Raw genomic sequence first — 115,343 nt, forward strand, 5'->3', positions numbered from 1 at the left:
GTGCTCGAAAGAATTAAAGTGTGCTTCACAGAAAGCATCCAGACTCAGATTGCCGCGGCGGAAGCCCTTCCGGATGCTATCTCGCGTGCCGCAATGACGCTGGTGCAATCCCTGCTAAACGGCAACAAAATCCTCTGTTGTGGCAACGGCACGTCAGCCGCCAACGCACAGCATTTTGCTGCCAGCATGATCAATCGTTTTGAAACAGAACGCCCGAGTTTACCTGCCATTGCACTTAATACCGATAATGTGGTCTTAACGGCGATTGCTAACGATCGTCTGCATGACGAAATTTACGCAAAGCAGGTGCGAGCTCTGGGTCATGCCGGAGATGTGCTGCTGGCCATCTCCACGCGCGGCAATAGCCGGGATATTGTCAAAGCCGTTGAAGCCGCCGTCACCCGCGACATGACTATCGTGGCCTTAACCGGCTATGACGGGGGTGAGCTGGCGGGTCTGCTTGGGCCGCAGGATGTGGAAATCCGCATTCCGTCTCACCGGAGCGCACGTATTCAGGAAATGCATATGCTCACGGTGAACTGCTTATGTGACTTGATCGATAACACGCTTTTCCCTCACCAGGATGATTAAGGAGTTCTTATGAAGGCTTTATCGACCCTCGCAGTCCTTATGTCTGCATTACTGCTTCAGGGATGTATCGCTGCGGCCGTTGTGGGTACCGCCGCAGTAGGCACCAAAGCGGCAACCGATCCGCGCTCTGTGGGGACACAGGTGGATGACGGTACGCTGGAGCTGCGCGTCAACAGTGCGCTGTCGAAAGACGAACAGATCAAGAAAGAGGCGCGTATCAACGTGACGGCTTACCAGGGCAAAGTGCTGCTGGCAGGCCAGGCGCCGAATATGGAACTCGCCTCGCGTGCGAAACAGATTGCGATGGGCGTTGAAGGGACCACAGAGGTGTTTAACGAAGTGCGTCAGGGCAAGCCAATTGGCCTGGGTGATGCCTCTTCCGATACCTGGATCACCACCAAAGTGCGTTCCCAGCTGCTGGGTTCGGACCAGGTGAAATCCTCCAACGTGAAGGTGACGACGGAAAACGGTGAAGTGTTCCTGCTGGGTCTGGTGACCGACCGTGAAGGGAAAGCGGCGGCCGATATTGCCAGCCGGGTGAGCGGCGTGAAGCACGTCACCACCGCGTTTACTTACATTAAATAAAAAAATCCCCTCAAGTGAGGGGATTTTTTTGTAGGCCCGGTAAGCGTAGCGCCACCGGGCGTTTTTCACAGAAGCGCAATACTTCCCACCATCACCCCACTCAACGCCACCAGCCCTGCGGTGAGCCACAGCGCTTTCGCCGGGAATGACTTACGCAGCATAATCAGCGACGGCAGGCTGATGGCAGGCAACGTGATGAGCAACGCCAGCGCCGGTGCGGTGCCCATGCCGGCCAACATCATGGTCTGAACAATGGGAATTTCTGCGGCGGTAGGGATCACAAACAGGCAGCCTGCAACGGCCATCGCAATGATCCACAACAGCGTGTTGTCGATAGCGCCATCCGCATGCGGGAAGAGCCAGACGCGCGCCGCCCCGAGAACCAGCACCGCCAGAATATAGACCGGGATGGTGCTCCAGAAAAGCTGCCATAGCGCCCTGCCCCAGCGGGCAAAGAACCCGCCCTGCGGCTCGCTGACGTCCAGTTCAACAGACGCGGACTCTGGCGTCTTATCCTTCACCAGATTTTGCACCAGCGTCGCCACCACCAGCACGGTCAGCAGTCCGGCCACCAGACGAATGAATGCGAAATGCCAGCCCAGGACAAAGCCCATAAACACCAGCGTCGCCGGATTGAGCAGCGGGTTGCCCATCCAGAACGCCAGTGCGCCCCCCATTGATACGCGCTGGCGGCGCATCCCTGCCGCTACGGGTGCAGCACAGCAGGAGCACATCATGCCCGGCAGGGAGAAGATCGTTCCCAGCAGCGTCCCCTGAAAGCGCGGCTGCCCGAGGGTTTTCACCAGCCAGTTGCGCGGGATCAGCACCTGAATCAGTGAGCCCAGGATCACGCCCAGGACAGCAGCCTTCCAGACGGCAAGGAAGTAGACCATGGCATAGTCCCACGCCGCCTGAAGCGGGCTGGCATCCGCCTGAGCGAGAATAGATTTACCGATGCTGTGCGTTTCGGCGGCGGTGAAGGCTTTGCCGTAGTACGGCTGCCATTTCACGTACCAGAGGCCAATAATGACCACGAGAAAGAAGAGTGCGGGCTTCCACCATTGAACAGGTGTTGCCGCCTGAGATGAAGACTGACCAGTCATAGCATTCCCCGGAGAGTATGAGTAATTAGCCGGGGGAGTTTACGCCTCGCCCTGCGCGATTTCACGCAGTTTTGCCGAAGGGATAATGTTTACGCCCGCTTTTGACGGGGCCAGTCCCTCTTTTAACATCGCCCGCGCGACGTCCCGCGCCTCGATGGCTTTCCAGTTGCCGGGAAGGATCCGAAACAGCGGGGCCAGGATCGACTCGTTAAAGCGGCGCTCGTCGCGGTGGCCGATCAGCATCGAGGGGCGCACAATCGTCAGCTGCTCCCATTTCTGCGCAATCAGTGCATCCTCCATCTTGCCCTTCACCTTGTTGTAGAAGAAAGGCGATCCGGCACTGGCGCCCAGCGCGCTGACCACCAGAAAATGTCTGGCTCCCAGCTTTTTCGCCGTAAGCGCGGTGTCCACCACCAGCGTATAGTCGGCGTGGATAAATGCCTCTTTGCTCCCCGCCTCCCGCCGCGTGGTGCCCAGACAGCAAAACGCGATATCAATGGGATCCTGCACCTGCGCCAGCGCATCCGTCAGTTGAGGATCGTGCGGATTAAAGACGCCGGAGATGTCCGCCAGCGGTCGACGCGTCGGGGCGGCGATGTAGTTCACGCGGCGATCCTGAATCAGCAGCCGCAGCAGATGATCGCCCACTAGCCCGGTAGCCCCGGTAATCAGTACCTGACTCATCGTATCCCCTTTACAGAATTGTCCGTTTGCGAACTCAGCGTCGTCGACCACACTTAGAAGTCTGTTACAGGTAAGTATTTACCACAAGCGGAGAAAAATCAGTCTGAAGCCAAAACAACGGAGGAAGCATGGGCAAGAAAATCGCAGTCTTGATTACCGACGAGTTTGAAGATTCAGAATTCACCTCTCCTGCAGAGGCGTTCCGCAAGGCGGGACATGAGGTCATCACCATTGAAAAAGAGGCGGGCAAAACGGTGAAAGGCCATAAGGGCGAGGCCAGCGTGACCATCGACGAGACTATCGATAACGTTAGCCCCTCCGATTTTGACGCCCTGCTGTTACCCGGCGGCCATTCACCGGATTCCCTGCGCGGGGACGAGCGCTTCGTGACCTTCACCCGGGACTTTGTCTCTACCGGCAAACCGGTCTTTGCCATCTGTCACGGCCCGCAGCTGCTCATCAGCGCGGAGGTTGTCCGCGGGCGCAAGCTCACAGCGGTGAAACCGATCGTAATCGATCTGAAAAACGCGGGGGCCGAATTTTACGATCAGGAGGTGGTCAACGACAAAGACCAGCTGATCACCAGCCGGACCCCGGACGATCTCCCGGCGTTTAACCGCGAAGCGCTACGCCTGCTCGGCGCGTAGCCAGTGCAGCTTCTTGCCAAAGCCCAGGGTGTTGTCGGTAAATTTCAGCTCATCGAGGCGGATTTCCCACACCGGGGCTTTTAGCGCAGCGGCAACCGGAAAGCGGCGCGTGTAGTGCTTACGACGCGCGTCGCTCTCTTCTCCGTCCAGACGACGGATTTCCCCTTTAAACTGTACTCCACGGATCAGCGCGACCGTTTTCGGCTGGCCATTCACCGTGCCCGCGACCTTCGCCTGCTGGCCGGTCATCTGCGCATGACGCGTTTTGTCTTCACTCATGACATAAAACGCGACGCGCTCCGGATCGTAGTAGTAAAACGCGTTTGCGCACCACATCTCACCCTCGCTGTAGACGCACCAGGTGACGACGTGCTGCTTCGCCAGCCAGCGGTTGATGGCTGCCAGTGTTTCCATTTTCGTTCTCTCTCATGCTATGGTGCGTTCACCTTAACATACTGAATCTGTTTACCGTGTGCTGGTTTCTCTATCTTGTCCGAACCGCTGATAACGCACTCTACACCGGGATCACCACCGATGTGGCGCGGCGTTTTTTACAACATCAAACGGGGAAAGGGGCAAAAGCGCTGCGGGGGAAAGGGGAGTTACAGCTCGCCTTTTCGGCGCCCGTCGGTGACCGATCGCTGGCGCTCAGGCTGGAATACCGCATCAAACAGCTGACGAAGCGCCAGAAAGAGCGCCTCGTGACCGGAGACGGCTCTTTTGAGGCGCTACGCGAGAGCCTGATTAAAAGCGATTGAAATGGTCGTGGTACTCGACCAGGCCATTGACGCCGTTGAGCGCATCGTCCGCCAGACGGTGCACCTGGAACGCGGATTCCGTACCCGGCCAGCGGCAGCGCAGATCGTAATGCGCGGCCTGCTCGAAGCCTAAACGGCCATAGAACGCCGGATCGCCCAGCGCAACAACGGCCGCATAACCGAACTCATTGAGCGAATCCAATCCTTCATAGACCAGCTGACGCGCCAGCCCCTGCCCGCGATAGTTTTCATCCACCGCCAGCGGTGCCATACCGACCCACTGCAGCTCTTCACCCTGAACGGTGACCGGACTGAAGGCAACATAGCCCACCACCTGACCTTCGTCATCGGTGGCGACCAGCCCCAGCGTAATCAGACCGTCTTCGCGGAGATCGTGGACCAGCTGGGCTTCGGCATCGCTCGCGAAAGCACGGCGCAGCAGCGCATCGATCCCCGGCGCATCAATCCCTATTTCGACTCGAATCAGCATGGCTCACCTACTGAAGTGTGTTTACTGTCCGGCGGGGCTTTCAGCCCGGCCTCAACGAAATCTGCCATTTGCATCAACATCACGCGCAGCGCTTTCGGCATCTGCTCCAGCTCAATGGCATCCATTAAATTCTTCACGTACAGGCCCAACTCCGTGTCGCCTTCAATCACCAGACGGCGCTGGAAGAAGAGCGTATCCGGATCCTGTTTACGCGCGGCGATCATCAGCAGATCGCTGGCGTTGGCGCTAAAGCTCACGTCCGCCTCGGCGGTTTCGCGGACGATCAGCTGGTCATTCTCAACGGAGGTAAACCAGCGCAGCCCGATGTCACGCACCTCAATGCTCAACCAGCGGCCTTCCAGGAATTCCAGCTCGCCATCCTGCAGCGCCTGGCGGAACTGCCAGCTCAGAACCTGCTCCAGCACCTGACGTTTAAGCGCGAACGGCGCCAGCTTGACCGGCACGCTCAGCATTGATGGGCCAAATTGTACGAGACGTGAACGCAGTTTATCCAGCACGAGCTTTACTCCCTGATATCTATAGTCCTGCTATTTTGCCATATCCGACGCACAACATAGCGGCGTAAATCAACAAACCGTCGTCCGGACAACCTCATTATTGGTGCCATCAATACGCCATTAGCTGCCTTAAATCAAAAATTGTCGCGTATGGGTTAATTAAAATCCCAGCTCGTTAACATTTTTGCGATCGACAACATCAGGATAAATTATGGAGCTGCTCTGCCCTGCCGGAAACCTTCCGGCGCTTAAGGCGGCCATCGAAAATGGGGCCGATGCGGTCTATATCGGGCTGAAAGATGACACCAATGCCCGCCATTTTGCTGGCCTCAACTTTACGGAGAAAAAGCTTCAGGAAGCCGTTAACTTCGTTCACCAGCACCGCCGCAAGCTGCATATCGCCATCAATACCTTTGCTCATCCTGACGGGTACGCCCGCTGGCAGCGCGCGGTGGATATGGCGGCACAACTGGGTGCCGATGCGCTGATTCTGGCCGACCTCGCCATGCTTGAGTATGCGGCAGAACGCTATCCCCATATTGAGCGCCACGTCTCTGTTCAGGCATCTGCCACCAACGAAGAGGCCGTGCGTTTTTATCACCGAAACTTTGACGTGGCCCGCGTGGTGCTGCCGCGCGTGCTTTCTATCCATCAGGTTAAGCAACTCGCACGCGTCACGCCAGTGCCGCTGGAAGTTTTTGCCTTTGGCAGCCTCTGCATTATGGCCGAAGGCCGTTGCTATCTTTCCTCGTATCTGACCGGCGAGTCGCCAAATACTGTCGGGGCCTGCTCCCCTGCCCGCTTTGTCCGCTGGCAGCAAACGCCGCAGGGGCTGGAATCTCGCCTGAATGAGGTGCTGATCGACCGCTATCAGGACGGTGAAAACGCCGGTTATCCCACCCTGTGTAAAGGCCGCTATCTGGTCGACGGCGAGCGTTACCACGCCCTGGAAGAGCCCACCAGCCTCAACACGCTGGAGCTGCTGCCGGAACTGCTGGCGGCCAATATTGCCTCGGTGAAAATCGAAGGTCGCCAGCGTAGCCCGGCCTACGTGAGCCAGGTGGCGAAAGTGTGGCGTCAGGCCATCGACCGCTGCATGGCGGACCCGCAGAACTACGCTCCGCAGCAGGCCTGGATGGAGACGCTCGGATCGATGTCCGAAGGCACGCAAACCACGCTGGGCGCGTATCACCGTAAATGGCAGTGAGAAAATCATGAAATATTCATTAGGACCGGTGCTTTACTACTGGCCAAAAGAGACGCTGGAAGATTTTTACCAACAGGCCGCCACCAGCAGCGCCGATGTGATTTACCTCGGTGAAGCGGTGTGCAGCAAGCGCCGCGCCACCAAAGTGGGCGACTGGCTGGAGATGGCGAAAAGCCTGGCCGGCAGCGGCAAGCAGGTCGTGCTCTCCACCCTTGCGCTGGTGCAGGCGTCTTCCGAACTGGGCGAGCTGAAACGCTACGTAGAGAACGGCGAGTTCCTGCTGGAAGCGAGCGATCTCGGCGTGGTGAACATGTGCGCCGAACGCAGGCTGCCGTTTGTCGCGGGTCATGCCCTGAACTGCTACAACGCCGTGACCCTGCGCCTGCTGCTCAAACAGGGCATGACGCGCTGGTGCATGCCGGTTGAACTCTCCCGCGACTGGCTGGCAAACCTGCTCACGCAGTGCGAAGAGCTGGGCATTCGCAACAAGTTTGAAGTGGAAGTGCTGAGCTACGGGCATCTGCCGCTGGCCTATTCCGCCCGCTGCTTTACCGCACGCTCGGAAGACCGTCCGAAAGACGAGTGCGAAACCTGCTGCATTAAGTACCCAAACGGGCGCAGCATGCTGTCGCAGGAGAACCAGCAGGTGTTTGTTCTCAACGGTATTCAGACCATGAGCGGCTATGTCTATAACCTCGGCAACGAGCTGGCGTCGATGGACGGGCTGGTAGATATGGTGCGCCTGTCGCCGCTCGATACCGGCGTGTTCGCGATGCTGGATGCCTTCCGCGCCAACGAAAACGGTGCCGCTCCGCTGCCGCTGACGGCGAACAGCGACTGTAACGGATACTGGAAGCGTCTGGCCGGGCTGGAACTTCAGGCCTAAAAAAGGCTCACTTTGTTAACAACGGTTATCATTTTTTAATGCAGTATTAAAGATTCACCGTCGACAAAGTGAGCTGTTATGACTGACAAAACCCTTCCGTTTTCGGTGCTGGATCTGGCGCCGATCCCACAAGGCTCCTCGGCGAGAGAAGCCTTTTCGCACTCTCTGGATCTGGCTCAGCTGGCCGAAAAGCGTGGCTATCACCGCTACTGGCTGGCCGAACACCACAACATGGTGGGCATTGCCAGCGCCGCCACCTCGGTACTGATTGGTTATCTGGCGGCAAATACCACCACGCTGCACCTGGGCTCCGGCGGCGTGATGTTGCCGAACCACGCCCCGCTGGTTATCGCCGAGCAGTTCGGCACGCTGAATACCCTCTATCCGGGCCGTATCGATTTAGGGCTTGGCCGTGCGCCGGGCAGCGACCAGCCGACCATGCGCGCCCTGCGTCGCCATATGAGCGGCGATATTGATAACTTCCCGCGCGACGTGGCCGAACTGGTGGACTGGTTCGACGCGCGTGACCCGAACCCGTACGTGCGCCCGGTGCCGGGTTACGGCGAGAAGATCCCGGTATGGCTGTTGGGCTCAAGCCTCTACAGCGCGCAGCTCGCCGCCCAGCTGGGGCTGCCGTTTGCGTTTGCCTCCCATTTCGCGCCGGATATGCTGCATCAGGCGCTGCATCTTTACCGTACGCACTTCAAACCGTCCGAGCGTCTGGAGAAACCGTACGCGATGGTGTGTATCAACATCATTGCTGCCGACAGCAATCGCGACGCGGAATTCCTGTTCACCTCCATGCAGCAGGCGTTTGTGAAGCTGCGTCGCGGGGAGACGGGCCAGCTTCCGCCACCGGTGGAGAATATGCATCAGCTGTGGTCAGCTTCAGAGCAGTATGGCGTTCAACAGGCGCTGAGCATGTCGCTAGTTGGCGATAAAGCGAAAGTGCGTCACGGGCTGGAGGCGGTGCTGCGTGAAACGCAGGCGGATGAAATTATGGTTAACGGCCAGATTTTCGATCACCAGGCGCGTTTGCACTCGTTTGATTTGGCCATGCAGGTGAAGGAGGAGTTGGTGGGGTAGTTTTTTGCCGGATGGCGGCTACGCCTTATCCGGCCTACGCGATCCCTGTAGGCCCGGTAAGCGTAGCGCCACCGGGCTTTGCATTTACTGATAGACAGGCAACAGATTAAAACTCGACAGCACGTGTACCAGGGCATTGCCCGCGCCGAACACCAGGATCAGCGCAATCATCGGCTTACCGCCCCAGACGCGGAATTTCGGGCTACCGAAGCGTTTACGTGATTTACGCGCCAGCAGCGCCGGCACAATCGCCGCCCAGATGGTTGCCGCCAGTCCGGCGTAGCCGATGGCGTACAGGAAGCCATTCGGCCACAGCAGGCCGCCCACAATCGGCGGCAGGAAGGTCAGCAGTGCGGTTTTGAAGCGCCCCATCGCAGAATCATCAAAGCCGAACAGATCCGCCAGGTAGTCAAACAGGCCCAGCGTCACGCCGAGGAAAGAGCTCGCCACCGCAAAGTTAGAGAAGATAACCAGCAGCAGATCCAGGCTGCGGCTGTTCAGCACGCCGCTCAGCGCCTGCACCAGCACGTCAATGTTACCGCCCTTCTGCGCAATACCGATAAATTCCGGGCGCGGGATGTTGCCCATCGTTCCGAGCAGCCAGATGACATACAGCGCCAGCGCCAGCAGCGTGCCGTAGACCAGACACTTCACAATGGTGCGCGGATCTTTGCCGTAGTACTTCATCAGGCTCGGCACGTTACCGTGGTAGCCGAACGACGCCAGACAGAACGGCAGCGTCATCAGCAGGTACGGCGTATAGGAGGTATTCACTTCGGCAACGTTAAACAGCGTGGCGGGCGTCACGTGCCCCAGCAGGCTGCCGAAGGTCAGGAAGAAGGTGATGACCTTCGCGCCCAGTACGATTGCCGTCATCCGGCTTACCGCTTTGGTACTCATCCAGACGATAAACGCCACGCCCAGCGCAAAGCACAGCCCGGCCAGACGCGCCGGAACGTTCAGCGACATCTCAGAGAAGGTGTGATGCAGAATCGAACCGCTCGCCGAAATATATGCGTAGGTCAGGATATAGAGCACAAACGCGATGGACAGACCGTTCACCAGGTTCCAGCCTTTGCCCAGCAGGTCTTTGGTAATGGTGTCAAAGCTCGCGCCAATGCGGTAGTTCAGGTTGGCTTCGAGGATCATCAGCCCGGAATGAAGCATACAGAACCAGGTAAAGACCAGCGCGGCCAGCGACCAGAAGAACCACGCACCGGACATGACCACGGGCAGGGAGAACATCCCGGCACCTATAATGGTTCCGCCGATGATCACCACGCCGCCAAGCAGCGAAGGTGACGTTTGGGTGGTGGTTAGTGTCGCCATACAGCCTTTTCTCCAGTCAATCATGCGGTTCTGCATTTTAATGTGACGCACTGTACCAGTACAAGAGTACAAAGGGAATAAAAAAAGCCCCGATAGCATGTATCGGGGCTGTATATTTTACTTTACGTCAGAAGCGTAAGGCTTACGCGTCACCAAAACGACGACGGCTGGTGCCTTCTTCACGACGTGGACCACGGCTTTCGCGGCGCTCGCCGGAGAAACGACGACCTTCACCACCGCGACCTTCGCTGCGACCGCCTTCACGACGCTCGCCGCCGAAACCGCGACCACCGCCACGACGTTCGCCGCCACGGTCAGGACGTGGCTGTGCATCGCCCAGCAGCTGCATGTTCATCGGCTTGTTCAGGATGCGGGTACGCGTAAAGTGCTGCAGTACTTCACCCGGCATGCCTTTTGGCAGCTCGATGGTAGAGTGGGATGCGAACAGCTTGATGTTACCGATGTAACGGCTGCTGATGTCACCTTCGTTAGCGATCGCGCCAACGATGTGACGAACTTCAACGCCATCATCACGGCCCACTTCAATGCGGTACAGTTCCATGTCACCTGCGTCGCGACGTTCACGACGTGGACGGTCTTCACCACCACGCTCTGGACGGTCACCACGTGGGCCACGATCGTTACGGTCGCCACGACGTTCGAAGCGATCGTCACGGTCACGGAATTCACGCTTAGGACGCATCGGCGCATCTGGTGGCACGATCAGGCTACGTTCGCCCTGAGCCATTTTCAGCAGTGCTGCAGCCAGGGTTTCCATGTCCAGCTCTTCGCCTTCAGCAACAGGCTGAATCTGCGACAGCAGCGCACGGTACTGATCCAGATCGCTGCTTTCCAGCTGCTGCTGTACTTTGGCGGCGAATTTTTCCAGACGGCGTTTGCCCAGCAGCTCTGCGTTTGGCAGGTCCGCTTCTGGAATGGTCAGCTTCATGGTACGTTCGATGTTGCGCAGCAGACGACGCTCGCGGTTCTCAACGAACAGCAGCGCGCGGCCAGCACGACCCGCACGACCGGTACGGCCGATACGGTGAACGTAAGACTCGGAATCCATCGGGATGTCGTAGTTAACAACCAGGCTGATACGCTCAACGTCCAGACCACGTGCTGCCACGTCGGTTGCAATCAGGATATCCAGACGACCGTCTTTCAGACGCTCCAGAGTCTGCTCACGCAGGGCCTGGTTCATGTCACCGTTCAGCGCTGCGCTGTTATAGCCGCTACGCTCCAGGGCTTCAGCCACTTCCAGGGTCGCGTTTTTGGTACGAACGAAGATAATCGCCGCATCAAAATCTTCCGCTTCCAGGAAACGTACCAGCGCTTCGTTTTTACGCATGCCGTACACAGACCAGTAGCTCTGGCTGATGTCCGGGCGAGTGGTTACGCTGGACTGAATACGCACTTCCTGCGGCTCTTTCATGAAGCGGCGGGTAATGCGACGGATAGCTTCCGGCATGGTTGCAGAGAACAGCGCGGTCTGATGACCGTCCGGGATCTGCGCCATAATGGTTTCAACGTCTTCGATGAAGCCCATACGCAGCATTTCATCTGCTTCATCCAGTACCAGACCGCTCAGTTTAGAGAGGTCCAGGGTACCGCGCTTCAGGTGATCCAGCAGACGGCCCGGCGTACCGACAACAATCTGTGGGCCCTGGCGCAGGGCGCGTAACTGCACGTCATAACGCTGGCCGCCGTACAGGGCAACCACGTTTACGCCGCGCATATGTTTAGAGAATTCCGTCATGGCTTCTGCAACCTGAACAGCCAGTTCACGGGTTGGAGCCAGAACGAGGATCTGCGGTGCACGCAGGTCCGGATCAATGTTGTTCAGCAGCGGCAGCGAGAACGCTGCAGTTTTACCGCTACCAGTCTGGGCCATGCCCAGCACGTCACGACCAGAAAGCAGGTGTGGGATACACTCAGCCTGGATCGGAGATGGTTTTTCGTAACCCAGATCGTTAAGGGCTTCAAGGATAGGAGCCTTCAGGCCCAGATCTGCAAAAGTGGTTTCGAATTCAGCCATGTAGTACGAGTGCCTCAATGTCAATGGCGGCCAGTCTACTTAGCTCATCGTGAAAATGATTAGCAATTTTCATTGAAAAGTGTGAACCGGCTCAAAGTAGGTGTATTGACGAACAACAACGCCCTCACCAGTTAAGGTGATGGCAATCAAAAGATTACGGGCTGATGTTTATGTCGTCAGCTATTGCTGGTCCGATTCTGCCAGGTCGTCTTGCTCCTGGCCCAAGAGCGATAATTCCAACAATGCATAACGGTGCTCAACGAAGTTGTGTACGTTGTTAGCAACCGCTAATTTGAACAGTGCCGTAGCGCTGTCCTTATCCCCCAGACTTAGGTAGTACTTACCTAAATAGAAGTTGGTTTCACTGAGATGCTCAGCGAGCGAGGTGTTATCCGTTGCGTCCGCCTTGAGGCGTTCCATCAGCGTTGCTTCGCTAATGTTGCCCAGGTAGAACTCGACAATGTTCCATCCCCACTGTTCCTTGTCCGATTTATCGAAGCGTTGTTTCAGTGCCTCTTTTGCCTGCTTCTCATCGAGCTTCCGCTCAACGATGTAAAGCCACAGGCTACGGAAAGGATCATTAGGATCGTCTTGATAAAACGCCAGCAGATCATCTTGCGCTAACTTGTCACGACCGCCGTAATACAATGCGATACCGCGATTCAAGTGCGCGTAGTTGTAAGTTGGATCAAGCTCAAGTACAGAATCAAACGCTTCATAGGCAGCATCAAAATTGCCTGCCTGCGTTAAATAAATGCCTAAGTAATTGAATACTTCAGGCATATCAGGTCGGATAGCCAGCGCTTGTGAAAAATCATTTCGCGCCAATGCCCTCAGACCGAGACTATCATACAACACTCCGCGCTCATATAAAAGCTGTGCGCGTTCGTCATCGGTTAAAGCCCGACTGGCAAGTATTTGTTCCATGCGTGCCAGGATCACTTCCTGCTGCAAAGTCGGTTGCAATGGCACTGCGAGGACTTCGCTCTTACGCCAGGCAGAGTTGCTGCATCCTGCCAGCGTTAAAGCTGTCGCAACGAAACACCAGCGCAAAAAAGGCTTCATTTCCCACTCCCGAAGACAACTATTGGATGAACGTCCTGTCCCCCGGCGGCTTAACAAGGCGTCCTGCCTGATAATAGGCCCTCCGCAAAGCGGAGGGCAAATGGCAACTTACTCGCCTTGCTGTTCTGCGGCCTGTGCTTCTGGCGCAGCAGCTGGCTGAGACTGCTCGGTTGCTTCTTTAATGCTCAGACGGATACGGCCCTGGCGATCAACTTCCAGAACTTTAACCGGTACTTCCTGACCCATCTGCAGGTAATCGGTCACTTTCTCAACGCGCTTGTCAGCGATCTGAGAGATGTGAACCAGACCTTCTTTACCGCCACCGATGGCAACGAACGCGCCAAAGTCAACGATACGGGTCACTTTACCTGCATAGACGCGGCCCACTTCGATTTCTGCAGTGATTTCTTCGATGCGACGGATCGCGAATTTCGCTTTCTCGCCGTCGGTTGCTGCGATCTTCACAGTACCGTCATCTTCGATTTCGATGGTGGTGCCAGTCTCTTCGGTCAGCGCACGGATTACGGAACCGCCCTTACCGATAACATCTTTGATCTTGTCTGGATTGATCTTGATGGTGTGAATACGCGGTGCGAATTCAGAGATATCACCGCGTGGCGCGTTGATAGCCTGTTCCATCACGCCCAGGATGTGCAGACGCGCACCTTTAGCCTGGTTCAGAGCAACCTGCATGATCTCTTTGGTGATACCTTCAATTTTGATATCCATCTGCAGCGCAGAGATACCGTCGCGGGAACCCGCCACTTTGAAGTCCATATCGCCCAGGTGGTCTTCGTCGCCCAGAATGTCAGACAGAACAACATAGTTGTCGCCTTCTTTCACCAGGCCCATTGCGATACCCGCAACGGCGGCTTTGATTGGCACGCCTGCATCCATCAGCGCCAGAGAGGCACCACACACGGAAGCCATAGAAGAAGAACCGTTGGATTCGGTGATTTCAGACACCACACGTACGGTGTACGGGAATTTGTCTGCTTCTGGCATGACTGCCAGCACGCCGCGCTTCGCCAGACGACCGTGACCAATTTCACGACGCTTCGGCGAGCCAACCATACCGGTTTCGCCTACGGAGTACGGAGGGAAGTTGTAGTGGAACAGGAAGCTGTCAGTACGCTCGCCCATCAGTTCGTCGATGATCTGTGCGTCACGTGCCGTACCCAGGGTCGCGGTAACCAGCGCCTGCGTTTCGCCACGGGTGAACAGCGCGGAACCGTGAGTACGTGGCAGCACGCCAGTACGCACATCCAGACCACGGATCATGTCTTTTTCACGGCCATCGATACGCGGCTCGCCTGCCAGAACGCGACTACGAACAACGTTTTTCTCGATAGCATGCAGAATTTCGCTCAGCTCGTTAGCATCCAGCGTTTCGTCTTCAGCAACCAGCGTTGCGATAGTTTCAGACTTGATCACGTCAACCTGAGCGTAACGCTCCTGTTTGTCAGTGATGCGGTACGCATCGCTCAGACGAGATTCTGCCAGAGCTGCAACGCGTGCATTCAGCGCGTCGTTTGCTGCTTCTGGCTGCCAGTCCCAACGTGGCTTACCGGCTTCTTTCACCAGATCGTTGATGTTCTGGATAACAACCTGCTGCTGGTCATGGCCAAAGACCACAGCACCCAGCATCTGGTCTTCGCTCAGCAGTTCAGCTTCGGATTCAACCATCAGCACAGCGGCTTCAGTACCCGCAACCACCAGGTCCAGCTTACTTTCTTTCAGCTCTTCCTGAGTTGGGTTCAGTACGTACTGGTCGTTGATGTAACCGACGCGCGCGGCACCGATTGGGCCATTGAATGGAATACCAGACAGTGACAGGGCAGCGGACGCACCGATCATCGCCACGATGTCCGGGTTAACCTGTGGGTTAACGGAAACAACGGTCGCGATAACCTGTACTTCGTTAACGAAGCCTTCCGGGAACAGCGGACGAACCGGGCGGTCAATCAGACGCGCGATCAGGGTTTCGCCTTCGCTTGGACGGCCTTCACGACGGAAGAAGCCACCCGGGATTTTACCGGCAGCGTAGGTACGCTCCTGGTAGTTAACGGTCAGCGGGAAGAAGTCCTGACCTGGTTTAGCTTTTTTCTGGCCCACAACGGTAACGAATACCGCGGTGTCATCCATGCTTACCATAACGGCAGCAGTAGCCTGACGTGCCATCATGCCGGTTTCCAGCGTGACGGTATGTTGACCATACTGGAATTTACGAACGATCGGATTAAGCAAAGTTCTGTCCTTTCTTAAATGTTTGACAGCACACCACCGGTGTGCTGTCGATTTGACCCGACCTTCTTCGCATCCTCGCGACTAATGACAACCAACACCCCCCTGGGTGAAGCCTCTCATTAGCCGCGCGAACCTCTGCAATGAAGATCATTTATAGCAACAATACAATAGTTTCCAGTGAATTGCTGCCGTCTGCTTGAAAAAAGGGGCCATCAGGCCCCCTTTTCTGAAACTCGCAAGAATTAGCGACGCAGACCCAGACGCTCGATCAGCGCGGTGTAGCGTGCAACATCTTTACGTTTCAGGTAGTCGAGCAGTTTACGACGCTGAGAAACCATACGCAGCAGACCACGACGGCTGTGGTGATCTTTTTTGTGCTCTGCAAAGTGACCCTGCAGGTGGTTAATCTGTGCAGTCAGCAGTGCAACCTGAACTTCGGTAGAACCGCTGTCGTTAGTACCACGACCAAACTCAGAAACGATTTTAGCTTTAGCTTCAACGCTTAGAGACATTTTCAAACTCCAAAGTATAAAGAATGTAAGGATGCCGATCTCTAATTCAGCAATCCCATGTACGCCCCGCAGATTGTTAAACAATTTACCAGGCGTTAAGCGGCGATATTCTACTCGTCTCCCCTGCTTATCGCAAGGTGAGCCGTTATCACCGTCACGCGTCGACCGGATATTCGACGACCAGACGACGCGGCGCAACGCGCCCTTCGCCATCCATTTCGCCCATCCCGATGAATTTCCCTTCGTCACCTTCGGTCACGCGTACCAGGCCTTCCAGCGGTGCCTCCGCCGTACGAACCGGGTTGCCGTTCTTAAAGTAAACGGACGATGTTAAAGGAAGATTAACAACCGGGAAGTCCGCAGCCGGACTGTCCATCGGCATCAGCAGCGGATCCAGCAAATCTGCCGGCGCGATCCCCTGCGCTTCAGCCTGTTCAACCAGCTCGCGCAAATGTTCCAGGGTCACCATCCGCTCCACCGGGTACTTGCTCACCGCCAGACGACGCAGGTAAATCACATGCGCGCCGCAGCCCAGTTTTTCACCGAGGTCGTCGATGATGGTGCGAATATAGGTCCCTTTCGAACAGTGCACTTCCAGCTCCAGCTCATCGCCTTCATGGCGAATAAAGAGCAGCTCATACACGGTAATCGGACGGGCTTCACGCGGGACCTCAATGCCCTGGCGCGCATATTCGTAGAGTTTTTTCCCCTGATACTTCAGCGCCGAATACATCGACGGTACCTGCATCGTATCCCCACGGAAGCTCTCCAGCGCCGCATCAAGTTGCTCCGCGCTGAACGTCACCGGACGCTCCTCCACGACCTGACCATCCGCGTCGGAGGTATCCGTGCGCTGGCCCAGCTTAGCGATAACGCGGTAACGCTTATCGGAGTCGAGCAGGTACTGGGAAAACTTTGTCGCCTCTCCCAGACAGACCGGCAGCATGCCGGTTGCCAGCGGGTCGAGCGCGCCGGTGTGGCCCGCACGGTTGGCGTTAAAAATACGCTTAACTTTCTGCAGCACGTCGTTGCTGGAAGCGCCCTGGGGTTTATCCAGCAGCAGCACACCATGCACGTCGCGACCACGACGACGAGGACGACTCATCAGTCCTCCTTGCTGTCGTCCGCCGGGTTAACACGACGCTCATCGTCATGTTTAACCACGCTGGTCACCAGGTTGGACATACGCATACCTTCGACCAGCGAGTTGTCGTAGAAGAAGGTCAGTTCAGGCACGATACGCAGGCGCATCGCCTTACCGAGCAGAGAGCGGATGAAACCAGACGCTTCCTGCAGCGCTTTGATGCCGTTTTTCACTGCGGCTTCGTCCTGATCGTTCAGGAAGGTGACGAACACTTTGGCATAGGCCAGGTCACGGGACATTTCCACACCGGAAACGGTGGTCATCATGCCGACGCGTGGGTCTTTAATTTCACGTTGCAGAATGAGTGCGATCTCTTTCTGCATTTCCTGCGCTACGCGCTGAGGGCGACCAAATTCTTTCGCCATAATAAATTCTCCAGACAAAAAAGGGGCTAAAGCCCCTTTTTGAAATTATTGCCGGGTGGCGCGAGGCGATCCCGGCTTACAATCGGTAATTAAGCGATGGTACGCTGAATTTCGATGATCTCGAACACTTCGATCATATCGCCAACGCGAACGTCGTTGTAGTTCTTCACGCCGATACCACATTCCATGCCGTTACGGACTTCGTTAACGTCATCTTTGAAGCGGCGCAGGGATTCCAGCTCGCCTTCGTAGATAACCACGTTGTCACGCAGTACGCGGATTGGGTTGTGACGCTTGATGTTACCTTCGGTAACCATACAGCCCGCGATCGCACCGAATTTCGGTGATTTGAACACGTCACGTACTTCAGCCAGACCGATGATCTGCTGTTTCAGCTCAGGAGACAGCATGCCGCTCATCGCTGCTTTCACTTCGTCGATCAGGTTATAGATGACGGAGTAGTAACGCAGATCCAGACTTTCGGATTCAATCACTTTACGCGCAGACGCATCCGCACGAACGTTGAAGCCAACCAGGATAGCGTTGGACGCAGCAGCCAGGGTTGCGTCGGTTTCGGTGATACCACCTACGCCAGAACCGATGATCTTCACTTTCACTTCGTCGGTAGACAGTTTCAGCAAGGAGTCGGAGATCGCTTCCACAGAGCCCTGAACGTCGGCTTTCAGCACAATGTTCACTTCGTGAACTTCGCCCTCGGTCATGTTGGCAAACATGTTCTCGAGTTTAGATTTCTGCTGACGAGCCAGTTTAACTTCACGGAATTTGCCCTGACGATACAGTGCCACTTCACGTGCTTTCTTCTCGTCACGCACAACGGTCACTTCGTCACCGGCAGCCGGAACACCGGACAGACCCAGGATTTCCACTGGAATGGACGGACCCGCTTCCAGCACTTCCTGACCCAGTTCGTTACGCATCGCACGAACGCGACCGTATTCGAAACCGCACAGAACGATATCGCCTTTATGCAGCGTACCTTCACGAACCAGAACGGTAGCAACCGGGCCACGTCCTTTATCCAGGAAGGATTCGATAACCGCACCGCTCGCCATACCGTTACGGATGGCTTTCAGCTCCAGAACTTCGGCCTGCAGCAGGATCGCGTCCAGCAGTTCGTCGATACCGGTACCCGCTTTCGCAGACACGTGTACGAACTGGCTTTCGCCGCCCCACTCTTCCGGCAGGATACCGTACTGGGAGAGTTCGTTTTTAACACGATCGGGATCCGCTTCTGGCTTATCGATCTTGTTCACGGCAACCACAACCGGCACACCGGCTGCTTTCGCGTGCTGGATAGCTTCGATGGTCTGCGGCATGACGCCGTCGTCCGCCGCAACAACCAGAACAACGATATCCGTCGCCTGAGCACCACGAGCACGCATAGAGGTAAACGCGGCGTGGCCCGGGGTATCCAGGAAGGTGATCATACCGTTGTCAGTTTCTACGTGGTATGCACCGATGTGCTGGGTAATACCACCCGCTTCGCCAGAGGCAACCTTGGTAGAACGAATGTAGTCAAGCAGAGAGGTTTTACCGTGGTCAACGTGACCCATGATGGTCACTACCGGTGCGCGCGGTTCTGCCGCAGCACCTGTGTCACGGTCGCTCATTACTGCTTCTTCCAGCTCGTTTTCACGACGCAGGATAACTTTGTGGCCCATCTCTTCCGCAACCAGCTGTGCAGTTTCCTGATCGATCACCTGGTTGATGGTTGCCATCGCGCCCAGCTTCATCATCGCTTTGATGACCTGAGAGCCTTTAACCGCCATCTTGTTCGCCAGTTCGCCAACGGTAATGGTTTCGCCGATCACAACGTCACGGTTAACGGCCTGAGCCGGCTTCTGGAAGCCCTGCTGCAGAGCGGAACCTTTACGCTTGCCGCCTTTACCACCGCGAACCGCCGCGCGTGCTTCTTCACGGTCAGCTTTGGATTCAGCGTGCTTGTTACCTTTTTTCGCCGGACGCGCTGCTTTTGCATTACGACCACGGCCACGGCCGCCTTCTACTTCACGGTCGTTATCATCTTCAGCCTGACGTGCGTGCTGAGAAGTGGTCACGTGATAGTCGCTGGTGTCTTCAGACTGCTCAGCGGTATCAACACCGTTCTTCTCATTTTCTTCAGCCATACGACGCGCTTCTTCGGCGACGCGGCGAGCTTCTTCTTCCAGCTTACGGCGGGCTTCTTCTTCCGCTTTACGCTTCAGCTCGGCAGCTTCATTTTCACGGCGGGCTTTTTCAGCCTGGGCGGTTTTGGTCATTTCGTCTGTCTGTTGATTGCTCACTTTGTCTTTTTCCGCAGCGTCACGCTTCACTTTATCACTTGCGTCGCGTTTCGCTTTTTCTGCGGCCTCACGTTCAGCTTTTAATTCTGCTTCACGTTTGGCGGCTGCTTCCGCCTCACGCTGAGCTTGTTCTTCCGCTTCACGCTGTGCCTGCTCTTCCGCAGCAAGGCGTTCTGCCTCTTGCGGATCACGTTTTACAAAGGTGCGCGTCTTGCGGACTTCAATTTGTACCGATTTGCTTTTGCCACCGGTACCAGGGATGTTTAACGTGCTACGCGTTTTGCGCTGCAGCGTTAACTTGTCAGGCGTAGAGCCGTGTTCACGGTTCAGGTGCGTTAACAAGGTTTGTTTTTCTTGCGCGGTCACCGAGTCATCAGCGGACTTCGGGATCCCTGCATCAGCAAATTGCTGTACCAGGCGGTCCACGGAGGTCTGAATCTCAGCAGCCAGCGATTTTACAGTTACATCAGTCATGCTGTTCCTTCCTGCTACAGTTTATTACGCTTCGTCGCCGAACCAGCAAATATTACGTGCGGCCATGATGAGCTCGCCGGCTTTCTCGTCGGTTAAACCTTCGATATCAGCCAGGTCATCAACGCCTTGCTCAGCGAGATCTTCCAGCGTACAAACACCACGGGCAGCCAGCTTGAACGCAATCGCACGATCAAGACCTTCCAGATTCAGCAGGTCATCAGCCGGCTTCTTATCGCCAAGGCTTTCTTCCTGAGCCAGTGCCAGGGTGGTCAGTGCGTTTTTAGCGCGTTCACGCAGGGCTTCAACGGTTGGTTCATCCAGACCGTCAATTTCCAGCAGCTCTTTCATTGGCACATAGGCCAGTTCTTCCAGCGTAGAGAAACCTTCTTCAACCAGAACAGTGGCGAAGTCTTCGTCAATATCCAGGTATTTCGTGAAGGTATCGATCGCCGCATGGGCTTCAGCCTGATGCTTAGCCTGCAGGTCATCAACGGTCATGACGTTGAGTTCCCAGCCGCTCAGCTGTGACGCCAGGCGTACGTTCTGACCGTTACGGCCGATTGCCTGCGCCAGGTTGCCCGCTTCAACAGCGATATCCATGGTGTGTTTGTCTTCGTCAACAACGATAGACGCCACATCAGCCGGAGCCATTGCGTTGATCACGAACTGCGCCGGGTTGTCATCCCACAGAACGATATCAATACGTTCGCCGCCCAGCTCAGTAGAAACTGCCTGGACACGCGCACCGCGCATACCGACGCAAGCACCGACCGGGTCGATACGCTTGTCGTTGGTTTTCACCGCAATTTTCGCACGGGAGCCCGGATCGCGAGCCGCCGCTTTAATCTCAATAACTTCTTCACCGATTTCCGGTACTTCGATACGGAACAGTTCTACCAGCATTTCTGGTTTAGAACGGGTCACGAAGAGCTGTGCACCACGCGCTTCAGGACGAACGGCGTACAGAACACCGCGAATACGGTCGCCTGGGCGGAAGTTTTCACGCGGCAGCATATCTTCACGCAGGATCACGGCTTCAGCGTTACCCGGCAACCCTTCGGATTTGATCTCCAGGGAGATGTTGTCGCGGTTCACTTTCTTCACCACGCCGGTGATGATTTCGCCTTCCTGATCGCGGAACTGATCGACAACCAGCGCGCGCTCGGCTTCGCGCACTTTCTGCACGATAACCTGTTTAGCGGTCTGGGTGGTGATACGGTCGAAGGTCACAGATTCAATCTGATCTTCAACGTAGTCACCCACGTTCAGACTTTCGTCTTCAAAACGGGCGGCTTCCAGCGTGATCTCTTTGGTCGGCTGGGTCACTTCTTCAACGATTACCCAACGACGGAATGTATCGAAGTCACCGCTTTTACGATCGATTTCTACGCGAACATCGATCTCTTGTTCGTATTTTTTCTTGGTTGCTGTAGCCAGTGCACTTTCCAGCGCTTCAAAAATCTTCTCACGCGGCAGTGATTTCTCGTTGGAGACGGCTTCAACAACAGCCAAAATTTCTTTGTTCATCGCGGGCTTTTCACCTCAATCCAGACTGTTAAAAGTGGGGAACCAGGTTCGCCTTCTGGATATTACTCAGCGCGAACACTTCATCTTTGCCTTCGACTGTCACCGTGATCATTTCACCATCAACGGCTTTGATAATTCCCTGCCATTTACGGCGGTTCTGTACGGCCATACGCAGAACGAGAGCCACTTCTTCACCGGTAAAGCGCACATAGTGCTCGGCCGTGAACATCGGGCGATCGAGGCCAGGTGAGGAAACTTCCAGGTTGTACGCAACGGTAATTGGGTCTTCAACATCAAGAACCGCACTCACCTGGTGGCTGACATCAGCACAATCATCAACATTGATGCCATCTTCACTATCAATATAGATGCGCAGCGTCGATGTACGGCCGCGAACGAATTCGATGCCGACCAGTTCGTAGCCCAGTGCTTCGACCGGTGCAGTAATCATCTCTGTTAATTTTTGCTCTAATGTGGACAAGCCCACCCCCAAGACATAAAAAAAGGGCGTAAAGCCCAGTTATTCTGTAGTCAGATAACAAAAAACCCCGATAAATCGGGGCTTTAGATAACTGAACCCTATAGCCACAACTGTGGCCTGGAGCACTTTCCTAAAGAATTTTTTCAAATCCAGCTACGAAGGCTCTAAGTCTTCACAGTATATTTGAAAAAGAACTTTATGGGAAAGTGGTTGCGGGGGCCGGATTTGAACCGACGACCTTCGGGTTATGAGCCCGACGAGCTACCAGGCTGCTCCACCCCGCGCCTGAAACGTGGCAAATTCTACGCGTTTTGGACAGAATTTGCAAATAATGCTGGGATTTGGTACCGAAGACGGGACGTAAAATCGGCGTTTAGTATATTGATAGTTGACCCCACCTGTCAAGGCGACTTCCGCCAGATCGATCAGACCAAAATTTTTACAAAAAACGCACGAGTCTCTTCCGGTCTTCGCCAAAAGATGATTAAATGAATACTCACTTATTTTGCATAAAAATGCACAAGAGAGCGAAAGCGGTCTCTAATCAGTCAATCAAGCAGGGTTTTATTCTATGACGACGATTCTCAAGCATCTTCCGGTAGGACAACGTATTGGCATCGCTTTCTCAGGTGGCCTGGATACCAGCGCTGCACTGCTGTGGATGCGCCAGAAGGGAGCGGTTCCGTATGCCTATACTGCGAACCTGGGTCAGCCGGATGAGGACGATTATGATGCTATTCCTCGTCGCGCGAAAGAGTATGGTGCAGAGAACGCGCGCCTGATTGACTGCCGTAAGCAACTGGTCGCGGAAGGTATCGCGGCGATTCAGTGTGGTGCATTCCATAACACCACCGGCGGCCTGACCTATTTCAACACCACTCCGCTGGGCCGTGCGGTGACCGGCACCATGCTGGTTGCTGCCATGAAAGAAGACGGCGTTAACATCTGGGGTGACGGCAGCACCTATAAAGGAAACGATATCGAACGTTTCTATCGCTATGGCCTGCTGACCAACGCCGAACTGCAGATTTACAAACCGTGGCTGGATACCGACTTCATCGACGAGCTGGGTGGTCGTCATGAGATGTCCGAGTTTATGATCGCCTGCGGTTTTGACTATAAGATGTCAGTCGAGAAAGCTTACTCCACCGACTCCAACATGCTGGGTGCGACGCACGAAGCGAAAGACCTGGAATTCCTGAACTCCAGCGTGAAGATCGTTAACCCAATCATGGGCGTGAAGTTCTGGGACGAGAACGTGAAGATCCCGGCAGAAGAAGTGACCGTTCGTTTCGAACGCGGTCATCCGGTTGCGCTGAACGGCAAAACCTTCTCTGACGATGTGGAGCTGATGCTGGAAGCAAACCGCATCGGCGGTCGTCATGGTCTGGGCATGAGCGATCAGATTGAAAACCGTATCATCGAAGCGAAAAGCCGTGGTATCTATGAAGCCCCGGGGATGGCGCTGCTGCACATCGCTTACGAGCGTCTACTGACCGGCATTCACAACGAAGACACCATTGAGCAGTATCACTCTCATGGCCGTCAGCTGGGCAAACTGCTGTATCAGGGCCGCTGGTTCGATCCGCAGGCGCTGATGCTGCGTGATGCCCTGCAGCGTTGGGTGGCGAGTGCAATCACCGGTGAAGTGACCCTGGAACTGCGTCGCGGTAACGACTACTCCATTCTGAACACCGTGTCTGACAACCTGACCTATAAAGCAGAGCGTCTGACCATGGAGAAAGGTGAATCCGTGTTCTCACCGGACGATCGTATTGGCCAGCTGACCATGCGTAACCTGGACATCACCGATACCCGTGAGAAGCTGTTCAACTATGTTGAGAACGGTTTGCTGTCAGCCAGTTCAGGTAACGGCCTGCCGCAGGTTGAAAACCTGGAGCACAGCGATAAGAAATAATCGCTGATGTAGCATGCAAAAGGCGTCCTGGGGACGCCTTTTTTATTTGGCCTTTCGTAGGGTGGGTAAGCGCAGCGCCACCCGCCATTTTGCCCGGTGGCGCTGCGCTTACCGGGCCTACGAAAAACAACACATAATCTACAGACGAAAAAAAAGACGTCTTTCGACGTCTTTCTTCTGGAATATTGGTACCGAGGATGGGACTCGAACCCACAAGCCCGTTAGGGCACTACCACCTCAAGGTAGCGTGTCTACCAATTCCACCACCTCGGTACAGAATACTTAGTGCGGGATATCGCTGGTTGGCTTAGCCGGTGCAGCTGGCTGAGTCTGCTCAGTTTTCGCTGGCGCGCTCAGGTTTTCCCACTCGCTTCCTTTGCTGGTCTTGTTGCTGTTGATATTGCCAAGCACCAGACTGATGATGAAGAACAGCGTAGCCAGAATCGCCGTAGTGCGGGTCATGAAGTTCGCAGAACCACTTGAACCAAACAGCGTACCGGAAGCGCCTGCTCCGAAGGAGGCTCCCATATCAGCGCCTTTACCTTGCTGCAGCATAATCAGCGCTACGAGAGCGATGGCTACAATAAGGAAAACAACTAAAAGAGCTTCGTACATAATCAACCTGTTCCTTGCGGATTTGCCGCATACCAATGCTTCGACCAATTAGCAGGATTTTTGTTTCCCACTGAAGCGGGTGTGAATACTAACCAAAGCGAATCACCTTCGCAAGGGCATTTTCGACGCATTGTATCAACTGCGGAAAAAAACAGCAAAAAGCCATTAATTGCTTAAAACAAAGGCGGCAAACGCCGCCTTTTTAAACATTTAGCGTGCAAGATTATGCAGCTTTTACGGCATCCGCAATACGGTGCGCAAATTCGGTTACCTGCGCTTCGTCTTCGCCTTCCACCATTACGCGGATCAGCGGTTCGGTACCAGACTTACGCAGCAGCACGCGTCCACGGCTGCCGAGGGCCGCTTCAACATCCGCCATCACCGCTTTCACGTTCTCATTTTCCAGCGGGTCGCCTTTGCCGGCAGTAAAACGTACGTTGACCAGAATCTGTGGGAACATTTTCATGCCGCTGCACAGGTCGTGCAGGCTCATATGGTTGCGCGCCATTGCGGCAACCACCTGCAGCGCGGCCACAATTCCGTCACCGGTGGTGGTTTTGTCGAGCAGGATCACGTGACCTGAGTTCTCCGCGCCGATACGCCAGCCCTTCTCCTGCAATTTTTCCAGCACATAGCGGTCACCCACTTTCGCGCGAACGAACGGAATACCGAGCTGTTTCAGCGCCAGTTCCAGGCCCATGTTACTCATCAGCGTCCCGACCGCACCGCCGCGCAGCTGACCCTGACGCAGACCTTCACGCGCAATAATGTAGAGGATCTGGTCGCCGTCGACCTTGTTACCTTCGTGATCAACCATGATCACGCGGTCACCGTCGCCGTCCAGCGCAATGCCCAGATCGGCTTTTTCTGCCAGAACGCGCGCCTGCAGGGCACGAACGTCCGTCGCACCGACCTGCTCGTTGATGTTCAGACCATCCGGCTCACAGCCAATGGCGATCACTTTCGCACCGAGCTCGCGGAAGACATTCGGGGCGATGTGGTAGGTCGCGCCATTTGCGCAGTCCACCACAATTTTGAGGTGCGCCAGGCTCAGCTCATTCGGGAAGGTGCCTTTACAGAATTCGATATAGCGACCCGCCGCATCAACAATACGGTTCGCTTTACCCAGCTCTGCGGAATCAACACAGGTGATCTCTTTTTCCATTTCAGCTTCAATGGCTTCTTCCACCTCATCCGGCAGCTTAGTGCCATCAATAGAGAAGAATTTAATGCCGTTGTCGTAGAACGGGTTGTGAGAGGCCGAGATGACAATCCCCGCTTCCGCACGGAAGGTGCGCGTCAGATACGCGACCGCAGGCGTTGGCATCGGGCCTGTAAAGGAAGCAGAAAGCCCAGCCGCCGCCAGCCCCGCTTCCAGCGCGGATTCCAGCATATAGCCGGAAATACGGGTGTCTTTACCGATGATAATTTTACGTGAGCCATGACGCGCCAGAACCTTGCCGGCAGCCCAGCCGAGCTTCAGGACAAAATCAGGGGTGATGGGAGCATCGCCTACGCGCCCGCGGATACCGTCGGTACCAAAATATTTACGATTACTCATAGCGTTTGTTTTCCTTCGCTGCCAGTGTGGCTTCCACCACACGCATGGCTTCTACTGTTTCTTTGACGTCATGGACACGAATGATGTGCGCACCCTGCATCGCCGCAATCACCGCGCAGGCCAGGCTGCCGCTCAGGCGTTCGCTCGGGCCTACATTCAGCAACTGGCCAATCATCGATTTCCTCGACATCCCCACCAGCAGCGGCAGGCCAAAGTGATGAAATTCCGATAAGCGCGCAAGCAGCGCATAGTTGTGGGAGAGATTTTTACCGAAACCGAACCCCGGGTCGAGCAGCAATTTCTCTTTTGGGATACCTGCACGTTCGCAGCGTTCGATATGCTCAATAAAGAAGCGGTTTACGTCGGCAAAGACATCGTCATACTTCGGCGCGTCCTGCATGGTTTTCGGCTGCCCCTGCATATGCATCAGGCAAACCGGCAGCCCGGTTTCCGCAGCCGCCTCAATCGCCCCCGGTTCGGTAAGTGAACGAATATCATTGATAATGTGAGCGCCCACTCTCGCCACTTCACGGATCACTTCCGGTTTGGAGGTATCAACGGATATCCACACTTCAAACCGCTGCGCGATAGCTTCAACGACCGGCACCACGCGCGCCAGCTCTTCTTCCACAGACACGTCCGCCGCACCGGGACGCGTCGATTCGCCGCCAACGTCAATGATGGTGGCACCAGCATTGATCATTAAATTCGCGTGCTTAACCGCCTCGATAAGCGTGTTATGCGTGCCACCGTCAGAGAAGGAGTCAGGGGTAACATTCAGGATCCCCATCACATGGGGATGTGAAAGATCGAGATGCGAGTCCTGAGCGAATAATTTCATGGCGAAATCCCTGATATCTAAATGGTTAAACAGAAATGAAAAACCCCGGAGCAAGCTCCAGGGTTTGAGTTACAGACAAACGCTTCAACAGCAGTGACTTACTTATCGCCCAACTGTTCTGACATGGTGTTGCCCGGGTTTGGCGTACGCGGTTCATCAACCGGACGCGGCGCACGCGGGGTGCCATTGTTGTCAGAGTTATTGGAAGCGCCTGGGTCTTCCCAGCCTGCTGGCGGACGCACTTCACGGCGCGCCATCAGGTCGTCAATCTGCGGTGCATCGATGGTCTCATATTTCATGAGCGCATCTTTCATGGAATGCAGAATGTCCATGTTGTCATTCAGGATCTGGCGCGCGCGACCGTAGTTACGTTCAATCAGCGCTTTCACTTCCTGGTCGATGATACGAGCCGTTTCATCGGACATATGTTTCGCTTTTGCCACGGAGCGGCCCAGGAACACTTCGCCCTCTTCCTCTGCATAGAGCAGTGGACCGAGTTTGTCGGAGAAGCCCCACTGAGTCACCATGTTACGCGCCAGGTTTGTCGCCACTTTAATGTCGTTCGACGCACCGGTAGAAACATGTTCCGGACCGTAGATAATCTCTTCGGCCAGACGACCACCGTACAGGGTTGAGATCTGGCTTTCCAGCTTCTGACGGCTGGCGCTGATCGCGTCGCCTTCAGGCAGGAAGAAGGTCACACCCAGCGCACGACCACGCGGAATAATCGTCACTTTATGCACCGGATCGTGTTCCGGCACCAGACGACCAATAATCGCGTGACCGGCTTCGTGGTAAGCCGTGGACTCTTTCTGCGCTTCCGTCATCACCATGGAGCGACGTTCCGCACCCATCATGATCTTGTCTTTCGCTTTCTCGAACTCCACCATCGACACGACGCGCTTGTTACCGCGAGCGGCAAACAGTGCAGCTTCGTTGACCAGGTTAGCGAGATCCGCACCGGAGAAGCCCGGAGTACCGCGCGCAATGATTGCCGCGTCGATGTCGGGTGCCAGCGGTACGCGACGCATGTGAACTTTCAGAATCTGTTCACGACCGCGAACATCCGGCAGACCGACAACAACCTGACGGTCGAAACGGCCTGGACGCAGCAGCGCCGGGTCAAGAACGTCCGGACGGTTAGTCGCCGCGATAACGATGATACCTTCGTTACCTTCGAAGCCGTCCATCTCAACCAGCATCTGGTTCAGCGTCTGTTCACGTTCATCGTGACCACCACCCAGGCCTGCGCCACGCTGGCGGCCTACGGCGTCGATTTCATCGATGAAGATAATGCACGGTGCTGCCTTCTTGGCCTGCTCGAACATGTCACGCACACGAGATGCACCAACACCCACGAACATTTCGACGAAGTCAGAACCTGAAATAGTAAAGAACGGCACCTTCGCTTCACCCGCGATGGCTTTCGCCAGCAGGGTTTTACCGGTACCCGGAGGGCCAACCATCAGCACGCCTTTCGGGATTTTACCGCCCAGTTTCTGGAAACGGCTCGGTTCACGCAGGTATTCAACCAGTTCACCGACCTCTTCTTTCGCTTCGTCACACCCGGCAACGTCCGCAAAAGTGGTCTTGATCTGATCTTCCGTCAACATACGCGCCTTGCTCTTACCGAACGACATGGCACCTTTGCCACCGCCGCCCTGCATCTGGCGCATAAAGAAGATCCAGACGCCGATAAGAAGCAGCATCGGGAACCAGGAAATGAAGATAGAAGCCAGCAGGCTTGGTTCTTCTGGCGGCTCACCTACCACCTTGACGTTTTTAGTCAGAAGGTTATCAAGCAGCTTAGGATCGTTCACCGGGATGTAAGTCGTGTAACGGTTACTATCTTTCTTGGTAACGTTGATCTCACGTCCGTTGATACGCGCTTCGCGAACCTGGTCCTGATTGACCTCCTGCAGGAAGGTAGAATAATCCACCTTGCGGCCATTCGACTCGCTGGGCCCAAAGCTCTGGAATACTGACATCAGCACAACGGCAATGACCAGCCAGAGTATTAGGTTTTTCGCCATGTCACTCAAGGGATTAACCTCATATTACAACTGTGTTAAAAACAGCGTCAGGATACTCTATATCCAGTTTCATTCAAACTTTCGTCTGAAATCTCCCGGTTATCATTTTCGCCCGGTCGCTACAATATACACTTCACGGGAACGGGCCCGGGAAGAGTCCGGCTTACGAACTTTGACCTTCGCAAACAGGGAGCGAATTTCCTTAAGATACTCCTCGAAACCTTCGCCCTGAAACACCTTCACAACAAAACTACCACCAGGCGCTAGTACATCACGACACATTTCTAACGCTAGCTCCACCAGATACATGGCGCGGGGGATATCCACCGCCGGTGTTCCGCACATATTTGGTGCCATATCTGACATGACAACCTGGACCTTACTGTCACCTACACGATCAAGTAACGCTTTCAGCACTAATTCATCACGAAAGTCGCCCTGAAGGAAGTCGACACCGACGATGGGATCCATTGGTAAAAGATCGCACGCGATAATTCGGCCCGTTCCGCCGATCTGCGTTACCGCATACTGGGACCATCCGCCAGGTGCCGCACCGAGGTCAACAACCGTCATCCCCGGCTTAAAAAGTTTGTCACTTTGCTGTATTTCATCAAGTTTAAACCAGGCACGGGAACGCAACCCCTTTTTCTGTGCCTGTTGAACATATTTATCGCTAAAGTGTTCCTGGAGCCAGCGGCTGGAGCTGGCAGAACGCTTTTTACCTGTCATTTAACATTTCCGTCCTGGTTCATCGTTGCTTGCCTGTGACGTAAATTTCTACGCAGCTATTTGGCGATATAAGGGAGATGGCGGTAGAATGAACCGTTTTCAATCCCAACGTAAGCAAAAATATACGATGAATCTGAGTACTAAACAAAAACAGCACCTTAAAGGTCTGGCACATCCGCTCAAGCCTGTAGTGATGCTTGGCAACAATGGTTTGACCGAAGGGGTGCTTGCCGAGATTGAACAAGCGCTGGAACACCACGAGCTGATCAAGGTGAAAATCGCCTCTGAAGACAGAGACACTAAAAACCTGATCGTGGAAGCCATCGTGCGCGAAACCGGCGCCTGTAATGTACAGGTCATCGGTAAAACGCTGGTGCTCTACCGCCCGTCTAAAGAGCGTAAAATCTCGCTGCCACGTTAAGGATATCCTGAATTAAACACATTTTCTGTGTGAAACGAGGGATTTCTGTCAGCAGGCGAGCAAAATGCCATGCTCCTTGAGTTGATAAAAGGCCGCTACGCGGCCTTTTTCTTTTCTTTACAATGTATCAACATCTTAGTCGAGAAGCGAATTACAGGTATTCAACCTTAATAATTTCGTATTCTACTTCACCGCCAGGGGTGCGGATGGTGACAACATCGTCCTGCTCTTTGCCAATCAGGCCGCGAGCAATCGGCGAGTTCACCGAAATCAGGTTCTGTTTGAAGTCAGCTTCATCATCACCCACGATGCGATAGGTCTGCTCTTCGTCGTTGTCCAGGTTCAGCACGGTAACGGTAGAACCAAAGATCACACGGCCATTATTCGGCATCTTAGTGATATCGATAACCTGTGCATTGGACAGCTTTGCTTCGATATCTTTAATACGCCCTTCACAGAAACCCTGCTGCTCACGCGCGGCGTGGTATTCAGCATTCTCTTTCAGGTCGCCATGCTCGCGCGCATCCGCGATAGCGGCGATGATTTCAGGACGACGCACGGATTTCAGGAAATCCAGCTCTTCGCGCAGTTTTTCGGCACCACGTAAGGTCATCGGAATAGCTTGCATTTGTTATACCTCTTAAACATTCCTGTTGGGAGCAGTGTTCCCTGCTCCTGCCCCCTTTAAGCGGGCAAGAAGCAAAAAGAAAACCGACCCGGGAGCGATGCCCCAGGTCAGCAGCAATTTTTCAATTTGATACGCATTTTACCGCGAAGTTCACTATGGGTCATCGTTTACTTTGCAGTGCCATGCACCGTAGTATGACGGTTTGTTTTCGGGTTGTTAGCGCGAGATTATGCGATTTTCCAGTTTTATCATCGGATTGACTACCAGTATAACGTTCACCGCTCAGGCCGCGAATGTTGATGAGTACATTAATCAGCTTCCCGCAGGCGCGAACCTCGCCCTGATGGTGCAGAAGGTTGGCGCACAGGCTCCCGAGATTGACTATCACAGTCAACAGATGGCGCTGCCTGCCAGTACCCAAAAGGTGATCACCGCCCTCGCCGCCCTGCTCCAGCTCGGGCCTGACTTCCGTTTTACTACCACCCTTGAAACCAAAGGTAACGTCGAGGGTGGCGAACTAAAAGGCGATCTTATCGCCCGTTTTGGCGGCGATCCGACCTTTAAACGCCAGGATATCCGCAATATGGTTGCGGTGCTGAAAAAAACCGGCGTGCAGAAAATTGACGGCAATGTGCTGATCGATACCTCCATCTTTGCCAGCCACGATAAAGCCCCGGGCTGGCCGTGGAACGACATGACGCAGTGCTTTAGCGCCCCGCCCGCCGCCGCGATTGTTGACCGCAACTGCTTCTCGGTTTCGCTTTACAGTGCGCCAAAGCCGGATGATTTAGCGTTTATCCGCATAGCGTCCTACTACCCGGTCACCATGTTTAGCCAGGTTCGCACGCTGGCCAAGGGCTCTCCTGATGCACAGTATTGCGAACTGGATGTGGTGCCAGGCGATCTTAACCGCTTCACGCTGACCGGCTGCCTGACGCAGCGCGCCGATCCGTTGCCGCTGGCTTTTGCGATACAGGATGGCGCAAGCTATGCAGGCGCCATTCTGAAAGATGAGCTGAAACAAGCGGGAATAACCTATTCCGGCACCCTGCTTCGTCAGACGCAGGTCAACCAGCCCGGCACGGTCATCGCCAGCAAACAGTCTGCGCCGTTGCACGATTTACTGCGAATTATGCTGAAAAAGTCGGACAACATGATTGCCGATACGGTGTTTCGCATGATTGGCCACGCCCGTTTCGGCGTGCCGGGAACCTGGCGCGCGGGTTCAGACGCGGTTCGGCAGATCCTGCGCCAGCAGGCGGGGATCGATCTGGGTAATACCATCGCCGTCGATGGCTCCGGACTATCGCGCCATAATTTGATCTCTCCGGCCACGATGATGCAGGTGCTTCAGTACATTGCACAACATGACACTGAGCTAAACTTTATTTCAATGCTGCCGCTGGCCGGGCATGACGGTTCACTGCAGTACCGCGCAGGGCTTCACGCCGCGGGCGTGGATGGCAAAGTCTCCGCGAAAACAGGCTCACTGCAGGGGGTTTATAACCTTGCAGGCTTCATCACTACCGCCAGCGGACAGCGCATGGCATTCGTGCAGTATCTTTCCGGCTATGCCGTCGAACCGACCGACCAGCGCAATCGTCGTATTCCACTGGTTCGCTTCGAAAGCAGGCTTTATAAGGACATCTACCAGAATAACTAGCGATGAAACTACTTATAGTTGAAGACGATCTGTTATTGCAGGAAGGGCTGGCGCTGGGGCTGGCCAATGAAGGGTATGCTCTCGACTGTGCAGGCACCGCAGCAGAGGCGGATGCCCTGATCCAGAGCGGCGAATACAGCCTGGTGATCCTCGATTTGGGCTTGCCGGATAAAGACGGCGCCACGCTGCTCAGCCAGTGGCGACGTCGCGGCATCGCCAACCCGGTATTGATCCTGACGGCACGTGATGCCATTGAAGACCGTATCACCGGCCTCGATGCAGGCGCAGACGATTACCTGGTGAAGCCTTTTGCGCTCGCGGAGCTGCAGGCTCGGGTGCGAGCGTTGATTCGCCGCTATCAGGGCCATAGTGATAACTTACTGACCGACGGCGATATTACGCTGAATTTGCAAACCCAGCAGGTGCTGCGTCAGGATCAGGCCGTAGAGGTGACGCCAAAAGAGTTCGCCTTGCTTACGCGTCTGATCATGCGCAGCGGGCAAACGGTACACCGAGAAACGCTCCAGCAGGATATCTACTCCTGGCAGGACGATCCCGGGTCAAATACCCTTGAGGTCCATATTCATAACCTGCGGCGTAAGCTCGGCAAAGACAGGATCAAAACCGTTCGCGGCGTCGGCTACCGTCTGGAGAGCCAGAAATGAACAGCATGCGTCGGCGTTTGATGGTGCTGCTGGCGGTCATTCTGTTATTTTTCCAGCTGATAAGCGTCATCTGGCTGTGGCATGAAAGCCGTGAACAGATTGGTTTTCTGGTCAACGAAACGCTGTCAGCGAAAGCGCGCAATAATCACGTTGAGAAAGAGATCCGCGAAGCGATTGCCTCGCTGCTGGTCCCTTCCCTGGTGATGGTCGGTTTTACCCTGTTCTTCTCCTTCTGGGCCGTCACCTGGATAACCCGGCCGCTGAATAAGCTCCGCGACAGCCTCGCTAACCGCTCAGCCGATAACTTAACCCCGCTTCCTATGTATTCCGACATGGAAGAAATTGGCGCGGTGACGACCTCCCTGAACCAGCTGCTGGCCCGGCTGGATAGCACCATTCAACAGGAGCGTCTCTTCACCGCAGACGCCGCACACGAACTGAGAACGCCTCTGGCCGGTATCCGGCTCCATCTGGAGCTGATGTCGCAGTCAGGTGCGCCTCAGGCCGCCACGCTGGTTAGCCGTATCGATCAGCTCATGCATACCGTCGAACAGCTGCTGATGCTGGCCCGTGCCGGACAGGCAATGGCGAGCGGCCACTACGAAACCGTGAGCTGGACGGAAAATATCATCGAACCTCTCGGCCTTGGGCATGAAGCCAAAGAGCATACGGTGATTTGGCCCGCTAAAAGCGCGCTCACGGTTCAGGGAGACGCCGTTCTCCTGCGCCTGATGCTGCGCAACCTGCTGGAGAATGCCGGGCGCTACAGCCCGACAGGGACAACGATTACAGTGACATTAACCGAGGTCGACGGCGGGACGCAGATCAGCGTTATCGATCAGGGCCCGGGGATTGATGAAGCGCACCGGCAGTCCATTACCGAGCCATTCCGCCGTCTTGACCAGCGCTACGGAGGCAGCGGTCTGGGCCTGAGCATCGTGCAGCGCATCCTCCAGCTCCACCACGGCAGGCTGACGCTTGAGAATGGCGCTGAAGGCGGTTTAATCGCCAGCTGCTGGCTGCCCGCAACGCTGGAATAAAAAAGCCCCCATAACGGGGGCTTTGAACAGCAATTAGTGCTTGTAGATGAACTCGACGCCTTCTTCGTCGTCTTCATCCCAGTCATCGTCCCAGTCTTCATCGTCTTCTTCCGCTTCCAGCTCTTCGAGCTGCTGGCGGTGGTAGTCATCCCACATGAATTCGACTTTTTCAGGCTGTTTGACTTCTTCCGCCTGAACAATTGGGTTCTCAATGATGAAGGTCATCACATCCCAGCACAGATCTTTCACGCCGACCTGGCTTGCCGCAGAGATCAGGTAGTATTTATCTTCCCAACCCATCGCTTCAGCAATGGCTTTTGCTTTTGCTTCCGCTTCGGCTTTGTCCATCAGGTCGATCTTGTTGAAGACCAGCCAGCGTGGTTTATTCGCCAGTTTTTCGCTGTATTTCTCCAGCTCGCCAACGATGATGCGGGCGTTTTCAACCGGATCGGAACCGTCGATAGGATCGATATCAATGAGGTGCAGCAGCACGCGGCAGCGCTCAAGGTGTTTCAGGAAGCGAATACCCAGACCCGCCCCTTCCGCGGCGCCTTCAATCAGACCCGGAATATCGGCAACCACAAAGCTCTTCTCGTTATCCATACGGACAACGCCCAGGCTTGGTACCAGCGTGGTAAACGGATAGTCCGCCACTTTTGGCTTGGCCGCGGAGACGGCGCGAATAAACGTCGATTTACCCGCGTTTGGCATACCCAGCATACCCACGTCAGCCAGAAGCATCAGCTCCAGCTGCAGGTCGCGCTTATCGCCCGGCGTACCCATCGTTTTCTGACGCGGCGTACGGTTAACGGAAGATTTGAAACGGCTGTTACCCAGACCGTGCCAGCCGCCTTTCGCCACCATCAGGCGCTGACCGTGTTTGGTCATGTCACCCATGGTTTCACCCGTCCCCTGGTCAATCACACGCGTACCGACCGGCACTTTAATGGTGACGTCTTTACCGCGTTTCCCGGTACAGTCACGGCTCTGTCCGTTCTGACCACGTTCAGCGCGGAAGGATTTTTCGAAACGGTAGTCGATCAGCGTGTTGAGGTTCTCATCCGCCTCCAGCCACACGTCACCACCATCCCCACCGTCGCCGCCATCAGGACCGCCACGAGGGATATACTTTTCACGGCGGAAGCTCACGCAACCGTTGCCGCCATCACCAGCCACGACCAGGATCGTCGCTTCATCAACAAACTTCATTTTACTCTCCGTAACTCATTCGCCTGAGCGGGGGACCACTACAACCGCTTCATTTTTGCGCCAGCGTCCCCAGAGACGATGACCAATGGCGGAATACATCGCGCCCGCAACCACGACAAACGCACCGAGATAACCCAACAGGTTGAGCATCGGTCTGACGAAGACATCGGGCCAGGCCATTGATAACAAATCTGAAAATAACAGCGTAAACAGCGGGGTAAGCGTGATTAATGCGCTCACCTGTGCTGCCTGCCAGCGCGCCATCGCTTCGGCCAGCGCGCCATAACCGACCAGCGTGTTCAGCCCACAAAAAATGAGGCACGCCAGTTGCCAGTCGCTAAGCTGGGTAATTACGCCCGGCTTCGCTAATGGCAGCAATGCTATTGTACACAAAGTGTACAGCAAAAAGAGGATCTGCTGTGAGGCAAGCCGACGCAATAACACCTTTTGCGCGACACCATAGCTCACCCAGACCGTTGCTGCCCCCACACCGAAAATGACACCCCATGTGTAATCCGTCAGGCGGGTAAAAATCTCGATCAGACTGGTGTTGAAGAACATCACCAGACCGCACAACAGCATGCTCGCCCCGATAATCTGCGTACCGCGCATCTTCTCCTTGAGGATAAAGACGCTGGCGACCATCATGCCCACCGGCGAAAGCTGACCAATCACCTGCGACGCCGTGGGGCTGAGATATTGCAGGGAAGAGCTGAACAGGATGAAGTTACCGAACAGACCGCCCGTCGCGATAGCCAGCAGCACCAGCCAGCGCGGTTTACGGAAGAGCCGCAAGGGTGGAAGCTTACCTTTGACGGCCAGAATCGCCCCGAGGCCGATGCTTGCCATCAGAAAGCGATAAAAGACCACCGTAGGCGGCTCCATCACTTCCAGTACCTGCTTCATTGCAATTGGCAGCGCACCCCAGCACATTGCGGTTGTGAGCGCCAAAAGAATTCCTATGCCGGCCTGCTGCTTCATGCCCGTTTTCCCTACAGAAAAAATTACCGGGTTTCCAATGTAAAAAGCCCCGCAACAGGTTGCGGGGCTTTAATCCGTTACCGGACCGAGAAAACCTTACTCAGCAACGATGCTGATGTATTTACGGTTGTTCGGGCCTTTAACTTCAAATTTCACTTTACCGTCTGCTTTAGCAAACAGAGTGTGGTCACGACCGCAACCTACGTTGTTGCCAGCGTGGAATTTGGTACCACGTTGACGAACGATGATGCTACCCGCCAGAACGGATTCGCCACCGAAACGCTTAACGCCCAGGCGTTTAGCTTCTGAATCGCGACCGTTACGTGTGGAGCCGCCAGCCTTTTTATGTGCCATTTAAATCTCTCCTCAGGTCTTAGGCGCTGATGCCAGTAATTTTCACATCAGTGAACCACTGACGGTGGCCCTGCTGCTTACGGTAGTGCTTACGACGACGAAACTTAACGATTTTAACTTTCTCGCCACGACCGTGTGCAACAACTTCAGCTTTGATAACGCCGCCATCAACGAAAGGAACGCCGATTTTGACTTCTTCACCGTTTGCGATCATCAGAACTTCTGCGAACTCAACAGATTCGCCAGTTGCGATGTCCAGCTTTTCCAGGCGAACGGTCTGACCTTCGCTTACTCGGTGTTGTTTACCACCACTTTGGAAAACCGCGTACATATAAACTCCGCTTCCGCGCACGTCCTCGTATGAATCAGAGTGCGCTATAAATATTCACAATAGGGCGCGAATATTACGCAAAACGCGAGCCTTTGACAAGTGCTACCGTCAATACATGAAGAAAAAAAACACAACACGTACGGTAACGTTTATCTGAGCCGTTTTTTCAGTACAATCAGCACTACTATTGATAAACCGAAACCCTTCGTTACCCCATTGAAGATGGGATCAACAGGATAAAAAGCCCGGCTTTTGCGATGAATTTAGAAAAAATCAACGAGTTAACCGCGCAAGATATGGCGGGTGTGAATGCAGCAATCCTGGAGCAACTCAACTCTGACGTTCAGCTGATCAATCAGTTGGGCTATTACATTGTCAGCGGCGGCGGTAAACGCATTCGTCCGATGATTGCCATTCTGGCTGCCAGAGCCGTTGGTTATCAGGGAAATGCTCACATCACTATCGCAGCGCTCATCGAATTTATCCACACGGCGACGCTTCTGCACGACGATGTGGTGGATGAATCGGATATGCGTCGTGGCAAAGCCACGGCTAACGCCGCGTTCGGGAACGCCGCCAGCGTCCTGGTGGGGGATTTTATCTATACCCGCGCCTTCCAGATGATGACCAGCCTGGGTTCCCTGAAAGTGCTGGAGGTGATGTCCGAAGCCGTAAACGTCATTGCTGAAGGCGAAGTGCTGCAGCTGATGAACGTCAACGACCCGGACATCACCGAAGAAAACTACATGCGCGTCATCTACAGCAAAACCGCGCGTCTGTTTGAAGCGGCGGCCCAGTGTTCCGGCATTTTGGCTGGCTGTACCGAAGCACAGGAAAAAGGCCTGCAGGACTATGGCCGCTATCTTGGCACAGCCTTCCAGCTGATTGACGATCTGCTGGACTACAGTGCGGACGGCGAGACGCTCGGCAAAAACGTTGGCGATGACCTGAACGAAGGCAAACCGACCCTGCCGCTGCTCCACGCCATGCGTAACGGAACGGCCGATCAGGCGAAAATGATCCGTGAAGCGATTGAGCAGGGAAATGGCCGCCATCTTCTGGAACCCGTGCTGGAAACCATGGCGATCTGCGGCTCGCTGGAATGGACGCGTCAGCGTGCGGAAGAAGAAGCCGACAAAGCCATCGAAGCACTCCAGGTCATTCCCGACAGCCCATGGCGCGAGGCACTGATTGGCCTTGCCCACATCGCCGTTCAGCGCGACCGTTAATCTTGCTTTCTCTCCCCGCGTTCCTGGCGGGGAGATTCCAGTACACACCTGTAAATTCCGCATTCACGTAAATTCATCGGCTTAGAGACCGCATGAATAAAGCCGTGTCTTATTCTGAATATTCCTTCAAGTAACGCGAACTTTTTAGAACAAGAGTTCGAAATGGGTATAGTAAACCCGTCGTTTCAGAAGAAACGGCGTAGGTGAATCCGAACTTAAGGACGGCGTTATGGATACGAAATTTATCGACTGGCACACGGCTGATATTATTGCCGCACTGCGCAAAAGAGGCACTTCACTGGCAGCAGAGTCCCGCCGCCATGGACTGAGTTCTTCAACTCTGGCAAACGCCCTCACCCGCCCCTGGCCAAAAGGAGAATTAATTATCGCGACGGCGCTGGATACGCATCCGTGGGTGATTTGGCCTTCGCGCTACCACGATCCCGTTACCCATGAATTTATCGACAGATCGCGCATGATTCGCCAGAGAAAAGTAAAAAAAGAACCGCAGGAATAACGCGTTTTTTGACAGGAACAGCAACCCCCCGGTCATGTCTGGCAGGGGGCTGCCGGAACGATTACTCGCCCTTCACACGCTCGATATTGGCACCCAGCGCGCGCAGTTTATCTTCGATACGCTCATAGCCACGATCGATGTGATAAATACGATCCACGATCGTTGTACCTTCCGCGATACAACCCGCCAACACCAGGCTGGCAGACGCACGCAGATCGGTTGCCATCACCTGAGCGCCGGACAGTGTCTCAACGCCATGGCAAATCACGGTATTACTTTCGATCTCAGCACGTGCCCCCATACGGATCAGCTCCGGTACGTGCATAAAGCGGTTCTCGAAAATGGTTTCAGTGATGAAGCCAGTCCCTTCGGCGACCAGGTTCAACAAGGTGAACTGCGCCTGCATGTCCGTTGGGAACGCCGGGTGTGGCGCCGTACGCACATTGACCGCTTTTGGACGCTGTCCATGCATATCGAGGCTGATCCAGTCTTCACCGATTTCGATATCCGCTCCGGCATCACGCAGTTTCGCCAGCACCGCATCCAGCGTATCAGGCTGTGCGTTGCGACAAACAATCTTCCCGCCAGAGATCGCGGCAGCGACCAGGAAGGTACCAGTTTCGATACGGTCCGGCAGTACGCGATAGACACCCCCGCCCAGACGTTCAACGCCTTCGATGGTGATACGGTCGGTACCCTGACCGGAGATCTTCGCACCCAGCGCCACGAGGAAGTTGGCGGTATCCACAATTTCCGGTTCGCGCGCGGCGTTTTCGATGATAGTGGTCCCTTCTGCCAGCGTTGCCGCAGACATAATGGTTACCGTTGCGCCTACGCTCACTTTGTCCATAACAATGTGCGCGCCTTTCAGACGACCATTGACGGACGCTTTAACGTAGCCTTCTTCCAGCTTGATCTCTGCGCCCAGTTTTTCCAGACCAAAGATGTGCAGGTCAACCGGACGCGCACCGATGGCGCAGCCACCTGGCAGCGAAACCTGACCCTGACCGAAACGCGCCACCAGTGGGCCAAGCGCCCAGATGGAAGCACGCATGGTTTTCACCAGATCGTAAGGCGCAGAGAAGTTGTTCACCTTGCTGGCATCGATCCAGACGGAACCGTTACGCTCGACTTTCGTGCCCAACTGGGTGAGCAGCTTCATGGTGGTGTCGATATCTTTCAGCTTCGGTACGTTCTGAATCTCTACCGGCTCTTCCGCGAGCAGCGCAGCAAAGAGGATGGGCAGCGCGGCGTTTTTCGCGCCAGAAATTGTGACTTCGCCCTGGAGACGCGTTGGCCCCTGTACACGAAATTTATCCATTGTGTGCTCTCTTATAAATTCAACCGTGCTGCGGGCCTGTCGCCCTCAGCTCAAAAACCGTTTAGTTTGCGATCGCGTGCCCACTCTTGCGGGGTGAACGCTTTAATCGACAGGGCGTGGATGCGGTTATCCGCAATATATTCCATCAGCGGCGCGTACACAGCCTGCTGTTTCTTCACACGGCTCATACCGTCGAACATCTCACCCACAGCAATAACCTGGAAGTGACTGCCATCGCCAGTGACGTGGGCTTCCTGAAGGGAGAGTGCATTCATCAGCACTGTCTGGATTTCATGATTTTCCATGGGTTCTTAATCATCTGATAGTGAAAACAAGCCCAACATCTTAGAGCAAAGTGGCGTCGTCTTAAACAAGCAAAAAGCCCCGACGATGAAACTGTCAGGGCTTTCGGAAGTAACGCACTGAAAATATTAACGAGGCAATACGTCCTGAGGGAGATTGTAGAGCTGCGCAAGGGTCATGACATTCTCGCTCGCGCCGCGAAGCGTGACGCTCGCCCCCTGCTTTTTCCCTACCGCAACCAGATGGGCAAGCAGCGCAACGCCTGCCGTATCCACCCGCGTGACGTCAGTTAAGTCAATGAGCGTCACGCCCTGCATGGCCTCATGGCGTTTATCCCATAAGGGGTTCAGCAGATCCTGATCCAGCTCACCGGACAGCTTTAATGTCTCGCCTTCACGCGACCAGCTGAGTTGCTGTGACATTACTTCTTCTCGTCCAGCGTGATTTTCTGACGAGCAATGGACTGCAGCTGCGCGGTCAGGCCATCAATCCCCTTGGTGCGCAGCAGGTCGCTCCACTCGTTCTGTTTGGTGGTGATCATGCTTACGCCTTCGGCGATCATGTCATACGCCTGCCAGTGGCCGGTCTGGCTGTTTTTACGCCACTGGAAATCCAGACGCACCGGCGGACGGCCGTTAGGATCGTTGATCGTTACGCGAATAGGGACGATGGTCGCATCACCCAGCGGCTGCTCCGGGGCGATCTGATAGGTCTGACCGTGGTACATTGCCAGCGCCTGACCATAAGCCTGCTTCAGATATTCACGGAAAGCAGCAAAATAGGCTTCACGCTGCGCCGGGGTCGCGTCTTTGTAATAGCGGCCCAGCACCAGCGCTCCCGCATATTTGATCTGCACATACGGCAGCAGCTCCTGGTCAACCACGTCACGCAGGTAATCAGGATTAGCACGAATCTTAGGCTGCTCATTTTTAAGACGATCGAAGGTTTTCTTCGCGGCCTCGTCCATCAGTTTGTACGGGTTACTCTGATCCGCCGCGTGGACCGCGGTGAGAGGGGCGATGACCAGCATGGCAACCATTAACAGTCGTTTAAACATGAATGACTTCTCCTGATATTAATTCGCAGCACCTGGGGTCGGCGCGGCATTGGTATGGTCTTCACTCTGCGCAGGGGCATTGTCAGACTTTTTATCATCCCCTTTACTGTTGTAAAGGAACTGACCAATCATATCTTCCAGCACCATGGCGGACTTGGTGTCCTGGATCACGCTCCCGTCCTTAAGGATAGTCGTTCCCAGCTCGGGGTCTTCAAAACCGACGTTAAGCGCCAGATATTGTTCGCCCAGCAGACCGGAAGTCCGGATAGACAGGGAGCTGGTGTCCGGAATGTGGTTGTAACGCTCTTCGATATCCATCGCGACGCGCGGCAGATAGGTCTTTTCATCCAGCGTAATGTCAGATACGCGGCCGATCACCACGCCGCCAATACGGACCGGTGAACGCGCCTTCAGCCCGCCGATGTTATCGAAGGTGGCATAGATGCGGTACGTCGGCTCGGTGCGTACAGACGTGATATCTGCCGCTCTCAGGCAGATAAACAGCGCGGCCAGCAGCGCCAGCAGCAGGAATACACCGACCCAAATTTCATTTTTTCTCGTTTGCATGAACTCAATTCCCAAACATCAGTGCGGTGAGCACAAAATCCAGACCCAGTACGGCCAGCGACGAATGAACGACTGTACGTGTAGTAGCGCGGCTAATGCCCGCAGACGTCGGAATCGCATCGTAACCATTAAACAATGCAATCCAGGTAACCGTAATGGCAAATACCACGCTCTTAATCAGGCAGTTAACCAGATCCATTCGCAGGTCAATGGCGTCCTGCATGGCAGACCAGAAGAAACCGGCGTCAATGCCTTTCCAGTGCACGCCAACCAGCGAACCGCCCCAGATACCCACGGCGACAAACAGTATCGTCAGCAGCGGTAAAGAGATAACCCCCGCCCAGAAACGCGGCGAGATCACGCGACGCAGCGGATCGACCGCCATCATCTCCATGCTGGAGAGCTGCTCAGTCGCGCGCATCAGGCCAATTTCAGCGGTTAAGGCTGACCCCGCGCGCCCGGCGAACAACAGCGCCGCCACAACGGGCCCCAGTTCACGCAGCAGCGAGAGCGCCACCAGCATCCCGAGGCTGGTTTCCGCACTGTAGGTTGTCAGCACCAGGTAGCCCTGCAGACCCAGCACCATCCCGATAAACAGACCGGAGACAATGATGATGAGCATCGACAGCACGCCGACATTATAAAGCTGCCGCACCAATAGCGGCGCGTGCTTACGGAATTCCGGTTTGCCGACCAGCGCGTTGAATAACATCAATCCGGCACGCCCGAACGTCCTGATGGTTTTTATGCCACGGTGTCCGAGAGCGGCCAACGCATTTAACAGCATGAGTGGCTTAACTCCCTATTCCCAGTAAATCGTCACGATAGTCGCCCGCCGGGTAGCGGAACGGCACAGGGCCATCGGCAATACCGTCAAGGAACTGCCGCACGCGTGGATCGCAATTTTCCTGCAGCGCCTGGGCGCTACCGTGTGCGACGATCTTTTTGTCCGCTACGATGTAGGCGTAGTCGGCAATGCTCAGCACTTCAGGTACATCGTGAGACACCACAATGCAGGTGACGCCAAGCGCGCTATTCAGTTCAGAGATGAGCTTCACCAGCACGCCCATCGTGATGGGATCCTGCCCGACAAACGGTTCGTCGAACATGATTAAATCAGGTTCTAGTGCGATGGCGCGCGCCAGCGCGGCACGACGCGCCATCCCGCCGGACAGCTCCGAAGGCATCAGTTTCGCGGCGCCCCGCAGCCCGACGGCTTCAAGCTTCATCATCACCGTGCTTTTCAGCAGCGCAGGCGGCAGGCTGGTATGCTCGCGCAGCGGATAGGCCACGTTATCAAAGACGTTCATGTCGGTGAACAAGGCCCCCGACTGAAAGAGCATGCTCATGCGTTTGCGAACAGTATACAGGCGCGAGCGTGACATCTCCGGGATGTTTTCGCCATCAAAGAGGATCTCACCGCTATCCGGTGGGATCTGCCCGCCAATAAGGCGAAGCAGGGTCGTTTTACCGATCCCGGACGGCCCCATGATGGCAGTGATCTTGCCACGCGGCACGGTCAACGAAATATCATCAAATATCAATCTGTTGGCGCGAGAAAAACTCACCCCGCGGACATCGACTAAATTCGCCATGGTTTGGCTCATTTATGGTTCCTTTCTTATCCTGCTCACGTTAAGGCATGTAGCCTGAATCAGCCCTAAACTCAGCATTTTTACAGAATAATAACCGTAGAGGTTAGCGAAAGCTGGCATTTGTTTTACTTTTCCGGCGCATAAAGTCAAAATTAGGAATTCGTTACGCCTCAGACTGTATGCAGTCCAGCCTTTCCCGAGCAATGGACCGACGAGTATACCTGAAGAAAGGACTTTTGATGCTTTTAGCAACAGCACTGTTAATAATTGGTTTACTGTTGGTGGTCTACAGTGCTGACCGTTTAGTGTTTGCTGCATCTATCCTGTGTCGCCTGAGTGGCGTACCGCCTGTCGTCATCGGGATGACCGTGGTCAGCGTAGGAACGTCACTTCCTGAAATCATCGTCTCTGTCTCGGCATCGCTGCATGGCCAGGTAGACCTGGCAGTCGGCACCGCGATTGGCTCTAACATCGTCAATATTTTATTGATTTTGGGCCTGGCCGCGCTGCTCCATCCATTTCGCGTGCATTCTGATGTTCTGCGCCGTGAATTGCCGCTAATGTTACTCGTAAGCCTGCTGGCAGGGTGCGTATTTTACGATGGCGTACTGAGCTACAGCGACGGCATTTTCTTGCTGGCGCTGGCCGTTATTTGGCTGCTGTATAGTGTTAAAATCGCCCGTCAGGCTGAAAAGCAGGGTCAGGATAGCCTCACGCGTGAGCAGGTCGCCGAGCTTCCACGAGAAGGCACGCTGCCTGTTGCCCTGCTCTGGCTGGGCGTCGCGCTGATCATCATGCCGATGGCAACGCGCATGGTCGTGGATAATGCGACGGTGCTGGCGAACTATTTTGCCATCAGCGAGCTGACCATTGGCCTGACGGTGATTGCCATCGGCACCAGCCTGCCGGAGCTGGCCACTGCCATTGCGGGGGCCCGTAAAGGTGAGGATGACATTGCCATTGGTAATATCATCGGCTCTAACATTTTTAATATCGCCATTGTGATGGGCCTGCCGGCCCTGATTTCGCCAGGGCCCTTTAACCCCCTGGCGTTCTCACGTGATTACGGCGTGATGTTGCTGGTCAGCGTGATTTTTGCCCTGCTCTGCTGGCGGCGGCAACGACAGATCGGTAAAGGCGCAGGCGCGCTGCTGACGGGTGGATTTATCGTATGGATGGCGATGCTGTACTGGCTCTCGCCTCTTCTCTCTGGGTAAACGGAAACGCATTATGTCGCAAATAGAATTGCAGCCGGGTTTTGACTTTCAGAAAGCAGGCAAAGACGTTCTGGAGATTGAACGTGAAGGTCTGGCGCAGTTAGATCAGTACATAAATCAGGATTTTAGTCTGGCATGTGAGAAGATATTCTACTGTGCCGGCAAAGTCGTGGTGATGGGGATGGGCAAGTCCGGCCACATTGGACGCAAAATGGCGGCAACCTTTGCCAGTACCGGCACCTCGTCCTTCTTTGTCCACCCGGGGGAAGCCGCGCACGGGGACCTGGGTATGGTCACGCCGCAGGATATCGTCATCGCGCTCTCCAACTCCGGTGAGTCCAATGAAATCCTGGCGCTGATCCCGGTACTGAAGCGACTGCAGGTGCCGCTGATTTGCATGACCAGCCGTCCGGAAAGCAGCATGGCGCGCGCCGCCGATATTCACCTGTGCGTGAAGGTTCCCAAGGAGGCCTGTCCGCTCGGCCTGGCGCCGACCTCCAGCACCACCGCGGCACTGGTTATGGGCGATGCCCTTGCCGTTGCGCTGCTGGAAGCCCGTGGCTTTACGCCGGAAGATTTCGCGCTGTCCCACCCGGGCGGCGCGCTCGGGCGCAAGCTCCTGCTGCGGGTAAACGATATTATGCACACCGGGGATGAGATCCCTCACGTCAGTAAAGAAGCCTCCCTGCGTGATGCGCTGCTGGAAATCACCCGCAAGAATCTGGGGATGACGGTCGTGTGCGACGATCTGATGAAAATTCAGGGGATCTTCACCGATGGCGACCTGCGTCGCGTGTTCGATATGGGTGTCGATGTCCGCACGCTCGGTATTGCCGATGTGATGACGCCCGGCGGCATCCGCGTCCGTCCGGGTACGCTGGCCGTGGACGTGCTGAACCTGATGCAGTCCCGCCATATCACCTCCGTTATGGTTGCCGATGGCGACCAGTTGCTGGGTGTGGTACATATGCATGATCTGCTGCGCGCAGGCGTAGTGTAATGAAGGATAAGACAATGAGTAATGCGGGTGCATCCCTTGCAACCTGTTATGGGCCGGTCAGTACACAGATGATGGCAAAGGCGGAAAACATTCGTCTGCTGATCCTGGATGTGGATGGGGTCCTCTCCGACGGCCTGATTTACATGGGCAATAATGGTGAAGAGCTGAAGGCGTTTAACGTTCGCGATGGCTACGGTATCCGCTGTGCGCTCACCTCGGGGATTGAGGTGGCGATCATCACCGGGCGAAACGCTAAACTGGTAGAAGACCGCTGTGAAACCTTAGGTATTACCCATCTGTATCAGGGCCAGTCCGATAAGATGGCAGCGTTCAATGATTTACTGGGTAAACTGGCTATCGCGCCGGAAAACGTGGCCTACGTCGGGGACGACCTGATTGACTGGCCCGTGATGGCTGAAGTTGGGCTGAGCATCGCCGTTGCCGATGCGCATCCGCTGCTGATCCCGCGCGCCGACTACGTTACCCACATCAACGGTGGCCGCGGCGCTGTCCGTGAAGTCTGCGATCTGCTTCTGCTGGCGCAGGGCAAGCTTGATGAGGCCAAAGGGCAATCGATATGAGTAAAACCAGACGTTGGATTATCATTTTGCTTTCGCTTGTCGCACTGGTATTGATTGGCGTGAACCTTGCCGATCGCGACGATACGCAAACGGAAGTGATCAACAATAACGATCCAACCTATAAAAGCGATCACAGCGACACCGTGGTCTACAGCCCGGAAGGCGCGCTGAACTATCGCCTGATTGCCCAGCATGTTGAATATTTTTCAGATGACGGTATTTCGTGGTTTACCCAGCCTGTCATGACCACCTTTGATAAGGACAAAGTGCCGACGTGGTCAATTAAGTCAGATCGGGCAAAACTGACAAATGACCGTATGCTTTATCTGTATGGTCACGTTGAAGTCAACGCCCTGACCGCCGACTCGCAACTGCGAAAAATTACGACGGATAATGCCCAGATCAACCTGGTAACCCAGGACGTGACGTCGCAGGATCTGGTCACACTGTATGGCACAACATTTAATTCCAGCGGTTTGAGAATGCGCGGGAACTTACGCAGCAAGAACGCCGAGCTGATTGAAAAGGTTAGAACCTCCTATGAAATTCAAAACAAACAAACTCAGCCTTAAAGTAATTATCGCCAGCGCGATGCTGGCGACCAGTCTCCCCGCGCTTGCTGTAACGGGCGATACCGACCAGCCGATCCATATCGAGTCCGACACCCAGTCTCTCGATATGCAGGGTAACGTCGTCACCTTCACGGGTAACGTCGTCATGACCCAGGGCACCATCAAAATCAACGCCGACAAAGTGGTCGTGACCCGTCCGGGTGGCGAGCAGGGCAAAGAGATTATCGATGGCTATGGTAATCCGGCGACCTTCTACCAGATGCAGGACAACGGCAAGCCCGTGAAAGGCCGCGCCACGCACATGCACTATGAGCTGGCGAAGGACCTGGTCATCCTGACCGGCAATGCCTATCTGGAACAGCTGGACAGCAACATTACCGGCGACCAGATTACCTATCTGGTTAAAGAGCAAAAAATGCAGGCCTCCAGCGAGAAAGGCAAACGCGTCACCACCGTTCTGGTTCCGTCGCAGCTGCAGGATAAAGGCAAGGGCCAGGCCCCGGCACAGAAGAAGAGTAACTAATTCGTTATGGCAACATTAACTGCAAAAAATCTCGCGAAGGCCTATAAGGGCCGCCGTGTCGTAGAAGATGTCAGTCTGACCGTTAACTCCGGCGAAATCGTGGGGCTGCTTGGCCCGAACGGTGCGGGTAAAACGACAACCTTCTACATGGTCGTGGGTATTGTGCCGCGCGATGCCGGCAACATTATCATTGACGATGAAGACATCAGCCTTCTGCCGCTCCACGCGCGCGCGCGTCGCGGGATCGGCTATCTGCCACAGGAAGCCTCCATTTTCCGTCGTCTCAGCGTTTACGACAACCTGATGGCGGTCCTGCAAATTCGTAACGATCTGACCAACGAACAGCGTCAGGATCGTGCCAACGAGCTGATGGAAGAGTTCCACATCGAGCATCTGCGCGACAGCCTCGGTCAGGCACTCTCCGGGGGCGAACGCCGTCGTGTTGAGATTGCGCGTGCGCTGGCCGCAAACCCGAAATTTATCCTGCTGGATGAACCGTTTGCGGGCGTTGACCCGATCTCCGTTATCGACATCAAACGTATCATTGAACACCTGCGCGACAGCGGGCTTGGCGTACTGATCACCGACCACAACGTGCGTGAAACGCTGGCCGTGTGTGAACGCGCCTATATTGTGAGCCAGGGCAATCTGATCGCCCACGGTACGCCGCAGCAGATCCTCGAAGACGATCATGTTAAGCGCGTCTATCTTGGGGAAGACTTCAGACTCTGATAGGGTAGAGGTAACGTAACGCCGAACCGGAGAAAAATGCTCTGAACATGAAGCAAGGTTTGCAATTAAGGCTCAGCCAACAACTGGCGATGACGCCGCAGCTACAGCAGGCAATTCGCCTGTTGCAACTGTCCACGTTAGAACTTCAGCAGGAGCTCCAGCAGGCGCTGGACAGCAACCCCCTGCTGGAACAAACCGATCTTCATGACGAGGTAGATACCCAGCAATCGCAGGATACAGAAGCGCTCGATACCGCGGATGCACTCGAACAAAAAGAGATGCCCGACGAGCTTCCGCTGGATGCCAGCTGGGATGAAATCTACACCGCCGGAACCCCTTCCGGTACGCGTGCAGACTACCAGGACGATGAGCTACCGGTCTATCAGGGAGAAACCACCCAGTCGCTGCAGGATTACCTGATGTGGCAGGTGGAACTCACCCCCTTCTCCGATACCGACCGCGCGATTGCCACGTCAATTGTCGATGCCGTTGACGACACCGGCTATTTGACCGTCACGCTGGACGATATTCTGGAAAGCATGGGCGACGACGAGATTGAGCTTGAGGAAGTTGAAGCCGTTCTGAAGCGCATCCAGCGTTTCGATCCGGTAGGCGTAGCCGCAAAAGATCTGCGCGACTGCCTGCTGATCCAGCTTTCTCAGTTCAGCAAAGAGACGCCATGGCTCGACGAGGCGCGCGTAATCATCAGCGATCATCTTGATCTGCTGGCGAACCACGATTTCCGCACCCTGATGCGCGTCACGCGCCTGAAAGAAGAGGTGCTGAAAGAAGCGGTGAATCTGATCCAGTCGCTCGATCCGCGCCCCGGTCAGTCGATCCAGACCAGCGAACCCGAGTACGTGATCCCGGATGTGCTGGTCAGAAAAAATAACGGCCGCTGGGTCGTTGAACTGAACTCTGACAGTATCCCTCGCCTGCAAATCAACCAGCAGTATGCCTCCATGTGCACCAGCGTGCGTAACGACTCCGACAATCAGTATATTCGTAGCAATTTGCAGGAAGCGCGATGGCTGATCAAAAGTCTGGAGAGCCGAAATGATACGCTGCTACGCGTCAGCCGCTGCATTGTGGAACAGCAGCAGGCGTTCTTTGAGCAGGGTGAAGAGTATATGAAACCGATGGTGCTGGCGGATATCGCCCAGGCCGTCGAGATGCATGAATCAACCATTTCCCGTGTCACCACGCAGAAGTATCTGCACAGTCCACGCGGTATTTTTGAGCTTAAGTATTTCTTCTCCAGCCACGTGAATACCGAGGGCGGCGGCGAAGCGTCGTCCACGGCCATTCGCGCCCTGGTGAAGAAGTTGATCGCCGCGGAGAACCCCGCGAAGCCGCTAAGCGACAGTAAGTTAACCACCATGCTGTCCGATCAGGGTATTATGGTGGCACGTCGTACTGTTGCGAAGTATCGAGAGTCTTTATCCATTCCGCCGTCCAACCAGCGTAAACAGCTGGTCTGACACAACCGATAAGGAAGACACTATGCAGCTCAACATCACTGGACAAAACGTCGAAATTACTGAGGCTTTACGCGACTTTGTGAACACGAAGTTTGCAAAACTCGAGCAGTATTTCGAAAGGATCAATCAGGTCTATATTGTGTTGAAAGTGGAGAAAGTGACTCATATCTCGGATGCCACCCTGCATGTTAACGGGGGTGAACTGCATGCCAGTGCGGAAGGGCAAGACATGTACGCTGCTATCGACGGCTTGATTGATAAGCTTGCGCGACAGCTCAATAAACATAAAGATAAACTGAAACAACACTAATTGTCCGGGCAGTTAACGGGTGCAGGACGGCCTGTTGTGAAACACAACAGGCCATTTGTACAGTTAGCGCTTAGGTGAAATTATGATGAACAACGATTCCGCTCTTCAACTGAGCAATGTCCTTAACCAGGAATGTACCCGCAGTGCGGTTCACTGCCAGAGCAAAAAACGTGCGCTGGAGATCATCAGTGAACTGGCCGCAAAACAGCTGGGCCTGCCGCCGCAGGTGGTGTTCGAAGCGATTCTGACCCGTGAAAAGATGGGCAGTACCGGTATCGGCAACGGCATCGCGATCCCGCATGGCAAACTGGAAGAGGATACCCTGCGTGCCGTCGGTGTGTTTGTGCAGCTTGAAACACCGATCGCCTTCGATGCCATTGATAACCAGCCCGTCGATCTCCTCTTCGCGCTGCTGGTGCCTGCTGACCAGACGAAAACCCATCTGCATACGCTGTCGCTGGTCGCCAAGCGTCTGGCTGACAAAACCATTTGCCGTCGACTGCGCTCGGCTCAAAGTGATGAAGAGCTCTATCAAATTATCACTGAAGCAGAAGGCAATCAGGATGATGCATAACCAGGAGATGGCCTTCACATCTGTTGTCCTGAGGAGAAACGGAACATGGTGCTGATGATTGTCAGTGGCCGTTCAGGGTCGGGGAAATCCGTTGCTCTGCGCGCGCTGGAAGACATGGGTTTTTACTGCGTCGATAACCTGCCGGTCGTGTTGTTGCCCGAACTGGCCCGTACACTGGCGGAGAGACAAACCTCGGCCGCCGTCAGTATCGACGTTCGTAACATGCCTGAATCGCCAGAGATCTTCGAACAGGCCATGAGTAACCTGCCCGATGCGTTCTCGCCGCAGCTGCTGTTCCTTGATGCAGACCGTAATACCCTGATCCGCCGCTACAGCGATACCCGTCGTTTGCACCCGCTTTCCAGTAAGAACCTCTCTCTGGAAAGTGCTATCGATGAAGAGAGCGATCTGCTGGAGCCGCTGCGTTCTCGTGCCGACCTGATTGTCGACACCTCTGAGATGTCCGTTCACGAGCTGGCAGAAATGCTGCGTACCCGGTTGTTGGGTAAACGCGAGCGCGAACTGACGATGGTGTTCGAATCCTTTGGCTTCAAGCACGGTATCCCGATCGATGCGGATTATGTTTTCGACGTGCGCTTCCTGCCGAACCCGCACTGGGATCCGAAACTGCGTCCCATGACCGGTCTGGATAAACCCGTTGCGGCCTTCCTCGACAGGCACACAGAAGTTCACAATTTTATCTACCAGACGCGAAGCTACCTTGAGCTATGGTTACCTATGCTGGAGACAAACAATCGTAGCTATCTGACGGTAGCGATTGGCTGTACCGGCGGTAAACATCGTTCGGTTTATATCGCCGAACAGCTGGCCGACTATTTCCGCTCGCGCGGGAAGAACGTTCAGTCCCGTCATCGCACGCTGGAAAAACGTAAAACATGACCGTAAAACAGACCGTTGAGATCACCAATAAGCTGGGCATGCATGCGCGCCCGGCGATGAAGCTGTTTGAGCTGATGCAGGGTTTCGATGCAGAAGTTCTGCTGCGGAATGACGAAGGTACCGAAGCGGAAGCGAACAGCGTGATCGCGCTGCTGATGCTGGATTCCGCCAAAGGGCGTCAGATTGAAGTCGAAGCCACCGGCCCTCAGGAAGAGGAAGCGCTGGCGGCGGTGATTGCGCTGTTTAACGCGGGGTTCGACGAAGATTAAGGTCTCTCCCCTTCAGGCGGGTGGCGCTGCGCTTACCCGCCCTACATAAGTTTGTTGCTCTCCATAAACCCTTCTCCTCCCAACTGACGCATCTGGCGCATGATCCACGCCTGACGGCTACGCACGTATCCTGATGGGGCACTGGCTTTAAAGCGGATGGGATTCGGTAAAACAGCGGCCAATAGCGCTGCTTCTGACATGCTCAGACGGCTGGCTGGCTTATTGAAATAACGCTGCGCTGCAGCTTCCACGCCAAAAACACCGTCGCCAAACTCGGCAACGTTGAGATACACGGTCAGAATGCGCTTTTTGCTCCAGACCGTTTCCATGCCCAAGGTTAATCCTGCTTCCAGCCCCTTTCGCACCCAGCTACGGCCGTCCCAAAGAAACAGATTTTTGGCCGTCTGCTGCGACAACGTTGACGCGCCACGCACGCGGTTTTCATGACGTTCGTTATGCGCCAGTGCCTTCTCAATAGCGGCCACATCGAATCCCCAGTGCTCCGGGAATTTCTGATCCTCCGCCGCGATGACCGCCAGCCCCATGAACGGCGAGATCTCGTCCATGCTTACCCAGTCAGAATGGGCGACATAGCCGAAATCACCGCTGAGCCACGCACCGAGCTGACGCTCAACCATCACGGCGGAGAACGGGACCGGCATAATGCTGAACAGGGCGAGTCCACCGCCCCAAAACACCGCCAGCACCAGAACGATGCGCAATAAAGTACGTTTTACCCACGCACCTGCGCCGGATTGACGACTCATACAGCCAGCACCATCACGCGGGCGACCAGCTTTTCGATTCCCGTAGCCGCTTCTGCAATATTCTGCGCCAGCATATAGGCCGGCGTGGTGACAATTTTATTATCTTCATCAACCACAATGTCATCCACCGGGCACGGAACGTGTTCGCCCCCCATTTCCTCGACGATCTCCGCGGTATCAATATCCGTCCCGATGGTCAGGCGCAGCGGGAAATCAAAAATCTTAGGCAACATCGCCGGTGCGATACAGATAAAGCCCAGCGGTTTCCCTGCCGCATGCATGGCCTGCGACAGCGCTTTGAGATGAGGATCGATCTGACACTCCGCGCCCTGCGCGGCAAAGGTACTGAGATTTTTGGCCGCGCCAAATCCACCCGGCACAATGAGCGCATCAAGCTCTGCGGCGTCTGCCTGAATAAGAGGATGGATGTCACCTCGCGCAATACGTGCGGCTTCAATCAGCACGTTACGGGTTTCCGCCATTGGTTCACCGGTCAGATGGTTAATCACATCCGCCTGATTTTTGTCTGGCGCAAAACAAATCACCTCTGCTCCCTGCTTAGCCAGGGCCAGCAGCGTAATGACGGCTTCGTGTATCTCAGAACCATCGTAAACACCACATCCGCTGAGCACGACACCAATCTTTTTCATCATGACAATCCTTTTCTGCAACTTGCTGAAGCACATTAATAATTTTGATTAAAACGCTATGCTTCACACATTTCACTGATTCATGTAACAAACCATTTAAGATTTGCTATCTTATCTGCGTGCGGCCTAAATTTTTCAGGCAGCGCCCTTTCGAAAATAACGTTTAAAAACAGGCGCAGCCACGATTTCCCTGGTGTTGGCGCAGTATTCGCGCACCCCGGTTAATCCGGGGTCATTTTTTTCTGGCGTCAACCCAGGCTTTAAGCACCGCCACATCGTTTTGCCACTCTTGCTTCATCTCTTCAACCCAATCACCCACGTTATCTTCCCATGCAGGTAAATCAGGCGACTGAATCTGTTGTCCCAGCTGCTGCAGGTGGCGTAAGCCAACCGAGCCGGCTGCACCTTTGATTTTATGTCCTTCTTCCACGATCCCCTTCTGGTCACGCGCCGTCAGGTTGGACTCCAGCACGCTCAGATAGCCCGGCATCATTTTTTCGAACACGGCCAGACCGTCGGTAATCAGTTTCGGCCCCACCAGATCGATATACTGCTCCAGCATCGCGGTATCAAGTATCGTTTGGGCTTTTGCGCTATCAACAGACGTCATGGTGCTCTCCTCTTCATCATGGGTATCCCAGAACTTTTTGATCATAGCGGTCAGAGCAGGCACCGCCAGCGGCTTGCTGAGTACATCGTCCATACCGGCATCGAGATACTCTTTTTTATCTTTCAGCACGTTCGCCGTCAGGGCAACCAGCGGCGGCAGTTCGTCGGCCGCGTACTGACGCGTCAGCTCGCGCGAGATATCCAGCCCGGTCATATCCGGTAATTGAATATCCAGCAGAACAAGATCGTATTCGCCGGGTTTAAACATCTCCAGCGCGGCTTTGCCGGTCATCGCGACATCCACGCTGTTGCCCAGTTTTTCCAGCACCGAGCGCGCCACGATCACGTTCAGCTCAATGTCTTCCACCAGCAGGACGTGCAGGGCAGGCAGCGGCATATCGTCATTTTCAAAGGTATCTTCTACCTCTTCCGCCACCGCTGGTGCATGGACCGTCAGCGTGAAGGTTGACCCTTTGCCCGGCTGGCTGGCTACGGTGATATCACCGCCCATGCTCTTCGCCAGACGTTTAGAGACCGCCAGGCCAATGCCTGTTCCGGTCGCCGGTTTCCCGCCGTTGCTGTCTTTCACCTGGTAGTACATGGCAAAGATCTTGTCCTGCTCCTCCTGCGGAATACCAATTCCGGAGTCCTCTACCTCGAAGTGCAGCATGTCGCCTTCGTCATAACGGATACGCACCGCCACCTGCCCCTTCTGGGTGAATTTCACCGCGTTGCTGATCAGGTTCCACAGGATCTGGCGCAGTCGCGTGCCGTCAGTCACCACTTTATGCGGCAGCGGCAGGGTGGGCTCCATAACAAAGCTCAGGCCCTTCTGCTGCGCCTGCAGGCCAGACAGGTTTTCCAGATCGGCAAGGAAGCTGGTGAAATCAACCGGCTGGTTATCAAGCTGAACTTTGCGGCGCTCCATCTTATCCATATCTATAATATCATTGAAGATATTACCCAGCGTGACCGCTGAAACATGGATAGTCTTGAGGTATTTTTCCTGCTCTGCGGTCAGGTCGGTATCCAGCAGAATACGACTCAGCCCGACTATGCCGTTGAGCGGCGTACGCAGCTCGTGGCTGATGGTGGAGATAAAGGTGGTCTTGTCGCGGCTGGCGCGCTCCAGGGCATCCTGATAGCGCTTACGCTCGGTAATGTCGCGGCCAAAGCCCATCAGGCCGTGGCGTTTGCCCACGCGGTCATAGTAGGGCACCTTACGGATCTCAAAGCAGGCTTTGCGCCCGTCCGGGTAATCCAGCCACTGTTCATAGGTCAGCGAGACGTTATGACGGAAGACTTTTTCGTCGGTCTCCATGACCTTGGCCGCCGCCTCTTCAGAGTAAACGTCCTGCGGCTTCAGATGAATCAGCTGCTTCTCGCTTTTCCCGGTAAGCAATTCCATCGCCCGGTTACAGCCGGAAAATTCTTTATCTTCATTACGGTAGAACACCAGATCCGGCGACGCATCCAGGAACGACCGCAGGAAAGAGGATTGCTGCTCAAGCTGGATCTGCGTGACCTCGCGCTCTTTCATTTCGATTTTCAGCTGCTCCAGGGTGGCCTGACGCTCGGCCTCCGCCTTCTCACGATCTGAAATCTCCTGATTCAGCTGCGCAATGTTGTCTTTGAGCTGGACGTTGAGCTTCAGGTCGCGCTCGCGCATCTCTTCCAGTTTATCCACCAGCTTAGACAGACGCTGACGGGACTCTTCCAGCTGTTCAACCACTACGGAAAGGAAATAGACCGCCCAGGGCGTAATGAGCAAGCCAAAGAAGATGGAGCGGATGACGTCGATACTCTCGACCTGACCATGCAGAACCATGGTAACCGCCATTTGCACGACAATGGCCAGAACGACCAGCGCCAGCGCAAGCAGCATGGAAAAACGCACCAGCCCAAGCTTCATCATCAGGTCGACGTAATACTGGGCAAGCATTCGAATTTGCTTCATAGAGGATCCCTTCACGACGTTATCGCTCAATAATACTCAAATTCGCGGCGGGACGTTGAAGGTTGTGAGAAAAAGTGCGGGGTGAAACAGGAGATTAGCCTCGCTCCCGGGCAACCGGAAGCGAGGAGAGGTCAATCAGGAGCGTTTCAACAGCAGCCAGAGACTGATCAGGAGGAAGCTGGCGCTTGGCAGCAGCGCACCGATAATCGGCGGAATGCCATAAACCAGCGTCAGCGGACCGAAGATCTGATCGAGCACGTAGAACACAAAGCCGAAGCTGATGCCGGTCACGACGCGAACCCCCATCGGCACGCTGCGCAACGGGCCGAAGATAAACGACAGCGCCATCAGCATCATTACCGCCACGGACATCGGCTGGAAGATTTTGCTCCACATGTTGAGCTGATAGCGTCCCGCATCCTGTCCGCTCGACTTCAGGTATTTCACATAGTTGTGCAAACCACTGATGGAGAGCGCGTCAGGATCCAGCGCCACGACGCCGAGCTTATCGGGCGTCAGGTTGGTTTTCCACGTACCCGTTACCGTCTGAGAACCCGTAATCTGTTTCGGATCGGTCAGGTTAGATTCATCAACCTGGGACAACCGCCACTGCTTATGTTCGGCGTCAAACTTCGCCGAAGAGGCGTGGCGAACGGACTGCAGACGGCGCTGGTCATCGAAAGCGTAGATGCTCACTCCGCCCAGTTCATCATTCCCCTTCACCCGTTCGATGTAGACGAAGTTTTTACCGTCTTTCGCCCATAAACCTTGCTGAGTCGAGAGCAGTGAGCCGCCGTACATCGCCTGAGCACGATAGTTACGCGCCATCTGTTCGCCCTGCGGCGCGACCCACTCGCCAATCGCCATGGTCAACAACACCAGTGGGATGGCGGTTTTCATTACCGACAGCGCGACCTGCATGCGGGTAAAACCCGAGGCCTGCATAACGACCAGCTCGCTGCGCTGCGCCAGCATACCCAGCCCCAGCAGCGCCCCCAGCAGGGCCGCCATCGGGAAGAAGATCTGCACATCTTTCGGCACGCTGAGCAGGGTATACATCCCCGCGCCCAGCGCGTCATAGCTCCCCTGCCCGGCTTTTTTCAGCTGATCGACAAATTTGATAATGCCGGAGAGCGACACCAGCATGAACAACGTCATCATGATGGTGGTAAAAATGGTTTTACCGATATAGCGATCAAGAACGCCAAACGCCTGCATTAGATGGCTCCTTTACGCGAGAATCGGGCACGTATGCGGCGCACAGGCACCGTATCCCACAGGTTTAACCCCAGCGCCAGTAAGATGTACAGGCTGTTGACGAACCACGTCCAGACCATGGGATCCAGCTTGCCCTTCGCGCCGTTGGAGCGAATCGAGGTTTGCAGCAGGAAATAGATCAGGTAAAGCAGCATCGCCGGCAGCATAGAGAGCACGCGTCCCTGACGCGGGTTCACCACGCTCAGCGGAACGACAATCAGCGCCATCATAAACACGGTGAAGACGAGCGTAATACGCCAGTGGAACTCAGCGCGCGCGCGGTTGGTATCGGTATTCCAGAGGGTACGCATGTCCATTTGCTCGGTATCCGTTGGATCGAGCGACACCGTCTGATGGCCGATAATGGCCTGATAGTTCTGGAAATCCGTAATGCGGAAGTCACGCAACATCGCGGTGCCTTCGAAACGGGTGCCTTTGTTCAGCGTCACGACCTGAGAACCATCTTTGCGCTGAGCCAGCTGACCGGAATCTGCCACCACCACGGAAGGACGCGCGTTACCTTTAGGACGCAGCTGCGCCAGGAAGACATCGTTGAATTTACTGCCGTCAACGCTCTCAATAAACAGCACGGAGTTTCCGTCGGTTGCCTGCTGGAACTGCCCCTGGGCTAACGCCGCCATGCCGGGGTTGGCTTTCGCTTCGGCCAGCACTTCGTCCTGATGGCGGGAAGACATGGGGCCCGCCCACATCACATTCACCGCCGCAACGATACCCGTGAACAGCGCCAGTATCATGGCGGCTTTCACCAGGACCGCTTTGCTCAGGCCACAGGCATGCATCACCGTGATTTCACTCTCGGTATAGAGTTTCCCAAGCGTCATGAGCAGGCCAAGGAAAAGACTTAGCGGCAGGATAAGCTGCGCCATTTCCGGGATCCCTAAACCAAGAAGGGAAAGCACCAGATTTGTTGGAATTTCGCCGTCAACGGCCGCACCGAGGATCTTAACCAGCTTCTGACAGAAAAAAATCAGTAGCAGGATGAAGAGGATCGCCAGTTGGCTTTTGAGCGTCTCCCGCACCAGATATCTTATGATTATCACTTTAAATACGCCCGTAAAAACCCGTCTCTTTGCTGGAAAATCGCTTGTTTCATGGCTTAAACGTCATTTATTCTCTTGAGTCGTCGAAATCATCGCTAAGATTAAAACATCCGGCGGATTCACGCTTCAGGACTTTTTCTGACGTGTCGAAACCGTAGTAACGTAAGATTAACACGAAGTCACCACAACAGCGGACATGAGTTACGAAAGGTTTCAATTCTATCCGTAGCAGCCGCCGTTGTCTTTAAGATTCAGGAGCGTAGTGCATGGAGTTCAGTGTAAAAAGCGGTAGCCCGGAGAAACAGCGGAGTGCCTGCATCGTTGTGGGCGTCTTTGAACCACGCCGACTCTCCCCGATCGCCGAGCAACTCGATAAAATCAGTGACGGCTATATTAGCGCCCTGCTGCGCCGTGGCGAACTGGAAGGCAAACCTGGGCAGACGCTGTTACTGCACCATGTTCCGAACGTACTCTCAGAGCGCATTCTGCTGATTGGCTGCGGCAAAGAACGCGAGCTGGATGAACGTCAGTATAAGCAGGTGATTCAGAAAACAATCAATACGCTGAATGATACCGGTTCAATGGAAGCCGTCTGCTTCCTGACCGAGCTGCACGTTAAAGGGCGTAACACCTACTGGAAAGTGCGTCAGGCGGTCGAAACGGCAAAAGAGAGCCTGTACAGCTTCGATCAGCTGAAGACCAATAAAAGCGAGCCGCGTCGTCCGCTGCGTAAAATGGTCTTCAACGTGCCAACCCGTCGCGAACTGACCAGCGGCGAACGCGCGATCCAGCACGGTCTGGCGATTGCTGCCGGCATTAAAGCGGCTAAAGATCTCGGCAACATGCCACCCAACATCTGTAACGCGGCGTACCTGGCCTCTCAGGCACGTCAGTTGGCCGACGCCTACAGCAAAAACGTCATTACCCGCGTCATCGGCGAACAGCAGATGAAAGAGCTGGGAATGCACTCTTACCTGGCAGTCGGTAACGGTTCGCAGAACGAATCCCTGATGTCCGTCATCGAGTACAAGGGCAACCCGGCCGAAGACGCGCGCCCTGTCGTGCTGGTCGGTAAAGGCCTGACCTTCGATTCCGGCGGTATCTCCATCAAGCCTGCCGAAGGCATGGACGAGATGAAGTACGACATGTGCGGCGCGGCGGCGGTTTACGGCGTCATGCGTATGGTCGCGGAACTTCAGTTGCCCATCAACGTGATCGGCGTTCTGGCGGGCTGCGAAAACATGCCTGGCGGTCGCGCTTATCGTCCGGGTGACGTCCTGACCACCATGTCCGGCCAGACCGTAGAAGTACTGAACACCGACGCCGAAGGCCGTCTGGTACTCTGCGATGTGCTGACCTACGTTGAGCGCTTCGAACCTGAAGCGGTCATTGACGTCGCCACGCTCACCGGCGCCTGTGTGATTGCGCTGGGCCACCACATTACCGGCCTGATGTCGAACCACAATCCACTGGCGCACGAGCTGATTGGCGCCTCGGAGCAGGCCGGTGACCGCGCATGGCGTCTGCCGCTGGGTGACGAATATCAGGAGCAGCTGGAGTCTAACTTCGCGGATATGGCGAACATCGGCGGACGTCCTGGCGGGGCGATCACCGCGGGCTGCTTCCTGGCGCGTTTCACCCGTAAGTACAACTGGGCGCACCTGGATATCGCGGGTACCGCATGGCGATCCGGCAAGGCCAAAGGCGCAACCGGTCGTCCGGTAGCGCTGCTGTCGCAGTTCCTGCTCAATCGTGCGGGTTTTAACGGCGACGAATGATATAAAATGCCGGGTGGCGGCTTCGCCTTACCCGGCCTACAACGTCATTCAACCGTAGGCCGGGTAAGCGTAGCGCCACCCGGCTTTGCATTTGAATCCAAAACTAAGAAGCCCCATATATGAAGAATGCAACGTTCTACCTTCTGGACAACGACACCCATCAGGATGGCCTCAGCGCCGTCGAACAGCTGGTGTGTGAAATTGCCGCAGAACGTTGGCGCGCAGGCAAACGCGTGTTGATCGCCTGTGAAGATGAGCAGCAGGCGATTCGTCTCGATGAAGCGCTGTGGGCTCGCCCGCCGGAGAGTTTTGTTCCGCATAACCTGTCAGGCGAAGGGCCACGCGGCGGGGCGCCGGTTGAAATTGCCTGGCCGCAAAAGCGCAACAGCAGCGCGCGCGACATTCTGATTAGCCTGCGGATAGATTTTGCAGATTTTGCCACCGCTTTCACAGAAGTGGTAGACTTTGTCCCTTACGAAGAATCTTTGAAACAACTGGCGCGCGAACGCTATAAAGCGTACCGCCTGGCTGGTTTTAACCTGAATACGGCAACCTGGAAATAATGGAAAAGACATATAACCCACGCGATATCGAACAGCCGCTTTACGAGCACTGGGAACAGCAGGGCTATTTCAAGCCTAACGGCGACGAAAGCAAAGAGTCCTTCTGCATCATGATCCCGCCGCCGAACGTCACCGGCAGTTTGCATATGGGTCATGCTTTCCAGCAGACCATCATGGACACCATGATCCGCTACCAGCGCATGCAGGGTAAAAACACCCTGTGGCAGGCGGGGACTGACCACGCGGGTATCGCGACCCAGATGGTGGTTGAGCGTAAAATTGCCGCTGAAGAAGGGAAAACCCGCCACGACTACGGTCGCGACGCGTTCATCGACAAAATCTGGCAGTGGAAAGCGGAATCCGGCGGCACGATTACCCGTCAGATGCGCCGCCTCGGCAACTCCGTGGACTGGGAGCGCGAGCGCTTCACCATGGACGAAGGCCTCTCCAACGCCGTGAAAGAAGTCTTCGTCCGTCTGTACAAAGAAGACCTGATTTACCGTGGCAAACGCCTGGTCAACTGGGATCCGAAACTGCGCACCGCAATTTCTGATCTGGAAGTGGAAAACCGCGAGTCCAAGGGCTCCATGTGGCATATCCGCTATCCGCTGGCCGACGGCGCAAAAACCGCCGACGGTAAAGATTACCTGGTGGTCGCGACCACCCGTCCGGAAACCCTGCTGGGCGATACCGGCGTGGCCGTTAACCCGGAAGATCCGCGTTATAAAGATCTGATTGGCAAATTCGTGGTGCTGCCGCTGGTAAACCGCCGTATTCCGATTGTGGGCGACGAACACGCCGACATGGAAAAAGGCACCGGCTGCGTGAAAATCACCCCGGCGCACGACTTCAACGACTATGAAGTGGGTCGTCGTCACGCCCTGCCGATGATCAACATTCTGACCTTCGACGGCGATATCCGCGAAAGCGCAGAAGTGTACGACACCAAAGGCAACGAATCCGACGTTTATTCCAGCGACATCCCGGCCGAGTTCCAGAAGCTGGAACGCTTTGCCGCGCGTAAAGCGATTGTGGCTGCCGTTGACGCACTGGGCCTGCTGGAAGAGATCAAGCCTCACGACCTGACCGTGCCGTACGGCGACCGTGGTGGCGTGGTTATCGAGCCAATGCTGACCGACCAGTGGTACGTGCGTGCCGACGTGCTGGCGAAACCGGCTGTGGAAGCGGTTGAAAACGGCAGCATTCAGTTCGTACCGAAGCAGTACGAAAACATGTACTTCTCCTGGATGCGCGATATTCAGGACTGGTGTATCTCCCGTCAGCTGTGGTGGGGTCACCGTATCCCGGCATGGTACGACAACGACGGCAACGTTTACGTTGGTCGCAGCGAAGATGAAGTGCGTCAGGAAAACAACCTGAGCGCAGACGTAGCCCTGCGTCAGGACGAAGACGTGCTGGATACCTGGTTCTCCTCCGCGCTGTGGACCTTCTCCACCCTCGGCTGGCCAGAAAACACCGACGCGCTGCGTCAGTTCCACCCAACCAGCGTGATGGTGTCCGGCTTCGACATTATCTTCTTCTGGATTGCCCGCATGATCATGATGACCATGCACTTCATCAAAGACGAAGACGGCAAGCCGCAGGTTCCGTTCCATACCGTCTACATGACCGGTCTGATCCGCGACGACGAAGGCCAGAAGATGTCCAAATCCAAGGGTAACGTCATCGACCCGCTGGATATGGTTGATGGTATCTCTCTGGAAGAGCTGCTGGAAAAACGCACCGGCAACATGATGCAGCCGCAGCTGGCGGAGAAAATCCGCAAGCGCACCGAGAAGCAGTTCCCGAACGGGATTGAGGCTCACGGTACCGACGCCCTGCGTTTCACCCTGGCGGCACTGGCCTCGACTGGTCGTGACATCAACTGGGACATGAAGCGTCTGGAAGGTTACCGTAACTTCTGTAACAAGCTGTGGAACGCCAGCCGCTTCGTGCTGATGAACACCGAAGATCAGGATTGCGGCTTCAACGGCGGCGAGATGACTCTCTCCCTGGCTGACCGCTGGATCCTGGCGGAATTCAACCAGACAGTGAAAGCGTTCCGCGAGGCGCTGGACAGCTACCGCTTCGACATCGCGGCGGGCATTCTGTATGAATTCACCTGGAACCAGTTCTGTGACTGGTATCTGGAGCTGGCGAAGCCGGTCATGAACGGCGGCACTGAGGCAGAGCTGCGCGGTACGCGCAACACGCTGATTACCGTTCTGGAAGGCCTGCTGCGCCTGGCGCACCCGGTTATTCCATTCATCACCGAGACCATCTGGCAGCGCGTGAAGGTGATTGCAGGCATCAACGCCGACACCATCATGCTGCAACCGTTCCCGGCATTCGATGCGGCGAAAGTCGATGAAGCGGCGTCTGCGGATACCGAGTGGCTGAAGCAGGCGATCGTGGCGGTACGTAACATTCGTGCTGAAATGAACATCGCCCCGGGCAAACCGCTGGAGCTGCTGCTGCGCGGCTGCAGCGAAGCGGCCGTTCGTCGCGTCACCGAGAACAACACCTTCCTGAAAACCATGGCGCGTCTGGAAAGCATCACCGTGCTGCCTGCGGATGATAAAGGTCCGGTTTCCGTGACCAAAATCATCGACGGTGCCGAGCTGCTGATCCCGATGGCAGGTCTGATCGACAAAGACGCCGAGCTGGCGCGTCTGGCGAAAGAAGTGGCGAAAGTCGACGTGGAAATTGGCAAAATCGAAAGCAAACTGGCGAACGAAGGCTTTGTTGCCCGCGCGCCGGAAGCGGTCATCGCGAAAGAGCGTGAGCGTCTGGTTGCCTTCGCTGATGCGAAGACCAAGCTGATTGAGCAGCAGGCGGTTATCGCTGCCCTGTAATGCTTTTACCCCTTACGCTTCAGGGCGTAAGGGGTAACCTTCCTGAAAACTCCTCGCTTGCACTCCCCTTTCTGCGGTGCTATTAACAGCAGTTATGTGTCAATTTTTGTAATGAGTAATGCTATGAGCGTGATTACCCCCGTCGCGACGACGATGCGTCGGATCACTGAGCAGGATAACCCAGCTATCGCCGCCGTTATTCGCACCGTTTCTGCCGAATATGGCCTGACGGCTGACAAAGGCTACACGGTTGCCGACCCGAATCTGGACGCGCTTTTCCAGCTCTACAGCCAGCCGGGGCATGCCTACTGGGTAATCGAGCAGAACGGCCAGGTAGTCGGCGGCGGCGGCGTGGCGCCCCTCAGCTGCAGCGAGCCGGATATCTGCGAACTGCAGAAAATGTATTTCCTGCCAACGGCACGCGGACAAGGACTGGCAAAAAAGCTGGCGCTGATGGCGCTGGACCACGCGCGCAAGCAGGGCTTTACCCGCTGCTACCTGGAAACGACCGCCTTCCTCAAAGAGGCCATCGGCCTGTATGAACATCTGGGCTTTGAGCATATCGATGCGCCGCTGGGCTGTACCGGCCACGTTGATTGCGAAGTCAGGATGCTGAAAAGTCTGTAACTTTCGTTCCTGCCCTCTTCTGTTAAGCGGCTGTAAACTGAATGCTCTACACTCTCAGTTCACACCACAACGGGGGAAACACGATGTCGAAGATAAAAAGCTACGCCGCACCGCAGGCGGGTGCAGAACTTGAGCTGTACGAGTACGATGCGGGCGAACTAAAAGCAGAAGACGTCGAAGTACAGGTTGATTACTGCGGGATCTGCCACTCGGATCTCTCGATGATCGATAACGAATGGGGCTTCTCCAGCTATCCGCTGGTTGCCGGACACGAAGTCATTGGCCGCGTCGTGGCGCTCGGTAGCGCCGCGCAGGACAAAGGGCTGAAAGTGGGCCAGCGCGTAGGCATTGGCTGGACAGCGCGCAGCTGTGGTCACTGCGATGCCTGTATCAGCGGCAATCAGATCAACTGCCTCGAAGGCGCCGTTCCCACCATTCTGAACAAAGGCGGTTTTGCCGATAAACTGCGCGCCGACTGGCAATGGGTTATCCCGCTGCCGGAAAGCATTGATATCGAATCCGCCGGTCCGCTGCTGTGTGGTGGTATCACCGTCTTCAAACCGCTGCTGATGCACCATATCACCGCCACCAGCCGCGTCGGCGTCATCGGTATCGGCGGGCTGGGGCATATTGCCATTAAGCTGCTGCACGCGATGGGCTGTGAAGTCACGGCGTTCAGCTCTAACCCGGCGAAAGAGAAAGAAGTGCTGGCGATGGGGGCGGATAAAGTGGTGAACAGCCGAGATCCGCAAGCGCTGAACGCGCTGGCGGGCCAGTTTGACCTGATCATCAACACCGTTAACGTCGATCTCGACTGGCAGCCGTACTTTGAAGCGTTGGCCTACGGCGGTAACTTCCACACCGTGGGTGCGGTGATGAAGCCGCTGCCGGTTCCGGCGTTTACCCTGATCGGTGGGGATCGCAGCGTGTCAGGCTCCGCTACCGGTACGCCGTACGAGCTGCGCAAACTGATGAAATTCGCCGGACGCACCAAAGTGGCGCCGACCACCGAACTGTATCCGATTTCGAAAATCAACGAAGCGATCCAGCACGTGCGCGACGGCAAAGCTCGTTACCGCGTGGTGTTGAAAGCAGATTTCTGATGTGACAGTGCCGGGTAATGGCTTCGCCTTACCCGGCCTACTTTCACCGCTGCGCCAATACGTTAAATACTTCCGCTACCGCGACCGCTCCCGGATCCATCACCCCATCCAGGTTCTCTTTATTGACATACGACGAGCGTCCCGCGCCGGCTTTCGCCATTTTCGACGTTGCTTCTGCGCCCTGCTGCGCGGCCTGCGCTGCCGCCTGAATATTGCCTTTCTGTAACGCCTCCAGCGCCGGTTGCAGCGCATCGATCAGCGTGCGATCGCCAAGATCCGCTCCGCCGTACTGCTTCATCTGCGCAAGTCCACTGAGCAAGGCCTCCGGGAGCGTCTGACCATCGTGAAGCTTTTGCCCGGCCGCGGTGAAGAAGATCGACATCAGCACCCCGCTCGACCCGCCCATCACCGTAGCAAGCCGCTCGCCAACCAGCAGCAGCAGCTCAGACACGTCATTAAGCGGGAGCGTGTTCTCCTCCAGGCGCTGCGCAATATCCCGCGCCCCTTGCGCAAAGGTTGAGCCGGTATCGCCATCCCCCACCTTGGCATCCAGCGCGTTCAGGCGGTTTTCCAGCTGGATCAGCGTTGTCGACACGGAGGAGACAAACGCACGCACCTGCGGATTGTCAGAGGGGGTATACTCCACACGGTCATGAATGGCGCTATGCGCCACGGTACGCAGTGGCGCAAACGCGACGGGCTTCTGCCAGCCCAGCGTCTCGACGTCGGCGTGAATCGCCTTTTCGAAGAAATCTTTGAGCTTCAGCAGCGTCAGAGAAAAGCCTTTCATATCCAGCGCGCTGACCAGCGGCGCAGGGCCAATCAGGTACGCGATACTCTCTTTCAGCGCAGAATGCGCCAGCTCTTTGGTCAGCAGCGCCATCTCCAGCGCCGATACGCCGCCAAGATTGTTAATCAGCACCGCAAAACGCCCCTTACCCGCCTGCGCGCTTAACGGCGTCACCAGAGTGTCGATAATGGCTTTGCTGTTTTGCGTATCCACCACGGAAGCCCCGGGCTCGCCGTGAATGCCCAGGCCCAGCTCGACATGGCCTTGTTTAATGCGCCCCTCTTCATCGTCGCTGCCCGGCAGGTTGCAGGTTTGCATCGCCACGCCCAGGCTCCAGAGGTTATCGCAGGCCTGTTGCGCAATATCCCGCACCTCGCTCAGCGATTTCCCCTGCTCCGCCGCATAGCCCGCAATCTTGTGCACCAGTGCCGTACCGGCAATACCGCGCGGCTGCTTGTTATCCGGCAGCGCGATATCGTCTGCCACAATCACCATCTCCACCTTCAGGCCGTAGCGTTTGGCCTTTTCGGCCGCCAGGCCAAAGTTCAGGCGGTCGCCGGTGTAGTTTTTGACGATCAGCAGACAGCCGCGATCGCCCGTGACCGCGACAATGGCATTCAGCACCGCATCTACGCTCGGCGAGGCAAATAGATCGCCGCACACTGCCGCCGTCAGCATCCCTTTGCCGACAAACCCGGCGTGTGCGGGTTCGTGGCCTGAGCCGCCGCCGGAGATCACCGCCACGCGGCTTTTGTCCCAGTCGCCGCGTGCGACGATCCTGATGGCCGGATCGATATCAAGCTTGACGAGATTGGCATGTGGCGCAGAAAGCAGTATGCCTTCAATGGCATCGTTGACCAGCTGTTTGCGATCGTTAAAGAAGAATCTGGACATAGTTTCCCACTATTTTGTGAACCGTATGCAAAAGCATAGTCCGCGCTGGATAATGCGCCGCAAAGTCAGGAATTTACTCAACCAAATTGCTATCAGGTTGCCTATACTCCACCCAGGACTAAGAGAGGAAGCGCATCATGAGTACACCATTGTTAATTGCCCGGACGCTGGAAAAAGAGCTCTATTTACTGCCCGCGATGGCGAACCGCCACGGTCTGATCACCGGCGCGACCGGGACGGGGAAAACCGTCACCCTGCAAAAGCTGGCGGAGTCGCTTTCGGAGATTGGCGTACCGGTCTTTATGGCTGACGTAAAAGGCGATTTAACCGGTGTGGCTCAGGAAGGGACGGCCTCTGAAAAACTGCTCGAACGGCTGAAGAATATTGGCATCACGGACTGGACGCCCCACGGTAACCCGGTGGTGGTGTGGGACATCTTCGGTGAAAAAGGCCACCCGGTACGCGCCACCGTCTCCGATCTTGGCCCGCTGCTGCTGGCCCGTCTGCTTAACCTCAACGACGTGCAGTCCGGCGTGCTGAATATTATCTTCCGCATTGCCGATGACCAGGGGCTACTGCTGCTTGATTTCAAAGATCTGCGCGCCATTACGCAGTACATCGGCGATAACGCCAAATCCTTCCAGAACCAGTACGGCAACATCAGCAGCGCCTCGGTGGGCGCTATTCAGCGTGGGCTACTGACGCTTGAGCAACAGGGCGCTGAGCATTTCTTTGGTGAACCCATGCTGGATATCAAAGACTGGATGCGCACCGACAGCAGTGGCAAAGGCATTATTAACATCCTGAGCTCAGAGAAGCTCTACCAGATGCCGAAACTCTACGCCGCCAGCCTGCTGTGGATGCTCTCCGAACTCTATGAACAATTACCCGAAGCAGGCGATCTGGAAAAACCGAAGCTGGTCTTCTTCTTTGACGAAGCGCATCTGCTGTTTAACGATGCACCTCAGGTACTGCTGGATAAGATCGAACAGGTTATCCGCCTGATCCGCTCCAAAGGCGTCGGCGTCTGGTTTGTCTCGCAAAACCCGTCGGATATCCCCGACAACGTGCTCGGGCAGCTCGGCAACCGCGTGCAGCATGCCCTGCGCGCCTTTACGCCGAAAGATCAGAAAGCGGTGAAAGCCGCCGCGCAAACCATGCGCGCCAATCCGGCCTTTGATACCGAAGCCGCCATTCAGGCGTTAGGCACCGGTGAAGCGCTGATCTCGTTCCTCGATGCGAAGGGCAGCCCGTCCGTGGTGGAACGCGCCATGGTCATTGCCCCTTGCTCGCGCATGGGGCCGGTGACCGACGATGAGCGCAACGGCCTGATTAAGCACTCTCCGGTTTACGGGAAATACGAAGACGAGGTGGATCGCGAGTCCGCGTTCGAGATGCTGCAAAAAGGGGTCCAGGCGACAACGGAATCGCAGGATGCACCTGCCGCTAAAGGGCAATCAGTCGCCGTGGATGACGGCATTCTCGGTGGACTCAAAGACATCCTGTTCGGCAGCACCGGGCCGCGCGGCGGCAAGCGCGATGGCGTGGTGCAGACCATGGCGAAAAGCGCAGCCCGACAGGTCACCAATCAGATCGTGCGCGGCATGCTGGGGAGTTTGTTAGGCGGCCGTCGCCGGTAGACGCGGAACCCACGGGCGGCCCAGCGCCGAACCCTGTACGCCATTCTTCTGCAGGTAGCGGTCGATTTCCACCATCCCCGTCCAGCGGTTCTCACACCACAGCGGTGCCAGAAGCGTTGGACGGCGGGCGCTGGCCGAGATGCGGTGGTAGACAATCTCCGGCGGCGTGTGGCGAATCATCTCCCCCGCCGTCACCGTATAGTCCTCAAGCTCGATACCGCTTAACCGCCCGGCCTCCCAGGCTTTCGCCATAATGCTGCCTTTCACGATATGCAGCGGATGCAGCTTGATGCCGTCCACGCCGGTTTCAACGACCCTTTCCAGCGTTTCAAGGCCATGCTGTTGACCTTCGCCGGGTAACCCAACAATCAGGTGCGAACAGACCTTCAGCCCGCGCTCGCGGGCCAGGCGCGTGGTGCGCTGGTAGCAGGCAAAATCATGCCCACGGTTAATGCGGTGCAGCGTTTTGTCATGTGCCGTTTGCAAGCCCAGCTCCAGCCAGATCTCGTAGCCTTGTTCTTTGTACTCGCTGAGCAGGTCCAGCACCGCGTCCGGTACGCAGTCCGGGCGCGTTCCCACGCACAGCCCAACGATACTGGCCTGGCTGACGGCCTGCTGATACATCGAACGCAGTACCTGCACCTCCGCCCACGTGCTGGTATAAGCCTGAAAATAGGCCAGATACTGCTTCGCGCGGTTCACCAGGCTGGCCTGGTGGGCAAGCTGCTCAGCGATAGAATGGTGCTGCTGCGCTTCATTGGCAAACGACGCGACGTTACAGAAGGTGCAGCCGCCGCGCCCGATGGTGCCGTCGCGATTCGGGCAGCTAAACCCGCCGTGCAGCGTCAGCTTATGAACCTTTTGCCCGTACCGCTGCAAAAGATCCCCACCAAACATATTGACTAATTTCTGTAACTGCATAATCTGATAGACCGTCCCGGAGAAAGGGGACAAGCCTGCCATTTTTAGCCTCTGTCGGCGATGACCTGGATCAATCGCCCTGGACGGCCTTTATCTATATGAATAAATACTCAGGATTACTGCAATTTCATTCACGCCGTACGTGATTACTTTTCCTTATGTTCTGATTGTTTTTTTCATTTATAGCGCCAGCACTGAAAAACAGTGTGTTTATGCGGGTTTGCAGACAATGCCAGATTATTATTCTGCTATAAAACCGCTATTCAGCACGCTACATTGATAATACCGCTTTCATATAGTGAGTCAGATCACACTCCGCTGCGCTCTTTCAGGGCATTCAATCAATGTAAAACTAGTTAAATAACCTTTAAATACAATTAGATAATCTCTCTTTAGCACATTTTTGTATAAATAAGATTGCCATTTGACCTGTGTACCAATTCCCGATAAGTTGGAAATCCGCTGGAAGCTTTCTGGATGAGCGGCCTGCTCATCATATTTATGCAGTAATTGAGATTCCCTCTGAAGCAAGTCCTCAAACTTGTTTACCTGCGCGAAAGGATGAAAAAGAGGGCGAATGCGAGGTCCGCGTATGAAACGCAAACCCCGTCGCCATGCTCTTTCTGTGCCTGTGCGCCACGGTAAAGTTCAGTGGGAAGCCCGACGAGCCTGGGGAGGTTCACTGATATGTTGTACGATAAATCCCTTGAGAAGGATAACTGTGGTTTCGGCCTGATCGCCCACATAGAAGGCGAACCTAGCCACAAGGTAGTGCGTACTGCTATTCACGCACTGGCCCGTATGCAGCACCGTGGCGCCATCCTTGCCGATGGTAAAACCGGCGACGGTTGCGGCCTGCTGCTGCAAAAACCGGATCGTTTCTTCCGCATCGTGGCGGAAGAGCGCGGCTGGCGTTTAGCCAAAAACTACGCTGTCGGCATGCTGTTCCTGAATCAGGATCCTGAAAAGGCTGCCGCCTCACGCCGCATCGTCGAAGAAGAACTTCAGCGTGAAACCCTGTCGATTGTCGGCTGGCGCGATGTGCCAACCAACGAAGGGGTGCTCGGTGAAATCGCCCTCTCCTCGCTGCCTCGTATTGAACAGATTTTCGTCAACGCGCCTGCGGGCTGGCGTCCGCGTGATATGGAACGCCGTCTGTTTATTGCCCGTCGCCGCATTGAAAAACGTCTCCAGGACGATAAAGAGTTCTACGTCTGTAGCCTCTCTAACCTGGTGAACATCTATAAAGGTCTGTGTATGCCGGCTGACCTGCCGCGCTTCTACCTGGACCTGGCGGACCTGCGTCTGGAATCGGCCATTTGCCTGTTCCACCAGCGCTTCTCCACCAACACCGTACCACGCTGGCCGCTGGCTCAGCCGTTCCGCTACCTGGCGCACAACGGCGAGATCAACACCATCACCGGTAACCGCCAGTGGGCCCGCGCCCGTACCTATAAATTCCAGACGCCGCTGATCCCCGATCTGCACGATGCCGCGCCGTTCGTGAACGAAACCGGCTCGGACTCCAGCTCAATGGATAACATGCTGGAACTGCTGCTGGCGGGCGGGATGGATATCGTGCGTGCTATGCGTCTGCTCGTGCCACCGGCCTGGCAGAACAACCCGGATATGGATCCTGAGCTGCGCGCGTTCTTCGACTTTAACTCCATGCACATGGAGCCGTGGGACGGTCCGGCGGGCATCGTCATGTCCGACGGTCGTTTTGCCGCCTGTAACCTGGACCGGAACGGCCTGCGTCCGGCGCGCTACGTCATCACCAAAGACAAGCTCATCACCTGCGCCTCTGAAGTCGGCATCTGGGATTACCAGCCAGACGAAGTGGTCGAGAAAGGCCGCGTCGGTCCGGGCGAGCTGATGGTGATCGACACCCGCGGTGGGCGCATCCTGCACTCTGCCGAAACCGACAACGATCTGAAGAGCCGCCACCCGTACAAAGAGTGGATGGAGAAAAACGTGCGTCGTCTGGTGCCGTTTGAAGATCTGTCGGACGAAGAAGTGGGCAGCCGCGAGCTGGACGATGACACCCTCGCCAGCTACCAGAAGCAATTTAACTACAGCGCGGAAGAGCTGGACTCCGTCATCCGCGTGCTCGGTGAAAACGGCCAGGAAGCGGTCGGCTCGATGGGTGACGATACCCCGTTTGCCGTGCTCTCCAGCCAGCCGCGCATCATCTATGACTACTTCCGTCAGCAGTTTGCGCAGGTGACTAACCCGCCAATCGATCCACTGCGTGAAGCACACGTGATGTCGCTGGCCACCAGCATTGGTCGCGAGATGAACGTCTTCTGCGAGGCCGAAGGCCAGGCGCACCGTCTGACCTTTAAATCGCCGATCCTGCTGTACTCCGATTTCAAACAGCTCACCACTATGAAAGAGGAGCACTACCGCGCCGACACGCTCGACATTACCTTCGACGTGAACGAGGCGAGCCTCGAAGAGACGGTGAATGCGCTGTGTGACAAAGCCGAACAGATGGTGCGTAACGGTACCGTGCTGCTGGTATTGTCCGACCGCAACATCGCGAAAAACCGTCTGCCGGTACCGGCCCCGATGGCAGTGGGCGCTATCCAGACGCGTCTGGTCGATAAGAGCCTGCGCTGCGACGCCAACATCATTGTTGAAACCGCAAGCGCGCGCGATCCGCACCACTTTGCCGTGCTGCTGGGCTTTGGCGCGACGGCGATCTATCCGTACCTGGCCTACGAAACGCTGGCCCGTCTGGTAGATACCCGCGCGATCGACAAAGATTACCGCGCGGTGATGCTGAACTACCGTAACGGCATCAACAAAGGTCTGTACAAGATCATGTCCAAAATGGGCATCTCGACCATTGCCTCCTACCGCTGCTCGAAGCTGTTTGAAGCGGTCGGCCTGCATGACGAGGTCGCCAACCTCTGCTTCCAGGGCGTGGTCAGCCGCATCGGCGGCGCCGGTTTTGCTGACTTCCAGCAGGATCTGGTGAACCTGTCCAAACGCGCCTGGCTGGCACGTAAGCCGCTGGATCAGGGCGGTCTGCTGAAATACGTTCACGGCGGCGAATACCACGCCTACAACCCGGACGTGGTGCGCACGCTGCAGCAGGCGGTTCAGAGCGGCGAATACCGTGATTATCAGCAGTACGCTGAGCTGGTGAACAACCGTCCGGCGGCAACGCTGCGCGACCTCATTGCCCTGAATCCGGGTGATGAAGCGGTCAGCATTGACGACGTTGAGCCAGCATCCGAACTGTTCAAACGCTTCGATACCGCGGCGATGTCCATCGGCGCCCTGAGCCCGGAAGCCCACGAAGCGCTGGCGGAAGCCATGAACAGCATCGGCGGCAACTCTAACTCCGGCGAAGGCGGTGAAGATCCGGCGCGCTACGGCACCAACAAGGTGTCTCGTATCAAGCAAGTGGCATCCGGCCGCTTTGGCGTGACGCCAGCGTACCTGGTCAACGCCGACGTGATTCAGATTAAGGTCGCTCAGGGTGCGAAACCGGGCGAAGGCGGTCAGTTACCGGGTGATAAAGTCACGCCGTACATCGCCAAACTGCGCTACTCGGTACCGGGCGTGACGCTGATCTCCCCGCCGCCGCACCACGATATCTACTCTATCGAGGACCTGGCGCAGCTGATTTTCGACCTGAAGCAGGTCAACCCGAAGGCGATGATCTCCGTGAAGCTGGTTTCCGAACCGGGCGTCGGCACCATCGCGACCGGCGTGGCGAAGGCCTATGCGGACCTTATCACCATCGCGGGTTATGACGGCGGTACCGGTGCAAGCCCGCTCTCCTCCGTGAAATATGCAGGCTGTCCGTGGGAGCTTGGCCTGGTGGAAACCCAGCAGGCGCTGGTGGCTAACGGTCTGCGTCATAAGATCCGTCTGCAGGTGGATGGCGGTCTGAAAACCGGCCTCGACATCATCAAGGCGGCGATCCTCGGTGCGGAAAGCTTCGGTTTCGGTACCGGTCCAATGGTCGCGCTGGGCTGTAAATACCTGCGTATTTGCCACCTGAACAACTGCGCAACCGGCGTTGCAACCCAGGACGAGAAGCTGCGTAAGAACCACTATCACGGCCTGCCGTTCAAAGTGACCAACTACTTTGAGTTCATTGCCCGCGAAACCCGCGAGCTGATGGCGCAGCTGGGCGTGAAGCGTCTGGTAGACCTGATTGGCCGCACCGATCTGCTGAAAGAGCTGGAAGGCTTCACCGCCAAGCAGCAGAAGCTGGAGTTGAGCAAGCTGCTGGAAACCGCGCAGCCGCACCCTGGCAAAGCGGTCTACTGCACCGAGAACAACCCGCCGTTCGATAACGGCGTGCTGAACGCGCAGCTGTTGCAGCAGGCGAAGCCGTATGTGGACGACAAGCAGAGCAAAACGTTCTGGTTTGATATCCGCAACACCGACCGTTCCGTGGGTGCCTCCCTCTCCGGTTACATCGCGCAAACGCACGGTGACCAGGGGCTGGCGGCCGATCCGATTACCGCGCACTTCAGCGGTACCGCGGGTCAGAGCTTCGGCGTGTGGAACGCAGGCGGCGTTGAGCTGTATCTGACCGGCGATGCCAACGACTACGTCGGCAAAGGCATGGCGGGTGGTCTGCTGGCGGTGCGTCCTCCTGTCGGCTCAGCCTTCCGCAGCCATGAAGCCAGCATTATCGGTAACACCTGCCTGTACGGCGCGACCGGCGGTCGTCTGTTCGCAGCAGGTCGTGCGGGCGAGCGTTTTGCGGTGCGTAACTCCGGTGCCATCACCGTGGTGGAAGGCATTGGCGATAACGGTTGTGAATACATGACGGGCGGGATTGTTTGCGTTCTGGGTAAAACCGGCGTGAACTTCGGCGCAGGCATGACGGGTGGTTTTGCCTACGTCCTGGATGAAGACGGTGAGTTCCGCAAACGCGTGAACCCGGAGCTGGTGGAAGTGCTGGACGTTGACACGCTGGCTATCCACGAAGAACATCTGCGCGGTTTGATTACCGAACACGTGCAGCATACCGGTTCTTCGCGCGGCGAAGAGATCCTGGCGAACTGGCCGGCGTTCTCTGCGAAATTCGCGCTGGTTAAGCCGAAGTCCAGCGATGTTAAAGCCCTGTTGGGTCACCGTAGTCGTAGCGCAGCAGAGCTGCGCGTGCAGGCGCAGTAAGGAATTCAGATGAGCCAGAACGTATACCAGTTTATCGACCTGCAGCGTGTTGATCCGCCAAAGAAACCGCTGAAGATCCGTAAAATTGAATTTGTTGAAATCTACGAGCCGTTTTCAGAAGGCCAGGCCAAAGCACAGGCAGACCGCTGCCTGTCCTGCGGTAACCCTTACTGCGAATGGAAATGTCCGGTACATAACTACATCCCGAACTGGCTGAAGCTGGCCAACGAAGGACGTATTTTTGAAGCCGCCGAGCTCTCTCACCAGACCAACACCCTGCCGGAAGTGTGCGGCCGCGTGTGTCCTCAGGACCGTCTGTGCGAAGGTTCCTGTACGCTGAACGACGAGTTCGGCGCGGTGACCATCGGCAACATCGAGCGCTACATCAACGATAAAGCCTTTGAGATGGGCTGGCGTCCGGACATGACCGGCGTGAAGCAAACCGACAAGCGCGTGGCGATCATCGGCGCGGGCCCGGCGGGCCTGGCCTGTGCGGACGTGCTGACCCGCAACGGCGTGAAGGCGGTGGTCTTTGACCGTCATCCGGAGATCGGCGGCCTGCTGACCTTCGGTATCCCGGCCTTCAAGCTGGAAAAAGAGGTCATGACCCGTCGCCGCGAAATCTTCACCGGCATGGGCATTGAGTTCAAACTGAACGTGGAAGTGGGCCGCGACGTGCAGCTCGACGACCTGCTGAAGGATTACGACGCCGTGTTCCTGGGCGTGGGCACCTATCAGTCCATGCGTGGTGGTCTGGAGAACGAAGACGCGCCGGGCGTGTACGACGCGCTGCCGTTCCTGATTGCCAACACCAAGCAGATCATGGGCTACGGCGAAACCGCCGATGAGCCTTTCGTCAGCATGGAAGGCAAACGCGTGGTGGTGCTGGGCGGCGGTGATACCGCGATGGACTGCGTGCGTACCTCCATTCGTCAGAATGCGGCACACGTAATCTGCGCCTACCGTCGTGACGAAGAGAACATGCCGGGCTCCAAGCGCGAAGTGAAAAACGCGCGTGAAGAGGGCGTGGAGTTCCAGTTCAACATCCAGCCTCTGGGTATTGAAGTGAATGCCAACGGTAAAGTGAGCGGCGTGAAGATGGCGCGTACCGAGATGGGCGCACCGGATGCGAAAGGCCGTCGTCGCGCGGAGATCGTGGCCGGTTCTGAACACGTGATCCCGGCCGACGCCGTGGTGATGGCGTTCGGTTTCCGTCCTCACAGCATGGAATGGCTGGCGAAGCACAGCGTTGAGCTGGATTCACAGGGCCGTATTATTGCGCCAGAAGGTAGCGATAACGCGTTCCAGACCAGCAACCCGAAAATCTTCGCCGGTGGCGATATCGTTCGCGGTTCCGACCTGGTAGTGACGGCGATTGCCGAAGGCCGCAAGGCGGCTGACGGGATACTGAATTACCTGGAAGTGTAAGAAAAAAGGGAATAAACCTTCCGGTTTATTCCCTTTGCTAAATAAAGCGTAATTAAAAAATAAATTACAGATATTTCAGCGTGAAGGTTGCCTGTCCATCAATACTGGTATCATCGGTAATTGCCAGCGTCGTGGTGTCCTGAATCGCAAGCGAAATAGCCATTGGTACAACGGCCTGAGTAAAGGCCAGTGGTGCCGTTTCTCCGGAGGTTGCAACAGTCACAATTTCACTGGCGTTATTCTGCATCAGCGAACCCACGTTAGACCAGGACGTTCCATTATCTGAGCTGTAGGTCACTCCGACTGCATTACCATCTGCCGTTACGCTGTCGGTTTTAACAAACATGCTGTAGTTACCAATCTTCACGTTGCCTGCCGTGGTGTTTACGCCAAACAGGTTTACCGGCTGGAGGACGTCAACACCGGCTACGGTACCGTTTTTAACGACCACATTCGCCGCCGTGCCGCTACGGTCATCATTCACGCTAAAGCCCACTTTGATAGGCGCCTGGCAGCTAATCGTCAGGGAGAAGTCTTTTTGTCCCAGTTGGTTAACTGCAGTGGCGCTCAGCGAGCCCAGATTGACGGTGCCGTAGTCAATGGTGCCGCCGCCGCTCAGCGTTGGGGTACAGGACGCATTAGTTAACGTACCTTTTAACTTCAAAACGGCGCTCGGGTCAGCTGCAAATGCAGAAGAGACACAAAGAGACAGAACAGTTGCAAGCCATACTTTTTTCATTCGTTAATCCTTAACGTTTAATCTATTTATAACAAACCAATTACGGCATTCATGCCGTTAAATGAATATATATCTTTCCTCCCAGCGCATTCACTTATCAGAAAGGATAAAAATATTCATTTCATCGACGACAAAAATAATGAAGCTTATTTTCTCTTCATTATTTTTATTTAATACCCGAACCGCTACTTCGTCAGCAGGGTCCAGGTTAAATCACTTTCCAGTGCGGTTTGATCGGTGATGCGGCTAAACGCATTGTCATCCAGCACGGGTGATAGCGTCACCCGGAAATTCATCTGCTGGCCTGAAGGCACCTGATTATTATCAACCGCAATAACCGCTTCATTATTACGCACATAAAACGGCGAAGGCGTGCCGCTTTGCGGAGTAAAATTGAGCTGGTCGACCGTTTTACCGACGGTATAATTTTTACCGTCAACGGTCATCTCATCGATTTTCACCGCCATTCCGCCAGACTGGCCGAATGTGAAGCGCCCTTTATCGCCTGCCGTCCCCTGCAGCAACACCGCCATTTGCTGCGGCTGCGGACAGTAAACGTTAACGTTGAGGGTACGGTCCGCCATTTTGTGCCAGTTCTGCTGGGTTTTATCGATATTATCTCGACGCATTTCGTGGTAATCCACCACCGGCTGCGAGAGCGTTATTTGGCAATCTTCCGCATGTGCAGTCGCCGCGAAGAAAAGTATCCCCAGCGCGGTTAATCCAACTGTTTGTTGATAATTCATCGGCATACTCCGTTTACTTCTTCATAGAAGGCATCTTCATCGCGTTTCTCTGGAAGAGCGAAATCGAGTTTGCACAGACGATTGTTGTTGGCATCCATGGCGTAGAGCGCCGATAGCTGATCCGCATCGTTGATAAAGACATGACCATCATCAACGACCGTAACAATGTAGTTGCCCTTCTCATCCACGACCGTCAGCCCTTTTTTCAGCGGCTGACCATCGGCTTGCTTCATACGCAGCATCACTCGACGGCTGTTTAGCACCCTGAAGTCAAGCTCGCTGACTGAAGCGTGACCTGCGGCGATGTATCGGGTGCCGTTTGCCAGCGTCATATTCTGCGGCAGCTTGTTGGCATCCACTTCAATACGCGAATTGCGCCACTCGTTTAGCGAAGGTACGACCGCCTGTCCCCAGGCATCGGTCCAGACCGTACCCTGTGGCGTGGCGATTTCTACCCCGCTTTTCTTCTCGCTCAGTCTGGCAATGGCAAAGGTATCGCGAATCGCATACGGCGAGAACGTCACGCCATTTTTGTGCATAGCGATGCCGCCCGCCAGGGTGGCGTTATAGTTACGCTGATTATCACCGCTGGTGCCGCCACCCACGCTCAGCTGGGTATAGTGCAGGTTGGTGTTAATGTTACCGTTGAAGCTATTATCACTGGAGGACTGGTCACGATCCGCGGCGATATAGTAGTGCGTGTTGTCGCCCAGCGAGCCGCTGTTGGCGACACCGTAAGTGGTATTGTCGCCCTGCTTGCGCATGTAGGTGCTCAAAGATTGCCCTGGACTCAACGGAATGCTGACGTTGATGTACAGCATTTCATCATCCTGGTCGTCATCGACGTTGCCCACAGCGCTTTGCCAGTTGGCAGTCACGCTGGCATATTTGAACGTCTTACCCCACGACAGAAGCAGATAGCGGGAATCTTCATAGTCCCCGCTGCTCTGGTTGTAGTTGAAGCCTGCTGAGAAAACGCCTGCCAGATCGGATGAAAAATGTACGCTGCCGGAATAGGCGTTATCGTATCCCTGGTAATCGTCGTCCATTGCTTCTGCCATCTCACGATAGCCGCCGCTGTAGTGCGTCGCGCTGGTGGAAAGCGAGACATGGGAGGAAAGCGTAAGGTCGCTTCCCAGCTCGGTTTTAAGGCCACTGTTGCTGTCACCAAACGATTCCTGGCTTGCCGCAACCGTCGTGGAAACAGACCAGAGGTCGTTGATCAGAAAATCGGTGCGACCACCAGCCGCCTGATAATCCTGAGCGGCAGTACCGGAGGCCAGAAGATTCATCCACGGGAAAATGCGCCAGCCGTCGGACACGTTCATCACCAGCGGATCGCTGTAGTCGCTGTCGATGCTGCGCACCTGACCCGCTGACACGGTAAGCCCCTGCGGGCGTGAAAGGTTGCGCTGCTTCACGGCGGCTGCAGGAACAATAAAGTGATTCGTTGAGCCGTCAGACTCCACGACGGAAACGTCCAAATCGACGTTGTTACGCGCAATCGGGACGTCATCCAGCGTAAATGGCCCCGCGGGCACGAGCGTACTGAAAATCAGCTGATTATTCTGGCGAATCTCCACGCGAGCCTGGGAAGAACGGGCAATGCCGGACACGCTGACGCCGCTACCGTCTCTTGTCAGCCCGTTGGTCGGCATAAGCTGGATGCCGGTAATGGGTATGCCGCTCAGCACATTCGACATGGCGTTAATTTCACCGACCTGCATGGTTAACTTCTGCGGGACAAAAACATGCTCCGCATAGGTGTAAATGCTGTCGGCATTTTTCTTGCCATTGTCATCCGTCAGGATGTAATTACTGCGAAGCGACCAGTCAAAAGCGTTGAAACCCGCTTCCAGATTGGCCTGCGAGTAGCGGGAATTGTCGCTACCGCCATATTCGTTACGGGTGCTGAATAGCGAATAGTTGAGCATCCCGGCGGCACCGCCGTGCTGGAAGTTTCGGATATCCGACGACAGGCTGTTTACCGCTTCAGGCGGCAGGTATAACTCAACGGCTTCCTGGTTTGGCAACGCGTTGATTACCGCTTTCGGGTAATCGTCACGGATGTCATGGCACGCCTCGCCTGCCTTCAGCGGAACCGGCATAAGACCGGCGAAATCAAGCAGATCGTTATCAAAACACAGCACGCCGCCCTTATCGAAACGGACGGCGGCCATGCCGCGATCTTCACCATTCACTTTGACGTTCACGGAATGGGTTCCGGGCAGAAAACGCGGTGCTTCAGCGAAGTAATGGTTCAAATCGCTCGTTAACCCCAGCGTTTTCATTACTCCCGTATCAAACGTCACTTCCCTTGCGAGTACGGAAGCGGAGTCAAATATCATCAGAGGCAAGGTGCCGCAGAGAACTGCGCGGACACAAAGTGCAATACGGCTTTTTTTATTCACCGTTTTATCCCTATTTTATTTATTTAATTCAGAGGTAAAGCTCGGCACTTCAACGCCATAGCGGCTGGCCGGGAAAAATTTAACGTGGCTGTCACCACTGGTTGTTTTATTCAACGCAGCCGTCATCGTCTCACCTGGCAGAAGGTAAGTTTTGGAAAGCGTGGCGTTTGCGCCTGAAGGCTGTAATACGACTTTTTGCGCCAGACGGACAACGTACTTACTTGGGTTGGTGACTTTTACAGACGACCCGACGGTTGACCATTTGAGGTATTTCCATGCGTCCGTCACAACCCCCAGCGTAGCCGGGCGTATTAGCACTGGAATATCCTGGCGGATGTTAATACCAATTTTAATTTTTTTATCGTCATTTTTTGGCGGAATGCCGTCAAACGTTACGCGTTTGAAATGCTCAACGTCCAGCGGTTGCTTGCTTTGCAAAATAAAACGAAGCTGCTGCGTTTGACCGGGTTCAAGGCGAACTACAGGCTGCGTGACGATCAGCTTAAGCCCCTGATCATCCGGCAGGTCAACCACGTTTGTATATAAAAGGGATGGATGTGAATCCGTATTTTTTACGTTGATGGTACCGCTGTGCGTGGCTTCATCAATAATCAGCAGGCTGGTTTCCGGCACCATACCTTCTGCATGTACTGCAAAATGGGTAGAAAATAAAGCGAGGGTGAAAAGTGTTTTAAATATATTCGATTTTACGCATTGCATAATATTATCTCCTTGATAGCCCAACAGAACATTCCATGTTTATCGCGCTGTTAAAAAGAGAGTAAATGCAGAACATTCACTCTCTGGATTATTTTAAAATTACTTTTACTCAATAAAGTCTTACAGATAACGCAGGCTGATGGTCAACTGACCGTCAAGCTGAGTATCATCGGTAATCGCCAGAGTTGCGGTGTTCTGAACAGCCAGTGAGGTCACCAGTGGGAAGGTCGCAGTCTGGAAAGCCAGCGGGTCCAGAGTACCCGTAGACGCGACGGTGAAGTCACGAATATGGCTGCCCTGAGTAGAACCATTGGTGGTTTTGGTCCAGTTACCCGTTGCGTTCTGCTGATAGATTGGATCTGCCGCAGCACCATCAGCCGTTACGCTGTCTGCTTTAACAAACATAGCGTAAGTACCGATGTTAACGCCACCTTCGGTTTTGCCCACACCGTAAGTTTGGCCAGTGCCGCTACCTTGAGAGCCACCACCAAACTGACCGTTTGTTACCGTCAGGTTCGCGTTAGAATCCACGCGGTCGTCAACCATATTCCAGGACACTTTTGTTGCCGCGGTGCAGTTAATGGTCAGGTCGATATTTTTCTGGCCCAACTGGTTAGTTGCAGTCGCACTCAGATCGCCCAGGTTAATTGTACCGTAGTCAACAGTACCACCGTTGCTCAGAACGGGTGTACATGCTGCATTGGTCAGCGTACCTTTAACCTTCAGTACCGCTGAAGGGTCTGCAGCAAATGCTGATGTCACACACAGAGAAAGCGCAGTCGCGAGTAAAACTTTTTTCACTTGTTAATCCTTAACATATGAGTAATTGCAATATTTAATCCAGTAATGATAAATACCTTTACCAGTTACTGATTGTCGTCATGCTTGTCAGCATGTGCACATAGTATTGTTTTTATAAATACATGCAATTTAGCAAAATTAACGATTCGATTAAGGATAACGAAAAACTGATCTTTTCCTTAATTTATTAAGGAATTACCCATTTAAAAAAGAGATTAACATCAAAAAAAGAATACTACTCTGAATTTAACTTTACTTTTCTTAGCGCTTTGATATTACTTTACACCTCATTGATTCACACCATTTATAAATCTAGTTAATTATTAACCAGACAATAAAGAAATAAGAGATATAAACAATGCTTATTTAAAAATGTTGCAGCGGTTGATGGATATAAAGAAAAAAGCCAGTGAATCACTGGCTTTTATAAACGGACGACAAAGGGATTTATTTGACGACGCGTAGCGCCGGGCGACCACCGCGCGGAGGCGGATCGTCATCAGGGTCATTGTCGTCGTGATGATCGGGTTTGTCGCCATCGATAAGTGACATCACCGTGTCGCTTTCGCGCTCATCAGATGCATTGTCATCATTCAGGCTGGCAACCTCTTCATCATACGCCGCTTCCGGCTCAAACATAGTACCCGCCCCGTTTTCACGGGCGTAGATAGCCAGCACAGCGGCCAGCGGCACGGAAACCTGACGCGGTACGCCGCCGAAACGCGCGTTGAAGCGCACTTCATCGTTCGCCAGTTCCAGGTTACCCACCGCGCGCGGGGCGATGTTCAGTACGATCTGTCCGTCACGTGCGTATTCCATTGGAACCAGCACGCCCGGCAACGTCACATCCACAACCAGGTGCGGCGTGAGCTGGTTATCCAGCAGCCATTCATAGAAGGCGCGCAGCAGATACGGACGGCGTGGGGTAAGTTGTGACATTTCCACAGTCATTAGCCTCGGCCGAGACGCATTTCACGTTCCGGTTCAGTTAAAGATGCCAGGAAAGAGTCGCGTTCGAATACGCGAGTCATGTAGCCTTTCAGCTCTTTCGCGCCAGGACCGCTGAACTCTACGCCCAGGGTTGGCAGACGCCACAGCAGCGGTGCCAGGTAGCAGTCTACCAGGCTGAACTCATCGCTCAGGAAGAACGGCTTCTGACCAAACACCGGGGCGATTGCCAGCAGTTCTTCACGCAGTTGCTTACGCGCAGCGTCGGCTTCGGCAGCGGATCCGCTGGTAATCACGTTCATCAGCGAATACCAGTCTTTCTCGATACGCTGCATGTACAGGCGGCTTTCACCACGCGCAACAGGGTAAACAGGCATCAGCGGCGGATGTGGGAAACGCTCATCCAGATATTCCATAATGATACGGGATTCCCACAGGGTCAGCTCGCGATCCACCAGCGTCGGTACGCTTTGGCTCGGGTTGAGATCGATCAGATCCTGAGGCGGGTTATCCTTTTCCACATGCTCGATCTCAAAACTGACACCCTTCTCGGCCAGCACGATACGAACCTGATGGCTATAAATGTCAGTAGGACCAGAAAACAGCGTCATTACCGAACGTTTGTTGGCAGCGACAGCCATGAAAACCTCCAGGTATATTCAGAATTTTTACTGCTACCAGCCCAACAGGGGCCAGCCAGATGTTGTATCGCCCATCCCAGAGAAGACACATTGTTCAAGAATCGAACAAAAATCGAGTATTCACCGATATTTGGGCAGAAAATTGGATGATAGTTTACCAGATTTTGATGGCTTTGTGGTGAGGGGATTCTGGAAATGTGGAAAAAGAGAAGATATATGCATGGATATTGTGGATAACCTGCGCATTATCCATAAAAAAACCCGCCGAAGCGGGTTTTTCGCCAATCGTTCTGCGTAAGCAGAATGGATTAACGTTTGGAGAACTGTGGACGACGACGTGCTTTACGCAGACCCACTTTCTTACGTTCAACCTGACGCGCGTCACGAGTAACGAAGCCAGCTTTACGCAGTTCAGAACGCAGGGATTCGTCGTACTCCATCAGAGCGCGGGTGATACCGTGACGGATCGCACCTGCCTGACCGGAGATACCACCACCTTTAACGGTGATGTACAGATCCAGTTTTTCTACCATATCAACCAGTTCCAGCGGCTGGCGAACTACCATGCGGGCAGTTTCGCGACCGAAGTACTGTTCCAGAGAACGCTGGTTGATTACGATTTTACCACTGCCCGGTTTGATGAAAACGCGAGCTGCGGAACTTTTGCGGCGACCAGTGCCGTAGTATTGATTTTCAGCCATTGCCTATAATCCCGATTAGATGTCAAGAACTTGCGGTTGCTGTGCCGCGTGGTTGTGCTCGTTGCCTGCGTAAACTTTCAGTTTACGGAACATAGCACGACCCAGCGGGCCTTTTGGCAGCATGCCTTTAACCGCGATTTCAATCACACGCTCAGGACGGCGAGCAATCATCTCTTCAAAGGTCGCTTCTTTGATACCACCGATGTGGCCGGTGTGGTGGTAGTACATTTTGTCAGTACGCTTGTTGCCGGTTACAGCAACTTTATCAGCGTTCAGAACGATGATGTAATCACCGGTATCAACGTGCGGAGTGTATTCCGCTTTGTGCTTACCGCGCAGGCGACGAGCCAGTTCAGTAGCCAGACGGCCCAGAGTTTTACCGGTCGCGTCAACAACATACCAGTCGCGCTGTACGGTTTCTGGTTTAGCTGTAAAAGTTTTCATTAAAAGCTTACCCAAATAATAAGTTACACGTTGGTGAACACCCAAACGTTTAGTCAGTTGAGGTTCACACGACAAAGTCCGGCAAACCTACCCCTTCGAATAGCTCATGCCGACACATAGAAAGTTTCGGGAAAAAAACCTTCTCGTAACGTGGGGTCGCAAGATTATAGAGAAGTTGAGGTCAAAGATCGACCCTTAAATGTGATTTGGAATGGGTTTTTCGAGGGGGCTGAAAATGCCGGGTGGCGGCTGCGCCTTACCCGGCCTACAAGGCTCCCTTCTCAGGGAGAGGGTGGCATTTATTACGGCATATGCTCCAGCTTCAGGTATTCCTCGCTCTGCATCTCCTGCAGTCGAGACAGGCAGCGCTGGAACTCAAACTTCAGCCGCTCGCCCTGGTAGATCTCATATAAAGGAACCTCGGCGCTAACCACCAGCTTGACGTGGCGCTCATAAAACTCGTCCACCAGCGCAATGAAGCGCCGCGCCTCGCTCTCCATCAGCCGCGTCATCACCGGTACATCCAGCACCATCACGGTGTGGAACAGACGCGAAAGCGCAATGTAGTCGTGCTGGCTACGGGCGTCGACACAGAGCGCCGTAAAGGAGACCGCCAGCGTTTGGTTTTCAACGCCGAGCGTAGGCAACGGACGATGGTTAATCTCAAGTTCCGGGGCGTGCTCGCCTTTTGCTCCCGCCAGCGCCAGCCAGAGTGTATCCATCTCGCGGGAGGTCTCTGCATTTAACGGCGAGAGCCACAGGTGCGCCTGGGTTAACGTGCGCAGACGATAATCGACACCGGCATCAACATTCATAATGTCGCAGTGCTGCTTAATGGCGTCGATGGCGGGCAGGAAGCGTGCCCGCTGCAGGCCGTTGCGGTACAGCTCGTCCGGCGGGATATTCGACGTGGCCACCAGCGTAATCCCGCGGGCAAATAACGCCTTCATCAGGCCGCCTAACAGCATGGCATCGGTGATGTCAGACACAAAAAATTCATCGAAGCAGAGCACGTCCGTTTCCGCCTTGAACCGGTCGGCCACAATCTCCAGCGGATCGCTTTTACCCTGCAGCGCAGTCAACTCTTCATGTACCCGCAGCATAAAGCGGTGGAAGTGCAGACGCTGTTTACGCTCCCCCGGCAGGCTCTGGTAGAACATGTCCATCAGCCAGGTTTTTCCGCGACCGACCCCGCCCCACATATATAAACCGCGCACCGGCGCGTGAACCTGTGGCGCTTTTTTTCCGAGCAACCGCCCAAATGCCGCCTTTAGCCCGCCATTCTGTTCGGTTTCAGCGGGTTTGGCCGTGAGTTCCTGATAAATCATCTCCAGACGGCTTACCGACTCACGTTGAACGTCATCCGGCTGATGGGTACCCTCGTTAAGGGCCAGTTGATATCGCGATGCAGGGGACAGGTTTTGCATAATCTTATTGTTATTCCTTCAATTAACGCTCACCAGCAGACGTGACTGATGAAAAAAAGGCCGTTCTACACTACGCGATGATACGTCAGGATTCCACTTCTACGGAAATAGCGGTTATAGTGGCATTATCAGGCACAGGCAGGAGCCGAGCCAACACCCTACGGAACAACAAGACAACGGGAGAAGTTCATGACCTGGGAATATGCGCTAATCGGTTTAGTCGTCGGCATCGTCATTGGTGCTGTGGCCATGCGTTTCGGTAATCGCAAATTGCGTCAGCAGCAGTCACTGCAGTACGAACTGGAAAAGAACAAAGCCGAGCTGGAAGAGTATCGTGAAGAGCTGGTCAGCCATTTTGCCCGTAGCGCCGAGCTGCTGGACAACATGGCGACCGACTATCGTCAGCTGTATCAGCATATGGCCAAAAGCTCCAGCAGCCTGCTGCCGGAAATGACGGCGGAAACCAACCCGTTCCGCAACCGTCTGGCAGACTCTGAGGCCGGTAACGATCAGGCGCCCGTTCAGATGCCTCGCGACTATTCAGACGGCGCGTCCGGCCTGCTGCGTGGCGGTGTAAAACGCGATTAATCGCACAACCTGAATTTATTTTACGGGCGCAGCGATTGCGCCCGTCCTTTCTTCATGACCCCAGCTATCATTTAGTTAAACACCTCATTGTTCAGCGGTTTAAAATTCAATAACATCAACGTGTTTTTGGGGCCGTTTTTCCTTAATTCCAGGTTACGAGAGTCAACATCGATGAAGAAAAAAAACCAGCTGTTGAGCGCTATCGCGTTAAGTGTCGGGTTATCTCTCTCGGCGTCCGTTCCTGTATTTGCCGCCATTCCCTCCCAAGTGCCTGGCCAGGCGGCCATTCCAAGCCTTGCACCCATGCTGGAAAAAGTGTTGCCTGCGGTCGTCAGCGTTCAGGTTGAAGGCACGGCGGTACAAAGCCAACGCGTCCCTGAAGAACTGAAGAAGTATTTTGGTGATGAGTCTCCCGACCAGCAGGCCCAGCCTTTTGAAGGCCTGGGGTCTGGCGTCATTATCGATGCGGCAAAAGGCTATATTCTGACTAACAATCATGTCATCAGCCAGGCCGATAAAATCAGCGTCCAGCTAAACGATGGCCGCGAATTTGATGCCAAACTGATTGGCGGCGATGACCAGAGCGACATCGCGCTGCTGCAGGTGCAAAACCCGAGCAACCTGACCCAGATTGCCATCGCGGATTCCGACAAACTGCGCGTCGGCGACTTTGCCGTCGCCGTAGGCAACCCCTTTGGCTTAGGGCAAACCGCCACCTCCGGGATCGTCTCCGCGCTGGGACGTAGCGGCCTCAATCTGGAAGGGCTGGAAAACTTTATCCAGACCGATGCCTCAATCAACCGCGGGAACTCCGGCGGGGCATTGCTCAACCTTAACGGTGAGCTGATTGGGATCAACACGGCGATTCTGGCCCCGGGCGGCGGCAGCATTGGGATCGGTTTTGCGATTCCCAGCAACATGGCCAAAACGCTGGCACAGCAGCTCATTCAGTTCGGTGAAATCAAACGCGGGCTGCTGGGTATTAAAGGTATGGAGATGAGCGCGGATATCGCAAAAGCGTTCAACATCAACGTTCAGCGCGGGGCGTTTGTCAGTGAAGTGCTGCCTAACTCCGGCTCGGCAAAAGCAGGTATCAAATCGGGCGATGTGATCGTCAGCCTCAACGACAAGCCGCTGAGCAGCTTTGCCGAGTTGCGCTCGCGGATAGCGACCACCGAACCCGGCGCCAAAGTGAAGCTGGGTCTGATCCGTGACGGTAAACCGCTGAACGTTGAAGTGACGCTGGATAAGAGCACCTCCTCCTCTGCCAGTGCGGAGCTGATCGCCCCGGCGCTGCAGGGTGCGACGCTGAGCGATGGACAGCTGAAGGACGGTACGAAAGGCATTCGCATCGACACCGTTGAAAAGAGCAGCCCTGCCGCTCAGGCCGGATTGCATCAGGAAGATGTGATCATTGGCGTAAACCGCAATCGCGTGCAGTCCATTGCCGAACTGCGCAAGGTGCTGGAGAGTAAACCGGCGGTTATTGCCCTGCAGGTCATGCGCGGCAATGAGTCTATCTATATTCTGTTGCGCTAAGCATTTGCGACCCGGACATCACCGCTGCGTGTGATGTCCGGATAACTCATGTTATGCTGCAAATCGTTCCTTTTTTAACGACACGCGCATCATGCTTTTAAAGCTCTTACGTTCTATTGTCATCGGTTTGATTGTCGCTGGCCTGCTGCTGCTGGCGCTGCCGTCTTTACGTCAGTTCAATAAACTGTCGGCTCCCCAGTTCGATAGCACGGATGAAACACCGGCCACCTATAATCAGGCCGTCCGCCGAGCCGCACCTGCCGTGGTTAACGTCTATAACCGTGGCCTGAATACCTCAGCCCACAACCAGCTGGAGATCCGCACCCTCGGCTCCGGCGTGATCATGGACGAGCGCGGCTACATTATTACCAACAAGCACGTGATAAACGATGCCGACCAGATCATCGTCGCCCTGCAGGATGGCCGCGTGTTTGAGGCATTACTCGTTGGCTCTGACAGCCTGACCGACCTCGCCGTCCTGAAGATTAACGCCACGGGCGGTTTGCCGGTCATCCCGATCAACCGTAAACGTACCCCGCATATAGGCGACGTCGTCCTGGCGATTGGTAACCCTTACAACCTGGGCCAGACCATCACTCAGGGGATCATCAGCGCGACCGGCCGTATTGGTCTGAACCCCTCCGGGCGGCAGAACTTCCTGCAAACCGATGCCTCCATCAACCACGGTAACTCCGGCGGTGCGCTGGTCAACTCGCTGGGCGAACTGATGGGGATCAACACCCTGTCGTTCGATAAGAGTAACGACGGTGAGACGCCGGAAGGGATCGGCTTTGCCATTCCGTTCCAGCTGGCGACCAAAATTATGGATAAGCTGATCCGCGACGGACGCGTGATCCGCGGCTATATCGGTATCGGTGGTCGCGAAATTGCGCCGATGCATACCCAGGGTGGCGGTATCGATCAGATCCAGGGCATCGTGGTGAACGAGGTGGCGCCAGGGGGTCCGGCGGCCAACGCGGGGATTCAGGTCAATGACGTCATTGTGTCGGTCAACGGCACGCCTGCGGTTTCTGCGCTGGAGACGATGGACCAAGTGGCAGAAATTCGCCCGGGCTCTATCATCCCAGTTGAAGTCATGCGCAACGATAAGAAACTGACGCTGCAAGTCACCATTCAGGAATACCCGGCAACGAACTGACAGGCATAAAAAAACGGAGCGATAAGCTCCGTTTTTTTGCCGGGGGACGGTTCGTATTACTTGTTAACGAACTCTTCACCCAGGGTGATATCTTTCTTCAGCGTATCCAGCATGCCTTCCATCGCGTGTTGCTCAAACGCGCTCAGCTTGCCAATGGATTTACGCTCTTCGATACCATTTTTACCCAGCAGCAGCGGCTGAGAGAAGAAGCGAGCGTGTTCGCCATCGCCTTCAACGTAAGCGCATTCAACAACGCCTTTCTCGCCCTGCAGCGCGCGAACCAGTGACAGACCGAAACGTGCAGCCGCCTGGCCCATAGACAGGGTTGCAGAACCGCCACCCGCCTTCGCTTCCACCACTTCGGTGCCCGCGTTCTGGATGCGTTTGGTCAGGTCAGCTACTTCCTGCTCGGTGAAGCTTACGCCTGGGATCTGCGACAGCAGAGGCAGGATGGTAACGCCAGAGTGACCGCCGATGACCGGCACTTCCACTTCTGTTGGCTGTTTGCCCTTCAGCTCAGCAACGAAGGTGTTGGAGCGGATGATATCCAGCGTGGTTACGCCGAACAGTTTGTTTTTGTCGTAAACGCCCGCTTTCTTCAACACTTCTGCCGCGATAGCAACGGTGGTGTTCACCGGGTTAGTGATGATACCGATGCATGCTTTCGGGCAGATTTCGGCAATCTGCTGCACCAGGTTTTTCACGATGCCCGCGTTGACGTTGAACAGGTCTGAACGATCCATGCCTGGCTTACGCGCCACGCCTGCAGAAATCAGCACCACGTCGGCACCCTGCAGTGCAGGACGCGCATCTTCACCGGAGAAGCCTTTGATTTTTACAGCAGTTGGGATGTGGCTCAGGTCAACCGCCACACCTGGGGTTACCGGAGCAATATCGTACAGGGAGAGTTCTGAGCCTGAAGGCAGTTGGGTTTTCAGTAGTAGGGCAAGCGCCTGGCCGATACCACCAGCAGCGCCGAGGACTGCGACTTTCATCCTAAACTCCTTATTATGGTTAACTTAAGTATCTGTAAATCCGTTGCGGCGACCATAATTCAGCAAGTAAATAATTACAATTTTCGTAGCTAAAGAATTTGAGGTCACGCGACTTTATCTCTCTTCAGAAGACGCTCTGACGACAGACGGCGACGAATTAAGAGGTGGTTACAATACACCCTGCCCCGCCACCAAAACAACATCATTTTGATAACATTTAATTTACTTTTAAGCTTATTTGCGCGGCGTGACCCAGGCATGTTTTCTGATAACGAATTCTGATAAAATCACTCCCTTTCATAACATTATTTCAGCCTGGCGCTGAGTAGATAATTTGCATAAAAATTCATCCACATGCATAATAATGTTGTTTCTATCGTCATATTCCGGGTGACTTATGCGAAGCTCGTCTAAGCAAGAAGAATTAGTCAAGGCGTTTAAAGCGCTACTTAAAGAAGAGAAATTCAGTTCTCAGGGAGAAATTGTTCAGGCGCTGCAGGAACAAGGCTTCGATAACATCAATCAGTCGAAAGTCTCCCGCATGTTAACGAAATTTGGCGCGGTGCGTACCCGTAACGCCAAGATGGAGATGGTCTATTGCCTGCCGGCGGAACTTGGCGTGCCGACCACCTCCAGCCCGCTGAAGAATCTGGTTCTGGATATCGATTACAACGACGCCGTTGTGGTGATCCACACAAGCCCTGGGGCCGCACAGCTGATTGCCCGCATGCTGGACTCGTTGGGTAAAACAGAAGGCATCCTCGGGACTATCGCCGGCGATGACACCATCTTTACCACGCCGGCTAGCGGTTTCTCCGTTAAAGATCTCCACGAAGCGATTCTGGTTCTGTTCGAACAGGAACTCTAATCCCCTTTCCCCGTAGCGCCGCTGCGGGGATCGTTCTGCCCCCACGCCGTTTCCCCCTCTTTTCCACTGCCCCTGACTTTAACAAATAGTGCTTTTTACCGCCCATTAACATTCATCTGGTGAATGCTAAATCAAAAAATCGCACAAAAAATCAAAAGCTGATATCCATATGATTTTCTTAGATATAGCCAACACAAATGCGCAAAAAACACCCAATATTATGCAAATTGGTTATAAAAAACAGAGTGGTTAACACGTAATAACAATAGAAACCATTAGCCTGGTATTAATTTTTGCCGTTATTAGTGTATACTTGATTTTGTGATGAGGGTCACGAAACAAGACCCCACTAAAAAATTCGACGAGGTAAAAATCATGAAAATCAAATCAACTGTAGCGGCGCTGAGCGTCCTGTCTGTCCTGTCATTCGGTGCTTTCGCGGCTGACGCTATCAATGCTGATCAGGCGCAATCACGCGAGACCATCGGTACGGTTTCTGTCGGCGCGGTCGGCACATCGCCAATGGACATGCGTGAGATGCTGAACAAAAAAGCGGAAGAAAAGGGTGCGTCATCCTACCGCATCATCGAAGCGCGTTCTGGTGCCCACTGGCACGCCACCGCTGAGCTGTACAAATAAGTTTGAGCAATAACTGAAAACGTAAATCTCCACTCAACGGCACCAGGCATAAAAATAGCGGTTCAACCCTTCTCGCCGTTGAGCAAAAACCCTATTCAGGAGTAAAGACTATGAAAACCAAATTGATCATCGCAACCCTCGGTCTGGCATCTGTTCTCTCTTTCGGCGCAAGCGCAGCCGTACAGCAGGTGAATGCCGACCAGGCACAAAATCTGCAGCCTATGGGCAGCATCTCCGTGACGTCTGTTACCGGCTCTCCGATGGATATCCGTCACGAACTGGCTGCCAAAGCTGAAAAAGCAGGTGCCAGCAGCTATCGCGTCACCGAACTGAATCAGGGTGACCACTGGCATGCAACTGCAGAACTGTATAAATAAACCCTCGTCGTATCTCATCATACGACTTGCCCCTGGCCTCATGGTCAGGGGCTTTTTTCATTCAGTGCCGCGCGTTAAAACGCAGCTGCCCTTCCAGCTCTTCTTCCGCTTCATCGAACAGTAATATCAGTGCGCCAAAGCGTCTGCGCAGCTTATCGGGCAAATGGATGAACTCAATTTCCAGCGGTAGCGGCAGCAGACTCCCGGTCACCACGTCCCACAGCGTATCCAGATTCGTCACGCTTTCCCGTTCAAGATCAAACACCCGGATAAATTCGCGGTAGAAGTCTTCCTGACTGTCGATCTCGTCAAAATCAAAAGTATAGGTTTTCATTGCCAGCCACCCAGTCCAGGCGAGCGGCAGATGCCGCCCTGTCTATTATAATCCCCCGATGTGAAGGGTTTTCACTTCCAGGTACTCTTCCAGGCCCAGCACGGAGCCCTCACGACCCAGGCCTGACTCTTTTACGCCGCCAAAGGGCCCCAGCTCCGTGGAGACGGCACACTCGTTAATGCCGATCATCCCACTCTCGATGGCCTGCGAAACGCGGAAAACACGTGAGAGATTCTGGGTATAGAAGTAAGCCGCCAGCCCATAGGGCGTGTTATTGGCACGCTGGATAACTTCATCTTCCGAGGTGAAACGGAAACATGCCGCAACCGGGCCAAACGTCTCTTCTTCTGCCAGCTTCATGCCTTCATGGCAGTCGCCCAGCACGGTTGGCATCCAGAAATTCCCGCCAAGCGGATGGGGCTTACCCCCTGCCAGTACGGTTGCCCCCCGTGAGACGGCATCGTCGACATGCTCACGCACCTTGTCGACCGCAGCAGATTCAATCAGCGGCCCGACAACAACGCCCTCGTCAAGACCATTCCCCACCTTGAGCGCCTTCACGGCATCGGCAAGTTTATTCACAAACTTGTCGTAGACGGTTTCCTGAATATAAAAACGGTTCACGCTGACGCAGACCTGCCCGGCATTGCGGAACTTGTTGGCAATCGCCCCCTTCACCGCCGCGTCGATGTCTGCATCCTCAAAAACGATATACGGGGCATTTCCCCCCAGTTCCATCGAGACTTTCTTCATGGTTTCGGCAGCATTACGCACCAGCGTTTTGCCGACGGAGGTCGAGCCGGTAAAGGAGATTTTACGCACGTCTCGGCTTGCCATGATCGCATCGCTGATTTCATGCGTATTCCCGGCCACGGCGTTGAGCACGCCGTCGGGCACGCCAGCCTGTTTTGCCAGGGTAAGCAGCGCAAAGGCACTGAGCGGCGTATTATTGGCCGGTTTGATCACCCCGGTACACCCTGCAGCCAGCGCCGGGCCTAACTTGCGGGTGAGCATGGCCATCGGGAAGTTCCACGGCGTTATCGCCGCGACCACGCCAATGGGTTCACGGGTCGCCAGAATGCGCGAGCCGGGTTTGATCGGCGGAATAATTTCACCGTTCGCGCGCTTGGCCTCTTCGGCAAACCACTGGATAAAGCTGGCAGCGTACTCCACCTCGCCTTCGGCCTCTTTCAGCGGCTTACCCTGCTCGGTGGTCATTAACTGCCCGAGCCAGCTTTTATTCTCAATGATCAGTTCGTACCAGCGATAAAGAATCGCCGAGCGCTCTTTTGCGGTTTTGGCACGCCAGGCCGGGAAGGCTTTGGTGGCCGCTGCGATAGCGTCTTCGGTTTGTGCTTTACCCGCTTTGGCGACTTTCGCGATGACTTCCCCGGTTGCGGGGTTAAGCACATCGAAGGTCGTGTCCAGCGTTTTCCAGATTCCGTTGACCAGATAACCGGTCTGAAAAAGGATGTGATCCTGAAGCGCCTGGGTCGTCATGTGTCCTCCCTTCCTGAAATGTAAGAACGTGCTGGAATAAGTATAGCCACAAAAAAACCGACGCTTTTGGCGTCGGTTTTTTTACTTCGGTCAGCTATCCGTGAGGGCATTCTGGTAGCGATGCAGCATAAACACCAGCCGTCCTACCGGCTCGGTCACCTGAGGCGGCGCTTCCCAGGTTTTAAGCTTCTCCTGGTAGATATCGAGCTCTTCAAGCAGTTGCGTAAAGTAGCGACGTCGTTTGTCATCACTGCTGGCAGAAAGCACGTGGTCAGCGGTACGACGCAGCTGGCGGTGCCAGGCCGACAGATCGTCGTTGATCGGCACCGGTGCGTTACGCAGACGCTGGTGTGCAATGATCATGGTCAGCGCCAGCCGGAACTTGCCGATATCGCCCGGGAACTTGTTCAGCAGTAAAAACAGCTGCTGGTAGAGCGCGGGCAGATGGTTCTCTTTACGGCGCGCGGTGTTGGTTGTCATCGACGACACGGCGGCCGACACAAACTGGTTCAACAGCACGCGGCCCGTTCTTGCCTGCGAATTATCGCGGACCAGCAGAATCACCATCATTGCCAGGAAACAGCCCACCAGCTGACCTAACGCACTGTCGAGGAACTGGCTGAAATGGAAGGTCATCGGGTTATCGAGCACAATGATGTTAATCGTACTCGCCAGCGCCCCCAGCGATCCCAGACGTCGCTTTTGCACTTCAATGCCGATAAAGAACGCCATCACCGCCAGACTAATACAGAGCAGCAGCATGCTCTGCTGCGTCGACGGGATGATGACCAGAAAGTAGAGCGCGCCTATCGGCAGGGCGGCAATGGTGCCGTACAAGAAATCGATGGCGACCATACGCGGATTAGGCAGACGCATCGCCAGTGCGGTCACGACGGCAATCATCACCATCGCGCCGCTGCCGGACGTCCAGCCCGTCCACAGCCAGAACAGCGTGCCGAGCATACAGGCAAGCGTCGTACGCCAGAAGTTAACCATCGCGTGATGGCGCTCGGCGGATTCCGCCTTGATCACCACTTCGCCCTGCAGCACCTCTTCTTCCGCCGCGCTGATTTTGGTATTTCCGATCACGCCGCGTTTCAGCAGCAGGTAGCGCGTCGCGGCGCCGACCCAGGTGTAGATGGTTACCGGCGTGTCGCGCTCCCCTGTCCAGGCGATCACCCTGCGCATACGCTTCAGCTGCTTGTGCACGTCCTGCACCGTTTCCACCGGCTCGGCGAACAGTTCGCGGAAGGTATCGGTGACCGCTTCCGGCCGGGTGTTCTGAATCAGATAGGTTTCACATGCCTGGGTAATCAGCGTTAACGAGACCGTATTAAGGGCTTTCAGACGACGGTTAGCGCGGGCCCAGCGTGACGACTCCATATTAAGATTGCTGCGCATCCCCTCCAGCGCCTGCGTGCGGCGAACCAGCCCGCTCCAGGCTTTATCCACCTCTTCGCTGTCGCCGTGCTTGATGCAGAGCTGCATCAGCTGGTACTGAGCGACAATCAGCGCGTCAAGCTCACGGTCGACTTCCTGCTTGATGGAGCGCGGGGAGAACAGCAGGTCCGCGACAATCGCACTCACGATACCAATGACAATTTCGCTGCATCGCTCCACCGCAAACTGCGGAGCCAGCAGCGGCTCGGACTGGATGGTGATGATAATAATCAGCGCGGTATAGCCCGCCAGCCCCCAGGCGTAGGAGTTCTCCACTTTCACCAGAGATGAGATCCAGGTGCAAAAGCCCGCCCAGATACAGCACACCATCAGCATCAGCAGCGGCGTGCGGATCATCAGAATAATAATGGTGAGCGCCGCAAAACAGCCGATAAACGTCCCGATGATACGCAACATTCCGCGATAGCGGATCGCGCCTGAATAGGGTTCCCCACCCGCAGCAAAGGCCGGGCCCGCCGCGACAATCGCAGCCGTCAGCACTGCCCAGCGAGGGGTTTCAAGCTGGAAGTGAAAGCCAACAAACAGCGCCAGCACAATGGCACACGCCAGCTTCACGGCGAAGCGAATGTGCTGGCTGGCGATGGAAAAGATGCCCATAGCGATTAACCAAACTCGCGCAGACGGTGGGCGATTTTACGGAAGAACGAGTCCTGGCTGGCATCCCGATCTTTTTCACCGGTAATCACCACTGTCGCCGTGGTACCCGCAGGCCACAGGTTGCCCTGCTGTTCGTCCAGATGGATACGGACCGGCACGCGCTGGGCCAGACGCACCCACTCGAGATTGGAATCCACCGTTGCCATCCCTTTTGCATCGTTCGAACTGCTGGAGTTGGTCACCCCTGCGGCGACGCTGTCGACGGTACCTTTAAACACGCGGTTGCTGCCCAGCGGCGTGATTTCTGCCCGGTAGCCCGGACGTACGCCTTCCAGCTTGGTCTCTTCCATATAGGCGAGTACGTAGAAGGAGTTCTGTTTCACCAGCGCCACGGCGGTTGAGCCACGGGTAATAAACTCCCCGGCATAGACGTTAAGGTTGGTCACCCAGCCATCAGACGGTGCGCGGATCACGGTACGCTCCAGATCGAGCTTCGCCAGATCGCGCGTTGCTTGTGCTTTCGCCAGCTGGTGCAGCACGGTTTGCAGCACGTTGTTGGACTGATCAATCTCTTCACGGGACATTGCCTGAACGCCAAGCTGGTTACGGCGGCCAGCTTCTCGGCGTTTCTCCGCAGCCAGCGCCTGGTAATAGGCCACGTCCGCTTCCGCCTCTTCCAATGCTTTCTGGTAACGAGGCTGGTCGATGGTGAACAGAACCTGATCTTTTTTCACCAGTTGGTTATCGTGTACGTTGACCGCCGTGATAAGACCGGCCACGTCAGGGGCGATCGCCACCACATCGGCGCTGAAGCGTGCATCACGCGTCCACGGTGATTCGGTGTAATAGACCCAGGCGCGGAAAATAGCGATGAAGGCGAGGATAACCAGCGCCATGGTGATGGCAGTGCGGGAGATTTTTCTTGTTAGCGTTTTCACATCAACCTCAGACAAACATGCGCGATATCAGGTAGAACAGGCAGCAATACAGCGCGGTATTGAACAATGCAGGGTGCCAGACGAAATCGTAGATCCCGGTAGGGACCAGCACCTTGCGCACCAGCCAGAAGATCGCCAGTGATAAAAGAAGCTCGAAAAATATCGGTGGGAAGGACAAACCGAACACCACGATAACGGGAAACAGACTCATGTTGACCTTGATTAGAGAGAGTGCAGGCTTCAGAATTTTTTAGCGCACGCCATCGCAGGAGAGCAAGAAACGCCGGGCGAGAATGGCGCAGCCGTTATGTAATAAATAATATATTAACGTAACTGTTATGCTGTTATCTATAATATGTGATCTAAATCACTTTTAAGCCAGAGTGAACAATGGAACGTTTAAAACGCATGTCAGTCTTCGCCAAAGTGGTTGAACTGGGCTCTTTTACCGCCGCTGCACGCCAGCTTCAGATGAGCGTCTCATCCATCAGCCAGACGGTGTCTAAACTGGAAGATGAGCTTCAGGTCAAGCTGCTCAACCGCAGTACCCGCAGCATTGGGCTGACGGAAGCGGGCAAAATTTACTATCAGGGCTGTCGCCGTATGCTGCTGGAAGTGCAGGATGTTCACGAACAGCTCTACGCCTTCAACAACACCCCCATCGGCACGCTGCGCATCGGGTGTTCTTCAACTATGGCACAAAATGTTCTCGCTGCCATGACGGCGGATATGCTGAAAGAGTATCCCGGGCTTACCGTTAATCTGGTGACGGGTATCCCGGCGCCGGATCTGATAGCCGACGGTCTGGACGTGGTGATCCGCGTCGGCGCGCTGCAGGATTCCAGCCTGTTCTCGCGTCGGCTGGGCAGCATGCCGATGGTTGTCTGCGCTTCGAAGAGCTATCTGGCCCAGTACGGTGTGCCGGAGAAACCCGCCGACCTCACCAACCACTCGTGGCTGGAGTACAGCGTGCGGCCCGACAATGAATTTGAGCTGATTGCCCCGGAGGGGATCTCCACCCGGCTGCTGCCGGAGGGACGGTTTGTCACCAACGATCCGATGACCATTTCGCGCTGGCTGGTGGCCGGCGCCGGGATCGCCTACGTGCCGCTGATGTGGGTGATCAACGAGATCAACAGCGGCGTGCTGGAGATCCTCTTCCCGCGCTACCAGTCCGATCCGCGTCCGGTGTACGCCCTGTATACCGAAAAAGACAAGCTTCCGCTGAAAGTCCAGGTATGTATTAACTATCTGACCGAGTATTTTGTGGACGTGGCGGAGCTGTTTCAGGGGATGCGGGGAAGAAGAAAGGAATAATCCATTTATTTCTGAACGCATAGAGGCAATGAATATTCCCAGGATGAATCTCTTGTTGATTCAGGAATATTCCTTCGCCACTATCAGGAATAGAGAATTGACACTGCCGCTACCAGCCCATTACTTTATATGCAGTCTGCTCGTCAGACTGTTATTAATTTGTTGCTGATATGAATAATAAAATGTATTCCGCAGGATGACGTTAAACAAGGAAAAGAAATGAATCTATTTGAACAAACACCGTCTTCACGCAGGCGCTATGGACTCGCCGCGTTCATCGGTTTAATTGCAGGGATTGTCTCCGCGTTTGTCAAATGGGGAGCCGAAGTACCGCTTCCGCCACGCAGCCCCTCCGACTTATTCACCGGCGCATGTGGACCCGAGCAATTAATAAGAGCCGCAAGCCAGATTGACTGTTCCCGCAATTTTTTAAACCCTCCCTATGTATTTTTACGCGACTGGCTGGGCGTTGTTGATCCTAACGCGGCAGTTTATACATTTGCCGGGCATATATTTAACTGGGTTGGCGTGACGCATATTATTTTCTCAATCGTCTTCGCTGTTGGCTATTGTGTCGTGGCTGAAGTCTTCCCGAAAATTAAACTCTGGCAGGGTTTGCTGGCGGGTGCGTTAGCTCAGCTCTTTGTGCATATGATCTCCTTCCCGCTGATGGGGCTGACGCCGCCGCTGTTTGAGCTGCCGTGGTATGAACACGTTTCAGAGATCGTAGGCCATCTGGTCTGGTTCTGGTCGATCGAAATTATTCGTCGTGACTTGCGTAACCGCATCACACACGAGCCGGATCCGGAGATACCGCTGGGTAACTTACGTTAAAAAAAAGGCGCTACATCAGTAGCGCCATTTTTTTTATGCCGCTTCAGGTCAGGCAGTGCCGCCTACCGTCAGGTTGTCCACTTTCAGCGTTGGCTGGCCCACGCCCACCGGCAGGCTCTGGCCCTCTTTACCGCAGACGCCCACGCCGTTATCCAGCTTCAGATCGTTACCGACCATCGAGATCTGCTGCATGGCTTCAATACCGGAGCCAATTAGCGTCGCACCTTTCACCGCTTTGGTCACTTTGCCCTTCTCAATCAGGTACGCTTCTGAGGTAGAGAAGACAAACTTACCGGAGGTGATGTCCACCTGGCCACCACCAAAGTTTGGCGCAAAGATACCGTAATCAACGGATTCGATAATCTCCTGCGGTGTGGATTTGCCCGGCAGCATATACGTGTTGGTCATGCGCGGCATCGGCAGGTGCGCGTAAGATTCGCGACGTCCGTTGCCCGTCGGCGCGACGCCCATCAGGCGCGCGTTGAGTTTGTCCTGCATGTAGCCTTTCAGCACGCCATTTTCAATCAGCACATTGTACTGACCTGGCGTACCTTCATCGTCGATAGCCACCGAGCCACGACGGTCAAGCATGGTGCCGTCATCCACCACGGTGCACAGCTCAGAGGAGACGAGTTGCCCGATCTGACCGCTGAACACTGAGGTCCCGCGACGGTTAAAATCGCCTTCCAGACCGTGACCCACCGCCTCGTGCAATAGCACACCCGGCCAGCCGGCACCCAGCACCACCGGGAATGACCCCGCCGGTGCCGCGACGGCATTCAGATTCACCAGCGCCATGCGCACGGCTTCTTTTGCCCACGCGTCAGCGCGCGCTTCACCGTCAACGTCGCCCAGGAACCAGTCATAGCCAAAACGACCGCCGCCGCCGCTTGAGCCGCGCTCGCGTTTGCCGTCCTCATCGACCTGCACGCTGATGGAGAGACGCACCAGCGGACGGACATCAGCCGCCAGGGTGCCGTCGGTTGCCGCCACCAGAATCAGTTCATACACACCGCTCAGGCTTGCAGAAACTTCCTGCACGCGTTTATCCGCCGCGCGGGCGACTTTGTCCACGCGACGCAGGATATCCAGCTTCTCTTCACGGCTCATGCTCTGCAGCGGATCGATGCTGGTATAGAGCGCAGAGTGCTGCACTTCTCCCAGCGTTTTCACACGTCCATCACCGGTATCACGCACAATGGTGCGCGCCGCCTGCGCGCTCTGCTCAAGTGCGGCGAGGCTAATCTGATCCGCATAGGCAAAACCGGTTTTCTCGCCGCTGACGGCGCGGACGCCGACGCCCTGGTCAATGTTGTAAGAGCCATCTTTGATGATGCTGTCTTCTAAAACCCAGGATTCGTGATAGCTCGACTGGAAATAAAGGTCGCCGTAGTCGAGACGGCGTTCGGTCAGTTGACCAAGAATGGAGAACAGGTCCTGATGGCTCAGGCCGTTCGCTGCGAGCAAATGTTCACTTACCAGGTTCAGACTCATCGTATTGCTACTCGTTCGTTGCCGCCCGTGGCGGTATAAAGATCGTATTTATTGAGAGTGAGGCAATTACCTGCCCACGTCAAATCATTGCTGTGCATCTTTGCGCGGCTGGCGCAGCACCTCGTTAATCTGCGGTTTATCGATCGGACCGGTAATGCGGTAGCGCAGAATGGAGACCTTGCTCCACAGCGGCCCAAGCACTTTGCTGGCGGCAAACACCGCCGCACCGACAATCGGGTTCACCACAAAGGCCGCCGCAACGCCCACGCTTGCGGAAATTTCCGGTGCCACCACGGCTTCCATATCCAGTTCGCGTCGCACGAGGTTGACCGAGCCTTTCATGGCAATGTCCGCTTCCAGGCCATCCACCAGCGTATCGTCCGTATGCAGAACGCCGTCCTTGATCCACGCCGTACTGCGGATGGAATCGTAGTAGAACCCTTCGCTGAAGGTATCGCTGAAATCGAAACGCAGCTTGCGCAGCAGCGCATCAAAGCTGAGGAGGCGCAGGATCTGCCCGGCGCGCCCCGTGCTCACGTCGGCGATCTCACCTTTGCCGAAGTGGGTTTTCAGAATGCCGTTAAGCGAGGCCTCATCCGGCTTCCACGGTGCGTCTCGCCAGTGAAGATCGTAATTAACGTCAAATGATGAACCGCGCAGCGGCGTGCTGATGCCAAAGAAATTGGCTGCTGCATCCAGTTTGTTGCCTTTAATGTCGCCCTTGAGGGACGTCCGCTGCTCGCCCGGATTATTCACCCATTCCCCGCCCGCCGTCATGCGGCCGAAGCCGGTATCAACCAGGCCGCCCGAGAGCGTAAGCGTGTTTCCCTGGATGGCAAAATCACCGTCGATGCGGCCATATTTCTGCCCCCACAGCCAGCACTCTGCACAGCGCAGCTGGAGATCGGGCCAGCCGCTAAAATCGACGCGGGAGATTTGACTCAGCGGCGACGTCGCAGCCGGTTTGTCTTTCCCGCTCGCGGCGCTTGCCGGGTTGTAGTAGAGGTAGCGGATCGCCGCCTGCCACGGCGCGTGATTGCGCATGGTCAGCGTACCGTTGATCTCTCTGCCCTGGGCTTCCACCTTCGTACCGTTAGCGCCAGGCTGTGAGACGATGCTCAGGTTGTTCCACTGCTGCCCGCCGAGCATTAGCGACGGCGTGCGTACGGTAATGGCTTGCGGGAACTGGGCGGTTTCATCGACGTTTTGCCCAACGCCTTTCTGGAACAGCGCCAGCCACTCTGCACCGTCCATCGGCGGAAGATTCAGCTCAATGCCCGCCTGCTCCGGCAGCGGTGGCGTGGAGCGGCTATCCGTCGTCCAGATGGCTTTGTCGAGGGTGAGCTTGCGGTTAAGCAACCAGCGGCTGTTGAAGTGGTTCGTCCCGCCCGCGCTGCCGGTCAGCGCGAAGCTGTTCAGGTTGCCATCCACGTTCAGCTTCACCGGCAGCGGCTGTCCGGCCTGTTTATCCAGCGGCGCAGGCAGCTGGCTGTGAAGGTTTTTCAGATCGCCCGTGATGTCGACCTTGTACTGGGCACCCGCGTGATAAGGCAGGTCTATTGCCACTTTACCTTTCCAGGCGACCGCGCCCTCCACGGACGCCTCAATCGGCTTCGGCAGGACGTCCATTCGCGCTGGCTGCCAGTTGCCGTCGAGATTAACGGCCACCTGATACGCCTTTTCACCCTCTGTGGTCGTGAAGTCGATATTCACGGGCTGATTAAACCAGCTGGCGGTAAGCGGCTCGCTCTTCAGGTTACCGTTCTCAAAGCTGAACTGCCCGCTGAGATTTTTCAGGGTGCTCTCAAGGGGTTTGATGAACAGACTGTTGTTCTTCAGACGGACGTCGCCTTTCGCGGTTGTCATCTCACCGTCCAGCGGGATATCAAGATGTAAGCGAGCATTCACATCACCATCAAGCTGGAGCTGCTGAAGCGTCGCGGCCAGCGACTCTTTGAGAGGAGTCTCCTCAAAGTACGGTCCCACCGCCTTGCCGGGACCGTTGATGTCGGCATCAATCAGCAGCTTCTCTTTTGAGTAGTCCGGAATGTTGGCCGTCAGGTTGCTGGCCGTCACGCCGCCCAGCGCCACGCTGTCGGACTTCATCCACAGGCCGTCATTGAGGAAATTAAGTTCGATATCCAGGTTTTTCAGCGCGGGCCAGCCCGGCTGGAACGCGAAAGTGGCGTCATGCAGCGGCACCAGAACCTGAAACTGACCTTCATTATGTTTATACGGGAACAGATGCGGATTACCGCCGTAAACCAGCGTGGCATTATCCGCCTGACCGCCCTGAATCGCACCGCTCAGATAGTCTACCAGCGCTTTCCCCATCAGGTTTTCCGGGAAATAGCGCCAGGCCTGGGAGCCGTCATCGGTACTGATCCCGGCCAGAATCCCCAGCCACGGCTCATCCCCTTCAGGCTGCACATAGCGGAAATCGCCGCGCGCATGCACCGCTTTCGCTTTGACGTCGATATGCCGGCCATCGAGCTGGAAACCCTTGTCGTTACGGAGCCAGTTAAGCACTGCGTTGCCCTGTTCGATTTCCAGCGGCGCGCGGAAGACCGTCTCGTAAGGCATTTTGGCGTCGTGCATATCAACCGTCAGCCTGCCGTTCTCCACGCTGCCTTCCAGCTTGCCGCTAAAGTGCTCCGCACCCGGCAGCAGCTTCCACTGCTTCCAGGCAAGATCTTTCCATGTCGCCTGGAAACGGGTTTTTTCCGTCGCCTGAAGCGGGATATCCAGCGCCAGAGAATCAATCTTTCCGCTCGGCTGCGTAGCCAGCCAGATCTCGCCCAGGTCAGGAGAAAGCTTTGCCGCCATCGAGCGCAGCCCTTCAATAGCGGCCAAATCCAGGTTACTGGCACGGATACGCAGCTCGTCGCTGCGTTTACTGGCCGTGCCGCCAACGTCCTGCTCCGGCATCCAGGCCAGCGTCAGCGCACCGCGCGGCCACGGCTTGCCGTCCATCGTGATGCGCGTATCGGGAATGGCAAACTGCCAGCCCTCTTTCTCCTGCGTCACGTGCGCGGTGAGGTTATCGACGGAAAGCTGATGCTGCTGGTTTTCACCTTTCCAGCTCGCGCCTCCCTGCTTGAGCCAGATATCGCCGCTGGCAAATTCGCCTTTCGTCAGGGTCAACCAGCCTTCAAGACTGAAGCGGGCCGTTTCCAGCTGCATATTTTGCTGGAGCCAGTCGCCCAGCCACGGCTTGACGTCCACATCGTCTGCCTGCAGCCAGACGTTACCGTTATTTAACAGGCCGTCATCGTCGCGCAGATCCATGCGCACCTGCATCACGCCGTGCTGGCCGTTCAGGCTTGAGAGATTGACCTGCCCCTCGGCGCGGTGCCGATCCTTACCGTTGAGCCAGGTCAGCTGCGGGATCGCCAGCTCGGCGCGCTGGCCGGAAAGGGTAATAAAGCTCACTTCGCTGTCGCGCAGATCGAAATGATCGAACTGGCGGAGGAAAAGATCGCTGAAGCGGTTGGCTTCAAGACCCTGACCGCTATCGCCGCCAGACAGCGGCGTATTGGTCAGGAACTGGAGCTGATAAAAGGTGAGATCGCGAAACTGCCAGCGCAGATGCAGCAGGCTTTGCCAGACGTCCAGCGCCAGGGTCACGCGTTTGATTTTAAGGTAGCCGCCATCTTTCAGGCTGGCGTTGATATCCCGGACATCGAGCGTCGGGCCAAAATTCTGCCAGTTAGCGCTGACCTGGCTGACGTTCACCGGCACGCCGGTAGTGGATTCGATTTTCGCCAGCAGCTGCGGACGCCAGCTGTCCAGATGCGGTAAAACGAGGCGTAGCCCGCTCACGAGCAACGCGACAATCACGACCAGCGTTGCCCCTGTAAGCAATAAAATCCCCGGCAATCGCCTCACGCATCTCTCCTTGTCAGCATTCGTCACGCAGCGTACTGCGCTTACATCATCACGACGTCAAACTGCTCCTGGTTATAGAGCGGTTCAATTTGTACTTTTACCTGTTTGCCGACAAAGATTTCCACTTCCGCCAGCGCGTGTGACTCTTCGCCTTTCAGCGCTTCAGCCACCGCAGGGGAAGCATAGACCAGAAAACGGTCGGAGTCGTAGGCATGATGCACACGCACAATTTCACGCATGATCTCGTAACAGACGGTCTCAACCGTCTTTACCGTTCCGCGTCCATGGCAGGTTGGGCATTCATTACACAGCACATGCTCCACGCTCTCGCGGGTACGCTTACGCGTCATTTCCACCAGCCCCAGCTGTGAGAAGCCGTTGATGCTGGTTTTCACACGATCTTTACTCAGGGCCTGCTCAAGCGAGTGCAGCACGCGGCGACGATGGTCTTCATTACTCATATCGATGAAGTCGATGATGATAATGCCGCCCAGATTGCGCAGACGAAGCTGGCGCGCAATCGCCTGCGTGGCTTCGATGTTGGTGTTGAAAATGGTGTCATCCAGGTTGCGATGGCCGACGAACGCACCGGTGTTGATATCGACGGTGGTCATCGCTTCGGTCTGATCGATGATCAAATAGCCGCCGGACTTCAGCTCAACCTTACGCTCCAGAGCACGCTGGATCTCGTTTTCGACATCATAGAGATCGAAGATCGGCTGACGCCCGGTGTAGTGCTCCAGCAGGCCTGGCATCTCCGGGATATATTCGGCGGTAAACTCCAGCAACGCTTCATACGTCAGGCGAGAGTCCACGCGGATGCGGTCGAGCTGCGCGTCGGCAAAGTCACGAAGAACGCGCTGCGCCAGCGCCAGCTCACCATAGAGCTGATAGCGGGTCTGGTTGCGTTTTTTACGCTCCATCACTTTTGTCCAGACGCGCTTCAGGTAAGCCGCATCCGACGCCAGGTCTTCCTCGCTAATCCCCTCCGCGGCGGTACGGATGATAAATCCGCCCTGTTCATCGCAGTAGGCGCTGACCACTTTTTTCAGACGCTCGCGCTCGCTTTCGCTCTCAATACGCTGTGAGACGCCCACGTGCGACGCGCCGGGCATAAAGACCAGATAGCGGGAAGGTAAGGTGATATCGGTGGTCAGACGGGCGCCTTTGGTGCCGAGGGGATCTTTCACCACCTGCACCATCAGATCCTGTCCCTGACGCACCAGCTCAGAAATGTCGCGCACGGCAAACTGCTTTTGCTCTTCGCCCGCGACGCACTCGGTGTGCGGCATGATATCGGAGGCATGTAAAAATGCCGCCTTATCGAGTCCAATATCTACAAAAGCCGCCTGCATACCCGGTAGTACACGACTGACACGACCTTTGTAGATATTGCCTACTATTCCGCGCCGCGCTTCACGCTCAATATGAATTTCCTGAAGAATGCCACCATCAATATAGGCCACACGGGTTTCCGATGGCGTTACGTTTACCAACAATTCAGCCGTCATAATTATCCCTTCCCTCACGCAGTGAGTTAAAATTGCTCAGCAACTCATACGTTTCCACCAGCGGTAAGCCGACTACGGCGTGATAGCTGCCATGAATCTTCCTGACAAAACAGCCACCCAGCCCCTGAATACCGTATGCACCTGCTTTATCCATCGGTTCACCGCTGGCAATATAAGCGGCGATGTCGTCGTCGGTAAGTACTCTGAAGGTCACTTCCGTCACCACCAGGCAGTCCAGCACGTGCTGGCGATCGGCCAACGCGACGGCCGTCATCACCTGATGCGTTTGTCCGGACAGCTTGCGCAGCATGCGCGCTGCATGATCGGCGTCGTGCGGTTTCTCCAGCACTTCACCGTTCAGGATAACGATGGTATCTGCCCCCAGCACAGGGAGATCGCGTGGCACACTGGCCACGCCCGCCTGCGCTTTCTCCCGCGCCAGACGTGACACGTACTGTTGAGCACTTTCACCCTCAGCACGTTTTTCTTCAATGCCGGTCACGATGCGTTCAAAAGAGACCCCTAGCTGCGTCAGGAGTTCCTGACGGCGCGGGGAGCCGGAAGCGAGATACAAAGACGTCATAGAAACCTTTTATTGCACAGCAAACTGCTGGCGAACCTTACGCATCAGCAGGAACAGCCATGGCCAGAGCACACCGTTTACTACACTACTCCAGAACACTTCCGGTCGGAAAGAGACGTTGATCACTAAAAACTCTGCCCAGAAAACAACGATATCCGCAGCGAGCGACAACAACATCACAACCAGGGCCTGTTGCCAGAGCGCAAGGTTACGGAAGAGCTGGAATTTGAGTGCGACGAGGTACGCAATAATGCTCATGGACAAGGCGCGTACGCCAAGCGTTGAGCCGCTAATGAGATCCAGTATGGCACCCATCACAAAACCTGTGCCGACATTTACGCGATGCGGCAGGGCAAGGATCCAGTAGAGCAAAATGAGCAATACCCAGTTTGGCCGGAAAACGAGAATGTCATCCGGCCAGGGCATCACTTGCAGCAACAATGCAATGAGAAACGAGAGCCAGATGACCCAGCGTCCCTGGCTACGATAGCTTGCCACTACTGCCCTCCCGAAGAGAGTTTAGGCGGTGGCGGCGCATCCGGCAGCGGCTGCGTTAACCCGGTTGCCGGCGCCGGGACTGGCGCAGGCGGCCCCATGGAGTCCGCAGGCGGGAGAACCTGCGGCATCATCTGCATCAGACGTTCATTTGCCACACGATGCACCTCTTCAGGCGTCATCGGGTTAGCCCCGTTACGATCGGCGCCCCACAGCAGCAGCAGATAGCGCAGACGCTGCAAACCGGCGGTTGGACGCGCCTGAATCACGGTATAGGCACGCTGCGTATCCAGCTTCACCGAAGAGACCACCGCAACCGGATAGCCTTCAGGGAAGCGGCCACCCAGACCGGAGGTCACCAGCACGTCGCCCACGCGGATATCCGTGTTGGCTGGCAGGTGTTCCAGCTGCAGGTCATCCGTACAGCCGTTCCCGGCCGCAATCACGCGGATGTCGTTGCGCAGCACCTGGATCGGCAGCGCATGCGTGGCATCACAAATCAGCAGCACGCGGCTGGTCAGTTTGGCCACGGCAACCACCTGGCCCACGACGCCTTTATCACTGATAACAGGCTGACCTTCATACACCCCGTTCACGCTCCCTTTGTCGATCACAACCTGATCACTGTAAGGGTCGTTCACGGTGGAGATCACCTGAGTGACCATTTTCTGCTCATCCTGACGCAGCGGCGAGCCGAGCAGTTCACGCAGACGCGCATTTTCCTGCTTGTATTGCCCCAGCATCAGCAGTTCGCTGTTTTTCAGCAACAGTTCCTGACGTAATGCCCGGTTTTCGAGTTCGAGTTGGTCACGTGAAGACAGCGTTTGAGAAACGGAGTCGAGCAGTTCACGGGGACCATTGGATATAAAGTAGAAAGGACTGACGGCGGTATCCATGTACGTTCGGATCTGGCTGAACGTACCGAGGCGGCTATCGGCAATAATGACCCCAAGCGCAACCAGAACCGCCAGAATGAGGCGAAACTGTAGCGATGGGCCACGGCTAAAAATTGGCTTCATAGGCTATGCGTATTCTCGCGTCAGAGAGAAAGGGTAGCAAATTGCTACCCTCTCAAACTCGACTACTCTTCGCTGAACAAATCGCCGCCGTGCATGTCGATCATTTCCAGCGCCTTGCCACCACCACGGGCGACGCAAGTCAGTGGATCTTCTGCAACTACGACAGGAATACCTGTCTCTTCCATTAACAGGCGGTCGAGGTTACGCAGCAGCGCACCACCACCGGTCAGAACCATACCGCGCTCGGAGATATCGGACGCCAGCTCTGGTGGGCACTGTTCCAGCGCGACCATTACCGCGCTCACGATACCCGTCAGTGGTTCCTGCAGTGCTTCCAGAATTTCGTTGGAGTTCAGGGTGAAACCGCGTGGCACACCTTCAGCCAGGTTACGGCCACGCACTTCGATCTCACGCACCTCATCGCCCGGATACGCAGAGCCGATTTCGTGTTTGATACGCTCTGCGGTGGCTTCACCGATCAGAGAGCCGTAGTTACGGCGTACATAATTAATGATGGCTTCGTCGAAGCGGTCACCACCGATACGTACGGAAGAGGAGTATACCACGCCATTCAGAGAGATAACGGCCACTTCAGTGGTACCACCACCGATATCCACCACCATGGAACCGGTCGCTTCAGACACAGGCAGACCTGCACCGATTGCCGCCGCCATTGGTTCTTCAATCAGGAACACTTCACGCGCACCAGCCCCCTGGGCAGATTCACGAATTGCGCGACGCTCTACCTGGGTTGCGCCAACCGGCACACACACCAGAACACGCGGGCTTGGACGCATGAAGCTGTTGCTGTGAACCTGCTTGATGAAGTGCTGAAGCATTTTTTCAGTCACGAAGAAGTCGGCGATAACGCCGTCTTTCATTGGGCGAATAGCGGCGATGTTGCCAGGGGTACGACCCAGCATCTGCTTCGCGTCATGACCCACAGCGGCCACGCTTTTCGGCGAGCCTGCACGATCCTGACGAATGGCCACAACGGAAGGCTCATTCAATACGATGCCTTGTCCTTTTACATAAATAAGGGTATTCGCAGTACCCAGGTCAATGGACAGGTCATTGGAAAACATGCCACGAAATTTTTTCAACATACTAAGGGATAATCCTGAAAGCTGGGGCGGAAAACAAAATCCGCTTACTTTACCAACCACACGCAGCAGCGACAAGGCGCAAAAATCATCTGCAACGGTGAAAATTTGTGCAGTACGTTTCCTGATGTTACAAAATCATCCCCTGACTCCCTCAGGGCTGAGTAAACAGTAGCGTTCCCCACTGACGTTTGTAACCCGTTAAGGTCGTTCACTGGCTTTTTGCTCGACATACTCAAAGCTACAGGCGCGATATTCTACGTGAAAACAGCGTAAACGGCAGGTCAAACAGAGTATCTTTGCAAATATTTTTTCACGTTGGTGTCAAGCGGTTGAGAGGCAGCAAAAAAATCCCCCTGACCACCCATGACACCGCGCTCTGTTAACATCTGCCATTCCCCTCTGGAGCGCACGCCCGTAGCAAATACTTGTGTTCGCGTTCCCTTGCATGCTTCTACCAGACTCTGTACCAGCAGCTGGTTTTCCGTACGCTTCTCAATATTCCTTACCAGCCCTGGATGTAGCTTTAATAACTCCACATCCAGCGCCTTAATCCAGTCGGTACTGACCAGCGTTAAACCTGCCTGCGTCACCGCGACACGCGCACCGAGCGCATTGATCAAACGTACCACCGGACGTAACCGGCTGATGTGTTGACCTACATCGGCCTCAGCAAGTTCAAAAATAATGTGTTTGCGTTGCGATTTTTCGCATTGCATTAATGTATCACGTAGCCAGCGCTGAAAACGTGGGCGTATTAACGACTCCACGGTGACCTGCAGCGCCAGGCTCTCTTCCGGCCAGAAAGATAAAAACGGAATTAACCGGGTAATTTGCTGGCGGTCATACTCCTCGGACAGACCAAATTGCAGGACCATCGGCAGATATTCCGCCGAGATAACCTCTTCCGAACCGTCAAAAATACGGCACATCAGTTCACGGTGGTGAACGTTGCCGTTTTTCATGACCGCGGGTTTTTGATAAATACGCGGTCCGCCGCGGCTCAGCATTTGCTCAATCAGCGTTCGCCAGCGCACGTTGCCGCGCCCTTTTTCCGGCAGGGAGTCATCATACACCGCCCATCCGTTCGCGCCCTGCAACACGGCGTTGCGGGTGGCCGCTTCCGCATGTTCCATCACCTGTTCTGTCGATTGCCCGCCACGCCAGGCGCAGATCCCCATGTGGACCATATCGTCCCTGTCGAGCATTTTGCTCTGCGGCAGCGCATCCACCGCCTTCAGCAGCTGGCTGGCGATGCTTTCCGACTCTTTCAGCGTTCGGTGCGGCAGCAACACGGCAAAGTCGCTGCGGTGATAGCGGGCCAGCAGCGCACCGGGGTAGCGCATAATAAAGGTGGAGAGCAGGTTGATCAGCGTAAAGAGATTTTCTTCCGCGGCCCGCTGTCCCCAGGTATCGCGCAGGAGATCAAAGTCAGGCAGGCGAATCATCATCACCACCCCGTGCGTCCCCACTTTTTCCGAATCGTCGAGCAGCGTGGCGAGTTGATTATCAAAGAAGAGGCGGTTGTTCAGGCCAGTTTTATTATCCTGGGCGGCATAGGAGCGGATCAGCGAATCCATACGGCTGCGCTGGTCGCTGGCAAACTGGATTTCCGAGAGCAGCGTATCCAGCGCACTGCTGGCGCGTGACGGCCATTCGTGAACGGAACCACGCACCTGCGGGCCGCGCTCACCGTTAAGGATCCGCACGGAGCGCATCTCCAGCAGCTCCTGTCCGGAGAGCTGGCGGCGCAGCCAGCGGACCGCGAGAAAGATCAGCAGGACGATAAACGCCACCGCCACGGTGAGCGGCGCGGTGGTCATCATCGAACGGAAATAGCTGGCCATCGGATCGAGGTAGACCATGTGGATGGTCATCCCCGGATTTTTCAGGGAATGCACCGTCACTTCCCGGTACTGGCTCACCACGCCCGCAGGCCGATAACCTCCCGGCCGTTCATGGCTTAACACACGATGCTTTCCCTGCTGAATGTCGATTTGAACAATATCAACAGGTACCATCAACTCATCGAGCTCACGGGTGAGCGCCGGTAGCGGCGTCGTCAGCAGACGCGTATCAATCACCGACGCGACGGACTGCACCCGGTTGACCAGTTTGTCCTGAATGGCGTTGTAAAAGCTCAGAGAGCAGCCCAGAAGGGTGACAAAAATGGTAAGCCCCGTCAGCAAAGTGATAAAAGCTGAGAATTTCGTCGTTAATCGCATCCTTGAGATTACTCCGTGGGTTGATGGGGTAGCGAGTAAGCGCTAACTTGCATTTCGAATGCGGCATACTACCAAATCGGGTGTATCTGGCAATTTATTGCGTTAAATCGGCACTGCGTTTCCCTGAGCGAGTATAGTCTTCAGAAATTATTTTCCAATCATATGAGTCGAGAGGACCCCGTATGCAGGCTTTGATCTTAGAACAGCAGGACGGCAAAACGCTTGCCTCAGTGCAGGCGGTAGAAGAGAGTCGCCTGCCGGAAGGCGAAGTAACCGTCGACATCGACTGGTCTAGTTTAAATTATAAAGATGCGCTGGCGATTACCGGTAAGGGTAAAATCATCCGAAATTTCCCTATGGTGCCAGGTATTGATTTCGCGGGCCGGGTTCATACCAGCGAGGATCCGCGCTTCCACCCGGGCCAGCAGGTGCTGCTCACCGGCTGGGGCGTAGGTGAAAATCACTGGGGCGGGCTGGCCACGCAGGCGCGCGTGAAGGGCGACTGGCTGGTGCCGATGCCGAAAGGCATGGATGGCCGCAAAGCGATGATCGTCGGTACGGCAGGCTTTACCGCGATGCTGTGCGTAATGGCGCTGGAAGAGGCGGGTATCCGCCCTGAATCGGGCGAAATTGTCGTCACCGGTGCCAGCGGGGGCGTGGGGAGCACGGCAGTGACGTTACTGCACAAACTGGGCTATCAGGTCGCGGCGGTTTCCGGTCGTGAAAGCACCCACGATTACCTGCGCCAGCTCGGTGCAAACCGCATTCTCAGCCGTGACGAATTCGCTGAAACCCGTCCGCTGGAAAAACAGGTCTGGGCAGGCGCGGTAGATACCGTCGGTGATAAGGTGCTGGCAAAAGTCCTGGCGCAGATGAACTACGGCGGCTGCGTGGCTGCCTGCGGACTGGCGGGCGGATTTGCCCTGCCCACCACCGTGATGCCATTTATTTTGCGTAACGTCCGCCTGCAGGGTGTGGATTCCGTGATGACCCCAGCGGCTCGCCGTACGCAGGCATGGGAACGTCTGGTACGCGACCTGCCGGAATCCTTCTACACCCGGAGCGCCACGGAGATTACGCTCAGCCAGGCACCGGACTATGCCAGTAAGATCATGGACAACCAGTTCCACGGTCGCGCGCTGGTGAAAATCGCCTAATCTTCAAATTTTCGTGACATATTCGCGCGAATCCCTCTCCTCCGTCATGCTTAGGAAAACGCATGACGGAGGATGCCATGAAAAACCGAAAACTGACGGAAGCCGACGTAACGTCTGAGTCTGTCTTTATGTTACAGCGCCGCCAGATCCTGAAAATGCTTGGCATCAGCGCCACCGCGCTCTCGCTCTCGCCGGCAGCACACGCCGACCTGCTCGACTGGTTTAAAGGCAACGATCGGCCGAAGGCCCCTTCCGGCGCCCCGCTCACCTTTACGAAACCCGCCCAATGGCAGAACAAACTCGCGCTTACGCCAGAAGATAAAGTCACCGGCTACAACAACTTCTACGAATTTGGTCTCGACAAGGCCGATCCTGCCGCCAACGCCGGTAGCCTCAAAACCGATCCGTGGACGCTGAAGATTGAGGGCGAAGTGGCGAAACCTCTGACGCTGGATCATCACGATCTGACCACCCGTTTCCCGCTCGAAGAGCGTATCTACCGTATGCGCTGTGTGGAAGCCTGGTCGATGGTGGTGCCCTGGATTGGCTTCCCGCTGCATAAATTACTGGCGATGGTTGAGCCCACCAGCAACGCAAAATATGTCGCCTTCCAGACGCGCTATGCGCCGGACGAGATGCCTGGACAAAAAGACCGGTTTATTGGCGGCGGGCTTGAGTATCCGTATGTGGAAGGGTTACGCCTCGATGAGGCGATGCACCCGCTTACCCTGCTGACCGTCGGCGTGTACGGCAAGGCGCTTCCGCCGCAGAACGGTGCCCCCATTCGTTTAACCGTACCGTGGAAATACGGTTTCAAAGGAATTAAGTCCATCGTCAGCATTAAGCTCACCCGCGAGCGCCCGCCTACCACCTGGAATCTGGCGGCCCCGGACGAATACGGTTTCTTCGCCAACGTGAACCCGCATGTGGATCACCCGCGCTGGTCGCAGGCGACCGAGCGGTTTATCGGTTCCGGCGGTGCGCTGGACGTGAAGCGTCAGCCCACGCTGCTGTTTAACGGTTATGCGGATGAAGTGGCCTCGCTGTACCGTGGCCTCAATTTACGGGAGAACTTCTGAGTGCGTTTAACGGCAAAACAGATTACCTGGCTGAAAGTGCTTCTGCATCTGGCCGGGCTGCTTCCTTTTATATGGCTGTTCTGGGCCGCCAGCCAGGGGCTCTTTAGCGCCGACCCGGCCAAGGATATCCAGCATTTTACCGGTCGGATGGCTCTGAAATTTTTGCTGGCCACCTTGCTCGTCTCGCCGCTGGCGCGCTACGCTAAACAGCCACTGTTGATACGCACCCGTCGGCTGTTAGGGCTATGGTGTTTTGCCTGGGCGACGCTGCATCTCACCAGCTATGCCCTGCTGGAGCTGGGAATTAACAATCTGGCACTGCTTGGCCGCGAACTGGTGACACGCCCTTATCTGACGCTGGGTATTGTGAGCTGGGTGATTTTACTGGCGTTAGCGCTGACCTCCACGCAATATGCACAGCGAAAACTGGGCAGGCGCTGGCAGCTGCTGCACAACTTCGTCTATCTTGTCGCGATCCTCGCTCCCATTCATTACCTGTGGTCGGTGAAGATCCTCTCCCCGCAGCCGGTCCTGTACGCACTGGCCGCCGTGGCGCTTTTAGCATGGCGTTACAAGAAGTTCCGCCAGTGGTTGCGATAGTGCGCGAAACTGTGCGTTTTCCCGCATATTCCCCGTCAACCGCAAATCTTTTTCGGATAGCGGTTGATAATCTTCCCTGATAAGACCAGTATTTAGCTGCTAAATGCTACGAAATCGTTATAATGTGCGACCTTGGTTCGCCTGACAGCGGTTTTAAGCCTCTGAAAAGGTGACATTTGCGTTTCGAAGGTATATTTTGTTTTTTACCCGAAAATCGCAGGAGATAGCGGCATAATGACTGATAAGTTCCATATCTTAGTTTTGAACGGACCGAACCTGAACATGCTCGGAACCCGTGAGCCAGAGAAGTACGGCACGCTGACATTGAGTGAAATTGTTAACCGTCTGGGAACGGAAGCAGCGTCACTGAATGTGGATTTGGATCATTTTCAGTCGAATGCGGAGTACGCAATCATCGACCGTATTCATCAGGCTAAAGACAATGTGGACTATATCCTGATCAATCCGGCCGCGTTTACGCACACCAGTGTTGCTATCCGCGACGCACTGCTCGCGGTGAGTATCCCGTTTATCGAGATCCACCTGAGTAACGTGCACGCCCGAGAGCCGTTCCGCCACCATTCGTATCTGTCAGATATCGCTGCTGGCGTTATCTGTGGACTGGGCGCTGACGGCTATTCATACGCTTTACAGACAGCGGTAAAACGCTTGTCACAATCACACTAAACAAGAGTACGGAACCCACTCATGGATATTCGTAAGATTAAAAAACTGATCGAGCTGGTTGAAGAATCAGGCATCTCCGAACTGGAAATTTCTGAAGGCGAAGAGTCTGTACGCATCAGCCGTGCAGCCCCAGCCGCTAGCTTCCCGGTAATGCAGCAGGCTTATGCTGCGCCAGTGCAGCAGCCTGCGCTCTCCGCAGCCGTTGCGCCAGCAGCAACTGAAGCCGCACCTGCCGCTGCAGCAGAAATCAGTGGTCACATCGTACGTTCCCCAATGGTTGGTACTTTCTACCGCACCCCGAGCCCGGACGCGAAGGCGTTCATCGAAGTGGGTCAGAAAGTCAACGTAGGCGATACCCTGTGCATCGTTGAAGCGATGAAAATGATGAACCAGATCGAAGCAGACAAATCAGGTACTGTGAAAGCGATTCTGGTCGAAAGTGGTCAGCCGGTTGAATTTGACGAGCCGCTGGTCGTCATCGAGTAACGAGGCGAACATGCTGGATAAAATTGTTATCGCCAACCGCGGCGAGATTGCTCTGCGTATTCTTCGTGCCTGTAAAGAACTGGGCATCAAGACCGTCGCGGTGCACTCAAGCGCGGATCGCGATTTAAAACACGTATTGCTGGCGGATGAGACGGTCTGTATTGGCCCGGCTCCGTCCGTAAAAAGCTATCTGAACATCCCGGCTATCATCAGCGCCGCTGAAATCACCGGCGCGGTGGCAATTCATCCGGGTTACGGCTTCCTCTCTGAGAACGCCAACTTTGCTGAGCAGGTTGAACGCTCTGGCTTCATCTTCATCGGTCCGAAAGCCGACACTATCCGCCTGATGGGCGACAAAGTGTCTGCAATCACCGCGATGAAAAAAGCCGGTGTGCCAACCGTACCAGGCTCTGACGGCCCTCTGACCGACGACATGGATGCTAACCGTGCTCATGCTAAACGCATTG

General features: G+C 55.3%; 111 protein-coding genes and 2 tRNA genes (1 of these 113 running past the window's edge). 47 read left to right on the forward strand and 66 right to left on the reverse strand.

The window, feature by feature from the left end; translation table 11 throughout:
* Both diaA and dolP read left to right on the forward strand, forming a co-directional pair.
* Positions 1-591 carry a DnaA initiator-associating protein DiaA gene (diaA, locus tag V1572_RS00005; protein WP_003861754.1) on the forward strand — a complete coding sequence of 197 codons (591 nt, stop codon included), beginning with the start codon at positions 1-3 and terminating at the stop codon, positions 589-591.
* Positions 592-600: 9 nt separating this feature from the next.
* Positions 601-1,176 carry a division/outer membrane stress-associated lipid-binding lipoprotein gene (dolP, locus tag V1572_RS00010; protein ID WP_024906379.1) on the forward strand — a complete coding sequence of 192 codons (576 nt, stop codon included), beginning with the start codon at positions 601-603 and terminating at the stop codon, positions 1,174-1,176.
* Positions 1,177-1,241: 65 nt separating this feature from the next.
* Here dolP and V1572_RS00015 read toward each other — a convergent pair whose 3' ends face one another.
* Together V1572_RS00015 and V1572_RS00020 are read right to left on the reverse strand one after the other, a co-directional pair.
* Positions 1,242-2,279 carry a permease gene (locus V1572_RS00015; protein ID WP_395299620.1) on the reverse strand — a complete coding sequence of 346 codons (1,038 nt, stop codon included), beginning with the start codon at positions 2,277-2,279 and terminating at the stop codon, positions 1,242-1,244.
* Between the two features lie 39 nt (positions 2,280-2,318).
* Positions 2,319-2,963 carry an NAD(P)H-binding protein gene (locus V1572_RS00020; RefSeq protein WP_045910091.1) on the reverse strand — a complete coding sequence of 215 codons (645 nt, stop codon included), beginning with the start codon at positions 2,961-2,963 and terminating at the stop codon, positions 2,319-2,321.
* 128 nt (positions 2,964-3,091) lie between these two features.
* Here V1572_RS00020 and V1572_RS00025 point away from each other — a divergent pair, with 128 nt between their 5' ends.
* Complete coding sequence (locus tag V1572_RS00025) at positions 3,092-3,610, forward strand: type 1 glutamine amidotransferase domain-containing protein (RefSeq protein WP_008501486.1); 519 nt, start codon at positions 3,092-3,094, stop codon at positions 3,608-3,610.
* On the opposite strand, the gene V1572_RS00030 is transcribed toward V1572_RS00025, so the two are convergent.
* Positions 3,590-4,024: a YhbP family protein gene (locus V1572_RS00030; protein ID WP_008501485.1), complete on the reverse strand. Its 435-nt coding sequence runs from the start codon at positions 4,022-4,024 to the stop codon at positions 3,590-3,592. The genes V1572_RS00025 and V1572_RS00030 overlap by 21 nt on opposite strands.
* A 14-nt stretch (positions 4,025-4,038) precedes the next feature.
* Here V1572_RS00030 and V1572_RS00035 point away from each other — a divergent pair, with 14 nt between their 5' ends.
* Positions 4,039-4,368, forward strand: a complete 330-nt coding sequence (locus V1572_RS00035; protein WP_008501484.1) for a GIY-YIG nuclease family protein — start codon at positions 4,039-4,041, stop codon at positions 4,366-4,368.
* Here the strand turns inward: V1572_RS00035 and V1572_RS00040 are convergent.
* Both V1572_RS00040 and V1572_RS00045 read right to left on the reverse strand, forming a co-directional pair.
* Complete coding sequence (locus tag V1572_RS00040; protein ID WP_045910092.1) at positions 4,355-4,858, reverse strand: GNAT family N-acetyltransferase; 504 nt, start codon at positions 4,856-4,858, stop codon at positions 4,355-4,357. The two genes, V1572_RS00035 and V1572_RS00040, sit on opposite strands and share 14 nt — an antisense overlap.
* The gene (locus tag V1572_RS00045) at positions 4,852-5,376 is read right to left on the reverse strand and encodes an SCP2 domain-containing protein (RefSeq protein ID WP_045910093.1); all 525 of its coding nucleotides are present in this window, start codon (positions 5,374-5,376) and stop codon (positions 4,852-4,854) included. The genes V1572_RS00040 and V1572_RS00045 overlap by 7 nt, the downstream gene beginning before the upstream one ends.
* A gap of 211 nt (positions 5,377-5,587) precedes the next feature.
* Between V1572_RS00045 and V1572_RS00050 the strand changes: the two genes are divergently transcribed.
* The 3 genes from V1572_RS00050 (at position 5,588) to V1572_RS00060 (ending at position 8,555) form a co-directional block, all read left to right on the forward strand.
* On the forward strand, positions 5,588-6,583 hold the full coding sequence (locus tag V1572_RS00050) for a peptidase U32 family protein (protein WP_021242249.1): 996 nt from the start codon (positions 5,588-5,590) through the stop codon (positions 6,581-6,583).
* A 7-nt stretch (positions 6,584-6,590) separates the two neighbouring features.
* Positions 6,591-7,469, forward strand: a complete 879-nt coding sequence (locus V1572_RS00055; protein ID WP_048028859.1) for a U32 family peptidase — start codon at positions 6,591-6,593, stop codon at positions 7,467-7,469.
* 78 nt (positions 7,470-7,547) lie between these two features.
* Positions 7,548-8,555 carry an LLM class flavin-dependent oxidoreductase gene (locus V1572_RS00060; RefSeq protein WP_063622523.1) on the forward strand — a complete coding sequence of 336 codons (1,008 nt, stop codon included), beginning with the start codon at positions 7,548-7,550 and terminating at the stop codon, positions 8,553-8,555.
* An 84-nt stretch (positions 8,556-8,639) separates the two neighbouring features.
* Here the strand turns inward: V1572_RS00060 and mtr are convergent, their stop codons facing one another.
* The 12 genes from mtr to V1572_RS00120 form a co-directional block, all read right to left on the reverse strand.
* On the reverse strand, positions 8,640-9,884 hold the full coding sequence (gene mtr / locus V1572_RS00065; RefSeq protein ID WP_008501478.1) for a tryptophan permease: 1,245 nt from the start codon (positions 9,882-9,884) through the stop codon (positions 8,640-8,642).
* Between the two features lie 142 nt (positions 9,885-10,026).
* Positions 10,027-11,922, reverse strand: a complete 1,896-nt coding sequence (locus V1572_RS00070; RefSeq protein WP_048028855.1) for a DEAD/DEAH family ATP-dependent RNA helicase — start codon at positions 11,920-11,922, stop codon at positions 10,027-10,029.
* Positions 11,915-11,995, reverse strand: a complete 81-nt coding sequence (gene yrbN, locus V1572_RS00075) for a protein YrbN (RefSeq protein WP_100122156.1) — start codon at positions 11,993-11,995, stop codon at positions 11,915-11,917. The genes V1572_RS00070 and yrbN overlap by 8 nt, the downstream gene beginning before the upstream one ends.
* 107 nt (positions 11,996-12,102) lie before the next feature.
* Complete coding sequence (gene nlpI, locus V1572_RS00080) at positions 12,103-12,987, reverse strand: lipoprotein NlpI (RefSeq protein WP_008501476.1); 885 nt, start codon at positions 12,985-12,987, stop codon at positions 12,103-12,105.
* A 108-nt stretch (positions 12,988-13,095) separates the two neighbouring features.
* Positions 13,096-15,234 (reverse strand): polyribonucleotide nucleotidyltransferase, encoded by a 2,139-nt coding sequence (gene pnp, locus V1572_RS00085; RefSeq protein ID WP_045910096.1) that lies wholly within the window; start codon positions 15,232-15,234, stop codon positions 13,096-13,098.
* 242 nt (positions 15,235-15,476) lie between these two features.
* A complete protein-coding gene (rpsO, locus tag V1572_RS00090; protein WP_003861789.1) occupies positions 15,477-15,746 on the reverse strand; it encodes a 30S ribosomal protein S15 in 270 nt (89 codons plus the stop codon).
* 154 nt (positions 15,747-15,900) lie between these two features.
* Positions 15,901-16,851 (reverse strand): tRNA pseudouridine(55) synthase TruB, encoded by a 951-nt coding sequence (gene truB, locus V1572_RS00095; RefSeq protein WP_063622527.1) that lies wholly within the window; start codon positions 16,849-16,851, stop codon positions 15,901-15,903.
* Positions 16,851-17,255, reverse strand: a complete 405-nt coding sequence (rbfA, locus tag V1572_RS00100; protein ID WP_003024988.1) for a 30S ribosome-binding factor RbfA — start codon at positions 17,253-17,255, stop codon at positions 16,851-16,853. The genes truB and rbfA overlap by 1 nt, the downstream gene beginning before the upstream one ends.
* Positions 17,256-17,344: 89 nt before the next feature.
* Positions 17,345-20,032, reverse strand: a complete 2,688-nt coding sequence (gene infB / locus V1572_RS00105) for a translation initiation factor IF-2 (protein WP_045910098.1) — start codon at positions 20,030-20,032, stop codon at positions 17,345-17,347.
* Positions 20,033-20,056: 24 nt separating this feature from the next.
* Positions 20,057-21,559: a transcription termination factor NusA gene (gene nusA, locus V1572_RS00110; RefSeq protein ID WP_003861798.1), complete on the reverse strand. Its 1,503-nt coding sequence runs from the start codon at positions 21,557-21,559 to the stop codon at positions 20,057-20,059.
* 28 nt (positions 21,560-21,587) lie between these two features.
* Positions 21,588-22,040, reverse strand: a complete 453-nt coding sequence (gene rimP, locus V1572_RS00115; RefSeq protein WP_014833432.1) for a ribosome maturation factor RimP — start codon at positions 22,038-22,040, stop codon at positions 21,588-21,590.
* 207 nt (positions 22,041-22,247) lie between these two features.
* Positions 22,248-22,324, reverse strand: a tRNA-Met gene (locus V1572_RS00120).
* A 287-nt stretch (positions 22,325-22,611) separates the two neighbouring features.
* On the opposite strand from V1572_RS00120, the gene argG reads away from it, so the two are divergent.
* Positions 22,612-23,958 carry an argininosuccinate synthase gene (argG, locus tag V1572_RS00125; protein WP_014833433.1) on the forward strand — a complete coding sequence of 449 codons (1,347 nt, stop codon included), beginning with the start codon at positions 22,612-22,614 and terminating at the stop codon, positions 23,956-23,958.
* Positions 23,959-24,144: 186 nt separating this feature from the next.
* Here the strand turns inward: argG and V1572_RS00130 are convergent.
* The 6 genes from V1572_RS00130 to rlmE form a co-directional block, all read right to left on the reverse strand.
* Positions 24,145-24,231: transfer RNA gene (locus V1572_RS00130), tRNA-Leu, on the reverse strand.
* Between the two features lie 9 nt (positions 24,232-24,240).
* Entirely contained in the window at positions 24,241-24,573 is a 333-nt protein-coding gene (gene secG / locus V1572_RS00135) for a preprotein translocase subunit SecG (protein WP_023309338.1), read from the reverse strand.
* A gap of 223 nt (positions 24,574-24,796) precedes the next feature.
* On the reverse strand, positions 24,797-26,134 hold the full coding sequence (glmM, locus tag V1572_RS00140) for a phosphoglucosamine mutase (RefSeq protein WP_021242257.1): 1,338 nt from the start codon (positions 26,132-26,134) through the stop codon (positions 24,797-24,799).
* A complete protein-coding gene (folP, locus tag V1572_RS00145; protein WP_045910100.1) occupies positions 26,127-26,975 on the reverse strand; it encodes a dihydropteroate synthase in 849 nt (282 codons plus the stop codon). Before folP ends, glmM begins: the two co-directional genes overlap by 8 nt.
* A 98-nt stretch (positions 26,976-27,073) precedes the next feature.
* Positions 27,074-29,008, reverse strand: a complete 1,935-nt coding sequence (gene ftsH, locus V1572_RS00150) for an ATP-dependent zinc metalloprotease FtsH (protein WP_013098921.1) — start codon at positions 29,006-29,008, stop codon at positions 27,074-27,076.
* Between the two features lie 102 nt (positions 29,009-29,110).
* Positions 29,111-29,737: a 23S rRNA (uridine(2552)-2'-O)-methyltransferase RlmE gene (rlmE, locus tag V1572_RS00155; RefSeq protein ID WP_003861812.1), complete on the reverse strand. Its 627-nt coding sequence runs from the start codon at positions 29,735-29,737 to the stop codon at positions 29,111-29,113.
* Positions 29,738-29,864: 127 nt separating this feature from the next.
* Between rlmE and yhbY the strand changes: the two genes are divergently transcribed.
* A complete protein-coding gene (gene yhbY / locus V1572_RS00160) occupies positions 29,865-30,158 on the forward strand; it encodes a ribosome assembly RNA-binding protein YhbY (RefSeq protein ID WP_003861814.1) in 294 nt (97 codons plus the stop codon).
* A 151-nt stretch (positions 30,159-30,309) separates the two neighbouring features.
* Here yhbY and greA read toward each other — a convergent pair whose 3' ends face one another.
* Positions 30,310-30,786 carry a transcription elongation factor GreA gene (gene greA / locus V1572_RS00165; protein WP_014171793.1) on the reverse strand — a complete coding sequence of 159 codons (477 nt, stop codon included), beginning with the start codon at positions 30,784-30,786 and terminating at the stop codon, positions 30,310-30,312.
* Positions 30,787-31,015: 229 nt separating this feature from the next.
* Between greA and dacB the strand changes: the two genes are divergently transcribed.
* The 3 genes from dacB to pmrB are packed head-to-tail and all read left to right on the forward strand — an operon-like array spanning position 31,016 to position 34,154.
* Entirely contained in the window at positions 31,016-32,449 is a 1,434-nt protein-coding gene (gene dacB, locus V1572_RS00170) for a serine-type D-Ala-D-Ala carboxypeptidase (RefSeq protein WP_021242259.1), read from the forward strand.
* A 2-nt stretch (positions 32,450-32,451) separates the two neighbouring features.
* On the forward strand, positions 32,452-33,114 hold the full coding sequence (gene pmrA / locus V1572_RS00175) for a two-component system response regulator PmrA (RefSeq protein ID WP_024906362.1): 663 nt from the start codon (positions 32,452-32,454) through the stop codon (positions 33,112-33,114).
* On the forward strand, positions 33,111-34,154 hold the full coding sequence (gene pmrB / locus V1572_RS00180; RefSeq protein WP_045910102.1) for a two-component system sensor histidine kinase PmrB: 1,044 nt from the start codon (positions 33,111-33,113) through the stop codon (positions 34,152-34,154). The genes pmrA and pmrB overlap by 4 nt, the downstream gene beginning before the upstream one ends.
* Positions 34,155-34,187: 33 nt before the next feature.
* Here pmrB and cgtA read toward each other — a convergent pair whose 3' ends face one another.
* The 4 genes from cgtA to rplU form a co-directional block, all read right to left on the reverse strand.
* Positions 34,188-35,363, reverse strand: a complete 1,176-nt coding sequence (gene cgtA, locus V1572_RS00185) for an Obg family GTPase CgtA (protein WP_021242261.1) — start codon at positions 35,361-35,363, stop codon at positions 34,188-34,190.
* Positions 35,364-35,378: 15 nt separating this feature from the next.
* Complete coding sequence (locus V1572_RS00190; protein WP_014833443.1) at positions 35,379-36,344, reverse strand: DMT family transporter; 966 nt, start codon at positions 36,342-36,344, stop codon at positions 35,379-35,381.
* A 96-nt stretch (positions 36,345-36,440) separates the two neighbouring features.
* Positions 36,441-36,698 carry a 50S ribosomal protein L27 gene (gene rpmA / locus V1572_RS00195; RefSeq protein WP_004385076.1) on the reverse strand — a complete coding sequence of 86 codons (258 nt, stop codon included), beginning with the start codon at positions 36,696-36,698 and terminating at the stop codon, positions 36,441-36,443.
* A 19-nt stretch (positions 36,699-36,717) separates the two neighbouring features.
* Complete coding sequence (gene rplU, locus V1572_RS00200; protein WP_003025032.1) at positions 36,718-37,029, reverse strand: 50S ribosomal protein L21; 312 nt, start codon at positions 37,027-37,029, stop codon at positions 36,718-36,720.
* 257 nt (positions 37,030-37,286) lie between these two features.
* Between rplU and ispB the strand changes: the two genes are divergently transcribed.
* Both ispB and sfsB read left to right on the forward strand, forming a co-directional pair.
* Entirely contained in the window at positions 37,287-38,258 is a 972-nt protein-coding gene (gene ispB, locus V1572_RS00205; protein WP_008501461.1) for an octaprenyl diphosphate synthase, read from the forward strand.
* A 229-nt stretch (positions 38,259-38,487) separates the two neighbouring features.
* On the forward strand, positions 38,488-38,775 hold the full coding sequence (sfsB, locus tag V1572_RS00210) for a DNA-binding transcriptional regulator SfsB (RefSeq protein ID WP_048028843.1): 288 nt from the start codon (positions 38,488-38,490) through the stop codon (positions 38,773-38,775).
* Between the two features lie 61 nt (positions 38,776-38,836).
* Here the strand turns inward: sfsB and murA are convergent, their stop codons facing one another.
* The 7 genes from murA to mlaF form a co-directional block, all read right to left on the reverse strand.
* On the reverse strand, positions 38,837-40,096 hold the full coding sequence (murA, locus tag V1572_RS00215; RefSeq protein WP_045910105.1) for a UDP-N-acetylglucosamine 1-carboxyvinyltransferase: 1,260 nt from the start codon (positions 40,094-40,096) through the stop codon (positions 38,837-38,839).
* 50 nt (positions 40,097-40,146) lie between these two features.
* Entirely contained in the window at positions 40,147-40,401 is a 255-nt protein-coding gene (gene ibaG, locus V1572_RS00220; RefSeq protein WP_008501458.1) for a BolA family iron metabolism protein IbaG, read from the reverse strand.
* A gap of 126 nt (positions 40,402-40,527) precedes the next feature.
* Positions 40,528-40,821: a lipid asymmetry maintenance protein MlaB gene (mlaB, locus tag V1572_RS00225; RefSeq protein WP_395299621.1), complete on the reverse strand. Its 294-nt coding sequence runs from the start codon at positions 40,819-40,821 to the stop codon at positions 40,528-40,530.
* Positions 40,821-41,456, reverse strand: a complete 636-nt coding sequence (gene mlaC / locus V1572_RS00230) for a phospholipid-binding protein MlaC (RefSeq protein WP_045910107.1) — start codon at positions 41,454-41,456, stop codon at positions 40,821-40,823. The genes mlaB and mlaC overlap by 1 nt, the downstream gene beginning before the upstream one ends.
* Before the next feature lie 18 nt (positions 41,457-41,474).
* The gene (mlaD, locus tag V1572_RS00235; RefSeq protein WP_008501455.1) at positions 41,475-42,023 is read right to left on the reverse strand and encodes an outer membrane lipid asymmetry maintenance protein MlaD; all 549 of its coding nucleotides are present in this window, start codon (positions 42,021-42,023) and stop codon (positions 41,475-41,477) included.
* A gap of 4 nt (positions 42,024-42,027) precedes the next feature.
* The gene (gene mlaE, locus V1572_RS00240; RefSeq protein ID WP_010436044.1) at positions 42,028-42,810 is read right to left on the reverse strand and encodes a lipid asymmetry maintenance ABC transporter permease subunit MlaE; all 783 of its coding nucleotides are present in this window, start codon (positions 42,808-42,810) and stop codon (positions 42,028-42,030) included.
* A gap of 7 nt (positions 42,811-42,817) precedes the next feature.
* Positions 42,818-43,630 (reverse strand): phospholipid ABC transporter ATP-binding protein MlaF, encoded by an 813-nt coding sequence (gene mlaF, locus V1572_RS00245; RefSeq protein WP_008501452.1) that lies wholly within the window; start codon positions 43,628-43,630, stop codon positions 42,818-42,820.
* A 227-nt stretch (positions 43,631-43,857) separates the two neighbouring features.
* Here mlaF and V1572_RS00250 point away from each other — a divergent pair, with 227 nt between their 5' ends.
* From V1572_RS00250 to npr, 11 genes are all read left to right on the forward strand, one after another.
* A complete protein-coding gene (locus tag V1572_RS00250) occupies positions 43,858-44,835 on the forward strand; it encodes a calcium/sodium antiporter (protein ID WP_045334591.1) in 978 nt (325 codons plus the stop codon).
* Between the two features lie 13 nt (positions 44,836-44,848).
* Positions 44,849-45,835: an arabinose-5-phosphate isomerase KdsD gene (kdsD, locus tag V1572_RS00255; protein WP_008501450.1), complete on the forward strand. Its 987-nt coding sequence runs from the start codon at positions 44,849-44,851 to the stop codon at positions 45,833-45,835.
* A 14-nt stretch (positions 45,836-45,849) separates the two neighbouring features.
* Complete coding sequence (kdsC, locus tag V1572_RS00260; protein ID WP_008501449.1) at positions 45,850-46,416, forward strand: 3-deoxy-manno-octulosonate-8-phosphatase KdsC; 567 nt, start codon at positions 45,850-45,852, stop codon at positions 46,414-46,416.
* Positions 46,413-46,988, forward strand: a complete 576-nt coding sequence (gene lptC, locus V1572_RS00265; RefSeq protein ID WP_024906353.1) for an LPS export ABC transporter periplasmic protein LptC — start codon at positions 46,413-46,415, stop codon at positions 46,986-46,988. The genes kdsC and lptC overlap by 4 nt, the downstream gene beginning before the upstream one ends.
* Complete coding sequence (lptA, locus tag V1572_RS00270; protein ID WP_020883526.1) at positions 46,957-47,511, forward strand: lipopolysaccharide ABC transporter substrate-binding protein LptA; 555 nt, start codon at positions 46,957-46,959, stop codon at positions 47,509-47,511. The genes lptC and lptA overlap by 32 nt, the downstream gene beginning before the upstream one ends.
* 6 nt (positions 47,512-47,517) lie before the next feature.
* Complete coding sequence (lptB, locus tag V1572_RS00275) at positions 47,518-48,243, forward strand: LPS export ABC transporter ATP-binding protein (RefSeq protein ID WP_008501446.1); 726 nt, start codon at positions 47,518-47,520, stop codon at positions 48,241-48,243.
* A 47-nt stretch (positions 48,244-48,290) separates the two neighbouring features.
* Positions 48,291-49,724: an RNA polymerase factor sigma-54 gene (rpoN, locus tag V1572_RS00280; protein WP_045910109.1), complete on the forward strand. Its 1,434-nt coding sequence runs from the start codon at positions 48,291-48,293 to the stop codon at positions 49,722-49,724.
* Positions 49,725-49,746: 22 nt separating this feature from the next.
* Positions 49,747-50,034 (forward strand): ribosome hibernation promoting factor, encoded by a 288-nt coding sequence (gene hpf, locus V1572_RS00285; RefSeq protein WP_013098943.1) that lies wholly within the window; start codon positions 49,747-49,749, stop codon positions 50,032-50,034.
* Positions 50,035-50,116: 82 nt separating this feature from the next.
* Positions 50,117-50,608, forward strand: a complete 492-nt coding sequence (gene ptsN / locus V1572_RS00290) for a PTS IIA-like nitrogen regulatory protein PtsN (protein ID WP_008501443.1) — start codon at positions 50,117-50,119, stop codon at positions 50,606-50,608.
* Positions 50,609-50,653: 45 nt separating this feature from the next.
* Positions 50,654-51,508: an RNase adapter RapZ gene (gene rapZ / locus V1572_RS00295; protein ID WP_045910110.1), complete on the forward strand. Its 855-nt coding sequence runs from the start codon at positions 50,654-50,656 to the stop codon at positions 51,506-51,508.
* Complete coding sequence (gene npr, locus V1572_RS00300; protein ID WP_003861872.1) at positions 51,505-51,777, forward strand: PTS phosphocarrier protein NPr; 273 nt, start codon at positions 51,505-51,507, stop codon at positions 51,775-51,777. Before rapZ ends, npr begins: the two co-directional genes overlap by 4 nt.
* A gap of 41 nt (positions 51,778-51,818) precedes the next feature.
* On the opposite strand, the gene mtgA is transcribed toward npr, so the two are convergent.
* From mtgA to lptF, 5 genes are all read right to left on the reverse strand, one after another.
* Entirely contained in the window at positions 51,819-52,544 is a 726-nt protein-coding gene (mtgA, locus tag V1572_RS00305) for a monofunctional biosynthetic peptidoglycan transglycosylase (protein ID WP_048225123.1), read from the reverse strand.
* Entirely contained in the window at positions 52,541-53,194 is a 654-nt protein-coding gene (gene elbB / locus V1572_RS00310; RefSeq protein WP_262796720.1) for an isoprenoid biosynthesis glyoxalase ElbB, read from the reverse strand. Before elbB ends, mtgA begins: the two co-directional genes overlap by 4 nt.
* Positions 53,195-53,426: 232 nt before the next feature.
* On the reverse strand, positions 53,427-55,760 hold the full coding sequence (arcB, locus tag V1572_RS00315) for an aerobic respiration two-component sensor histidine kinase ArcB (RefSeq protein WP_048225127.1): 2,334 nt from the start codon (positions 55,758-55,760) through the stop codon (positions 53,427-53,429).
* A 135-nt stretch (positions 55,761-55,895) separates the two neighbouring features.
* The gene (gene lptG / locus V1572_RS00320) at positions 55,896-56,978 is read right to left on the reverse strand and encodes an LPS export ABC transporter permease LptG (protein ID WP_045910114.1); all 1,083 of its coding nucleotides are present in this window, start codon (positions 56,976-56,978) and stop codon (positions 55,896-55,898) included.
* Positions 56,978-58,078, reverse strand: coding sequence for an LPS export ABC transporter permease LptF (lptF, locus tag V1572_RS00325; RefSeq protein ID WP_045910115.1), 1,101 nt, complete (start codon positions 58,076-58,078; stop codon positions 56,978-56,980). The genes lptG and lptF overlap by 1 nt, the downstream gene beginning before the upstream one ends.
* A 266-nt stretch (positions 58,079-58,344) precedes the next feature.
* Here lptF and pepA point away from each other — a divergent pair, with 266 nt between their 5' ends.
* The 5 genes from pepA (at position 58,345) to V1572_RS00350 (ending at position 65,004) form a co-directional block, all read left to right on the forward strand.
* Positions 58,345-59,856 (forward strand): leucyl aminopeptidase, encoded by a 1,512-nt coding sequence (gene pepA / locus V1572_RS00330; protein WP_024906344.1) that lies wholly within the window; start codon positions 58,345-58,347, stop codon positions 59,854-59,856.
* A gap of 119 nt (positions 59,857-59,975) precedes the next feature.
* Positions 59,976-60,419 carry a DNA polymerase III subunit chi gene (holC, locus tag V1572_RS00335; RefSeq protein WP_008502815.1) on the forward strand — a complete coding sequence of 148 codons (444 nt, stop codon included), beginning with the start codon at positions 59,976-59,978 and terminating at the stop codon, positions 60,417-60,419.
* Positions 60,419-63,274: a valine--tRNA ligase gene (locus tag V1572_RS00340; protein WP_045910116.1), complete on the forward strand. Its 2,856-nt coding sequence runs from the start codon at positions 60,419-60,421 to the stop codon at positions 63,272-63,274. The genes holC and V1572_RS00340 overlap by 1 nt, the downstream gene beginning before the upstream one ends.
* A gap of 123 nt (positions 63,275-63,397) precedes the next feature.
* Positions 63,398-63,901: a GNAT family N-acetyltransferase gene (locus V1572_RS00345; RefSeq protein WP_111967955.1), complete on the forward strand. Its 504-nt coding sequence runs from the start codon at positions 63,398-63,400 to the stop codon at positions 63,899-63,901.
* 83 nt (positions 63,902-63,984) lie between these two features.
* Positions 63,985-65,004: an NAD(P)-dependent alcohol dehydrogenase gene (locus V1572_RS00350; protein ID WP_395299622.1), complete on the forward strand. Its 1,020-nt coding sequence runs from the start codon at positions 63,985-63,987 to the stop codon at positions 65,002-65,004.
* Between the two features lie 43 nt (positions 65,005-65,047).
* Here V1572_RS00350 and V1572_RS00355 read toward each other — a convergent pair whose 3' ends face one another.
* Positions 65,048-66,688 carry a dihydroxyacetone kinase subunit DhaK gene (locus tag V1572_RS00355; protein WP_395299623.1) on the reverse strand — a complete coding sequence of 547 codons (1,641 nt, stop codon included), beginning with the start codon at positions 66,686-66,688 and terminating at the stop codon, positions 65,048-65,050.
* Between the two features lie 137 nt (positions 66,689-66,825).
* Here V1572_RS00355 and V1572_RS00360 point away from each other — a divergent pair, with 137 nt between their 5' ends.
* Positions 66,826-68,328, forward strand: coding sequence for a helicase HerA-like C-terminal domain-containing protein (locus V1572_RS00360; RefSeq protein ID WP_395299624.1), 1,503 nt, complete (start codon positions 66,826-66,828; stop codon positions 68,326-68,328).
* Here the strand turns inward: V1572_RS00360 and V1572_RS00365 are convergent.
* Complete coding sequence (locus tag V1572_RS00365; protein WP_395300008.1) at positions 68,308-69,249, reverse strand: TIGR01212 family radical SAM protein; 942 nt, start codon at positions 69,247-69,249, stop codon at positions 68,308-68,310. The two genes, V1572_RS00360 and V1572_RS00365, sit on opposite strands and share 21 nt — an antisense overlap.
* A gap of 687 nt (positions 69,250-69,936) precedes the next feature.
* Here V1572_RS00365 and gltB point away from each other — a divergent pair.
* Both gltB and gltD read left to right on the forward strand, forming a co-directional pair.
* Positions 69,937-74,397: a glutamate synthase large subunit gene (gltB, locus tag V1572_RS00370; RefSeq protein ID WP_048225139.1), complete on the forward strand. Its 4,461-nt coding sequence runs from the start codon at positions 69,937-69,939 to the stop codon at positions 74,395-74,397.
* Positions 74,398-74,406: 9 nt separating this feature from the next.
* Positions 74,407-75,825: a glutamate synthase subunit GltD gene (gene gltD, locus V1572_RS00375; protein ID WP_014833470.1), complete on the forward strand. Its 1,419-nt coding sequence runs from the start codon at positions 74,407-74,409 to the stop codon at positions 75,823-75,825.
* 64 nt (positions 75,826-75,889) lie between these two features.
* On the opposite strand, the gene V1572_RS00380 is transcribed toward gltD, so the two are convergent.
* The 10 genes from V1572_RS00380 to zapE form a co-directional block, all read right to left on the reverse strand.
* Entirely contained in the window at positions 75,890-76,564 is a 675-nt protein-coding gene (locus V1572_RS00380) for a DUF1120 domain-containing protein (protein WP_196365203.1), read from the reverse strand.
* Positions 76,565-76,749: 185 nt separating this feature from the next.
* Complete coding sequence (locus V1572_RS00385) at positions 76,750-77,310, reverse strand: hypothetical protein (RefSeq protein WP_048028813.1); 561 nt, start codon at positions 77,308-77,310, stop codon at positions 76,750-76,752.
* Entirely contained in the window at positions 77,307-79,721 is a 2,415-nt protein-coding gene (locus tag V1572_RS00390) for a fimbrial biogenesis outer membrane usher protein (RefSeq protein ID WP_395299625.1), read from the reverse strand. The genes V1572_RS00385 and V1572_RS00390 overlap by 4 nt, the downstream gene beginning before the upstream one ends.
* A gap of 15 nt (positions 79,722-79,736) precedes the next feature.
* A complete protein-coding gene (locus V1572_RS00395) occupies positions 79,737-80,441 on the reverse strand; it encodes a fimbria/pilus chaperone family protein (RefSeq protein ID WP_045910125.1) in 705 nt (234 codons plus the stop codon).
* Between the two features lie 120 nt (positions 80,442-80,561).
* On the reverse strand, positions 80,562-81,242 hold the full coding sequence (locus V1572_RS00400) for a DUF1120 domain-containing protein (protein ID WP_045910126.1): 681 nt from the start codon (positions 81,240-81,242) through the stop codon (positions 80,562-80,564).
* Positions 81,243-81,689: 447 nt separating this feature from the next.
* On the reverse strand, positions 81,690-82,187 hold the full coding sequence (gene sspB / locus V1572_RS00405; protein WP_045355426.1) for a ClpXP protease specificity-enhancing factor: 498 nt from the start codon (positions 82,185-82,187) through the stop codon (positions 81,690-81,692).
* 5 nt (positions 82,188-82,192) lie between these two features.
* Positions 82,193-82,831, reverse strand: a complete 639-nt coding sequence (gene sspA / locus V1572_RS00410; protein ID WP_025756674.1) for a stringent starvation protein SspA — start codon at positions 82,829-82,831, stop codon at positions 82,193-82,195.
* Positions 82,832-83,139: 308 nt separating this feature from the next.
* Positions 83,140-83,532 carry a 30S ribosomal protein S9 gene (gene rpsI, locus V1572_RS00415; RefSeq protein WP_003860436.1) on the reverse strand — a complete coding sequence of 131 codons (393 nt, stop codon included), beginning with the start codon at positions 83,530-83,532 and terminating at the stop codon, positions 83,140-83,142.
* A gap of 15 nt (positions 83,533-83,547) precedes the next feature.
* Positions 83,548-83,976, reverse strand: a complete 429-nt coding sequence (gene rplM, locus V1572_RS00420) for a 50S ribosomal protein L13 (protein WP_003860434.1) — start codon at positions 83,974-83,976, stop codon at positions 83,548-83,550.
* A gap of 302 nt (positions 83,977-84,278) precedes the next feature.
* Positions 84,279-85,403 carry a cell division protein ZapE gene (gene zapE / locus V1572_RS00425; protein ID WP_395299626.1) on the reverse strand — a complete coding sequence of 375 codons (1,125 nt, stop codon included), beginning with the start codon at positions 85,401-85,403 and terminating at the stop codon, positions 84,279-84,281.
* A gap of 189 nt (positions 85,404-85,592) precedes the next feature.
* Between zapE and zapG the strand changes: the two genes are divergently transcribed.
* The 3 genes from zapG (at position 85,593) to degS (ending at position 88,689) form a co-directional block, all read left to right on the forward strand.
* Entirely contained in the window at positions 85,593-85,991 is a 399-nt protein-coding gene (gene zapG / locus V1572_RS00430; protein WP_008502832.1) for a Z-ring associated protein ZapG, read from the forward strand.
* A 171-nt stretch (positions 85,992-86,162) separates the two neighbouring features.
* A complete protein-coding gene (degQ, locus tag V1572_RS00435; protein WP_045910128.1) occupies positions 86,163-87,530 on the forward strand; it encodes a serine endoprotease DegQ in 1,368 nt (455 codons plus the stop codon).
* A 91-nt stretch (positions 87,531-87,621) separates the two neighbouring features.
* Complete coding sequence (gene degS, locus V1572_RS00440; RefSeq protein WP_008502834.1) at positions 87,622-88,689, forward strand: outer membrane-stress sensor serine endopeptidase DegS; 1,068 nt, start codon at positions 87,622-87,624, stop codon at positions 88,687-88,689.
* A gap of 56 nt (positions 88,690-88,745) precedes the next feature.
* On the opposite strand, the gene mdh is transcribed toward degS, so the two are convergent.
* The gene (gene mdh / locus V1572_RS00445) at positions 88,746-89,684 is read right to left on the reverse strand and encodes a malate dehydrogenase (RefSeq protein WP_045910129.1); all 939 of its coding nucleotides are present in this window, start codon (positions 89,682-89,684) and stop codon (positions 88,746-88,748) included.
* A 397-nt stretch (positions 89,685-90,081) separates the two neighbouring features.
* On the opposite strand from mdh, the gene argR reads away from it, so the two are divergent.
* From argR to yhcN (V1572_RS00460), 3 genes are all read left to right on the forward strand, one after another.
* Complete coding sequence (gene argR / locus V1572_RS00450) at positions 90,082-90,552, forward strand: transcriptional regulator ArgR (protein ID WP_008502836.1); 471 nt, start codon at positions 90,082-90,084, stop codon at positions 90,550-90,552.
* A gap of 375 nt (positions 90,553-90,927) precedes the next feature.
* Positions 90,928-91,191: a peroxide/acid stress response protein YhcN gene (gene yhcN, locus V1572_RS00455; RefSeq protein ID WP_045910130.1), complete on the forward strand. Its 264-nt coding sequence runs from the start codon at positions 90,928-90,930 to the stop codon at positions 91,189-91,191.
* A 110-nt stretch (positions 91,192-91,301) separates the two neighbouring features.
* Positions 91,302-91,568, forward strand: a complete 267-nt coding sequence (gene yhcN / locus V1572_RS00460; protein WP_008502838.1) for a peroxide/acid stress response protein YhcN — start codon at positions 91,302-91,304, stop codon at positions 91,566-91,568.
* Positions 91,569-91,629: 61 nt separating this feature from the next.
* Here the strand turns inward: yhcN (V1572_RS00460) and V1572_RS00465 are convergent, their stop codons facing one another.
* The 5 genes from V1572_RS00465 to aaeX all read right to left on the reverse strand — a co-directional run bounded on the left by V1572_RS00465 (position 91,630) and on the right by aaeX (position 96,609).
* Complete coding sequence (locus tag V1572_RS00465; protein WP_008502839.1) at positions 91,630-91,902, reverse strand: barstar family protein; 273 nt, start codon at positions 91,900-91,902, stop codon at positions 91,630-91,632.
* 45 nt (positions 91,903-91,947) lie between these two features.
* On the reverse strand, positions 91,948-93,402 hold the full coding sequence (locus V1572_RS00470) for an NAD-dependent succinate-semialdehyde dehydrogenase (protein ID WP_032664520.1): 1,455 nt from the start codon (positions 93,400-93,402) through the stop codon (positions 91,948-91,950).
* A 90-nt stretch (positions 93,403-93,492) separates the two neighbouring features.
* Positions 93,493-95,460 carry a p-hydroxybenzoic acid efflux pump subunit AaeB gene (gene aaeB / locus V1572_RS00475; RefSeq protein ID WP_045910132.1) on the reverse strand — a complete coding sequence of 656 codons (1,968 nt, stop codon included), beginning with the start codon at positions 95,458-95,460 and terminating at the stop codon, positions 93,493-93,495.
* A 5-nt stretch (positions 95,461-95,465) separates the two neighbouring features.
* Entirely contained in the window at positions 95,466-96,398 is a 933-nt protein-coding gene (gene aaeA, locus V1572_RS00480) for a p-hydroxybenzoic acid efflux pump subunit AaeA (RefSeq protein ID WP_023309394.1), read from the reverse strand.
* Positions 96,399-96,405: 7 nt separating this feature from the next.
* Positions 96,406-96,609, reverse strand: a complete 204-nt coding sequence (aaeX, locus tag V1572_RS00485) for a p-hydroxybenzoic acid efflux pump operon protein AaeX (protein ID WP_003860416.1) — start codon at positions 96,607-96,609, stop codon at positions 96,406-96,408.
* Between the two features lie 179 nt (positions 96,610-96,788).
* On the opposite strand from aaeX, the gene aaeR reads away from it, so the two are divergent.
* Positions 96,789-97,715: an HTH-type transcriptional activator AaeR gene (aaeR, locus tag V1572_RS00490; RefSeq protein WP_023309395.1), complete on the forward strand. Its 927-nt coding sequence runs from the start codon at positions 96,789-96,791 to the stop codon at positions 97,713-97,715.
* A gap of 219 nt (positions 97,716-97,934) precedes the next feature.
* Positions 97,935-98,549: a YagU family protein gene (locus tag V1572_RS00495; protein WP_262802120.1), complete on the forward strand. Its 615-nt coding sequence runs from the start codon at positions 97,935-97,937 to the stop codon at positions 98,547-98,549.
* 48 nt (positions 98,550-98,597) lie between these two features.
* On the opposite strand, the gene tldD is transcribed toward V1572_RS00495, so the two are convergent.
* The 8 genes from tldD to csrD form a co-directional block, all read right to left on the reverse strand.
* A complete protein-coding gene (gene tldD, locus V1572_RS00500) occupies positions 98,598-100,043 on the reverse strand; it encodes a metalloprotease TldD (RefSeq protein ID WP_045910133.1) in 1,446 nt (481 codons plus the stop codon).
* Positions 100,044-100,127: 84 nt separating this feature from the next.
* A complete protein-coding gene (gene yhdP / locus V1572_RS00505) occupies positions 100,128-103,931 on the reverse strand; it encodes an AsmA2 domain-containing protein YhdP (RefSeq protein WP_395299627.1) in 3,804 nt (1,267 codons plus the stop codon).
* Positions 103,932-103,972: 41 nt separating this feature from the next.
* Complete coding sequence (gene rng / locus V1572_RS00510; protein ID WP_008502847.1) at positions 103,973-105,442, reverse strand: ribonuclease G; 1,470 nt, start codon at positions 105,440-105,442, stop codon at positions 103,973-103,975.
* A complete protein-coding gene (locus tag V1572_RS00515; RefSeq protein WP_045910135.1) occupies positions 105,432-106,025 on the reverse strand; it encodes a Maf family protein in 594 nt (197 codons plus the stop codon). The genes rng and V1572_RS00515 overlap by 11 nt, the downstream gene beginning before the upstream one ends.
* A gap of 9 nt (positions 106,026-106,034) precedes the next feature.
* Positions 106,035-106,523 (reverse strand): rod shape-determining protein MreD, encoded by a 489-nt coding sequence (mreD, locus tag V1572_RS00520; protein WP_023309399.1) that lies wholly within the window; start codon positions 106,521-106,523, stop codon positions 106,035-106,037.
* Complete coding sequence (gene mreC, locus V1572_RS00525) at positions 106,523-107,539, reverse strand: rod shape-determining protein MreC (RefSeq protein ID WP_032650442.1); 1,017 nt, start codon at positions 107,537-107,539, stop codon at positions 106,523-106,525. The genes mreD and mreC overlap by 1 nt, the downstream gene beginning before the upstream one ends.
* A gap of 62 nt (positions 107,540-107,601) precedes the next feature.
* On the reverse strand, positions 107,602-108,645 hold the full coding sequence (gene mreB / locus V1572_RS00530; RefSeq protein ID WP_000913396.1) for a rod shape-determining protein MreB: 1,044 nt from the start codon (positions 108,643-108,645) through the stop codon (positions 107,602-107,604).
* Between the two features lie 281 nt (positions 108,646-108,926).
* Entirely contained in the window at positions 108,927-110,867 is a 1,941-nt protein-coding gene (csrD, locus tag V1572_RS00535) for an RNase E specificity factor CsrD (protein ID WP_045910136.1), read from the reverse strand.
* 182 nt (positions 110,868-111,049) lie between these two features.
* Between csrD and V1572_RS00540 the strand changes: the two genes are divergently transcribed.
* The 6 genes from V1572_RS00540 to accC all read left to right on the forward strand — a co-directional run.
* Positions 111,050-112,024 (forward strand): MDR family oxidoreductase, encoded by a 975-nt coding sequence (locus V1572_RS00540; RefSeq protein WP_048028798.1) that lies wholly within the window; start codon positions 111,050-111,052, stop codon positions 112,022-112,024.
* 77 nt (positions 112,025-112,101) lie between these two features.
* Positions 112,102-113,103, forward strand: coding sequence for a protein-methionine-sulfoxide reductase catalytic subunit MsrP (gene msrP / locus V1572_RS00545; protein WP_048028796.1), 1,002 nt, complete (start codon positions 112,102-112,104; stop codon positions 113,101-113,103).
* Positions 113,104-113,703 (forward strand): protein-methionine-sulfoxide reductase heme-binding subunit MsrQ, encoded by a 600-nt coding sequence (gene msrQ, locus V1572_RS00550; protein ID WP_024906321.1) that lies wholly within the window; start codon positions 113,104-113,106, stop codon positions 113,701-113,703.
* A gap of 234 nt (positions 113,704-113,937) precedes the next feature.
* Positions 113,938-114,390 carry a type II 3-dehydroquinate dehydratase gene (aroQ, locus tag V1572_RS00555; RefSeq protein ID WP_024906320.1) on the forward strand — a complete coding sequence of 151 codons (453 nt, stop codon included), beginning with the start codon at positions 113,938-113,940 and terminating at the stop codon, positions 114,388-114,390.
* Positions 114,391-114,411: 21 nt separating this feature from the next.
* Entirely contained in the window at positions 114,412-114,876 is a 465-nt protein-coding gene (gene accB, locus V1572_RS00560; protein ID WP_013098992.1) for an acetyl-CoA carboxylase biotin carboxyl carrier protein, read from the forward strand.
* A 10-nt stretch (positions 114,877-114,886) separates the two neighbouring features.
* Positions 114,887-115,343 carry the 5' portion of an acetyl-CoA carboxylase biotin carboxylase subunit gene (accC, locus tag V1572_RS00565; protein WP_024906319.1) on the forward strand. 893 nt of this gene lie beyond the right edge of the window, so 457 of the gene's 1,350 nt are visible here — the first part of the coding sequence; its start codon is at positions 114,887-114,889; its stop codon lies off the right edge, out of view.

Source organism: Enterobacter quasiroggenkampii (assembly GCF_043972695.1).
GTDB lineage: Bacteria > Pseudomonadota > Gammaproteobacteria > Enterobacterales > Enterobacteriaceae > Enterobacter > Enterobacter quasiroggenkampii.

What these genes read in the sequence shown, in the direction of transcription:
- mreB (WP_000913396.1), bottom strand. Translation starts at nt 108,645, where the DNA reads ATGTTGAAAAAATTTCGTGGCATGTTTTCCAATGACCTGTCCATTGAC.
- nlpI (WP_008501476.1), bottom strand. Translation starts at nt 12,987, where the DNA reads ATGAAGCCTTTTTTGCGCTGGTGTTTCGTTGCGACAGCTTTAACGCTG.
- rlmE (WP_003861812.1), bottom strand. Translation starts at nt 29,737, where the DNA reads ATGACAGGTAAAAAGCGTTCTGCCAGCTCCAGCCGCTGGCTCCAGGAA.
- V1572_RS00030 (WP_008501485.1), bottom strand. Translation starts at nt 4,024, where the DNA reads ATGGAAACACTGGCAGCCATCAACCGCTGGCTGGCGAAGCAGCACGTC.
- ftsH (WP_013098921.1), bottom strand. Translation starts at nt 29,008, where the DNA reads ATGGCGAAAAACCTAATACTCTGGCTGGTCATTGCCGTTGTGCTGATG.
- mreC (WP_032650442.1), bottom strand. Translation starts at nt 107,539, where the DNA reads ATGAAGCCAATTTTTAGCCGTGGCCCATCGCTACAGTTTCGCCTCATT.
- sfsB (WP_048028843.1), top strand. Translation starts at nt 38,488, where the DNA reads ATGGATACGAAATTTATCGACTGGCACACGGCTGATATTATTGCCGCA.
- greA (WP_014171793.1), bottom strand. Translation starts at nt 30,786, where the DNA reads ATGCAAGCTATTCCGATGACCTTACGTGGTGCCGAAAAACTGCGCGAA.
- V1572_RS00025 (WP_008501486.1), top strand. Translation starts at nt 3,092, where the DNA reads ATGGGCAAGAAAATCGCAGTCTTGATTACCGACGAGTTTGAAGATTCA.
- holC (WP_008502815.1), top strand. Translation starts at nt 59,976, where the DNA reads ATGAAGAATGCAACGTTCTACCTTCTGGACAACGACACCCATCAGGAT.
- V1572_RS00470 (WP_032664520.1), bottom strand. Translation starts at nt 93,402, where the DNA reads ATGACGACCCAGGCGCTTCAGGATCACATCCTTTTTCAGACCGGTTAT.
- rapZ (WP_045910110.1), top strand. Translation starts at nt 50,654, where the DNA reads ATGGTGCTGATGATTGTCAGTGGCCGTTCAGGGTCGGGGAAATCCGTT.
- zapG (WP_008502832.1), top strand. Translation starts at nt 85,593, where the DNA reads ATGACCTGGGAATATGCGCTAATCGGTTTAGTCGTCGGCATCGTCATT.
- lptC (WP_024906353.1), top strand. Translation starts at nt 46,413, where the DNA reads ATGAGTAAAACCAGACGTTGGATTATCATTTTGCTTTCGCTTGTCGCA.
- rng (WP_008502847.1), bottom strand. Translation starts at nt 105,442, where the DNA reads ATGACGGCTGAATTGTTGGTAAACGTAACGCCATCGGAAACCCGTGTG.
- pmrB (WP_045910102.1), top strand. Translation starts at nt 33,111, where the DNA reads ATGAACAGCATGCGTCGGCGTTTGATGGTGCTGCTGGCGGTCATTCTG.
- kdsC (WP_008501449.1), top strand. Translation starts at nt 45,850, where the DNA reads ATGAGTAATGCGGGTGCATCCCTTGCAACCTGTTATGGGCCGGTCAGT.
- ibaG (WP_008501458.1), bottom strand. Translation starts at nt 40,401, where the DNA reads ATGGAAAATCATGAAATCCAGACAGTGCTGATGAATGCACTCTCCCTT.
- mdh (WP_045910129.1), bottom strand. Translation starts at nt 89,684, where the DNA reads ATGAAAGTCGCAGTCCTCGGCGCTGCTGGTGGTATCGGCCAGGCGCTT.
- rbfA (WP_003024988.1), bottom strand. Translation starts at nt 17,255, where the DNA reads ATGGCGAAAGAATTTGGTCGCCCTCAGCGCGTAGCGCAGGAAATGCAG.
- argG (WP_014833433.1), top strand. Translation starts at nt 22,612, where the DNA reads ATGACGACGATTCTCAAGCATCTTCCGGTAGGACAACGTATTGGCATC.
- infB (WP_045910098.1), bottom strand. Translation starts at nt 20,032, where the DNA reads ATGACTGATGTAACTGTAAAATCGCTGGCTGCTGAGATTCAGACCTCC.
- V1572_RS00395 (WP_045910125.1), bottom strand. Translation starts at nt 80,441, where the DNA reads ATGCAATGCGTAAAATCGAATATATTTAAAACACTTTTCACCCTCGCT.
- elbB (WP_262796720.1), bottom strand. Translation starts at nt 53,194, where the DNA reads ATGAAAAAGATTGGTGTCGTGCTCAGCGGATGTGGTGTTTACGATGGT.
- mlaF (WP_008501452.1), bottom strand. Translation starts at nt 43,630, where the DNA reads ATGAGCCAAACCATGGCGAATTTAGTCGATGTCCGCGGGGTGAGTTTT.
- mlaD (WP_008501455.1), bottom strand. Translation starts at nt 42,023, where the DNA reads ATGCAAACGAGAAAAAATGAAATTTGGGTCGGTGTATTCCTGCTGCTG.
- V1572_RS00360 (WP_395299624.1), top strand. Translation starts at nt 66,826, where the DNA reads ATGAGTACACCATTGTTAATTGCCCGGACGCTGGAAAAAGAGCTCTAT.
- ispB (WP_008501461.1), top strand. Translation starts at nt 37,287, where the DNA reads ATGAATTTAGAAAAAATCAACGAGTTAACCGCGCAAGATATGGCGGGT.
- yrbN (WP_100122156.1), bottom strand. Translation starts at nt 11,995, where the DNA reads ATGAAAATTGCTAATCATTTTCACGATGAGCTAAGTAGACTGGCCGCC.
- V1572_RS00340 (WP_045910116.1), top strand. Translation starts at nt 60,419, where the DNA reads ATGGAAAAGACATATAACCCACGCGATATCGAACAGCCGCTTTACGAG.
- mtgA (WP_048225123.1), bottom strand. Translation starts at nt 52,544, where the DNA reads ATGAGTCGTCAATCCGGCGCAGGTGCGTGGGTAAAACGTACTTTATTG.
- lptB (WP_008501446.1), top strand. Translation starts at nt 47,518, where the DNA reads ATGGCAACATTAACTGCAAAAAATCTCGCGAAGGCCTATAAGGGCCGC.
- V1572_RS00350 (WP_395299622.1), top strand. Translation starts at nt 63,985, where the DNA reads ATGTCGAAGATAAAAAGCTACGCCGCACCGCAGGCGGGTGCAGAACTT.
- V1572_RS00055 (WP_048028859.1), top strand. Translation starts at nt 6,591, where the DNA reads ATGAAATATTCATTAGGACCGGTGCTTTACTACTGGCCAAAAGAGACG.
- V1572_RS00015 (WP_395299620.1), bottom strand. Translation starts at nt 2,279, where the DNA reads ATGACTGGTCAGTCTTCATCTCAGGCGGCAACACCTGTTCAATGGTGG.
- pepA (WP_024906344.1), top strand. Translation starts at nt 58,345, where the DNA reads ATGGAGTTCAGTGTAAAAAGCGGTAGCCCGGAGAAACAGCGGAGTGCC.
- V1572_RS00060 (WP_063622523.1), top strand. Translation starts at nt 7,548, where the DNA reads ATGACTGACAAAACCCTTCCGTTTTCGGTGCTGGATCTGGCGCCGATC.
- lptG (WP_045910114.1), bottom strand. Translation starts at nt 56,978, where the DNA reads ATGCAGGCGTTTGGCGTTCTTGATCGCTATATCGGTAAAACCATTTTT.
- gltD (WP_014833470.1), top strand. Translation starts at nt 74,407, where the DNA reads ATGAGCCAGAACGTATACCAGTTTATCGACCTGCAGCGTGTTGATCCG.
- kdsD (WP_008501450.1), top strand. Translation starts at nt 44,849, where the DNA reads ATGTCGCAAATAGAATTGCAGCCGGGTTTTGACTTTCAGAAAGCAGGC.
- V1572_RS00040 (WP_045910092.1), bottom strand. Translation starts at nt 4,858, where the DNA reads ATGCTGATTCGAGTCGAAATAGGGATTGATGCGCCGGGGATCGATGCG.
- mtr (WP_008501478.1), bottom strand. Translation starts at nt 9,884, where the DNA reads ATGGCGACACTAACCACCACCCAAACGTCACCTTCGCTGCTTGGCGGC.
- mlaB (WP_395299621.1), bottom strand. Translation starts at nt 40,821, where the DNA reads ATGTCACAGCAACTCAGCTGGTCGCGTGAAGGCGAGACATTAAAGCTG.
- V1572_RS00035 (WP_008501484.1), top strand. Translation starts at nt 4,039, where the DNA reads ATGCTATGGTGCGTTCACCTTAACATACTGAATCTGTTTACCGTGTGC.
- V1572_RS00515 (WP_045910135.1), bottom strand. Translation starts at nt 106,025, where the DNA reads ATGACGTCTTTGTATCTCGCTTCCGGCTCCCCGCGCCGTCAGGAACTC.
- cgtA (WP_021242261.1), bottom strand. Translation starts at nt 35,363, where the DNA reads ATGAAGTTTGTTGATGAAGCGACGATCCTGGTCGTGGCTGGTGATGGC.
- rpoN (WP_045910109.1), top strand. Translation starts at nt 48,291, where the DNA reads ATGAAGCAAGGTTTGCAATTAAGGCTCAGCCAACAACTGGCGATGACG.
- yhbY (WP_003861814.1), top strand. Translation starts at nt 29,865, where the DNA reads ATGAATCTGAGTACTAAACAAAAACAGCACCTTAAAGGTCTGGCACAT.
- V1572_RS00345 (WP_111967955.1), top strand. Translation starts at nt 63,398, where the DNA reads ATGAGCGTGATTACCCCCGTCGCGACGACGATGCGTCGGATCACTGAG.
- aaeB (WP_045910132.1), bottom strand. Translation starts at nt 95,460, where the DNA reads ATGGGCATCTTTTCCATCGCCAGCCAGCACATTCGCTTCGCCGTGAAG.
- V1572_RS00365 (WP_395300008.1), bottom strand. Translation starts at nt 69,249, where the DNA reads ATGCAGTTACAGAAATTAGTCAATATGTTTGGTGGGGATCTTTTGCAG.
- truB (WP_063622527.1), bottom strand. Translation starts at nt 16,851, where the DNA reads ATGAGTCGTCCTCGTCGTCGTGGTCGCGACGTGCATGGTGTGCTGCTG.
- csrD (WP_045910136.1), bottom strand. Translation starts at nt 110,867, where the DNA reads ATGCGATTAACGACGAAATTCTCAGCTTTTATCACTTTGCTGACGGGG.
- aaeR (WP_023309395.1), top strand. Translation starts at nt 96,789, where the DNA reads ATGGAACGTTTAAAACGCATGTCAGTCTTCGCCAAAGTGGTTGAACTG.
- folP (WP_045910100.1), bottom strand. Translation starts at nt 26,975, where the DNA reads ATGAAATTATTCGCTCAGGACTCGCATCTCGATCTTTCACATCCCCAT.
- arcB (WP_048225127.1), bottom strand. Translation starts at nt 55,760, where the DNA reads ATGAAGCAAATTCGAATGCTTGCCCAGTATTACGTCGACCTGATGATG.
- zapE (WP_395299626.1), bottom strand. Translation starts at nt 85,403, where the DNA reads ATGCAAAACCTGTCCCCTGCATCGCGATATCAACTGGCCCTTAACGAG.
- nusA (WP_003861798.1), bottom strand. Translation starts at nt 21,559, where the DNA reads ATGAACAAAGAAATTTTGGCTGTTGTTGAAGCCGTCTCCAACGAGAAA.
- tldD (WP_045910133.1), bottom strand. Translation starts at nt 100,043, where the DNA reads ATGAGTCTGAACCTGGTAAGTGAACATTTGCTCGCAGCGAACGGCCTG.
- V1572_RS00495 (WP_262802120.1), top strand. Translation starts at nt 97,935, where the DNA reads ATGAATCTATTTGAACAAACACCGTCTTCACGCAGGCGCTATGGACTC.
- aroQ (WP_024906320.1), top strand. Translation starts at nt 113,938, where the DNA reads ATGACTGATAAGTTCCATATCTTAGTTTTGAACGGACCGAACCTGAAC.
- sspA (WP_025756674.1), bottom strand. Translation starts at nt 82,831, where the DNA reads ATGGCTGTCGCTGCCAACAAACGTTCGGTAATGACGCTGTTTTCTGGT.
- pmrA (WP_024906362.1), top strand. Translation starts at nt 32,452, where the DNA reads ATGAAACTACTTATAGTTGAAGACGATCTGTTATTGCAGGAAGGGCTG.
- V1572_RS00355 (WP_395299623.1), bottom strand. Translation starts at nt 66,688, where the DNA reads ATGTCCAGATTCTTCTTTAACGATCGCAAACAGCTGGTCAACGATGCC.
- rpsO (WP_003861789.1), bottom strand. Translation starts at nt 15,746, where the DNA reads ATGTCTCTAAGCGTTGAAGCTAAAGCTAAAATCGTTTCTGAGTTTGGT.
- yhcN (WP_045910130.1), top strand. Translation starts at nt 90,928, where the DNA reads ATGAAAATCAAATCAACTGTAGCGGCGCTGAGCGTCCTGTCTGTCCTG.
- rpsI (WP_003860436.1), bottom strand. Translation starts at nt 83,532, where the DNA reads ATGGCTGAAAATCAATACTACGGCACTGGTCGCCGCAAAAGTTCCGCA.
- dacB (WP_021242259.1), top strand. Translation starts at nt 31,016, where the DNA reads ATGCGATTTTCCAGTTTTATCATCGGATTGACTACCAGTATAACGTTC.
- V1572_RS00540 (WP_048028798.1), top strand. Translation starts at nt 111,050, where the DNA reads ATGCAGGCTTTGATCTTAGAACAGCAGGACGGCAAAACGCTTGCCTCA.
- V1572_RS00070 (WP_048028855.1), bottom strand. Translation starts at nt 11,922, where the DNA reads ATGGCTGAATTCGAAACCACTTTTGCAGATCTGGGCCTGAAGGCTCCT.
- glmM (WP_021242257.1), bottom strand. Translation starts at nt 26,134, where the DNA reads ATGAGTAATCGTAAATATTTTGGTACCGACGGTATCCGCGGGCGCGTA.
- dolP (WP_024906379.1), top strand. Translation starts at nt 601, where the DNA reads ATGAAGGCTTTATCGACCCTCGCAGTCCTTATGTCTGCATTACTGCTT.
- msrP (WP_048028796.1), top strand. Translation starts at nt 112,102, where the DNA reads ATGAAAAACCGAAAACTGACGGAAGCCGACGTAACGTCTGAGTCTGTC.
- ptsN (WP_008501443.1), top strand. Translation starts at nt 50,117, where the DNA reads ATGATGAACAACGATTCCGCTCTTCAACTGAGCAATGTCCTTAACCAG.
- degQ (WP_045910128.1), top strand. Translation starts at nt 86,163, where the DNA reads ATGAAGAAAAAAAACCAGCTGTTGAGCGCTATCGCGTTAAGTGTCGGG.
- V1572_RS00380 (WP_196365203.1), bottom strand. Translation starts at nt 76,564, where the DNA reads ATGAAAAAAGTATGGCTTGCAACTGTTCTGTCTCTTTGTGTCTCTTCT.
- aaeX (WP_003860416.1), bottom strand. Translation starts at nt 96,609, where the DNA reads ATGAGTCTGTTTCCCGTTATCGTGGTGTTCGGTTTGTCCTTCCCACCG.
- degS (WP_008502834.1), top strand. Translation starts at nt 87,622, where the DNA reads ATGCTTTTAAAGCTCTTACGTTCTATTGTCATCGGTTTGATTGTCGCT.
- hpf (WP_013098943.1), top strand. Translation starts at nt 49,747, where the DNA reads ATGCAGCTCAACATCACTGGACAAAACGTCGAAATTACTGAGGCTTTA.
- V1572_RS00250 (WP_045334591.1), top strand. Translation starts at nt 43,858, where the DNA reads ATGCTTTTAGCAACAGCACTGTTAATAATTGGTTTACTGTTGGTGGTC.
- V1572_RS00465 (WP_008502839.1), bottom strand. Translation starts at nt 91,902, where the DNA reads ATGAAAACCTATACTTTTGATTTTGACGAGATCGACAGTCAGGAAGAC.
- rplU (WP_003025032.1), bottom strand. Translation starts at nt 37,029, where the DNA reads ATGTACGCGGTTTTCCAAAGTGGTGGTAAACAACACCGAGTAAGCGAA.
- lptA (WP_020883526.1), top strand. Translation starts at nt 46,957, where the DNA reads ATGAAATTCAAAACAAACAAACTCAGCCTTAAAGTAATTATCGCCAGC.
- V1572_RS00050 (WP_021242249.1), top strand. Translation starts at nt 5,588, where the DNA reads ATGGAGCTGCTCTGCCCTGCCGGAAACCTTCCGGCGCTTAAGGCGGCC.
- npr (WP_003861872.1), top strand. Translation starts at nt 51,505, where the DNA reads ATGACCGTAAAACAGACCGTTGAGATCACCAATAAGCTGGGCATGCAT.
- gltB (WP_048225139.1), top strand. Translation starts at nt 69,937, where the DNA reads ATGTTGTACGATAAATCCCTTGAGAAGGATAACTGTGGTTTCGGCCTG.
- accB (WP_013098992.1), top strand. Translation starts at nt 114,412, where the DNA reads ATGGATATTCGTAAGATTAAAAAACTGATCGAGCTGGTTGAAGAATCA.
- V1572_RS00020 (WP_045910091.1), bottom strand. Translation starts at nt 2,963, where the DNA reads ATGAGTCAGGTACTGATTACCGGGGCTACCGGGCTAGTGGGCGATCAT.
- rpmA (WP_004385076.1), bottom strand. Translation starts at nt 36,698, where the DNA reads ATGGCACATAAAAAGGCTGGCGGCTCCACACGTAACGGTCGCGATTCA.
- rplM (WP_003860434.1), bottom strand. Translation starts at nt 83,976, where the DNA reads ATGAAAACTTTTACAGCTAAACCAGAAACCGTACAGCGCGACTGGTAT.
- secG (WP_023309338.1), bottom strand. Translation starts at nt 24,573, where the DNA reads ATGTACGAAGCTCTTTTAGTTGTTTTCCTTATTGTAGCCATCGCTCTC.
- mlaE (WP_010436044.1), bottom strand. Translation starts at nt 42,810, where the DNA reads ATGCTGTTAAATGCGTTGGCCGCTCTCGGACACCGTGGCATAAAAACC.
- argR (WP_008502836.1), top strand. Translation starts at nt 90,082, where the DNA reads ATGCGAAGCTCGTCTAAGCAAGAAGAATTAGTCAAGGCGTTTAAAGCG.
- murA (WP_045910105.1), bottom strand. Translation starts at nt 40,096, where the DNA reads ATGGATAAATTTCGTGTACAGGGGCCAACGCGTCTCCAGGGCGAAGTC.
- V1572_RS00385 (WP_048028813.1), bottom strand. Translation starts at nt 77,310, where the DNA reads ATGAATTATCAACAAACAGTTGGATTAACCGCGCTGGGGATACTTTTC.
- mlaC (WP_045910107.1), bottom strand. Translation starts at nt 41,456, where the DNA reads ATGTTTAAACGACTGTTAATGGTTGCCATGCTGGTCATCGCCCCTCTC.
- yhcN (WP_008502838.1), top strand. Translation starts at nt 91,302, where the DNA reads ATGAAAACCAAATTGATCATCGCAACCCTCGGTCTGGCATCTGTTCTC.
- V1572_RS00190 (WP_014833443.1), bottom strand. Translation starts at nt 36,344, where the DNA reads ATGAAGCAGCAGGCCGGCATAGGAATTCTTTTGGCGCTCACAACCGCA.